The following is a 115,343-nucleotide window of genomic DNA, read 5'->3' on the forward strand; positions in this document are numbered from 1 at the left end:
CAAACGATTTTACGCGTATCAATTCCAAGTGTGTTTCCTTGTTGGATATGATTATCAATAAACGCCGCTAACGCGTTATTGGCAGTTGTGATAGCATGAATATCTCCAGTAAAGTGAAGGTTAATGTCTTCCATAGGTACAACCTGTGAAAAACCACCACCTGCTGCCCCCCCTTTTAGTCCCATCGTTGGTCCAAGAGATGGTTCGCGAAGTGCAATTACTGTTTTCTTACCAATTTTATTAAAAGCTTGACCTAAACCAACTGTTACTGTTGATTTACCTTCTCCAGCTGGAGTTGGGTTAATCGCTGTTACTAAAACAACTTTACCGTCTTTCTCATCCTGTAAGCGCTTAAAAATGTCAAGAGATAACTTACCTTTATAATGCCCGTATGGCTCTAATTCATCTTCTAAAATATTTAATTCAGCTGCAATTTCTTGAATCTTCTTCATACTCGCTTCTTGTGCGATTTCAATGTCGGATTTAACTGTTGTAGTAGTTGTCATATACCCTAGTCCCCCTTTAATTGGTTCTGATGATATTGTATCAGTTTTTTGTATTTTCTGCACTTATTTACCTCCTAAAAATTCTTTCATTTCTTTATACGTTTTTTAACATAAATACCCATAAGAATGTTAACGATTGTTGTAACTCGATAGGTAGTTGACCTAGCATCTTCTCATTTACTCCGCGCTTATATACACCGATGCCATCTACCACTTCAAAACCTTGTTCTTTCGCTAACTGTTCAAATTCCCACGGCATCATCGTATTACAAACAACGTCTTTGCCGTATAAACGAGGATAACTGTTCTCTCGAGGCTTTGCTGTCGGTCCTAAAATTGCAATACATGCATACCCATCGCTTTTTAAAACGCGCTTTATCTCATTTAATGCTCGTAATGGCTCCTCGGTCCATTCTAAAGAGTTAATTGCCATAATTGATTCAAATTGCTCATTTTCAAATGGTAAGGAAGAAAGATCTCCTTTTATAAAAGATAAATTCGGTCCTTCTCCGCGCTCCTTCCCTTTTTGAATCATTACTTCTGATAAATCTACTCCAACTGCTTTATAGCCCGCTCGACTTAATTTATATGTACCGTATCCATCCCCACAACCAACATCAAGCACCTGAGCTTCTTTCTTCACATACTGTTCAAAAAATGGAATAATTGTACTTCTGCTCCCGCTGTCCCACATCTCCTGACTATTCTGAGTCCAAAATTCTGCACTACTATCCCATTTTTTCTCTGCTGATTCATGCCAATTAAATTTCGTCATACATTCCCCTGCCTTCACGTTTTATCACTCATTTCATTCTACATCATTTTCCAAAATTCCTGTTTATCTTCATTAGGAGATGTACAAGCTAATAATGGTATCTTTATTCTCCAATTTTTGCTTTACTTGGGTTTAACTCATACTCATGTTCTTCTCTTTATGTAAGATACTATAGGTACACCCAATTGAAAGAGAGGGATGTACATGCGAAGAAAGAGAAATCATCATTTTAAAAGTGGTGAAAAAAACGAAGAGTATGCAGCTGAAATATCACCAGCTGGCATTCCGATTAGACATAAGCGTAAAGAAATTGCAAATGAAATAGAAGGTACAAATACCGGTGCAATGGTAGGCTATGTCGCTTTATTTCTTTCGCTTTTCTCAATTGCATTTTATCCGGTTACACTCGGCTCTCTTGCGATTTTAGTCGGCTTATTAGCTGTCAATTTCGGAGCAAGAACACTTGGATATACTGCAATTGGTTTTGGAAGTTTTTCTGTTTTATTTACTTTACTCTATCCGCTTGCTTTGTCAGCGTTTTAAAAAAAACACACCAAGTTATACTTGGTGTGTTCATTCGTGATACAACATAATATGACCGCATCCACAGCAATGTTTCGCTGTAATTTCTTGAAACACTGGATAATTCTCTTCATCCCGATGCTCAATAAACACCTTTTCAAATCGATACATATTTTGTGCATATGCCCAATCTTGTTTCGTACGTGCATACAAAGTGGAGGAAAAAAACTCCTCACCACCGCAAACGATACATGTATTCTTCATTACTACCCCTCCTATGCTTGTCTCTTACTTCATCTATATGAACATAAGCATAAGAAAAAGACCTTCTATTACTAGAAAGTCTTCTCTGAAACAAAAAGAAATGTACCAAACATTCCTACTCCGCTATATTCTTTCGTAACATCAGCTTCAGTTTTAAATGTTTGCTTTACAGTCATAAAGAATACACCATTTCGTGCATCTGTACTTTCAAATTTTAATTTTTCTTTTTTACCATCTACATTTTGTGTGCATTCAAAACTACTCTCATCACATTTCAATGCATACTTATCCTCTACATACACTTTAAAATCTGATTCTTTCGGACAAGTAATAAGTAAAATCGCCACGAGAATAATACTTACAATACCCACAATTGTATAATATTTCTTCATTTGTACTCCTTTCAAATGACAAGAAAACTTGACTTCATGCGCCAAGTTTTCTTAGTCCACAACCCATTGCCATTCTTGTTCTTTCTTATCAAAAATGAGCCAACCTGTCTCTGTTGCTTCTTCTTTCAATTCATCGATATTATCTAGTACCTCATCCGTACTTTCATACGAACCAACTACATATACCGGAATTTCAAGACCCCTTCTTGACTCGATTTTCCCTGCTAGATCAATATAAAGACCATCTTCCATTAATGGAATAAGCCCCATGATCAATTCTTTCGAAATTGCTGGGAAAATTTTTGATTTTTGGAACAAAGAAAAACGTTTCTTACCGAAAGCACCGAGTTTATAAGGAATGACTTTACTTAACATTCCTACAAAGTCAGCAATTCTACGATAATACACTTTGTTGTACCATCCGTCATCATGTGAAAAATAAACAAATCTATTTTTCAATAGCGGAAAGAATGTTCTTGCAAGTGGTTCTTTTTTGTGAGCCAAATATAAAAGCTCTGCAATTTCTTTTGGCTCTAGTTCATCTAAATCGCTTGCATCATCAAAATCTACCCAACAAAATTCATCAAATTCATCAATCTCTGCTTGAATTAACTTATGTATATTTTCTTCCTCAACATATTCAAATAAAGTATGATAGTGAAAATCTGTCCATTCAAAGTTGTGCTTCAAAAGCAACACTTGATGAAGCGGTGAAGGGATGTTACTTGCAAACTCTTTAAACGTAATTCCTGATGTAATAAAACAATGACCCCGACGATTACCATTAATATATATCATATTCTTTACTTGGTCAGATCCTCCAGACAAAGCACCTAGCCACCTTCGTTTTATATGTTTCAATTCTATAGCATATTTTAACATGAAAAATTTTAGAAACATAGAAAAAAATTCAAAAACTATTTACAATTTCATGTGTTTTATTACATAGTGATTACAAGAAAAAACACCTGCTCGTGAGCAGGCGTTTTTAAAGGATTTCATCTGGGTTTTGAGGATGATGATTTCCCTCTTTCTTTTCATCTTTTTGGAACATCGATTGAATCTTATCAATTGTTTGTGGAGCTAATTCAATCATTTTTTCTGCTAAATGTGTCGCATTTTGTAGATGCAGAATATTTACTCCGTCTTTATTCACTACAAGAAATGCTACTGGTGTAATAGAAACACCACCCGCGCTACCGCCACCAAATGCAGGGTTACCGTTCGCTCTTTGTCCATCATTCGTTTGGAAATCAGAACCTCCTGCTCCAAACCCGAACGCTACTTTAGAAACCGTTAACACCACACCACCGTCAGCCGTTTGAACAGGCTCCCCAACAATCGTATTCACATCGACCATTTCTTTTAAATTTTCCATTGCCGCTTTCATTAATCCTTGAATTGGATGATCCACCGTTCATAACCTCCTTTGTCATATCTTTCCTAGTTTTTCCGAAAGTTGGTGAACTAAACATAAAATTTTATATTGATTTCAAAAAACTTAAGTTGTAATATTTAGAAAAATAAAAAAAGAGGTCGATTCGTTATGATGCGAAAATTAACAAAGGAAGATCATAAACAAGTATTCGCTTACCTAAAAGAAGAAGCAGCCCTTAACTTATTTATTATTGGAGATATTGAAGCTTTCGGTTATGATACAGATTTTCAAGAACTATGGGGAGTATTTAAAGAGAATGGAACATTACAATCAATTTTACTTCGCTTTCACGATTCATTTATACCATATAGTAAAGAAGAGTTTGTAGTAACTGACTATGAGGCACTTCTTTCCGCATATAAGCCGCTGAAACTCTCTGGTAAGTCAACTATTGTTGAACGATTTGAAACCGTTTCAAGTATACAACTAGGTACTAAAAATGAAATGTATTTTTGTGAATGTCTAGATGCCGACAACTTACCTAGTACGCCTGTTCATGAAACAATTAAACTTGCCTCACTAGATGATATAGAACGAATTATGCAATTACGAAATAACATCACTGAATTCCGAACTGCTCATGAATCAGAAAAAATTTTACGACAATCTATTGAAACAAATACAGGACGTACATATTATATTGAAAAAGACGGCGCAATCATCGCATCCGCCTCAACTTCCGCTGAAAATTCATTATCCGCAATGGTAGTTGGTGTATGTACACACCCGAATTACCGCGGAAATGGATATGCTTCACTCCTATTACAAAAAATGATTCAAGACTTTACGAAAGAAGGCCGAACACTTTGTTTATTTTATAACAATCCAGCTGCTGGACGAATTTATAAACGACTAGGATTTAAAGACATTGGGATGTGGACGATGTATCGATAATAAGGGGTACTCTATAAGCGGAAATAGTTGTAACTTAACAATAAAGCAGATTATACAAAACTTCACACCGTTATTATGAAGAGGAAAAAACTACTTGCGAAGCGATGACTCTAACTAAAAAATGTTATGCATTCAAACTAAATATAAACAGGTAGCCCCAATTGTTGCATCTACTCCAGCAATTGGGGCTACCTGTTTATTCTCAAATTCTTTCCACTACAAATAGAAAAATTTATGAACCATTTATCACACTTATGTCGCTATTATCTTTACGTGCAAATGCCCTTCTTAATATTACTGCTTCTTATTATACTGTGCTTTAAAATCAATATATTCCTGTCTCGCGTCCTGATTATTACCTTGTTGACTATCAAAGTATGTGTGTATTTGTGATATGTGTTCTACTGACTTTCCTTCTTCATTTCTCTTCTTATAATTCACTACAATACTTACTTCCAATATCTGCTCTGAACCCTTTGTAAACTCAATATGCAGTGCGATCGATCCACCACCATATTCATCATATTGTATTTTCAACTTATCATTAATAATATTTTGAAACTCTGATTCAGTTAGTTTATATCCAACAGTACTAGGCTGACCAAACTTTTTTATATCACCTCCTGGCTTCATCTTTAATTTCCCTATCCCTTTTAAACGATCTACAATTAAGTTCACGTATGAAACATCCAGACTTGAATCCGTACTTTGTACCTGTCCATTCTCATAACTAATATTTGTACTATAATTAACTTCTTCTTTATAATTTTTATTATCTACTTCCGAGGTAATTTCTTGTGTTGTATTTCCATATATACTTTTATCTTTCGTATTATATATGCCTTTCGAAGTTTGATAGATTGTTTTACTGTGCTCTCCATCTTCCTTTTGCTCATATGTACTATATATACCTCTTTGTTTCACATACGCGTATCCATCATCACTAGCGGACATAACCTTTTTCATGTCACCTTCATCCAATGCCTTAACAAATGGCTCATACTCTATCTTTTCTTCAAAAAAACTACATGCTTGTAGTAGGCTGATTGTTATTATGATAGTAATCATTTTAGAAACCTTTTTTGTGTTCATTTCATCATCACACTACACTCTCTATATTTTCGATCAGATTATCTTCTAATCACTTTAATCACCTTACATAAGTAAATTTTCTTTTTGTAGTTCAAATACTCTCCTATAAATTATCACTTTTTCACCATCAAAACTTACAATACACACTTTCTTTATGCCTTACGTTTCGATTTACTTTTTTTATTTTTCTTTTGATATCTTGGAGTTTCTCTTTTATGTTGCTCCCATGAAATGTTAAATGACGGACATTTAAACCTGCAATACGCTAATAGCTGAAATTCAGCTGCACCAATAGCCACTGAATACATTAAAATATTCCCTACTGCGCCCCCAAATATAAAATCGTCTAAGGCAAAATCATTATGAAAATAAATCAAAATAAGCAGAATTAGTACGTATATTGTGGCCACCTTCATCATAGTTCCTTTTGTTTTACTAAAAAAGGAAGTGGATCTTTCATCCATACTAAACGCACCTTTACTCGCTTGTTTAAATGTATCGATTGTTGCCATAATATGGACAATCACCGCCCCTAAAAATAATAACCCTGCATATATTAATGTAATCTGGTCAATTGAAGAATTAGCTATTTCAAAAACAATAAAAACAGTGAATCCTATAGTCCCTAATTGAAATGCATATAATAATACGACAAATGTTTGTAACTTTTGAAATTTAAATTGAGCTTTTGGAAATAAATATAGAATGAAAAAAATTACTTGCAGAGCATATAACAACACTTCTAGCTTAACAATTTCAATATCATTGAAAAGAGCTATGCAGTAATCCCAACCAGCTGATAAAACAATAGAAAAAATAGCTATTGAATTATACAATATTCCTCCAAACATAAACACCATTGCACCCTCAGGACTTAAACGATCATTACATGTCATCTTAAACTTATCTAAATCTTCTTCATTTATATCCCACATCCTGACTCTTCACCCTCTATACAGTTTAAATAATTCTCATACACTTCAATTCTATTTCACTCTTATTTACTTTTCGTCTTGGATTTTATATTTCGCTTTCGAAATCTCCCACGCATTCTCTCATTCTCTTCCCACGTTATATTAAATGGCGGACATTTAAATTTATTCTGCCATTTCCCTTTATGCCTTACGTTTCGATTTACTTTTTTTATTTTTCTTTTGATATCTTGGAGTTTCTCTTTTATGTTGCTCCCACGTTTTATTAAATGACGGAAATTTAAATCTGCAATACGCTAATAGCTGAAATTCAGCTGCACCTATGGCTATCGTATACATTAAAAAGGTCCCTACTACATACATACCTAAAGTATCAAATCCATAATCGTTATGAAAATATAGCAAAATAAGAATAGTTACTGCGTATAATGTAGCCCACTTCATCATCTTTCCTTTTGCTTTACTAAAAAAGGAAGCGGATCTTTCATCCATACTAAATGCACCTTCACTTGCCTGTTTAAACGTATCAATTGTTGTCAAAATATGAAAAATTACTGCTCCTAAAAATAATAATCCTGCATACAGTAATGTAATCTGATCAATTGAATTATTAGCCATTTTAGTACCAATCAAAACTACGAGTAATATTATTGCCATTTGAAATGCATTTAATATTACAACAATTGTTTGTAGCTTTTGAAATTTAAATTGAGCTTTTGGAAATAAATATAGAATGAAAAAAATTACTTGCAGAGCATATAACAACACTTCCAACTTAACAATTCCTATATTAAGGAGAACCATACAGTAATCCCAACCACCTGATACAATAATAGAAAAAACGGCTATTGAACTATAAAGTATTCCTCCAAACATAAAACCTGTAGCACCCTCAGGACTTAAACGATCATTACATGTCATCCTAAACTTATCTAAATCTTCCTCTTCTATATTCCACATCTTGGCTCTTCACCTTCTATACGTTTCAATTATTTTTCGAACACTAAAATTCTATTAATATATTATTTATTTTTCGTTTTGGATTTCTTATTTTGTTTTCGAATTCTTCCACACTTTCTCTCATTCTCTTCCCACTTCATATTAAATGACTTGAATTTAAATCTGCAATACACTAAGAGCTGGAATTCTGCCGCTCCAATGGCTACTGCATACATAACAACATTACACATAACATAACCAAACATTGTGTTTAATGAGTAATTATTATTTATATAAATTAAAACAAGAAGAATTAACACATAAATTACAGCACCTTGTATAACATGTCCCTTTGTTTTACTAAAAAACGAATCTGATTTGCTCCCACTACTAAATGCACCTTCGCTTGCTTGTTTAAATGAAGTATAAAATATCGTTCCGAGCATAAATCCCGTCGCACCTTCAGGACTTAAACGCCCTTGACATGTCATTCAAAACTTATCTAAATCTTCTTCTTTTATATTCCACACCTTGACATTTCACCTTCTATACAGTTTAAATAATTTCCATTCACTTCAATTCTATTTCACTCTTATTTACTTTTCGATTTGGATTTTGTATTTCGCTTTCGAATTCTCCCACGCATTCTCTCATTATCTTCCCATGACATATTAAATGACTTGAATTTAAATCTACAGTACACCAATAGTTGAAATTCTGCCGCTCCAATGGCTACTGTATACAGTAAAACAATACCTACCGCATAAAGAACTAAAACATCAATTCCATAATCATTATGAAAATATATCAAAATAAACAGGATTAGCGCATATATTGTAGCCCACTTCATCACATCTCCTTTTCTTTTACTAAAAAATGAGATGGATCTTTCATCCTTACTAAACGCACCTTCACTCGCTTGTTTAAATGTATCAATTGTTGTCACAATATGAACGATAACTGCTCCTATAAATAATAACCCTACACAAATTAAAGTCATTCGATCAATTGAATAATCAGATATTCCAGGAAGAACTAACGCTGTAAATGTTATTGTACCTAATTGAAATGCATATAATAATACAACGAGCGTTTGTAACTTTTGAAATGTATAACGTGCTTTTGGAAATGAATATAGAATTAAAAAGATGAATTGTAAGCTATATAAAACAATTTCAGCTTTAACAATTGTTTTATCAAAATAAGTATGATAATAATCCAATCCCCCCATAAAAATAAAAAACATAAATACTGAAGTATAAACTATCCCTCCAATAAAGAAAACCATAGCACCCTCAGGACTTAAACGATCATTACATGTCATCCTAAACTTATATAAATCTTCTTCTTTTATATCCCACATCCTGGCTCTTCACCTTCTATACAGTTTAAATAATTTTCATTCACTTCAATTCTATTTCCCTCTTATTTACTTTTCGATTTGGATTTTGTATTTCGCTTTCGAATTCTCCCACGCATTCTCTCATTCTCTTCCCATGACATATTAAATGACTTGAATTTAAATCTACAGTACGCCAATAATTGGAATTCTGCCGCTCCGATTGCAACCGCATACATTAAAACAGTTCCTACTCCATACATAACAAAAAAATCAATTGAATAATCATTTTGAAAATACATCAGAAGAAGTAGTATTAATATATATATTATAGCCCCCTTTATCACAGCTCCTTTTGTCTTACTAAAAAACGAGGTGGATCTTTCATCACTACTAAATGCACCTTCACTTGCTTGTTTAAATGTATCTAGCGTTGCTGCAATATGGATAATAACTGCTCCTACAACTAGTAGCCCGGTATACATCCTACCAATTGAATTATCAGCCATTTCAGAAACAATCGAAACTACAAATAATATCGTTCCAAGTTGAAACGCATATAGTAATACGATTAGCGTTTGTAACTTTTGAAATGTAAAACATGCTTTCGGAAATAGATATATAATTAAAAATATAATTTGAATACTAAATAACACAATTTCAGTTTTAACAATTGTGCTATCAAAAAAATTGTTGTAGTAATTCAAATCACCTACAAAAATAATAAACATAAATATTGAAATATAAAATATTGTTCCAAGCATAAAACCCGTAGCACCTTCAGGACTTAAACGTCCTTGACATGTCATTCGAAATTCATCTAAATCTTCTTCTTTTATATTCCACATCCTGACATTTCTCCTTCTATACAGTTTAAATAATTTTCGTGCACTAAAATTCTATTACATTCTTAATATTTTTAAGTACATAGATCTTTGTACAACTAAATTCAGATAATCTTTTAGGTATATCATTACCATATTAATTACCATAATCATCTAACCAGAATGCCTTTTGATGGTTCAAGTAGTATTCTTTTTCCTCAAAAGTTCCAAATATTCTTCTTTCAATTAAGTATAACCGTCTTCTTGTCACCTTCATCCAATGCCTTTATTAGACTCTCATACTCTATTTTGATTTACCAAAACTATACGCGCTCAGTAAAACATAACTGTTATCACAATAACTATTTTTTACTACCCCTTTACTTATATCCTCACAACATTTATCGTTCTCAAAATTCAATCAAAATATATTATTTTTAATTTATATACTCTTTTTCATAATTTACATATTCTTTTTTGGCACTTTGATTATTATCTTCTCTGGTATGATAATATGTTGAAATTTCTTGATTGCGTTTTATAAGCTTATCTTCTTTTCTTTCTTCATAATTTACCGCTATTGTTATTTGTATTATTCTCATTTGATTTTCTTTTGTATCATTAGGCGTATTAAATTCGATCATCAATATTGCAGAATTAAATTTATCATATTTTAAATTTAACTTGTCATTTATGATGTTTTTAAACTGTAATTCAGTTAAATCATAGCTTATTATGCTCGGTTCACTAAATCTTTTTTTATCTTCACTCGGTTTCAATTTACTAAGTTCATTTAATCCTCTAAACATTATTTTTACATATGAAACATCTATGCCTTGATTCTGGGCTATTGAACGAGATTTTTCATTTTTCAAATTTGTACTATAGACAGTTTCTTTTTTGTAATTTTGATTACTACCAACGTTTTTATCATTTTTTATATCAGTAGCAATCTTTTGAGTTGTTTTCCCATATAAGTCGTTTTCTTTCACATTATATATTCCATGGGTTGTTTGATATATTATCCTGCTATGTTCACCATCTTCTTTTTCTTCATAAGTACTGTCGCTAGTCTCTTCTTTCACATATGCATATCCATCATCACTCGCAGACATTACCGTCTTCATATCACCTTCATCCAATGCCTTTACTAATCTCTCATACTCTATATTCGTCTCTCCAAAACCACATCCACTTAATAAACTTGCTACTATTGACAGAACTATCATCATCTTAGCTTTCTTCTTTAACTTCATACTGACACCCCGTTGATTTCTCTAGGCATTTTTAGGTCCATTACATTCCCGTTTTGATAGTAATATAGTTTACCTTTACTTACCGGTATTTATTTACTCATACAGATTATATTGAAGATACTTTAATTTTTAATAGCATCGATTTATATACAATTCTTAATTGCTTATATATTCTATTCGAATTTTCAGAAACTAAAGCTTATTTTATTTCTTTCGCTTGCTTTTTTCCCTCTCTTCATAAAGCTTTACTCTTTTCTGACGTTCTCTTTCATGTTCCTCCCACGAAATATAAAATGAAGGAAATTTAAATCTACAATAGGCTAATATTTGGAACTCTGCTGCACCTATGGCTACCGCGTACATGATTAGAGTTCCTCCCGCATACAATCCTAAAATATTTTGTGTATAATCATTATGCACATAAATTAAAATGAGCAGAGTTAACACATAAATTAGAGCACACTTAATTGCAGTCCTCTTTGTTTTACTAAAAAATGAAGAGGATTCTTCTCCCGTATTAAATGCCCCTTTACTTGCCTGTCTAAAAGTATCAATAGTCGCTAAAATATGTAAAATGACTGCACCTAAAAATAATAACCCGACATACATTAATGTAACTTGATCAATTGAATAATTTGACGCTCCTGGAATTATCAACATTGTAAATGTTATAGTGCCTAGCTGAAACGCATATAATAGTACCACGAGTGTTTGTAGTTTCTGAAATTTAAATGGCATCTTAGGAAACAAATAAATAATTAAAAAAATTACTTGAAGACTATAAAGCACTAACTCAAGGCTAACAATTATTTTATCAAAGAGAGTCGGGTAATAACTCCAACCAAACTTTATTAACCCTCCAATAAGAAAAAACATTATTAAAGAAATAAAAAACATCGTTCCAAACATAAATCCTGTAGCCCAATCGGGACTTAATCGATTCTTGCAAGTACTTTTAAATTCATTTAAATCTTCTTCTTTTATATTCCACATATAATTACACCATCTTTTCTAAAATCATGTAATAACTCTATATTTGTAAACAAACTAGGAGTGAATAAATGTTTTGGCATTTCATATTAAACTAGCCTTTTTTACTTTTTCTAATAAACATAAAATATAACAATAACATCGATATTAACCCTGTCCCACCGCCCAACACCCCTCCATATTCTTCTAGATATATGCAAAGAAATATACTACCAATAAAAAATATTATTCCGAAGATAACAATCCACTTCCCCAGAAACTCTGCTATTTTATATAGAATTAAAAAAATAAACATAATCCCGACAATAATAGGTGCTATTACACTTTCAAATAAACCTTTTTCTTTTTTTACAGCTTTATAATCTTTATTCAAGATATTACATTCCTCCCTTTACTAGTTAATTTATGAATAATGTATTCATTCTATCTTCAATGTAAGTTTTCGAGTATCATTTATAACTTTCATTTCAGTTTTTGTTTCGCTTTTGTTCTTTCTCTCTTATTCTTTTTCTATTTGCTATAAATTCTTGGCGTTCCTTTTCATGTTGTTCCCACGTAATATTAAATGATGGAAATTTAAAGCGACAATACACCAATAGGACGAATTCTGCTGATACTACAGCAAATGTATATAATATTATTGTTTGTGTCACATAAATTGCCATTTCATCAAATGTATAATTAAGGTTTAAGAAAATTAATATAAGCAAAACTACTACACAACTTATCATCCCAATTAATAAATATAATTTCATGTCAGTAAAAAACGAGACAGCCGGTCCTTCTAATTTATATCCTCCATGCTTTGCTTTTCTAAAAACATCGATCGTTGCTACAATGTGCGTACAGATTGCACCTAATAGTATTAAACCAACATAAACCAATGTTTTATGGTCACTTGGAAAATCATATATTCCTTCAACAACCATAACTATGAAAGGTAATGTCGCTAACTGAAAAGAATAAAATAATGTCACAACTGTTTGTAGTTTCTGTAATTTAAAAGCAATCTTTTTAGACATGAATAATATTAAAAAAACGAACTCCAAAACATACAACTTAACCTCAGTTTGTACAACTATCTTTTCAAAAGGATTTAGAGAAATCTTGTCACCGTTCAACAAAAAAGCTAAAAACATAATAAGCATGGGTATAGAAGTATATGCAAAAACTCCCCCATAAAAGATTCTTATATAATCCGGACTTAATCGATTTCTATTTTCAATTTCAAAAAGACCCATATCTTCTTCTTTTATATCCCACATCCTGACTCTTCACCCTCTATACAGTTTAAATAATTCTCATACACTTAAATTCTATTTCACTCTTATTTATTTTTCGTTTTGAATTTTGTATTTCGCTTTCAAATTCTCCCACGCATTCTCTCATTCTCTTCCCATGTCATATTAAATGACTTGAATTTGAATCTACAGTACACTAAGAGCTGAAATTCTGCTGCTCCGATGGCTACTGCATGCATTACAATTGTCCCTACTCCATACAAAATTAACGTATCAAAGTCATAATCATTATGGAAATAAATGATTATTAGAAGGACTAAGTTATATACCATGCTACCTTTTATCATTCTTTCTTTTGTTTCACTAAAAAATGATTGAGACCTCTCATCCATACTAAACGCACCTTCACTTGCTTGCTTAAACGTATCAATTGTTGTCACAATATGAACGATAACGGCTCCTATAAATAATAACCCTACACAAATTAAAGTCATTCGATCAATTGAATAGTCAGTCATTCCAGGAAGAACTAACGCTGTAAATGTTATTGTACCTAATTGAAATGCATATAATATTACAACAAGCGTTTGTAACTTTTGAAATTTAAAACGAGCTTTCGGAAATAGATATAGTATTAAAAAAATTATTTGTAAACTATATAAAACTAATTCAATACTAACAATTATTTTGTCGAAAAAAGTTGAATAGTAATCCCAACCATCTGTAACTAGTGCTACGAAAATAAAAAACATCAATAATGAAACAAAAATGATTGTTCCCATCATAAATCCCGTCGCACCTTCAGGACTTAAACGATTTTTACATGTCATCCTAAATTCATCTAAATCTTCTTCTTTTATTTTCCACATTCAGCTTTTTCACCTTCTATATAGTTGAAATAATTTTCATTCACTAAAATCTCATTACATTCATAATTTTTTATGTACATTCATCTTTGTGTAACTAAATTTAGATAATCTTTTATGTATAATTACCGTACATAATCAGAATGCTTTTGATAGTTCAAATAGCCTTCTTTCTCCTCAAAAGCTCTAAATATTCTTCTCTCTTTCACTTAAGCATATCCCTCATCACTTGCAGGCATAATCGTATTCATCTCCCCTTCATACAATACCTTTTCTAATTCCTCATACTCTATTTTCATTTCCCCGAAACTGCACTCACTTAGTAAAAACGTTACTGTCATCACAATTGTATCGAGATAATAAAGCTCTTTAATTTTATCTTCAGAAAGGTGATAACCTCCCATCAATAATATGTTAGGAGGTTATTAAAGTTATTTAAAATTTGTTTTTTATTTTAATGGATTCGATTTTTGCAAATAATAATGTTGTTTAATTCGAGAAGCGAATATTAAAAACATACTGCTTAATAACTCGTGATTAAGTCTTCACCCTCATATCTAGGGTCCTTCTCAACTTTACCATCTTTTGTTTTGATGACTTTTAGTCTACCTAACCACTCTGCTCCGTTGTATGTCTCTTCACTTACCCATACATTATGCTTTTTACCGTCTACCTCAACTACTAATGTAGGGTGTGTAAACATGAATTCCTTCTCTACATGCCTACCTACAATTTCTGCATTTAATGATGTTCCTTCTTCAACTAGTTTACTATTCTGATACCCCTCAATAATAGGTAATCCAATAAATACAAAGAATATCAGTCCAAATACGATTACTTTCTTCTTTGTACTCCATTTATTCTTTTCTTTCAATTCTTTCTGCCTTGCTTCTCTTTCCTCTCGTTCATCCAAACTCTCATTTAAAGCGTCTTCCCATTCCTTGATTTCTGCTTCGATTTCTGCTTCGACTCTTGCTAGTTTTTCTAGCTGTTCATCGGTTGCTACCATCTCATATGAGTTATCTCCAACCACACGAATTTCAGCACCATTTTTTTTTACTTCTTGCAAGTCTTTTTCTGTACAATCAAACTCTCGAATGATTTCCCCTTGTTTGTTAACGAGCCTAACGTAAATGTTTTTTTTCTCCTTCTTCTTAAACATCTGAACTACCCCTTTACTTGTTTCCGATCATAGATAACCCGATTGCAATTAAGATAAAGAAAATGATAATAAGAAAAGTCTTTCCTTTGCTTACTTGTGTTTTAGAACCTTCCAAGACAGCCCATATAAGAATTGGGAAAAGGAGAATACCTAGGAGAATGTCAACTAACTTGTTACTACTCTCCTTTAGTGGTTTTTCTTCTACTATCGGTTTTTTCTTAACAGATTCTTTTCTTATTTGTTTCGGTTTCTTTTTCTTACGTCTATGATTCACCCAACATACTCCTTTTAGAATAACTTTTTCCTAACTATAAAAATACCGAAATATCCCCATTTTCCATTTTATAAACCTGTCCAGGTATTACAAAATCTGCGGCTTTAATGGCGCCATACAAAGGATCATATTCATTTATAAGACTGCCGCAATTTTTCATATTGGTCCCGTATCCGTACTTAACCACATCCACTTAATAAACTTGATACTATTGACAGAACTATCATCATCTTAGCTTTTTTCTTTAACTTCATACTGACACCTCGTTGGTTCCTCTAGGCATTTTTACTTTTCTTAAAAAATACCAAATATGCAAATAATGATGAGATTAAGAGGAATACACCCGCCCCTATCCCCTCATATATTTTAAAATAAACAGCAGCAATTATCACAAATATTGACATTATTATGATTAGAATCATTGTATATTTCATTATAAATTCTAATGCTTTATAGATAGATACTATTGTCCTTTCAAAATAAGAACAGAGCGAACTGCAGAACGTAACTACTACCCATTCAGATTGATCCAACTGAAAAATCTCATGTCGAATTATTCAATTAATCACATATAGATCTTAGAATAAAAAACCTCCTCATTCTAACCAGAAGAGAAGGTTTTATTAATCTCAGATATTCTTACATTATAATAATGATTCTTTTTGAGCTATTTCATAGTGCTCTGCTATTTTTTTACACATCTTTTTATATTCTAGCATCCACTCTGCTATTTCTTCTATCTCTTCATCAGTGGACTTTTTCTTATATTTAAAACCGATCACTTTCATATCCGAAAACACTTCTTCTTCCATTTCTTCATCTACCGGAATACATTGGATAATAACTTTCGTTGTGTTTGAGACTTGTACAAAAATTTCAAATGTGCCAACAAACATAGCAACCGTTCGGAATAATTCTTTATTACTCATATATAAAACCCTTGCAAGTTCTTCTGCAAGTTCAGGATATATAAACAATACATCAATCATTTCAGCAGCTATTATGCAATCATCTACTGATACTTTCTCCAATATTTGCTGCTTAATTAATTCCCCAGTTTTATCCTCACACTCTTGTTGAAAATACACAGTTTTTTCTTTTGAAAATAACCACATATGTAGACCCCTTCCTACTAAAAACAACAATTAGAACTCTTAATGCAAGAATACCTTTATATTCTTCTATAAAACGAAACTAAAATTAGGGTTTTACTTTTCATATCTTTATTACTAAAAGTGCACTAAATTATTATTGTGTATCCACTGCGATTTTTATTTCAACATACTGTAGCTCTTCATCACCACTAAAAATATGGTAAATAGGCGAGATCATATCAAGTTCATTATCTTCCATATACTGAAGCATCTCAGCATATGCATACTCTGTTAATGTTTCAAAATCTCCTGCATATCTTTTCATTAGCATGTTATCAACGTAGTAATAACTTCGAAACTTCATTGTTTCTGATTTAGGAATACTACTCTCATATACTGGCATAAATAATTCAATAAACATATCTCCATCTGATGGTATATTTTTAAGCGCATAAAACATCGGTCCTTTGATCGTTAAATTCACTTGCGCAATTTCTGCCAACAAATCTTCTATTACTTTTTCCATATCAGTATAGTGAAAAAAATATTCTCTCGATACAACATTTTGAAAAGCAATGCTTTGTTCCTCAACTATCATCGCACTAATTCACCTACTTCAATAATAGGAGCATAAATATCCAACCACATATCACCATATACATCTAAACATACGTGATAAAAGCTACTATCTAATTTCATATGATTCTGTTCAGCAAATTCATTTAAAACACGATAAGCGTCTTCAATATCACCATCTTCATCTGAGAATCTAACACAAAGTGCTTCTTCAATAAGAATTGCATCAATATACTCATACGGTGAACCCTCTTCCATATTTACCCGCCCATTCACTGGAACGCAATACATATATTTACCATATTCCGGTTCATTCTCTAATGGTGAATACGTAAAAAGAACTGGTCCTATTGGGTATATATCGTTATGAACTACTTGATTTCTAAGTGCGATAGCTGGTAACAACCAATCATCTTTTTTTACAATTTGAGTGATACTTATTAAATTTAAAAGCGATAATGCTTTATACTGAACTTTCATAATCTCTACCCCTTATACAGTGATTTATTTATTTCTTCACAAATAGATTCTTCCACGCACATAAAAAAACAGTTTATGACTATCATTTACCAATTTCATTTCAATTTTTATTTTTCTTTTGTTCTTTTTCTCTGATTCTTTTTCTATTTGCTATAAATTCTTGGCGTTCCTTTTCATGTTGTTCCCACGTAATATTAAATGATGGGAATTTGAAGCGACAATACACTAACAGGACGAATTCTGCTGATGCAACTGCAAATACATATAATATTATTGTTTGTAAAAAATAGAACACCATTGGCCTTAGCGCAAAATGAATACTTGCAAAAATTAATATCAAAAGGACAACTACATAAATAACCATCCCAATCAACATCCATAGTTTTGTATTATTAAAAAATGAAGCCGTCCCCCCTTCCAACTTATAGCCTCCATATTTTGCTTTTTTAAAAGTATGGATTGTAATTACAATATGAGTAATTATCGCTCCTAATAATAATAGACCTACATAAAATACCGTTAGATTTTCACAAGAATATCCAAATATTGCTTCAATTAATACATACGCATAACCTACCGTTGCAACCTGAAACGAGTTAAAAACAATTACAACGGCTTGTAACTTTTGTAATTTAAATCTTAATTTCGGAAATGAATAGAGAATCAAAAAAAGGATTTGCAGAATATATAATACTAACTCTATAGAAACAATTATTCGTTCAAAAGATTTTGGATAAGCCTCCCAACCAAGTTGTAAAAAACCCAAAATAATAAAAAACATCGGTAATGAAGCATATGCAAAGACTCCAACTAAAAATGCCATTACACCATCAGGACTTAATCGGTTTTTATTTGTAACTTTGAAAAAGTCTAAATCTTCTTCTTTTATGTTCCACATTCACTTATCCTACTTTCAAATTTTATATTCATCACCAAAATATTGACTTCAATTTTTTTATAACTGTTGCATTTTCTTTCATAAATTCTTTATAATTTCCAGACTTTAAATTATCGTTCGTATTTACCGCCCATTTTACCAATTTCTTCGTTCCACTAACTACACTTTCGCCTCCCAATCTATCAGATTTTGTGTTTAAGCCTACTGAGATTAGAACACCAGCCACTGCTCCTACCGCTCCTCCTGCCAAGGTTCCAAGTGGCCCCAAAGCAGTCCCAATCGCTGCCCCAGTTGCTGCTGCTCCCGCTGCATATGCTAAGTCCACACCTGTATCTAATGCAACATCTCTTACATCCTGTAGCTGAAATCCATCATCTAGTGACTTTATAGCATTATCTACAACTGTCAGCCCCGTTCCAATAATTGCCACACTTTTGAAGGCCGTCCCAGTACCTTTGAGTTTTTTGAATGTCTCCGGCCATTTCTTAAAATTGAATTCATCAATGCTCTTTTGAAATTCGGTCCCAAATGAATCTATCCATCTGTTTTTAAATGCCTTTAAAAATCCTTCTTCATTCCGAGTCATCATAAAATCTTCAACCGCTTTAAATTCAGGCAATTTATAAATATCTTTTTTTGCTTGTTTTATTACATTTTTTGTTGCGTTGTTGTACTTGACTTTAAATTTATCTTGAAAAATAAATTTTAAAATAGCATCTTCATTTGCATCTGTAGCAAAAAGTTTGGAAGCCGCTACGATATCGGCATCGTTTAAAGTTTTAAATATATATGCTCCTTTTCCTTTTCGAGCATTAACATCAAAATCAACACCAAATCCCAAATTTTTTTTCATGTAAACCAGACGTAAATAACCAGAAAATAATCCGACTACTCCTTTTTTCGCTTTACCCGTATATCCCGCAATCATTTTAGCTACCCCAACTATAGATGCGAAGGTTCCTTCAGACAGAAGTTTTTCGGTTGTATCACTAGAAAAGTTCCCTTCAGTCTCTTGTATTTGTCTCATAGCACCATCTAATCCGCGTAACATGTCATCAAAATTTTGAAGATCATTTTGTTGACTATTGTAAGCCTCTAGTTTTTCTAACGTATCACTGATTTCTTTTTGACTTTTTTCAACCCCTTCAGAAATTCCTGATGATGAGGGATAATGGATCGGAACAATATCATTAATTGAACTGATAGTCTGTTGTGCTAATTCATTTGATTGATTAAAACTGTTACTATACCCATTAATTTTTTGCTTTACATTATCTAAATAACTTCCATAAATTTTCGTATCTGCATCACTATCAACAGAACTATTAAAATCTTCTATTGCTTTTTCAAATTGCATACTTAAGCTTTCTGCTGCGACCATACAACCTGAAATAACACTTCCATGAACTCTAGATAAATGGCCTTTAATTCCATCAGCAGCAGCACCTTGAAATGAATTAATCTCACTAAAATCCGCTATCTTTCCTAATAATGATTCAAACTGTTGATTCAACTCAGTGGCACTTGCTTGAAATCTACTTTGAAGTTCTTTTACTTCTTGTAACTCTATATTTTTATCCACGCTTCTCCCACCCTATTTTAATTTTTCATAGCATGATGAATTGAACCGATCCTTAATTGCTTCTCAAGTTGTTCGTCTTTTTCGACTATTTTCTCCCCAGTTTGTTGTATTTTATTTAAGTCATTTTCCAATATCTGTTCGTATTGTTGCACCTTTTGAGATAACTTTTCAATTGCTTCACAATATTGAATCAGCCTAGTCAAATTCGTACGACTCAACTGCATACCATTAAATTTAGTCTTACCTAAATCACTAGCACCACTTTTCAAATCACTTACTTTCGCGTCAAATACCCCATTATTTAATTTAATTTCCCCCATTTATCATTTCCCCGCCTTCTGTACTTCTACTTGAATACTAGCGTCAACCATTGAAACACTTCTACTTAAAGAAAGAATACTGGACTCACATGTAGCGATTTCTCTTTCAAGCCGCCGTATAGCTTGATCGATGTCTTCTTGCACTCTCCCTAGTTCTCCGATAAACTTCCCTAAATTCGAAATGACTTGTTGTTCATACGTTTCTTTAAAAGTAGTTGCTCTTTGCCCTTTCCAACTACTCTCGTTTATTTCTAAAGATTTAAACTGCTCTTGATTTTGTTTAATTGCTTCAAGATTATTTACAAATTTCCCCTTAGCGGTTATTAGCCTTCGTAGTTTCATTTGTAATTCAGCCAATTGCCCTTGTTGATGACCTATACTACTTAACAAACCAGATTTTTGACTATTTAATTCCTCTATCCCCATGCAAATCCCCCCTTAAATAGTTGGCACTTTAATTCTAGTAGCAAAACGATTTTCAACAAAATACCCTTCAAATGGATTTAATTTTGTACTACTTAAATCTTTATTAGATACATCGAAGACCATTTGGCCTGATGATTTTCTAAGTAAAATAACATGAGATTGCGTTTTTATTGTTTTTGAAACTAAATCGTATCGACTGTCAATTGAATCAACATCACAGCCAATTACGAAGTGGATGCCCATAAATGCACCATTTGTTATTAATTCCGCTAAACTATATATATCGCTATCTTCTAAATTACTTAAAATATCATTTACATCTGCGATTACGATTACAATCGGCTTAAATTTCTTAATAAATTCTGCCGGGTTCACTGTTTCACTTGATGCTTCCTGCTCCTCTTTAAACGCCGCTTCTCTCGATTTATAAGCATTTGTAACTTGTTTAATCGTTTTCTCAATTCCTGTTTTTTCAGCTACATATAAAGCAGAGCTCTCTCTATAGTTTGAGAAATTGCGTGTTCTTGTATCAATTAAACCTAGGTCAAAGTGACCACTGTCTGCTAACTGTTGAAGGAATTGATGAACTACATTTTCAACTTCATCTTTCTTAATTCCCCCTACAACAATATTAGCCGCTTCAGTTAAATCTATTTCAAGAGGCGTAACGCTTTCTGTTTCTACACCAAATGTTAGTTTGCCTGCTTCAATAATTTTTCTTGTTTCTGGCCATGCAATAAACTCTTTGTATTCCAGAACTTCAGGTACCATAGGAATTGCTTTCGGTCTTTTTCCATCCCAGAAGAAATCCATCTCTTTTCCTTCAGCCTGTATATTTTCAATTCGAGTAAGTACATCTTCTCCATCTGTCGGTAAAGCTGTTTGGAAGATTGTTGGTTCGTCAATTTTAACTAAACCACGCCCTGCTAATTCTTCAATTTTCAACTCTGTTCTTCCTACAATAGCTCTAGATTCTGCCTCATCTATCATATATAGAGCAATTTGTAGTTTAATATTTGTATTTACTTGTACTCTCAATGCATTTTGACGTGTAGCCGTAAGCATTAAATGAATTCCTACCGCTGCCCCTTCACGTACAATTTGTGCAATAATGCGTTCAAAGTCTTCGACAAATCCAGCTTCTCTAACAGCATCATAGTTATCTAACGTAATTAATATTGTTGGTAATACTTCTTTACTAGCTCTCTCATACATTTCAAGACTTGCAACGCCATATTTACTTAGCAATTGCTTTCTATCTTTTAATAAGTCTTCTATGCGACGAAGAAATTTCTCGCATTTTTCAACTTGGTCTAATGTAATGATGTCTGCCACATGCGGTAAAGATTTTAATGGCATTAAGCCATTTGTTCCGAAGTCTAATAAATACACATGCAAATGCTCCGGACTATGCTGACGAGCTACATCCATAATGACTGATTGTAAGAATGTTGATTTTCCGTAGCCTGGACTTGAGAAGACCGCTACGTGCCCGTCTTTACTAATATCTAGTGTTAATGGTGTTTGTGATTGTAATTCAGGCTGATCTAGTAGACCAACTGTTGCTTGTAATGGTTTCTTTTCTTTCGTCCATGCTTCTTTGAACTGAATAGCGTGTAAGTCTTGTAAATATACGCTTTCTGGAAGCGGTGGTAACCATGGTCTAGCTAACGCTTCAATTTCATTTACTTCTGCGTAATCGTGAATGTAGTCAATAACAGCATCCAGTTCAGATGGTACGCTTATTACTTCTTTACTGCTACCAAGTCCACTTAAGTCTTCACTTAATATTTCATATTGTCCTAGATCATTTATTGCATAGATTGTTGCGTCTAAATGTTCTTTATCCTCTTTGTTTTCTACATAGTCTGCTCCGCTCCAAGCTGATTGGAATAGTTCATAAATTTCATTATTCCCAACTTGTAAGTAAGCACGTCCTGGTAATGTAATTTCAGCAGCATCTGGCGTTTTTAAAATTTCATTACTATCTGACGTATTTTGAACTTTTAATGCTAGTTTGAATTTCGAGTTACTCCAAATTTGATCATCTACAACACCACTCGGTTTTTGCGTAGCTAATATTAAATGGATTCCGAGTGAACGACCGATACGTGCTGTTGAAACTAACTCTTTCATAAATTCTGGTTGTTCTGACTTCAGTTCCGCGAATTCATCACTAATTAAAAATAGATGTGGCATCGGTTCACTTACTAAACCTTCTTTATACAGTTTTTGATACTGATTAATATGGTTTACATCATTTTCCCCAAATAATCGTTGTCTTTTTTGTAATTCAGCTTTAATTGATGCGAGTGCCCTCATACTTTGTGCTCCATCTAAGTTCGTAATTGTCCCTAATAAATGCGGTAAGTTTTTGAATAAATTCGCCATACCGCCGCCTTTATAGTCAATTAGTAGAAAGGCTACTTCGTAAGGATGGAAATTGACTGCTAGAGATAAAATATACGATTGTATAATTTCCGATTTACCTGAACCTGTTGTACCTGCTATTAATCCGTGTGGTCCGTGTGCTTTTTCGTGTAAGTTTAAGTTTACGATATCTTCTTTACCACGTAATCCAAGTGGTACAGCTAAAGATTTATGCGCTGCATTTTTCTCCCAACGACTTGTGATATTCAGTTCTTTTACTTTTTCAACGCCGTACATTTCTAAAAATGTTACGCTTTCTGGAATACTATTTTTTAAGTTTTGCAAATGATTTAACGGTGCTAATGCTCGTGAAACATCTTCTAAATTGAACCCTTTCGGTACGTGATTGAGTTTAAATTGACGGTTAACAAGCTCTCCTTGTTCTAAGATGATGTTCCCTTGTTTTGCATCTCTTATATCAATTACCGTTTTCACATGCTCCGGTAAACTTTGCATAACATCTTGTACAAATACAAGTGATACACCTAATTGACTCGGATCATCATTAAAGAATTCCATAACAACATGGTCTAGTATTAGTTTTTCATCTGTAATGAGAACGACGTAGTGCGGTGCAAAGTACATTTTTTCATTCGTTGAACTTTTTTCATCTAGTTTTAATTTTCGTTCTTTCAATATTTGATACAAACTATTTAACACTTGATCACGGCTACGATCATGATACACAAATCCACGTACATTTATATCGCGAACACTTCCATGAGGTAACCAGCGCATCCAATCCCATTTTTCTTTTTCTTCTTCAGGAAAAATAGTAATAAACTGCAAGTCATAATAACTATGGAATAACGCGGTTTGTACAACTAATAATTGTAATTGTTCTAACACTAAAGAGCGTTGTCCAATATAGCCAACCGGTCCATTAATCAAATCTGTTACAACGGGTACATCTTCCAAAGTAAGATAACGCTGTCTTAGTTCACGTGCTATATCAATTAATTCATCTTTCGTTTGACTAAATTCTTCTTCATTAAATTGGATTTCAAAACTTGTATTAGCTTGTCCTGTCCCAACGCTAAATGTTAAGAAATCATGATGTAGCATTGTTTTTTCATATATACGTGGATTTACTTGCACAGCCATATTACGTATCACTTCAACATTTGGATTATGATATTGTAATGCATGACGTTGCTTTTCACTTTCTGCATGTAAGTCTTTCGTTTTTTGTTTTATATACGCTCTATAACTTTTATCACGTTCAACTATGTCAATTTTATATTGCTTTAAATTTTTTATATAAGATGTGACAGAAACAATAATCGTTACTAATGTCATCGCAATCGATGCAATAATAAACATTCCATATTTCATAAAGATAGCAAGTAATACTGTTACGACAATCATGACAAGAGAAGGTGCAATGATTCTTGCCAAATGCTCAGTCGGTTTTGACGGCATACTTGAAGGTTTTGCAATTGTCATTTTCTCTTCTGGTTCACGGTAAATAATACGTGGTGAACGATGATAGTCTGGATAACCACTTTGATAATTCGTTTCGGATTCTACTAAAATAGGTAACGTAGATGTAACGTTCTCTTCTGAAGACAATACTTGAATATCTTCACTGCCTATCTCTACTAAAACACCATCAAAATATAATACGTCTCCAGCTTCTAACATAACGCTATCTTTTAGCTTCGTATAATTATGAAATACAGCTCCGTCATATACGTTCACTTTAAAAGAATCGTACAACGTTTCACGAGATAGCATTAAATCCACATTTGTCCCGGTAATAGAAATATCATCATAACTGTTTTGACTTAATGTAAGAGAATGTTTCGTTCCTATATCAAACACTTTAGTTGTACCAATAATAGATATAAAGATTTTCAAACTCACATCTTTAGTTTTTCCAATTTCAAATTCCTTATTGAACTCTATTAATTGATTTTGTATCATCCAAGCATTTACTTCATTATTCCACTTTAACTCTACTTCTTGTTCTAAGCTTGGATTCGTAATATCATTTGTCCACTCTTTTCCAATCGACACTATTGATTGCTCATTTGGATGTAATGTGCACTTATATATTTTGTCTCCATAAGTCAATACTAATAGTTGCTCCATCCGTGTTCACTGCTCCTTTTCAACTGTCTCATCAAGTGCTTGCTTACTCTTTTTTCTCTGTGCTTGACGAGTCTTTATCGTTTGATGATTTGCCATATTTCTTTTGGTATTCATCTAATTGTTGTTCATATGTTTTTAACTTTTGATCACGTTCTTCTCCTGACAAGTCAGGATTATTTTTCAGCGATTCAATTTGTTTAACAAGGCCGTACATAATAAGCTGCGGATCATCAAGAGTTTTAGCTAAATCTAATGATTTATCAAAATCACCTTTTCCGTTATACATCCAATACAGCAAATACTTTTCATCACTTTTTAAACTAATATTTTTCATAATCGATTTCTTTTGATCTTCACCTAGTTTTTCAGCTGTAATGTATGCAAATGCTAATTCATATTTAGATGCAATCGGTAATGATTCAAATTCCTCTTCATTTAATTGCGTAATTACTTTGTCATAATCTGTTGCTATGAAACTCGCATTTGCTTCTAATAATTTATTTTGATAAGGAAATTTTATAAAAGTGAAATATATTAAAGGAGCAGCTAAAATAACTGTCGCCGCTATGAAGGAAAAAGCTAAGTATTTAAACGATTTATAGCTCTTTTTAGGTACTAACTGCATATTTTTTTCTGTTTTTGTTTGTTCCTTCTCAAAGCTATCATCAAGAAACTGCAGTAATGCATCTAAGCTTTCCATTTGAGCAACGGTCTGTTCAAATGTTGTTTCTTTTGCATCTTTTAGTAACCCAGCATATAAATCATCAAAATTGTGCTTTTCGGAGAATAAAGCAATAATTAGACACTTGTATTGCGTTAAAAATTGCTCTTCTAACAACGGGGTTGGTGGAACAATATCTCGAATTCCTCTATGTATAATACTTGGCATTAAATTCGCATTAAAAACTATATTGCCTGGATGTAAAAAGAACGTAATTCGTTTATTTAAATATTTACGAAATTGCGCAACGTTTCGAAGCAGTCTCAATTTCTCATTTCTTCCAAAACGGCTAAGGTCGTCCCACTTATATAATTTTTTGTCCACTTGAAATAGAAACGTAAACATATCATCCGTTTCTTCTATCGTTAATGGTACAAAGTCAGATGATGCGCCCGTAATTATATCGAATTGACGGAAGTCTTTTATACGCGTTTGAGATTTGGTCATCTCCAATTTCCAATTTTCTTTTTCTATGTGAAATTGATAGTTCATTCCATCAATTTGAATTGTTTTTTCCGTCATGTTTATCCTCTTCTCCTTTTCTTTATAACCAGTAATAACTTATTTTCAAAAAACTACAAGTAAGAAATATTCTTTATAAAACTTGTAAAATATCTCCGTCTGTTATTTGGTGATCAATTAAACGATCATTATCTGTTAAAACAATTGACTTATTTTTCACTTTCATTACAAAATGTGAACCTTCATGATTATCAATCTTTAACGTATCTAATAAATTTTTCAATAAATATTTAATAGATTGATGATTCGGAATACGCAAATCATATGTATTTCCATTCCATTTACTAAAATCTACCGTTACATTAATATGCGTTTGTATTGCCATTACTTTACCTCCAACTTTTTCGAAGAACCGTATAAATGCCTATACAAATAAGTAAAACGCTACCGCCTAACAATATAATTATTGTTGTGCTGATTGGCTTTTCATTCATTGTTTGATTACTTGCTACTTCATCAGCGCTTTTTCTTACAACGTAATCACTGCTAAACAAACTATTTTTCGTATCTTTAACACGATTATTTTCTTTTTGTTTTATAAAAAGAGAATCTCTTAAGGATTCCATCTCTTTTTGTTCTTTCTTTTTCTTTTTTTGAATTTCTTCTTCTATATCTTTATTAAATAACTCAATTGATGCTTTATCTAATTCTGTTTCCTTATGTTCCTTTTTATTTTTTTCTTGGTCTTTATCTTCAAAGCGGTCTACTTTAAACTGAATCTTTCCATCATCACCAAGATAACTGTCCGCCGCGCTCCTAATCGGTAGCGCGACAAACAGTAAAAGGAAACAAATAAATGATAACTTAACCACTATGCTCCATTGTTTGATCATTTACTTCTTTTTCCTCCCATTTCTTGTGCCATACAAATAGATTACTAACTAATCCTATAATGGCAATTACAAACAATACGATAAAAATAACTTTTCCTGTATCTTTACCGCTAATAAAATCATTTAGAAAACCTTCTATATATTGAAGCGGTGAAAATTGACGCAATTTACCTACAGAAGACATTTGGTCTACTTTACTTCCAACTGCTTCAGTTAAAAATAGATACATACTTAAAAATACTAATAAAATAAACATTCCTACCATTTTTATTTGTCGTAGTAAGTATGTTGAAACTAATACGAACGCCATCATAATGATTGTGATAAACGCAATCCATAGCAAACTTTGATCCTGACCGAATTTTAAAAGACGGCCTGAAATGATTCCTATACTGATTCCTTCCACAATCGATATTCCAAATGCTACTACTGTAGTTGGTACATTCATATCAATTAAAGAGAATCTCTCTTCAAAATGATCTGATTGCGTTCGTTTCTTTTCTTGATTCGCAATTGCATATGCTGTAAATAACGCAACAATGAAACAAGTTAATACGATTAAGTATGGTGTAAAAGCATTACCAGCTACAATTACCCCATCATTTTGTTTCTGAACTGGACTAGATAAAAACTCATATAGCATCTCATTTTGACGATCTCCAATACGACTATTCGCCAAAATCTTCGTAAAGTTTTTCGAGAATGCTTTATCATCTTCCATTTTCTTCGTAAAATCATTTAATAAAGAATCTGCTTTCGAAACAATTGTCGTTCCGCTATCTTGAATTTCTTTTGCTTGTCCATTGATTTGGTCAAATGTTTTATACACATCATCTGATGTCGCTAAACTATGCTTCGAACTTTCTACTAATGACTGAGTTTGCATCGTTAAAGATTTAATACCAGAGTCTAACGATAATACAGCGGTTTGTTCACCTGCATTATTAGTCGTTAATACTTGTTGCTCTTCCACTAACTTTAAGCTACTCTCACGCCATTTCGCTAAACCTTTTACATACTCTCCTAAATTTTGATTCATACTAGTCGCTTGCTGCATCGTTTCATTTAACTTCTCTGCTAATAGCATTGAATTTTGATCTGCACTAGTAATGAGCTGCTGGTAAGAGTCCATTTTTTGTTTTAAACCTGTCATATCTTGCTTTACTTCACTCGTAATACTAGCTGAAACAAGATTTGAAATTAAATCTATTACACTTTGCTTATTTAACATATAGTACAATGAATGATCGGTAGCAATCGTATCTAAACTTCCCTCTTCAAGCTTAGACCCCACATCATTCGTTCTTAAATCAATCCCATAATACACTTGATACAGACTCATTAAACCTTGATAACTTTGAACGGTCTCCACCGCTTCTTTAATTAATACATTAGATGTACTATCTGTTAACGTCTCAGTTTTTTGATGTACAACATGATTATTTGTACGTTCGATAACTTTTGAGCCACCACCTTGATTTTGGTTTCCTCCGTTATCTGTCCCTGTTCCGCCTCCTGGGTTTCCTCCGTTATCTGTTCCCGTTCCGCCTCCTGGGTTTCCTCCGTTATCTGTCCCCGTTCCGCCTCCTGGGTTTCCTCCGTTATCTGTCCCCGTTCCGCCTCCTGGGTTTCCTCCGTTATCTGTTCCCGTTCCGCCTCCTGGGTTTCCTCCGTTATCTGTTCCCGTTCCGCCTCCTGGGTTTCCTCCGTTATCTGTCCCCGTTCCGCCTCCTGGGTTTCCTCCGTTATCTGTCCCCGTTCCGCCTCCTGGGTTTCCTCCATTATCTGTTCCCGTTCCGCCTCCTGGGTTTCCTCCGTTATCTGTTCCCGTTCCGCCTCCTGGGTTTCCTCCGTTATCTGTTCCCGTTTCGCCTCCTGGAGTTCCTTCGGTGTTATTATTACTCTGTTCTGTCTTTTGAATGATAGGCTTTTTAACAGTGTTTACTAGCGGTATTATTCCATACTGCGTTTTATTTACTACATTTTCTACCTTGCTGTTATCTGTTTTTGTTCCTTCATTCTCTTTATTTGGTTCTTCTTTTTTAGTTTCTTCTTTTCCAGTAATAGTTTCTTTTTCATTTTTTCCGTCCAGTTTCCATTCCCACGTTACAGGAGAGAAAACATCGATTTTACTGTTTGGATCTATCAGTTTCACACGTAGGCTAATTCTTAAATCTCCATCATTACGTGCGGATATTGCAACTGTTCCGTTTTGCAAGAATTCGCTTGTACGGTCCACACCATCAATTAACAGCGAATCTGTACTTCCATATAGCTCAAAGCCACTAGGAATACTTACAGTCAAAGTTTGTGGAGATTCCATTCCAATTACTTTCGCTGTATCATTGAATATAATTCCATACTTAGAAAGATTCGCCTTAACTTCTTTCATTGCATTTCCTAAAGATATATTATTTTCAGGGTCATAATATAAATTATTTTCTTTATTATATTTATTCGTAAATTGGATTACGTTTTTCAATTGTAATTTCGTTACATCAGGCAAATCACTTTGTACGATTTCTTCCATGTTTAAACTAGGCAACTTCTTAATTAAATCTTCAATTTGTTTCTTGATTCGAATATCTGGTTGTTTCATTAACGAATTTATAACTACTTCATGTTGTCCATCATTTGAAATAGACTTTTGTAATCGTTTAAGGATCGTCGATTGAATGTCACTTTCTAACTTCCCTGCAAGTTCTGTATCATATTCTGACACTTGTTTTTTTACATCTGTTAAATACTTTTGAATTGTTGAAGCATCAGCTAAAATATTAGGATCTTTCTCTGAAAGCGTAAACTGATTTGCGATAATTTTATTCGCAGATTCTAATGCACTTAACTGCTTTAAAACATCGCCTGAATTCATATCACTCATATACTGATTAAATTGATTAGTAAAATTATTCGCTAACAGATTATTATCAGTTTGTATTTTTTGAAAGTTATTAAATCCTTCTAAATACGTATTATTAGATTTATTCCCTTCATCTAAAGCTTGACCAAACCCTTTTAAAACATCTTGGAACCCTTTAAAACTATTAACAGAAATACCAGTGTAATCTTGTACCGTTTTAAATTGGTTTGTGTAATTTGCCAACGGGCTATGTACATCTTTTTTATACATAGTCGTTTGATTGGTCCCTTTTTCAATTATTTTACCTATATTATCTTGTGCACCTTGCAACTTACCGATAACACTTGCAAAATAAACGTCGATGATTTGTTTATTAAAATCTTCTAAAATAGCAGAAGCTGTATTTTCTGCCTCGGCTTTCAAATCTTTATTCCCAGTTGCATTTACTTTGTAATTTAATGTTAATTTCTCTGGAAGTTCTGAATCAATTGCAACAGCCTTTCTAGAAAAATCGTTAGGTATTACAATCATCATATTGTAATTATTATTTTTCAAACCATTTTCTGCTACACCACGACTTACTACGTACCATTCTTGTTTCGTATTTTTATTTACATTTTTAACAAATTGATCTCCAAACGCTATTTTATTACCTTCAAATACAGTACCTTGATCTTCATTTACCAATGCAACTGTCATTTTTTGCGTGGTATTCTCATTTGCTTTCTTAACATTTTGATTTAACGCTAAATAGGAGACCCCTGTTGATAACACAAGAGCTAAAATAATAAACAACAAGATGCTCCACTTGAACTTTTTCACTACCTATCACTCCTGCGACTGTGAGTCTATTAAGTTAAAGACTTCGTATCTTACTCTAGTTTTAAAGTAATTTAGCCATACAACGTATAGTTGCATGGCTAAATTATATAGTTCTTTTTATCTGTCTTATTGTAGACCGAAATTACGAGAAAGATCTTCGTCATGTCTTGCAACAGCTTCTGCAGTTTTATTAAGCTGCATATTAATTTCTTGTAATAGCTGTGCGAAGTTTTGTACTTTTGGCTTTAATTGATTGAACTGTTGATCAAAACCTTCGAAAGCACGACCTTCCCATTCTCCTCTTAATTCATTTTGTAAGTTTTGTAGTTGACGTAAAATGTCCTCAATTTGATTTGCACCTTGTCCATATCGAGTCGCTTTCGATTTAAGCTCCTCTGGTGACATGCGAATTTGTCCTGCCATGAATAAATCCCCCTTAAAATTTAAAAATAGTAAAATTAACCAAAAATCAATTCTACAAATTGATTATATCAATAATTTAAAAATTTCTAAACAAAAAAATGGTATTTTTCCAAAATTTCTCTTTCACTATAATAACACTATATTATATAATACTAATTTATTGTTTTTTAGGCATACTCTATAAATCGACTATAAATTTAAAGAAAACCTTTTATTCCATATGTCTTTAAGGATTTATCCATTTTAAATCCCAGCAATAAAGTGTTCACTAAATCATTATTTTGTCCTATTTCATTTATGTAAGTTGATTCTATTTATAATGCCGGATACACCATTTGCAAATGCGCAACATATTCTCTTTCTCTATTCATTTTTCTCTTCTCCCACTCACAATATTTTTCTCACTTCAAAGTCATAATTACCTGTCTTTCAACAAAACCAAACTCTTCGTACATCTCTTTCGCAAAATTTCCAGCAAATACATTCAAACGAATTTCTGAATAATTCTTTTTTAATTCCTTAATACCAGCCCCCATTAACTTTCTTGACAACCCTTTCCCGCGGTACTCTGGAAAAACATACAATTCGTATATAAACCCTAGTTTTTCATGAGAAAAATAGTCCGTATTTTCTCCTATTAATATCCACCCCATTACATTGTTTTCTTCTTTAACGACTAAATAATATGCTCCCTTTTCTACAATCGGCCTTGTAATTTCAATCGCTTTCTCTGTACTTAACTGACAATTCCCCCTCGTGCCTTCAAAAAGCGATTGAGCTGCATATTGTATTATTTCATCCATTTCTTCCCGATTTGCCTTTTCTATCATTTTTCACAACTCTCTTCTTTAATAGGCATTAATATTGCTCGTTCAAGTTCCTCCGACTCAATTACAATTGCGATCAATCCCTTTTCCGTTCTCGTCTCATGAAATTCGCCCTTCTCCCAAAACACAGCCTGTCCCGCTTTCATCTTCACTTTTTCTTTATCTTCTCCACATACATATCCTTCTCCGTCCACAATAAGAAGCAGTTGCGATACAACTGCTTCATGATATCCGATTATTCCATTCTCTTGTAAATGCATAGCACCGATATGTACATTTCCTTTATGATTTAATATTTTCGACATTATGAAATTGGATTGAAATGCTGAGATTTGCTTTCCTACTTTTTCACCAAAATCAAAAATTTGCATTACGGGTCCTCCTTATACGTATAAAACCATCCTTACTGTCTGCATCATATGTCCATCAAAATCTTCTTCAAATTCCTCTAATTGTGCAAAACCTTTCGCTTCATAAAAACGTTTTCCTTTTTCATTCGCTGCTTCTACATGAATGTATAGTTTCCGAAGTCCTTTTAATTCCGTTAACCCTTTTTGTAATAAAGCACTTCCTACCCCTTTCCCTTGCTGATCTGGTAACAAATAAATTGCTCCTAATTCTGCTTCGTTTTGCAGTCTAACTGGAGAGAAATTCGCAAAGCCAATTACTTCTCCCTCTTCTTCCGCAACGAATAAATGTGTATTTTCGAGACGATATTTCATTTTTTCATCCGAATAGGCCTCGTCTAAAAAACTGTCTTGAATCTCTCTCGGAATAATGCCTTCGTATGTATCATGCCAAGCTATTTTCGCTACGGATTGTACAGCATGAATATCTTCTTGCTTCATCTCTCTAATTACATATGTCATCTCGTTGTCCCCATTCTCTTTAAATTATATTCTGCTAATATACTAGAAGAAATGGCAGAACCATTTTCATAATTCACCTTAATTAATTTTAATTTCTCAATTGAAGCTATTGCGTAATCAAATTTTTCATATATATATTCCATTACACTTAAAAACTGATTTGCATGTAACCTATTTGCAATCGTGCAATGCGGAACCCATTTTCCAGGCACATAATATGAATTTAAATTATCATGAAAAGTTTTAAAATAATCATGATAAGAATGATGAAACCTTATCAATTCATCGGTAATGGTCGGTGCTAGAAAAATCGTTCCATTAGTAGGGAAAATTCCAACAGAAGGAAAAGTGACCCCAGCCATATTTTCTTGAACAGCTACAAACTCCTCTAGTTTCTTAGTATATAAATTAACATCTAACTTATTGTAATCAGCTAATGTAATATGAGGTTCGACTCCTGCTAATTGATTTGTGCCAATGATATTTGTTATTTCATTTTGCAATTCTATAATTTTATTAGTAAACACACGATCAAATGTAGCAATCATAACATACATGCTTTCTCACCCCTTCGTTACACATAGCGCTTCCCATTCTTCACGAATCATTCCCATTCGAATAGAATCATAGTACGTTCCGTTATAGTATCGGCATTTGCGCATTCTACCTTCTAAAGTCATTCCTATTTTCTCCGCTACTTTCATCATTCGTTCATTACCAGACCAAGTCGTGATTCCTACCCTACCAATTTCCATCTTTTCAAATAGTAAATCTCGATATAGAGTTAAAGCTTCTGTACCGTAGCCACCATTCCAGTAATTTGGATTGTAAATAACAAGCCCCATCTCCAACCAACGCGTCGGTTTATATTCCCAATAAAACCCGACTGTCCCTATAATTTGACCGTTATGTTCTATAATTAAATTGGATAGAGGTTCTTCTTTTAAACGGGTTTGCATCCCCTCTTTATAAGACGGGTATTCTTGCATTGAAAACGGAAAATACGGTGCATCCCATTTTTTCCATTCTGGATTTTCTTCTTTAAATACAAGATCCCATAATGTTTTTATATCTGATTCTTTAATTGTACGAATTGTAACTTTATCCCCTTTTAATATTACGTTTTGCATAATTCCCTCCTACAATCCTCTTTATTTCATATATAATTATAATATTTTTTCAGAAAAATCAAAACTAATATCATTTATTATATTGTATAATTTTGTTATAAGGTATCAATTAAGGTACGTCACCATTACTTAGTTAATAAAAAAATAGGAGGTTACATCCCTCCTATTTCACCTTTTCTATCTCAACTAAAATCCCTTTCTCTATCCAACCTTCTACTCCATCTTTTTTTATTAAATCATATCCTGAACAGCTGTTATCAATGAGAGAAACCATGTCCCCTTTTCTTACACTTATTTGTGCACAAGAAATATCGGTTTTCACTGTGTATTCACCTGAATCAAGTTGCCTAATATATTCATTTTTCACAGAGAGTAATTTATTCGTTTCTCTTTGCTTACATACCGTATAATCTTTCATCTTCTCCATAGGCTCTATGTAATAATACGGATATGTCACCCCGCCCTGCATTTCTGAGTTCGCATTAAAATCTGCTATTACTTCATACTCCGGAAAATAGTCTACATATGTATAGGAAAACGTATCACTTGCACTTTCCCTCTGAATGATAAATGCGTTTAATTGTCCTGCTTCTTTAATCGCATTTCCGCCGTCAATCGCAATAATCTTTTTCTCCTCATCAATAACTGGATTGTTAGACGGTGCTTCATCAGAATAGTTCACAACAGGCCAATGACCTACAACTACATACTTATTTGCGCTATGTGTTTTATTGAAAAACTCCGGCATTGCTATCGCATTTTTTCGTTCTGTTTCTTTCCAATCCTCTCTATCTTCAAGGCCAGCATGTACAAAGATATAATCTTCTGTTTCAATCGCTGTTGGTAATTCTGTTAGCCACTGTATTTCTTTTGAAAAATGGCTCATCAATATGTTTTTCACTTCACAAATATCACTTGCTTCATTAACGGTAACGTTCAATTTCGCTAACCATTCATTAAAAATTGTATTCTTCCGCGTACATAAATAATGTATTAGCGCAGGATTTTCATTTACTAGTGCTTCAACTACCACTTCACAATTCCCTTCGACTACATAAACGTTTGGCTTGCTAACTACCAAATCCATCACATAGTCTACGACGCCAACGCTATTTCTTCCTTTCTCACATAGATCACCATTAATAATTAAATAATCTTCTTCTTTAAAATTAACTTTATGTAATAATTCCTTAAAAAGATCTAATTCTCCATGAATATCAGAAATATTGATGACTCTTACATCATTTGGTATAGATAATTTCTTTATTTTTTCCAAGTATAAACGCTCCTAACATTCTCCAAATTCAACATTGCCTTGTTAAGTTCTAATATTCGACAAATTATAATACTAGACCTGTTCCTAGCTCCAATCCATAAGAGAAAGTAGGTTCCATATATTTTTACACACGGAACCTACTTCGTATTATAGATTATAGCTCTTTATAAAAAGAATAACTTACCTTACTATAGCCCTCTCTTTCATAAAAACGATGTGCATCCATTCTTGGAAACGCAGATGTAAGAACGATAGAACTGCACCCTTTTTCTTCCCCCCATTTTTCTACATATGACAGCAGAACCTTACCATATCCTTTTGATCTGTGAGCTTCCGCAGTTACAAGATCATATACGAAAATATGTTTCTCATTATAAAAATTCGTACAAATCGCTACACCAGCTAGACTAACAGCTTCATCCTCTTCATTACGTAGCGAAAATAGTTTATAGTTTTCTTCTTGCATTTTTTGAAATAAAGAACTTGCTTCTTCTTTTGAAAGTTTCGTTCGTAACTGCTGTAGTACGGGAAATACATCATGTAAATCCGCTTCTGTTACTACTGCTTTAATATTCATTATAATTCTCCCCTTACTATTTATATAATTTTCTAAATGTTATATCATCATTATAGATAGCAACTGCCCTTAACTTAAGTGACAGTTTTATTCTTTTTTATAAGGCCAGTATAAAAAGGAGCGTATACAAATGGATCTGACTATCCCATTGCAATTACAAAGTAAAATACCCCTTTACTTACAAATTTACGAATATATGAAACGAGAAATCTCTCATGGATCAATACGTGCCGGTACACGCCTTCCTTCTCACAGAAATTTAGCTATGCAACTTAATGTGAGCCGTATTACAGTTGAATCTGCTTATCAACAATTACTAGCTGAAGGTTATGTAGAAAGCAAACCGAAACGCGGGATTTTTGTTGCAGAAGTTGATATTGATGTCATTCAAGCGAAACATCAAATTGCGTCAAACAGTGCTAACAATAAAGAAAAAGAACAATATGATTATGATTGTAGTCAAGGACTTATTGATCAAAAAGCTTTTCCGATAACAAGCTGGAAAAGAGCATTACACGAAACTTTATTTCAGTACGAAAATGAATTATTTGCTAAAGAAGATCCACAAGGTGAGCTCGTTCTACGAGAACATATTTCAAAGTATTTATATCATGCTCGCGGGGTACATTCTTCACCTGATCAAATTATTATCGGAGCAGGTACGCAGCCTCTTCTTTGGCTACTACTTCAACTACTTGGTTCAAAAAAAGAATACGGAATCGAAAATCCTGGATTTCACCGTATACCTGCTATGATTCAAAGTTCGGGCCTTCCCGTTCACCCTATCCCTTTAGATGATAAAGGGATTCATATTTCCGCTTTACGTGAATCGGGTTCCAATGTAGCATATGTCACCCCATCTCACCAATTTCCACTTGGAATCATTATGCCGTTATCTAGAAGACTCGAGTTATTAAAATGGGCGAATGATTGTAACGGATATATTATTGAAGATGATTACGATGGGGAATTTCGTTATATAGGAAAACCCATTCCTTCTTTACAAGGATTAGATTCAAATGAACGTGTTATTTATATGGGAACTTTCTCGAAATCTTTTTTACCTTCTTTACGAATGGGATATATCGTTTTACCACCTCATCTTTTAAGAGCCTATAAAGAACTTGGTGGTATGTTTAAACAAACAGTTTCTACGCTGCAACAACTTACCTTTGCCACCTTTATTCAAAATGGTGACTGGGAACGCCATATTAACCGAAGTCGTACGTTATATAAAAGAAAACACCTTTCTTTAATTAAATCTATTACAAATGAAATGGGAAATAACATTCATATACTCGGTGAACAATCCGGACTTCATATTGTACTCCACGTTCATAATGAGATGAATGAACAAGAACTTATTCATGCCGCTGCTAAACAACGCATTAAGTTATACCCTCTTTCCACATACGATTCTGTTCATAATGCACGGGAGGAGTCGTATATATTGCTCGGTTTTGGCAGTATTCCAGAGGATTGTATCGAAACTGTTGTCAAATTACTGAAAAAAGTCTGGTTCCCTAAATAAGAATAGCTCCACGCAAGTTATACTTACGTGGAGCTATTTTCATTCACTATTTTTCTGATCTCGCTGCCCTTCCCGGACGTTTGACACCAGTTGTTTCTGTTGAATAGGAAGCTTCAATGATAGCAGTTGGATCTACAGAGAGAACGAGATCTTTCATTTTCGGATAAATGAAACGGTTTGTAATACAATAAATAATTCTCTTTTCTTCTCCTAAAAAACCACCTTCTCCATGTAGATACGTAACAGATAATTGCAATTCTTTCATAAGTAGATCGCCTATTTCTTTATTTTTACCAGAAATAATCATAACGCTCTTTCCTTGATTAATACCATCTAATATGAAATCAATCATCTTCGTAACAATATAGAAAATTGCTAATGAGAACATCGCTTGTTCAATTGAAAATAAAATGGCAACAAAAATGAAAATAACAGCATTTACAGCAAGTAAAAATGTACTAATCGGCACTTTAAAATGTTTATTCATCCAAACAGCTAACATTTCTGATCCATCAATTGCTCCGCCCATTTTTACTACAATCCCTACACCAACACCAAATAGAACTCCTCCATAAAGAACAATTAACAATTCAGAAGTTGTAATTGCTGGAAATGGTTTTAAATAAATCAATCCGAGTGTTGTAACAACATTTGCATAGGATGTACGGATAAAGAACTTCTTCCCCATTACTTTTGCAGTAAATAATAAAATCGGGATATTAATTCCTAAGAACACTCCATACAGTGGCAACCCTGCAACTTTATTCGCCATAATAGCAATGGCCGTTACCCCGCCATCTACTAATCCATTAGGTGCTAAAATAAGTTCTAATGAACCAGCTACAATAATTGACCCAATTGTTAATAATACGTATTCAAATAATCTTTTCATTCATTACCCCCAAAACTTATATATTTTCTTAGTATTATTTTAACGTAATTTTACTACTAATTCAAAGATATGAGTTTATATACACAAAAGTTTCACCTTTACAGTGATTTTTTATGTAATTTATTTAAAAAACACACTTACGTATTACAGTAAGTGTGCTCCAAACATTTATTTAAGTTTTAAATATGAATTCATCCGCATTTTAAATATTTCATCAACTGCCCTATTATATCCACCAGCATTTCTAAGAGACTCACCAACTTTACGACTATTTGCTTTAAACGTCACATCCTCCATTACTTGTTTTACAGTCTCACGTAACAATTCAGAAGTTAATTCTTTACGATTAATCCTTATTCCAGCCCCTACTTCAGTCACTCTTTTCGCAACTAAAGGCTGATCTCCTGTTACCGGAATTACAACTAACGGGACACCGTAATATAGTGCTTCACTCGAACTATTCATACCACCGTGTGTCACGAATACGTCAGCATGCTGTAAGACTTCTAATTGCGGCACGTAATTATACAACTTAAAGTTATTCGGAATGTTTTCAAATTGATTTATATTTATCTTCTTACCAACAACTAATACGACTGTCGCTTCTACATCTTTAAACGCTTCAAAACATTTTTCATATAGCTCCGGTTGTTCATTAAAAACTGTTCCCATAGAAACGAAAATCAATTTTTCATCTTTTAAATCTTCCATAGGAAAGCTGTCTACTTCTTTTCGAGTAGCAATTGATGGGCCGACAAACTTATACGATTCATCGAATACATCTGAACGCGGCTGGTATTCTTTTGAAGTATATACGATAGTAATATCACCAGGATGATTCATAATATCATACATACTATTACATTTCATTCCATACTGCCTATTCCATTTTTCCATTCCCGCTAAACAAGATTGATATAATGGATTCGTTTCATCTACTTGTCTTGATTCTTGCTCATCATTAAAAGTAATGTACTGATTAAAAGCAAATGTTGTACAAGAAGAAACGCTAGGTAATTTTAAAACATTGGCTATAATACGTCCTACGGGAAAATGATTATCGTATATCAAATAATCGTATTTTTCCCCTTTTGTTTCTTCTACAATTCGAGTCACAATACGCTCTGATGCTTCAATCATATGAGATAGCATCGTCAAAGGACTCCCACCTTCATTTACTCGTTCCATAATATTAATTTGAGAGAGAAAATTCTCAAACACTCGGAATTCTGCACCTGTTTCTTCAATCTTCTTTCTATAATCTTCAATACAATACGAAACAACTGTCTCCCCTCGCCGAATTAACTCACTTACAATAGCTAAAGTCGGATTAATATGACCTTCTCCAGGGAAATTTATTACGAGTACATTTGCCATCATATTCTCTCCTATCTAATATAATTAATAATTAATTATATTAATTAATTTAAAACTATTATAAAGGAATCTATTCTACTTCTTCATATATTTCTCTTCATTTTATTATTGAGAAATATTTTTCAAAACCTACATTATAATCCTCATAAAAGTACGCTAAACTCTTCATTTACTGAAAAATACAAGATTTACATTCAGGCATTTTTACAGGTGTATCATCAAAAACATTATTTTGATAATTCATACAAAACTAGAAAAATATAATTTCCACATCAATTTCTCACAATAGATTTATTTAAGTTCTATGTTGTCCTCATCATTATCCACTTGGAACATATTCTGTTATATAATGAATTTATAGAATTTACAGAATAAAGGAGTACCTTCATGCTACAACAACTATTCACTTCACCTATTTTATCTGTTCAAACTTTACATCCAGGTTATGAAGACCATGCAAGCGATGTGTTTCTTGTTAAAACAGTAGCTGAAGAGGTTATCGTTCGTTCCTCAAAAATGACTGAAGAACCAAACAATGATTTTTGGTGGGGATGCAAAAACCTTTTTGGAATTGATCCAAGGAGCGTCCATCATTTAGAAACTGTACATACATTGCTGCAAGAACGTACTAATCTACCCATACCAACAATATTAGAAAAACATATTTTAAATGGCCGTGAATTCGTTGTAGCCGAAAAGTTAATAGGTAACACAATTCACTCTTTTATCGGACAATCTGATTCCATTTTATTCTGCCTTGGAAAAGGACTAGCAGAAATTCATTCGTTTCAAGCAGAGTTTATCGGAAACCCATCAAGTACTTTCCAAGTTCCACTAGAAAAATTTAAGTCTCACATATTAAAAGTCAGTAAAGAACTTGTAAATAGGTTTTATTCCGATAATGCGAGCATCCGTAACGCATTTCCTACTTTTGAGTCACAGCTTTCTTCCTTGCCAACACCAAGGGAATCTACGCTCATTTTAATTGATATGGACCCTACTCAGTTTTTATCAGATGGCGCAACTATTACGGGCTTAGTAGATACAGAAGCCTATGCAGTTGCTCCTCGGGAATTTGATTTTATCGGCTTAGAATATGTATTTACAGAAAAAGAGGCTCATGCTTTTAAACAAGGTTACGAAACTATTATGCCTATTCCTCATCTTGAAGAATGTAGGCCCCCCTATCGATATTTGTACCGATTATTATCTGTTCAAGGCAGTGTGGAGTTACAAAAGTGGCTAAGTCATCCATCCTATTTTTAAATAAGAATGTGAGGGGTTATGAAATGAATATTGAACAAAAGAAATCTTTAACAGTAAACGAAATTCAGCACATGAAAAATTTAGCTCATATATGCGGACAACACGATCAAATTGATTATTCGTCAGATTTACATGTAAACTTTTTAACTACTCGTAACAAAGAAGAGATAAATGATTTTCTATTTTATGACGATACTCAATTAATCGGTGCATTAAGTATGTATGACTTTGAAAGACCAACAAAATTGGAGTTAATGGGGTTTGTTCATCCAAACTATAGGAAACAACATATAGGCACGACTCTTTTACAAACCGCAATGAAAGAAATACGAATAAGAGCGGCAGATGAAGCGCTTATTATTATGAACGGGGATTCTACTTCTGGGAAAGAATTTGCAAAACATATGGAGTTACCCTATTTATATAGTGAATATAGTATGGAGTTCAAAGCAAAAGAAGTTCAAAAAACAGCACAGAATACTATACACCTTACTCTTGCATCTTCAGAATCATTTCTTGATCTTATTGAAATTTCCAGTAAAGCTTTTGGAGATTCAGTAGAAAATACCACTACATGGTTACAAAAGATGATGAATTCATCTTCTCATCAAGTTTATAGTGCTCGTATCGAGGAAAAAGTGATAGGAACGATTACAGTTTCTGAGCAAGAGCAATCTACTACTCTATCAGGATTCGCAGTTCATCCTTCTTATCAAGGTAAAGGATACGGCCAAGATATTCTTAGGTACATGGTACATACCCTTATTACAGAAGGAGTTTCAACAATTGAATTAGACGTTGAAACAAAAAATAACAATGCTTTAAAACTATATACACAATGTGGTTTTGAAATTAAAACGAAGCATGACTATTATAATTTAATGAATTTCGAGGTGAATACATATGTGTAAAAAACCAATTTATTCTAATTATGATATTTTTGCAGACATTTATAATAAACATTGGGGACATTTTTCTGAACACTCCTATCCAGCCTATCATAAACTCGTTTTACAAGATGCACTTCCCCACTCTCGTATATTAGACCTTTGCTGCGGTACTGGTCATCTTACTAGGAAACTACTTGATCATAATTTTGTAGTAACTGGTATAGACGGTTCTGCTCAAATGATTGAACATGCACTTCACAATGCACCAGATGCGTCCTTTATCGTCGACGATGCACGTTTTTTCAAAGTAGATGAGCCTTTCCACTATGTCATCTCAGCCGGTGATAGTTTAAATCATATACTGCAATTAGATGAGCTAAAAGATACTTTTCAACATGTTTATTTAGCATTATATGATGGAGGTACATTTGCATTTGATATGAATATGGAGAAAAGTTTTCTTGAAAATTGGATTGCTTCGTTTCATATTTCAGCGGAAGAATATGTATGTACGATTGATTCTACATATGATAACGAAAATAAAAAAGCAGAAATGAACTTTATACTATTTCAACATGATATAGATAATAATTGGACAAGAAGTGACTTTTCTTTTGAAGAAGCTTGTTATTCCAATGAAGAAATAATTTCTTCGTTGAAATCTGTAGGTTTTAAGAACATTCAATTACACGGTACAAATAGAGCTTTTTTCATTTGTCAAAAATGAAAAAACTGAATCATAACGATTCAGTTTTTTCTTAATATATTTACGACAGCAGTCGTTTCATTATTTTCTTTATAAACACGTGGAATTCTTCTGTCTAACATACATGTAACTTCATAGTTAATGGTACCTAACATATCCGCTATTTCTTCTACTGCGATGTTCTCTTCACCTTGTTTACCGTAGAATACTACTTCGTCTCCAACTTGTACTGGCATCGCTTTTGAAACGTCTAACATGAGCTGATCCATACAAACACGGCCAATAACAGGTACTCGAACTCCATTTATTAATGCATGCCCTTTATTAGATAACTGACGATTATAGCCATCAGCATAGCCAATTGGTACAGTTGCAATCCATTCTTCACCAGTCGTTACATACGTATTCCCATAACTTACACCGCGATTCTTCTTCGCATGTTTAATATGAGCTATTTTTGATTTTAATGACAACGCAGGCTGTAAAGAAACAACCGAATGATCTACCTCTTTTGAAGGATACATTCCATAAATCCCAATACCTACACGGACCATATTTTGAAATGTATTGCTGAGTTCCATTGATCCGGCACTATTTGAACTATGAATATATGGGATATGAATCCCTAATTCTTTTGCTGTATTGATAGCTTTTTCAAATAAACTTGTTTGCATATTCGTATATGATTTATCAATTTCATCTGCAGTAGAGTAATGCGTAAATATTCCTACTATCTCTACATACTCCATACGGTTTAATTTTTCTAAAAATGGTTTAACCTCTTCTTCTTGTAAACCGATACGACTCATTCCTGTATCAATTTTCACCTGAATTTGCGCTTTCTTTTGAAGACCGTTTGCGATTTCATTTATACCTTGTAAATCTTCACTTCTATAAACAGTCATCATAACGTCATATTGAATTGCTTCTTCCGCAGCTGCTACTGATGTATAACCTAAAATTAAAATCGGCACGTTAATTCCTGCTTCTCTTAACTCTATCGCTTCATCTACAAATGCAACTGCAAGCTGATTTATTCCTGCTTCAATAGCAGCTTTCGCAACTTCAACTGCCCCGTGGCCATACCCATTTGCTTTTACAGCAGCCATCATTGCAATATTTTCATCATTCACACGCTTTTTAAATTCTTTTACATTATGTTTTACTGCATTTAAGTTAACTTCAACAATTGTATCTCTTCCATATTTCAAACTCATTGGTCTAACTCCTAACTCAATAATTGCATTCCATTCTATTTCATGTTTCATATGACCTTTTACAATATAATACTTTTCAATATGCTAGTCAAACTACTAGAATTTTCGGAATTTTGAGTATGATATAATACCCTTAAGAAACTATTATATACGTAGAAGAGGAGAATTACAATGTTTGTACAATCTGCCTTACATCAACTAAAAATTGCTGTTGACACTTCTATTCAAATGCTTAACCAATATAATGAAGATAGTTTAAAAATACAACCAATTCACTCGAAGCGATCAGTATTTGAAATGTGTGCACATCTTTCTCTTATTTGCCATGCGGATTTACTCATTTTAAATGGTAGTACGGAAAAAGAGTTACGTACCTTTTATTTAGAACATACACCAGAAACAATTGCGTACATGCAACAAACAATGCTTGAAGGGTTCAACCTTCTCTCTAAAACATTTCTTTCCTATTCCCAAGAAGAATTAGCAGAAGTTATGACTGCCTATTGGGGTGTTTCTTATTCTCGATTTGAATGGTTACTTGAAATTCTCTCGCATTTTTATCATCATCGTGGGCAAATTCATATTTTATTGTGCGAGCATATGAAAGATCCTAACATACCTTTATTCCAATAAAGGCATGTTAGACGACATGAAACTTCTCTAAAGCAAATAAAATACCACCTTCACTTGATTTCTTTGTAACGAAATCCGCTCTTGTTTTTAACTCTTCTCCGCCATTCCCCATCGCAATTCCTAATCCTACATATTGCAACATCTCAATATCGTTTCCACCATCACCAAAAGCAATTGCTTCTGATTTACAAATGTTTAAGTGATCCAATACTTTTTGAATTGCGGTGAGCTTCGATACTTTATTATCTTCCAATACATTTATGACATAACCATGAAAACGGTCGAATGTAAGCATTGGGTATTTTTCAATAAATTTTTGAGATTCTATTTCATCCGCATACAGACATAAACAATAGATCTCTTCAGACAAATCCTTGCTTTTTTCAGGGTACTCCCCTAAATTTAACGTCTCGCTAAGCGCTTGCATTACACGCTCATTATCTGAGGCTATTCCGTTCATTGTAAAACCCTCAGTAAAATAAGAAATACCGTGCCCATGTAATTCAGCAAACCCCGAGATATCATGAACGATTTCACTTGAAAGAACCGATTTATGTATAACTGTTTCTCCACACTTGATATGCGCACCATTTGCAGAAATAATTGTATGTATGCCCAGCTCTTTAAATTGCAAGCATAAGCTATATGGTCTCCCTGTTGTAACAACTACGTGAATTCCTTTATCTATTAATCTTTGTATCGCTTCTTTTGTACTTTCGTGCATACTTCTATCAATCTCACTTAAAAGCGTACCGTCAGCATCAAAAAACACTACTTTGTACACGGGTCTTTATATCCCGTCCAAATGATTCGTATCATTAATGAAATGCACCGTTTTTTGTTCCCCATCAATTTCAATTAAGCTTATTCCCGTATCGCCCATTTTAAAATAATAATCCATTGAAATTGGCATTTTGAAAAACGCACGTAATAGACTATTTATTACACCACCGTGTGCAACGATTGCAATTCGGTCATATGTATTCTCTGTCACGATTTTAGAAAAAATCCCTTCTATTCTCATTCTAAATTCAATAAATGATTCCCCGTTTTCAAAACGATCATGAAGAAACTTTGGCTCTGGATATTTCTTTGCTTCTTCAAATGATAAACCTGCTTGTACTCCATTATTGAACTCCATTAATTCCTCTTCTAGTTGAATTGGGCATCCAATTGCTTCAGCTAACGTTTCACCAGTTTCACGAGCACGTTTTAATGTACTTGCCCAAATGAAATCTGGCGGAAAATCTGCTTTCACTTTCTGTACAAGCCTTTGCACTTGTCGTCTTCCTTTTTCTGTTAATTCAAAGTCAGCTCGTCCTTCATGTACATGTAAAATGTCCGCTTCGGATTCACCGTGACGTATTAATAATATTTGCACTTGTTTCCCACTCCCTCGTTTAATATTCACAAAATTCCATTATATCATATTTTAAATTTTCTTTAACAAAAATATATTACTTTGACAGTTTTTTAACCCATCTAGTAAACGTGTTACTCCACTTAACAATTCCAAGCACTCTAAACTTATTATTCTTTCAAAAGTGACAAACAAAAAGTCCTATCCATAATGGCAAAGGACTAATATTTTTTATCCTACTCAAAAATAAAAAGAGAAATGGCATCCCATTTCTCTTTTTCACTCTTATTGTTCTTTTGGTGTATCTGAAGAAGGCAATTTCTTCGCTTGTTTTTCTTTAAAGATTTCTCCAATTGCCCCGAGAGTACCAAGTGTTTCAATTGCATTAGACGGAATAAAGACTTTATTTGCTGGTCCTTTTGCAACCTCAATCAATGATTCAAATGATTTATAAGCAAGTACGCGTTCATCTAAATCTGCTGCACGAAGTAATTCAATTCGATTTTGTTCTGCTTTTGCAATTTCCTCAATCGCTCTTGCTTCCCCTTGCGCTTCTAGTTCCTTTGCTTCTTTTATACCTTCAGCTTCTCGAATACGTGCTTCTTTATCCCCTTCAGCCATTAAGATTTTACTTTGCTTTTCCCCTTCAGCACGAAGGACTTTATCTTGTTTTGCAGCTTCAGCTTCTAAAATGATGGCACGTTTATTACGTTCTGCTTTCATTTGTTTTTCCATTGATGCTTGCACATCTTTTGGCGGATTAATATCAACAACTTCAACACGTTCAATACGAACGCCCCATTTTTCTGTTGCTTCATCAAGTGCTAAGCGAATTTCTGTTGAAATTTTTTCACGACCAGATAACGTTTCATCCAGTTCCATTTTACCGATGATTTGACGCATCGTTGCAGAAGTAATGTTACGAACACCATATTCATAGTTCGAAATACCATATGTCGCAAGTTCTGGTTCCACAATTTGATAGAAAATAATTGTATCAATTTCTACTTGTACATTATCTTTCGTAATTACCTTCTGCGGTGGTACATTCGTTTGCTGAATACGTAAGTCGTGATATACGCGAACGCGGTCTACAATTGGGATTAAAATATTTAATCCTGGCTCCATAATACGCTGGAACTTACCAAATCTTTCAACAACTCCAACTTTTTGCTGTGGAATAATTTTAATTGTTAATGCGATAAATGTAACAACAATTAGTGCTAAAATAATGGTTAATGTCAATCCTACTACCATATTTATTCACTCTCCTTTTTTACTTGTAATATAGTACTATTTCTCTTTATAACAATAACTTTTTCTCCAGCATCAATTGGATTATCCGCAATAGCTGTCCAAGTATCTCCATCCACCTTCACAATGCCATTCGCTTCATTTGTAATCGCTTGCATAACGATCCCTTTTTTACCGACTAGCATATCTACTGTATCAGTAAAACCTTTTGCTTCTCGAAAGTTTTTTGAAATTCTTTTCGTAAAGAACGTCAATGTTAAACTTACAATTGCACCAGCAACAACTTGTAACAGTAGTGCTTCAGGAGCAAACAAAGCAATTAGACCTCCGACAACAGCTCCAATTCCAAGCCAAAGCATGTAAAACGTAATCGACAACATTTCCGCAATAAATAAAATACCAGCTATTATAAACCAAATTACCCAAGCAGCCATATGCAACCCTCACTTTCTTTCTCATTTTCTATATGTATATGAAGAAAAGAATGGTTTATCCGCCCTTTTTAATACGTGGGCGCTTACTACAAGCTATTGTACATATTCACTGTTATAAAAAGTATTAATAAAATACTATATTAATATATTCTTCATTATACATGAAAATCCCTTTCAAAAAGCGACAAAAAAATGAAATTCTTTCGAAAATTTAATTTTCAATTTATAATTATTTTAACTACTAAAATATTATTTTTTAGAAAGGTGGTGTGCTTGTTGCAAAGTCGTTCATTAACTTACTATTTAGGAGCGAAAATATGCATTACTCTCGCTGACATCGTATACATCATGATTATTACAACTCATATGTATATCGCAACGAAATCAGCTACATTAACCGCTCTTTTTCCATTAGTACAAGTCATAACTAATCTTATAGCAAATACATCTGCACCACTTATAATGAATCGTTTTTCATCTTATTCATTACTTTTCACACTACAATGGACAAAAATTGTTCTATTATTTTTATTAATGATATTATTCCCAGCCCTGTCCACAAACATTGTAGCACTATTCATTTTCATTTTTTTCATTTCTTTATGTAGCGGCTGGAGCGCACCGTTATTATACGGTATCCTTCCTCGCCTTACACGAAAAGAACAATTAGTAAAAGTAAATAGTATTTTTTCCTTTTCCATACAAATTGCGCAAGCCGCTGCTTATTCATTTACAAGTGTTATAGTTCTTCTTATCGGTGCTGCTTCTACACTCATGATGAATAACATTTTGATGATTTTTGGATGTTTTGCACTACACCTTGCATTACATTCCATACATACTGAACGAGTAATAGAGCCTTCTTCTTCAAAAGGTGCTGCTTTATTGGAAGGTTGGAAACTCTTATTTCAGAACCCTTCTCTCCGCACTGTTACATGTATGGACTTAATTGAAACTTTCGCAGGGACAATATGGATCGGTGCTATTACAATGGCTTATGTAACAACTATCCTTCATAAAGGAGAAGAATGGTGGGGATACATTAACACAAGTTATTATGTAGGGACGTTAATTGGCGGGATATTAGCGTGGAAAATGAGTACATACATTCAAAATAATTTAATACGCTCCATGGCAATAGGCTCTCTTATGTTTAGTATTCTTACATTTTTATATGGTATGACAAGTAGCGGGTTTATTGCGCTTTTTCTATGCGTTCTAATGGGGCCATGTTATCAAATTAGAGATATTTCTCAAACAACAGTGTTACAATCTAGTGTTCCCCCTACTTTATTATCAAAAATGTATACAGCTCATGGTGCACTCCTCTCGACAGCTTCTGGTCTTTCTATGCTTAGCGTTGGAATTATTACCGACCTGTTCGGTGTTCGTACGATTTATATTCTCGCTTCTATCCTTATATTGTGCTCTGCTTGTTTATCATTTAACTTATTTAAATATGATAAGACAGAGCAAAAAGATATTTCACTTTAATTAACAAAACAAATAGGACAGGAATTCCTGTCCTATTTGTTTATTCTTTTTATGACAAATTGGGAATCTTTCTATGCTTTGTCGCTTGTTCAAAAGCGTATGCTAGTTTAATCAAGGTCCCCTCAGAAAAAGCAGTACTTGCAAGAGTAATTCCAAACGGTCTCCCGTTATCCATATATCCCGCTGGTATCGCTATAGATGGATAACCTGCCTTCGCACATATAGTGGAGCCGATATAGGAAGGGAATAGAATCGCATCAAGATTATATTTTTTCAGTGTGAAGTCAATGCCTTGTTCTTGCGAAAAATATATATCTTCTAATCTTGCATTTAAATATTCAGAATTTCTTAACGTATTAGGAAAACCTTTTCTTCCTTCTAACTTAGTTTGCCCATATTTCAAAGCTCTTTCTGCTATGTTCTCGTTAAACTCCATTAACTCCGAAATAGAATGCACTGGAATCGTAGAAGGTAATGTAGAAAGATAGTTATCTAAACTATGCTTTAGTTCATAAAGCGGTACTCCCCAGCTCCATTCTCGATGAAAAGACGGAATATCAATATTTTCTACTACTGTCGCTCCCTCACTACGCAATACTTCAATTGTTTCCTGAAACAATTTTTCATCATACTCACCAGATTCATAATAATCTTTTGGCGCATTACTATATCCACCAATCTTTGCTCCATGTAAGCCATTAACATCAAGATATTTTGTATAATCATGTTCTGCTATACCTTCACTTTTATGAGTAGCTACATCTTTCTCGTCTAACCCAGTTAAACTCCCTAGTAAAATAGAAGCATCTGTTACTGTTCTAGCAAATGGACCCGCTGTATCTTGTGAATACGTAAACGGAATAATGCCTCTACGACTAATTAGACCAACAGTCGGTTTAATACCGACTACAGAGTTTTGAACAGCTGGACTTAAAATAGAAGCATCCGTTTCTGTCCCAACAGATACTACTGTAAAATTAGCAGCAACTGCTATCGCAGATCCTGTACTTGAGCCACCAACAAACATATCATCCTCACCTGTACCGTAAGGGTTTATTGTTTGCCCACCTCTTGCACTATATCCAGCCCACATGTCAAATGACATTGCATTTGCTAATTCTGTCATATTTGTTTTCCCTATTATCACTGCTCCTGCTTCTCTCAGTTTCGTAACAAGAAATGCATCCTCACTACTAATATTTTGTTCTAGAGCAATCGTACCTGCACTTGTATGCATGGAATCATTCGTTTCAATATTGTCCTTAAGTAACACAGGTATACCATGTAATGGACCTCTTATACCTTTAATCTTTCTTTCATAATCTAATGCTTCTGCAATAAAGACAGCATCTGGATTGATTTCTAAAATAGAATTAATTTTTGGTCCATCTTGATCATATTTTGCGATTCTATGAAGGTAATACATAACTAATTCTTTTGAAGTTAATTGCCCAGCTTCCATCGCCGCTTGTATATCATGAATATTTAATTCTTTTTGTAATCGTGCATTAAACTGAATCTCCACCTTCATTCTCCTTCTTTAAAAGTTTTTATTGCTAACATGTATCTATTACTTTTTCATTTTCTCCGCTCCTCACTTATACGACTACAACCCCTTTCAAAGAATTCAACTTACTAATGTAAAACCCTTTTATTTCCTGAAAAATAAAAAAAATCTGAAACGAATGGATTTTCGCTTCAGACTCTTTTATTACTTTACATATACCTCATCTAACAAATGTAAAAACTCACCTTGTTTCCCGGCTAATTCAGGGCATTTTGCAATATCAATCCATTCGTAGCAAAATACTAAACCCTGATCTTCCTCACCAGCACTTACAATATGTTCCCAATCATCTTTTACATCTGTTAATAACGTTACATGGAAGAAATGACGTTTTTGATATTCTTTTTTGTCTTTCACAAGTATGATGTAATCGGATAGGAATCTTTCTATGCATAAATGGCGTAATCCAGATTCTTCTTGTACTTCACGTAAAAGTGCTACTTCTAACGTTTCCCCTTCGTCAACTGTTCCCCCTGGTATTTGTATACCAGCTTCAGGTATATCACGATGTTTAAAAACGAGCAGTTGCATAACTCCTTCTTTTTCTCTTGTTACATATGCGTGTACTTTTTTCTTATATAACACCGTCATAATCCTTCTCTCCCCTCAATTGTTCACTCTGTTACTTCTTCAAGTGTCAGTTGATTTTCATATAAATATGTAGCTTGTGGATTTCCCACATACCTCACATGCCATGGTTCATATCGATAACCTGTAAGCGATTCTTTCTCTTTTGTATATCGAATGACAAAACCAAATTTATGGGCATTTTCAGAAAGCCACTGCCCTTCTTTCGTTTCGCCAAAAATTGTCTCTAATTGAAACTTAGCAGATTGCGATGTAATATCCATAGCAAGCCCCGTTTGGTGTTCACTCGTACCAGGAACTGCACTCGACATTGCTGTTTTTGCTTCTCCATCTTGTTTTTTATACATCGTATTTAATGCTTTTTGTCGATCAAAAGATCTAAATCCAGAGACTGCAAATAAAAAAATACGCTCCTTATCAGCTTGCTGAAACATTTCCTCCAGCGCCCCAGCTGCCTCTTTCCTCATTTTTTTCTTTTCTTGATCACCTTCACTTGAGTAACGTACTTTCGGAATAACTAAATCTGGCGGTCTATACCCATCTGGTAAACGCCTACTTTTATTCACAAGCACAAGCATCGAATTTGGATTACTAATTACCGCAATATCTCCATCCATATTCGCAATCGTTTCTTTCGCTTTCGGAAATATGTTATTTACATTTACCTCGCGCGCCTGCTTATCCTTATACATTTTATAATTGATTCCCGCTACTCCAACAATGAGTATCATCGCTACGATACCAAGTAGTGTCCATCTTTTTTTCATATAACGACCTCTTATTTTAATAATTTGGCCATTTCATACTCATCGATGTTCTCTCCATCGATAATAAGAGCAGCTCTTTTGACACCTTCTTTCTCAAATCCAGCTTTTTTATATAGTGTCTGAGCTCTTGTATTGTGGGCCATTACCGTTAATTCTAAACGCCATACATCATGTAATTTTGCCCACATCTCAACCTCTTTAAACAATCTCGTCCCAATACCTCGCCCGCTATATTCTTGCAAAATACCAATTACAATACCTGCTACATGCCTTTTTCTTTGAATATGATTTCCATTCACTAAAATAAACCCTACTATTCTCTCTTCTTCAACTGCTACAAATATTGTTGCATATTCATTTTCTATAAAGCGATGAATCATTTGTTCTTGTTGCTCGACTGTAAATGTTCTTTCTCCTGGTTCGTATAACATAAATTTCGTTTCTTCGTCTAGTTGCTTACTTAATTGCAAAAATGATGCTGCATCTTCTATTTTGATCTCCCTAATCACTTCAATCACCCTACCAGTTTCATAATAAAAAGTTTTCCTTGTAAAAAGATTTTCTCTACTTTCCCGAAAATCCCTTTGTAAATCTCCCAGTATAATTTGACAAATTTCGATATTACTATAACAACGACAAATTATGTCTATTCTGTGACGCCTCATCATTACAAAAAAAACGCAAGCATTACACTCACGTTTTTTCAGACTCTCCCACTCATTTATGTTTCACTTTATCCATTCACCTTTTCCGCCTGCCAGAAATATTCACCAAACGCTTTAGCAAGTACATCAATCGATCGATTTAGTTCTTCCTCTGTATTATCTACGCCACCAACTTCAATTAATATCGCTTGTCCTGATAAGTCTTGATTGTAGACACCATTTCCTGTTTGGAATCCTTTTTGAATGACTCCACGACTAACGCCTGGATACTTCTTACTAAGCGTCTCATGTAAAGCTGTTGCTAATTGTAAGTTTTTTTCATAGTTTTTGTTGCCTTTCCCTACTACAAACGCAAGCTTTGCATATGATTTATCACCAATTGCTTTTGTCGTGACATCTTTCCGAGCACTATCACGATGTAAATCAAAAAAGTATTGTAGTTCTTTATTGCCGGCCATTGCTTCTTGCACGATTTCCCGTGACATTTTGTAAGAACTATTACTATTTAACCCTTTACTAATCAACTTTTGACCGACATCAGTCTTATCGTTAGTAGCTCCGATCCCTTCACTTTCTAATTGTTCACGAAATCGGTCGCCGACTATTGAAATATTCGTGACGGAACTTGTCGCTTTATTCGGATTTGGATCGTTTGCTAAATTTAGTAACGGCAAATAAGATTCCCAACTATGCGAATGATAAATAAACGCAACTTGTCTTTTCCCTGTCGTTTGAGCCGGTTGCTTTTTCTCTTTGTTCGTATCCGGCTTTGGAGCCTGTCCACCTTCTCCAGTCCGTTCTTTCACTACTTCTTCAAGTGGGACGCTCGACTCTATCGGTAAGTTAGAATAATTTGTCCCTTCACCCGCAATAACAATTTCTGTATCGTACTTACCAAAACCAGGTAGCTCTTTGCCGACAAAACTGCGTACATCGTTAAAACGAATATTCGTAGCCATAGAAAAGAGAAACGAAGAAATTGAAAAATTTTGATTTAAATTTCGATATTCCTGTGTAAAATAATGATTCTCTTTCCCAAGAACATACATGTAACCATTCATCGATAACTCATTTAACCAATTATATAAATACGTTGACTTTGTCTCTTTCATAGAAGTTACCATCATACTAATAAGAACAAAAGTCGCTAGTACTGTAGCAATAATAAATAAAACTAACTTACGTACACTCGTGAACTTCACATAAAAAAAGCCTCGATTCATACTATCACCCTCTCTATTTCAAGTTATGTACAAGCTCTAGAGAATAGACCGTCTAAATTCCGGCTATATTGTTAATGAGGTGAAATGAATTGAAGCTACTAATAGGAACATTACCCATTGTACTATCATTTATTTTTTATTGGCTTGCTAAGCATCCTACAATCCGTGTTACGTTACATATTTCAGCGTACTTAGCACTTTATATACTCGGTACAATTATTTCTATTCATATATATGATGTTTTAATAAAAAATTTAGTTTTCATGACAAGCATTCATGGAATTTTATTAAATCCATTTTTTCTTATCTCAGGAGCGTATATAGGGATATACACTTTATACTTACTTTTGTCTTACATGATTACAAATATAAAAAATGGAGCGTAATAATATGCAACCACCGTTCATCTGTCATACATGTAAAAAAAGAATTGCGCGAAAGAAAGATCTTATTACTGCCACATGGTACTTCCGCTTTTATGTATTTCACAGTGATTGTTTTAAACGCCAACAAGTGTTCATCTCACGATTTATCCCTGTGAATACACTTTTTAATTTCTTTCTTATTATATATGGACTTATTTTTGGCAGCATTCTTATGGTTACAGAACCATCTATCATATGGCTGATTTTCTTATTTCCCATTTTATATCGGTTTCTTTCCTATTATTATGTTGAACGTTTTTTCTCTACATAACGTGTAGACTGTCCTCTAGGAATACTTAAACATTCCCACTCATTTTCTTTTAACATCTTCCCAATGTAAATAATCTGTCCAATATGCAAAGCATAATGAGCAATTTGTCTTTCAATTGCTTGCATGACAGTATGTGCTTCACCGCGAATATATACCGTCTGTAATAAATGTTCCGGCGTTATCACATGCATCGTTTTAAAAACATATTCCCATCCTTCATTCCATGCTGCGAGAACATCTTCCTTAGAATGATACCCACCTTCAAATTCAGCATCTCGGTTACGATCTATTTTTTCACCATCAGACGTTAAAAAGTCCGTCCATCTAGAACGCATATTACCATGCAGATGCTTTATAATAACCGCTATACTATTTGTTGCTTCATGAGAAGACCATTCAATCTGTTCATATGATAATTGTGAAAGCACCCGTTCTCCTTGCTTCTTTGTTGCTTCAAAATTCGAAACGGCACATTGTAGATATTCTCGTCCGATATCCATATTAGCCCCTGCCTTTACACTAACTAATTTTCGTTCCATTTGGTAATTCCATATTAGGCTGAAGTAATACGACATCACCCGCTTCAGGTACTCCTCCTAAAACAAGCACTTCTGATTTAAATCCAGCTACACGTTTTGGCGGAAAATTTACAACAGCAACGATTTGCTGACCGATTAAGTCTTCTGGGGTATATCTCTTCGTAATTTGAGCACTCGACTGCTTAATTCCAAGCTCTCCAAAATCAATTTCTAGTTTAATTGCTGGAACTCTAGCTTTTTTAAATTCCTCTGCATGTGTTACAGTTCCAATTCTTACATCCAAAGTTAAAAAATCTTCAAAATTAGCCATTTTATCATTCCTCCCATTTATTACTTAGACAAAATACAAAAATCCCCTTTAAAAAAAGAAAGGTGCCTAAGCACCTTTCTTTTGTAGTTCACTTGATTCATTTGATTTATAGAAGAAGAAACCGAGAATCCCGCCAATACATGATGGGATTAACCATCCTATTCCTTCTTTATATAATGGTAACATTTGTAATACGTTAGAAATCGCGTCAATTTTAATTTTCGCACTTTCTAAACCGTTAAAGAAACTAATTAATAATGCGCCTAAAATCGCTCCAATATAAATGGTATTACGCTTCCCAATCCATTTATGGAAGTAAGAAAGTACGATTAATACGATTGCGACTGGATAAATGATCATTAGCACTGGTAAAGTAACTGCGATTAATTGTGTTAAACCTAAGTTAGATACAATTAGACTAAACACACATACCATCGTTACAATCATTTTATGCGAAAGTTTTGGGAATAAGTTTGTAAAAAAGCCCGCACAAGCAGATGTTAATCCAACAGAAGTTGTTAAACAAGCGAGTATAATAACAAGTCCTAATAAAATTTTACCACTTGTTCCATATAACTCATTTACAACATTCGTTAAAATAAGTCCACCATTCTCCGATACCCCAAGTGATGTACTTGTTGAACCAAGATAAGCAAGTGATAAATAGATTAACGTTAAACCAAGTACAGCAATAATACCTGATACTACTGTTGTTTTTGCAATTTGACTACTCTCATTTATCCCTTTAGAGCGGATAACTTGTACAACGACAATTCCAAATACGAGAGCACTAATTGCATCCATCGTTAAATATCCTTGTATAAATCCACCAAAGAAAGCATTTTCTTGATATGCCGCTAGCGGCGCAGCTGGTTCTCCAATCGGATCAATAATTGCCTTTCCGACAATAACAGCAACAATCAATACTAACAATGGTGTAAGAAATTTTCCGAACCAATCCACTAATTTAGATGGATTTAATGATAAATACCACGTTATTCCGAAGAAAACTATTGTGAATAGAAATAGCATGTACCATTCTGAAACCAATGCCTCTGATAAAAATGGCTTCATACCCATTTCAAATGAAACGGCTCCCGTACGCGGAATCGCGAAAAATGGTCCAATCGCTAAATAACTAATCAATGGGAAAATAAACGCAAATATAGGGTGAACTCTAGAAGATAGCGCTTTCAAGTCCCCCTCTACAAACGCGACAGCTGTTACAGCTAATAGGGGTAATCCGACTCCCGTTACAAGGAATCCAATTGTAGCAACCCAAACATTCTCTCCAGCTTGTTGCCCTAAAACAGGTGGGAAAATTAAATTTCCTGCTCCTAAAAATAGTGCAAATAACATTAAACCAATTGCTACCGTATCACCTGGCCTTAAACGTCCCTTCATACTTTTCATTTGCATAGCACTTTTTCATTGTTTATCTCTATTTTCACAATATGCTATGCATCCTCCTCTCTGCTCAAGATGATAAAATATGCCCCTTACAAAGCAGTGTCTTTCTCCATAATTTCTCCATTCCCCTTAATTCTTACTCTAACTATTAATTTTTGATTTTTTTGAATATTTAACCCATTAGAGTGGTATTGCGTGGAGTATAGTTGTCAGACCTCTTTGTTTTTATCACACATATAGTAACATATTTGGTTGAAAAATAAAAACATATTTTCAAATTGATTTTTTTGAAAATCAAAATTATCTACATTTTTTATTCTTTTACACAAATATTGTTACAATCTCTTCTTTTATCCTATCGTTATTTTCAAATAATTTTATACGCGTAACATAGCAAAAGCCATCCAACATAATTAGATGGCTTTTGTATGTTATTCTATCGTTTCAACTTCACGTGGATTTTTCATCTCTTCCACATACACAACTCTAAATCCATGATCTTCTAAATCTTTCAATAAAGTCTCTAATTCACGGTCATTAAACTCTTCTCCTAATGTAAACATAATTCTACGAACTAATAAGGCATCATTATCAAAAGTCATTAAACTTTGGATACCTGTATATTTTTTTAATACTGTCGATAATTTTTGAATGGCCCCATTATAATCTTGTGTTCCAATCATGACAGAATATTTACTAGAATGAACCCCCCAAGCATCTTCTAATAACTCAAAAACTTTTTTATGCGTTAAAATTCCAAGGAAGACTCCTTTTTCATCAACCACTGATAAATAAGGTAATTTTTTTATTGTAAAAAATACTTTAAAGAACGAAGAATCTTCTCTGACATATCCTTCTTTATCGTTTAATAATTGTAATACACTCTCTTCCAGCGAACCTTTATATTCTAAAATATCTACTTTATATATATTCCCTAAATATTTCTCTTTTTTTTCATCTAAAACTGGTACACAACGATAGCCAGTTTTATTTAAATGCTCCAGCGCTTCCCCTATTGTAATTGAACTTGAGCAAAATAAAACTTCCCTTTTCGGCACATAATTCCCTTTAATCCTCATAAACAGCCTCCTTATGTTAAAATACTTTCTGTGCCATAACTATATTATATTTTCAGAAAAAAATAAATAATTTATTTTATTTTTCTGAAAATTGTTCATTTTCTTGTCATAATTTATTCACGTTTCATTCACCTATGTCCCCCTACTATATCAAACATTCTCTCTAAACTTCTTTAAGAAAATATATTGTAACTTACGCCGAAAAAAGCTAAAATAAGAATAAGAATTTTCTGAATATTCTAAGAGCAGGTGATTACATGTCTTTATTGCGCTCACATATTTGTAAATTTATAGTTGGTGTTCTCATTATATTTATCATTAGTCCTATTCCTGCATTATTCATTACACATAAATATTCATACTTAACTGGCTTTATAAGCATTTTTCATAACTTCGCACAGCTTTCTTCTATGACAATTCCAAAGATTGATTGGATGCACGAATCTATCTTTTTCTCAGCAAATCAGATGGTACATACTTCTAATCATTCAACGCCGTTATTCCCTTACATATGGGAAATATATTTTTTATCGATTGTTCGTTTTACCTTTACTCTTGCAATCGGATTCTTCATCAGTTTAGGGATTGGCCATTTATTTTTTAAAGCACCTCATTCGGTTAAGAAGTTTACTTCTTTATTAAAATGGATTCCGTACTCTTTTTGTACTGTATTATTACAATGCTCAGTCTTATTACTACTTCTATACATCGCAAAATTGATAAAACTTCCTTACTACTCATCTTTTATCATCGTTTGTAGTACTTCCATGGTTATCGTTATGCAAGCAATAAAAAAATGGATTCCTTTCTTAAGTAAAACAAATGAATATGAAATAAAACAATCTTCTTTCCTTGTAGATACATTATTTTTGGCGCTTACCTCGAATCATAAATCTATTCTAGGCTCCATTATTCTTTCATTCGTTTTTATGGAATGCGTTTTTCACGCAAGCGGACTATTGCAATTTATCGTTCAATTCGGCGGAAATACACCTGTTATTGTTACAATTAGCTTATTACTTTTGTATATCCCGTATTGCATACTCTCATTCCTTCAAACACTATGGACGACAAATCACGTTAAACAACAATCATACACTTTAACGAGAAGTATTCCAAAACCTTAATTTGAAATAACCCTCTAGAATCTGAAAGTAGGGGGTTATTCCTTTTGTATAGCGGACAAAATAACAGCAAATTCAAAAACTATTGCAGAAACATACCAATATTTACCCTTTTTCTTTGACTATTCTTTTCGTTTGGATTTATTATAAAAGTATAACATAATTGCAGGAGGTGACATCTTTATTCCAAACTACGGAATAGAGAACACACTTGGACATATTAAATATTTTTCTCATCTTTGTACTCATCCTTATTTCCGGCTTTTTCGTTGCATCAGAATTCGCTGTTGTAAAAGTACGAAAAAGTCGAATTGACCAACTTGCAAACGAAGGCAATAAACAAGCTTTAGCTGCAAGAAGTGTCCTATCTAATTTAGATGTTTATTTATCAGCTTGTCAGCTCGGGATTACGATTACTTCTTTAGGGCTTGGTTGGCTTGGTGAACCTACTGTGGAACATTTACTACGACCGCTCTTTGAAAAGATTAATATTACTGGAACAATGGCGAATACTTTATCCTTTATTATTGCTTTTAGTTTTATTACATTTTTCCATGTTGTATTAGGTGAATTAGTTCCAAAGTCTTTCGCCATTCAAAAAGCAGAAGCAATCACACTTAAGTTTGCACGACCACTTATTTTATTTGATAAAATTATGTATCCATTCATTTGGCTACTTAATAGTACGGCAATCTTTTTCACAAAACTACTCGGTTTAGAGCCTGCGAAAGAAAATGAACTTGCCCATTCTGAAGAGGAACTACGACTTATTTTAGGTGAAAGCTTCAAAAGCGGCGAAATAAACCAAACCGAATATAAATATGTAAATAATATTTTTGAATTTGACGACCGGGTCGCGAAAGAAATTATGGTCCCTCGTACAGAAATGATTTGCTTATCTACTGAAAGTACGTTGGAAGAAAATATGGATATCGTCGCAACTGAAAAGTATACACGCTATCCGATCATCGAAAAAGATAAAGATGATATCATCGGTATGATCAATACGAAAGAAATATTTCATGATCAAACGAAAGGCATTCATAAACCACTTGAATCTTACATACATCCCGTACTAACGGTATTTGAAACTGTTCCAATTCGCAAAACATTAGTACATCTACAAAAGAATCGTGTTCAGATGGCAATCGTTATGGATGAATATGGTGGTACTGCTGGGCTTTTAACAATGGAAGATATTCTTGAAGAAATCATTGGAGAAATTCAAGATGAATTTGATGCAGATGAATCACCTATGATTGAAAAACGTACGCCGAAGCTTACTGTTTTAGATGGGAAGGTGCTCATTTCTGAAGTAAATGATATATTTGGCCTACATATTGATGATAGCGATTTAGATACAATTGGAGGCTGGCTCCTCTCTCAAGCAGTTGACTTAAATATTGAAGCTGGTTATTCCATTGAATTTGCCGGTTTTCAATTTAAAGCACTAGAACTTGATGGACATCAAGTGAAAAAAATTGCGGTACATAAATTAGACACGAAGAAGGAGTTATAAAGTGACAGTATTATTAACAATATGTATCATTGCCTGTTTCATTGTTTCATTTCTCGCCTTTATTTATCCTATCATTCCAGGCATCCTTGCTGTCTGGGCCGGATATTTCATTTACCATTTTGGTATAAATGGCGGAGAACTAACAACTTCCTTTTGGATTATTCAAGTCATTTTCACACTATTCATTTTCGTTGCTGATTTTATTGCAAATGGATATTTCTTAAAGAAATACGGGAGTTCTAAATCGGGAGAACGTGTCGGTATGCTTTCTATCATTGTCGGATCTTTCTTCTTCCCACCATTCGGTTTAATTATCATACCGTTCTTATCGGTATTTATTACAGAACTCATGCATAAAAAAGCGCCAAAAGACGCCTTTTTAGTAGGAGTCGCTACTGTAGTTGGTTTTTTAAGCAGTACAGTAGCGAAAGCAATTCTCCAAATCATTATGATTATCATCTTCTTGTGTTATATCATCTTTTAACCATCCCGACTTCGGGATGGTTTTTTAATATGCAATACCTACTCGACTATTTTCATATATGTTTTTCTTACATAGATCCCATGCAAAGTGTGCTGTATCACCCACTGTAATTTTCGATCCACCTTCTGGCAATATATCTTTTTCAGTTCGATATACCTCTGTCGCCTCACCATCTATTAAATGTGTCGGACAAACAACTGTCCAACATAAATTATTACTATTATTTAGTACCTTATATGCAGCCAAATGATCTTCTGCTGCTGTTGTCGTTTTCCTTTTTGATTCCGTTGATTGAAAACGATATAAATTTAGATCTGTTCTTGCTTGTAAAATACCAGCTGTTCCTATTGTAATGATCTTATGAACCCCTACTTCTTCCATTTGCTTTATAATATGTGGCATACTCTTCGCTAATGTTCCATTTTGATCCGTTCCAAGCGCACTAATTACTATATCGCTTCCTTCTATCGCTTTCTTTATATCATTTTCGTTCAATACATTACCTTCTATCACTCGTAACCTTTCATGCTGTATTTCTATTCTATTTACATCACGCGCTAATGCAGTCACTTCAGCTGAATCCTTTAATGCTAAATTAATTATGTTTGAACCTACTCGTCCTGTTGCTCCCAATATACATACTTTCATTTGTTTTCCCCCTCTTTCCTTCTTTCTCTATTTTTCAATAATCTTAATCAATTTACAACAAAAAAGCTTCCTCATTTATAAGAGGAAGCTCTATTATTATTTTATTTCTTTTCTTTAGAATCCGTAGACTTCTCAGTTCCACTTGTTTCTTTATCCTTTTTATCCTCTTGTTGTGTTGTTGTATCGTCTTCTTTCTTTTTGTCCTCACCTTTACTACAGCCTACCATTAATAAAGAACTTGCAAGTGCCATAGCAGTTAATGATTTAACCCATTTGTTCATTTGCGTTTCCTCCTTTAGATAGAATATGTACAACCCCATATTACTCTCTATTTTTAAAGGAAAGATTGAAAAATAGTAAATAAACGGTAAATATTTGTAAATTTTCTGATAATAAACATAGCTACCTAGTCTTTTTCTCCATGAAAAGTAAAAAACTAAGGCCCTATCTTTCCGCCTTAGTTTCTTATGCAAACTTCTCATTTTCATATACATGTTTGATCTTATACTCTTTCTTCACAACATATTGCCATACACTATAGGCGTAACGGTTCATTTTCAAAAAGCAGTTTTCTAAAAAAGAGCGGAATTCTGGATTTGCAACTTCAACTGCCACTTGAGCAAACTTTAGTGCTAACCGTTTTAAATGCGAAATATAACAAGTTGCAATATAAATATCCCCTGTATATTTACTATCAGTTTCCTTTTCCATTTCATGAAAATGAAATGGAATTGGTTCACAAGTTATTTGCTGTACATTCTCTCCTTCTTGAAAATTCACTTGTTCATTATATGCTTGCAACATATATGGCAAATGAAGCTGTAATAGCTCCTTTAATTCTTCGTCTCTTACCTCTCCTGTATACTCCCCAACCTTATATATAAGCATATAACTATATCTCATTAATTCTTTCATACAATCCATGAAAGTGCCTCCCTTCTCTTTTGTCTATATGCTATAAATATGATGCTATAACATTTGCTATTCTTGCTAATAACCAATCCCATTTACTAATTTTCTCAAAATCTTCTTCCGAAAATCTTTTTGATTTATGGAAGTCTTCTTTTAATCTGTTCCATACGTCAGCAACAACTGTTTTATCATATATGACACAGTTAGATTCACAATTTAAATAAAAACTTCTATTATCAAAATTCGCTGTACCTATATCAACGACTTCTCCATCAATGATTGTTACTTTCCCGTGAAAAAAACCATTTCGATATTGATAAATCTCCGCTCCAGCATGGTTCATCTCTCTCAAATACGGATAGGCAGCTTGTTTTAACAATACTGCATCACTTTTAAATGGTACGAGAATTTTCACATTGACACCGCGGTTTAATGCATCTTTTAACTCTTTCATCATTTCTTTACTTGGTACAAAATATGGCGTAGCAATAACTAAAGACTTTTTAGCCTGCTTTAAAAGCGCTCCATATTTTCTCCATAAACCTTTTCCATCTGAAAATAAATATTGATATTTCACATTCCCTATTGCAGGTAAACTCTCATGTACAGGCATTTTTTCTCCCGTATCTTCTTTCCAGTCAGCAGCGAATTTTCTTTCCATATCCGTTGCGCCATTCCCATTGACTCGTACATGATAATCACGCCACGGACCAAATTTCGGATCTTGTCCAAGATACTCCTTTCCAATGTTAAATCCGCCGATGTATGATACTTTTCCATCTATCGTAACAATGCGTCTATGGTTCCGTTGATGCAGCGAATAGAATATACGTTGTAGTTTAGGCTTTTTACTAAACGTAAACTGGACACCATTACTTTTTAGTTGACGAATTATCTTTTTCTTCAGCTTATATCCACCTATTCGATCAACTGACAATTTTACTTCTACTCCACTCGATGCCTTTTTCTCAAGCAACTGCAAAAACTCTTTGCTTATTTCATCTTTACCTACAATATAAAAATGGACATATATGTACTTTTCTGCATTACGTATATCCTCAAATAATTTCGTATATAACTCTTCACCGTTCGTATAAAGTTGAAATTCACCTAATCGAACTTGTCCTAATTCATCTTCACTAGCCATTTTTTTCCCCATTTCCACATCGATGTTCATCCAAATGAATACACCTATTAAACAAAGGATTACAACGAAAAAGTGTTTCATGGATATTTTCCTTTCTCCACTTACTGTTATTTCTATATCTTCCCTTTTTTAATACATTATCATTCAAGAAAATGCGTCATTACATGATATATGTCCATATCAAACAATAGCTCATTTGCATATTGTATGTTGTATCTTAAAATAAAAGGAGGAAATAACAATGGGCTTCGCACATGGTAATGGATTCGCGCTATTAGTCGTATTATTTATCCTCTTAATCATCGTCGGTGCTGCTTGCTTCTGCTAAGTAGCTATCGTCAGATGATATGTGGATGAAAAAACTATAAAAGCGGACACCTATTTTTAGGTGTCCGCTTTTCATATGAAAACATTTCGGTCTGTTATAATACCGTTAACGACTACAAATTCAACTCAAAAAGTTAGTAATGTAGCTACTTTCTTACTCTCTGCCTTACGTATATGACGTTGTTCGGCACGTAATACTGCAATGCGATGTAATTCTTTCTCTTCTTCTGTTTCAGGGATTACTCGCGGCACAGGAACTGGATTATTCTCCTTACTAAGCGCAACAAAAGTAACAAATGACGTTGCTGCTATACGCTTCTCACCTGAAATTAAATCTTCTGCTACTACCTTCACAAACACTTCCATCGAAGTTCTACCCGTCCAAATTACAAAGGATTCATAACTAACACAATCTGAAGAACGAACAGGATGTAAGAAATCTACCCAATCCATAGATGCTGTGACACATTCTTTTCTTGCATGCCTCGTTGCTGAAATAGAAGCAACCATATCCATCTCGGCTAATATCTTTCCACCAAATAGCGTATTGTGATCATTTAAATCTGTTGGAAATACTCGGCTCGTTTTAAACACTCTAGACTCATTAGCTGTTTTTCCCTTTACTTCAGTCATTATTATCACCCCTTTGATTATTTAATCCGCTATTTGCAGACATTAAGACTCCCACTACAAGGTTCAACTGGAGCAAAGAAGTTCAAGTAAGAGTTCCATCTCCCATGAACACTAGAACAGTATGAGCTTATTATCACTACACGTTTAATATTAACAACATTCAGAACTCTTAGTCCACAAAAAAGAACCGATGTGATCAATCGGCTCCTCTAAATACATATTGTTCTTTTGGCTGTTCAACTTTATTCCATTTCGTTACTTCTAAAACAGGGATATTCGCATGGAACGGCTGATAAAATTCAGTAGAAATTTCTCCCTCTATTTGAATCCAATCATCATTTTTCCATTCTACCCCTTCTGGTTTTTTCACTAACATACCATATACACCCGAATCCGCTACACAATGTATAATACCGAAGCGGAATAAGAAATATTGTTCTTTTTTAGACGAATCATCCTTGAACACAAACCCTTTAAAAGATAATTTTTTCCCAGTAAATTCGCCAGGATAATTATAAATCGTTTCCATACCTTTTAAGAAGTCCTCGTCTTTTAAAGCAATATTGTCTTTCGTAACAAACTCTTTCTTCCCTTTTTCCATTACACCACGGTATCCTTCTTTTCCGTAATAAATACTCGTGTCCGGTCTTAGAAATTGCCTTGTCATAAACGGATCTTTACTTTCTGCTTGTGCTACTGGAAAATGAAATCCCTTCGCTTTAACAATATCCGAATCTAGTGTCGCAATCGGGAAAAATAATCCTGAGACAATTGGAAAACAGAACAAAGTATACGAAAATGTTCGTTTCCACCATGTATTTTCATCTTTTGAATGGTCGTGCCCACAATGACTATGATCACATCCGCAATTGTGCTGTTCTTTTTCTTTTTCTTTTTGATGCTCTTTTTGGAAAACGATAATAATTTGTACAATCGTTAAGAAACCTAGAATAATTGCTGCTGTTTTTGATAAATAGGCATACTTCATATTGATATACTTCGTAATATTACCTGAAATATGAAGCTGCGCGATTAAGATTGTAAAACCTAATAATATATATGCTCGAAACATAACCTACCACCCCATCGCATAAATGAGTAGTGAGCTTGCATAAACAACAAGTGTAACTGTAACTGTAACGACAATTACAAATTTCGTTTTAAATGTCGCAAGCATCATAAACATATTTTTAATATCCACCATCGGTCCGTATACGAGGAACGCGACAAGTGATGCTGTTGAAAATGTACTTTGGAATGACGAAGCAATAAATGCATCCGCCTCTGAACAAAGTGATAAAATGTAAGCTAGTCCCATCATAACAGCTGGTGAAGAAAACGGTCCTTGTCCTATAGCAAGAAGTGTTGAAGTTTGCACGAACGTTTGAACTGCAGCTGCAATTAACGCACCTAACACTAAATATTTTCCCATCGAGAAAAATTCCTCAACAGCATGCGTACATACATCCCACATTTTTTTACGTAATGGACGCTTATGATTCACTTCTGGGAAGTGATCATCTCTTAATTGATGTTCTTTAAACATAAATGATAATATAATTCCAACGATAATTGCTACGATAATCGCTACAATAGAACGATACCATACCATGTGCATACTACTTCCGAAGGCAACGTATGTTGCAAATAATACGACCGGATTAATAATTGGCCCCGTTAACATAAATGCAATCCCGGCATATGGCGGAACCCCTTTTCCGATTAAGCGCCTTACAATCGGAACAATTCCACATTCACAACCTGGAAACAACATACCTAAAAAAGTAGCCATTAAAACGGACAGAAAACGATTTTTCGGCATCCATTTTGCTACCATATCCTCTGTCACAAACATTTGAATAAATCCTGAAATAAATACACCAATAAGCACAAAAGGAAGTGCTTCGATCAATATGGAGATAAAGATTGTATTCATCTGCAGGAATGCTTTCGGTAATTGAAACAATTCCATGATGTATTTCCTCCAACTTTTCATTAACAATATGTAATTTTAACCCCATTTTATGAATTGGACAAGACTTATACGGAATTCACTCCCTTCATATACATTACATTTTATAAGTTATATTCTATTCAAAACTTTGGATTTCATAGCAAAAAAGCTGCTCTAGCGCAGTTATACAACTATGCTAGAGCAGCTTTCTTATCGTTAAAAGTAACGTTTCTTCCAAAATACAAATGCTAAAGCGCAAGATAATGTTAAACATATTATAAGTACAATTACAAAACCTTGAGCCTCACCTTCAAAGGGAACCTTTACATTCATTCCAAAGAAACTAGAGACCATTGTTGGTAACGATAAAATGATTGTAATAGACGTTAACAGTTTCATAACACTGTTTAAATTATTCGATATAACAGAGCTAAAAGTATTCATCATTCCACTTAAAATGTGACTATATATTTCCGCCATTTCAATAGCCTGTTTATTTTCGATTAATACATCTTCTAATAAATCTTGATCGTCTTCATACATTTTTAAAAATGTACTATTTCGCATTAATTTTTGAATTACAATTTTATTCGCCTTTAATGATGTTGTAAAGTATACTAAACTTTTTTCAAGGCCTAACAATGTGAAAATCTCTTTATTTTTCATCGACTTATTTAATTGATGCTCTAAATCGATTGTTTTTCTGTTAATTTGCTTTAAGTATCTTAAATAATAAGTAGAAATCGTATATAAGAGCTGCAGTGCAAAGCGTGTCTTTTTAAACGTATAAAATTCTTTAATACGTTGATTAATAAAACGTTCAAAAATTGGGTTTTCTTCTAAACAAATTGTCACGAAGCAATCTGGCATTACAATCATACCTATTGGAATCGTGTCATAAATCGAATTTCCTTCTTCATCATGTCTAACTGTTGGAATATCCACGATTATTAAAGTATTATTGTCTTCCTTTTCAATACGAGAGCGTTCTTCATCATCTAAAGGGTCTTTAATGAAATCTAAGTCTACATTTAAAGTTTGTACTAGATATTGAATTTCTTCTTCCGTTGGATGAAGTACATTAATCCAGCAACCCTTTTGCATTTCCTCAACCTCTTGTAGTTTTCCGTTTCGGTCTGTTAAATAAATATTTAACATACTATCACCCCGATTCTTTTTACATGTAGGAATCTACCTCTCTTACATAACAGTTTTTGAACCGCCATTCTCAGCATATGAAACATACGTTTAAATTTCAATAGAAAAATTATTTTGAAAACGTTTTTATAAGAAAAATATTATAAACAAAGAAAAAGACAGAGTGCTCTCTGCCTTAAAAAGCTTATGTTGCCTTTATAACATATTTAGAAAGCATCCACAAGTTAAAGCCCACTGAAATCGTATAACCAGCGTATGTTGAAATAATAAAACTTACATAATCGAAATACGGAAGCAATACGATATTTAAAACTATCTTCACAATAATACCAATTACTAATCCTAGCACTGTTTTCTGTTGTTGATTAATTCCTTGTAACATCGCAGCTGTTACTGTAAAAAGCGAAAATAGTATACAGGCAGGAGCATAATACTGTAAAATAACTCTCCCCATCTCCGGATCATTTCCGGCACCAAATAAAAGAGTATATACTGGTTTTGCTAACAACATCATTCCAATCGCCGCTGGTACCGTAATACCTACTACTAATACATTCGTCCTCGTAAAATGTTTGTACAGTAACTTCACATTCCCTGCTGTATAGGCTTTTGTCATCTCAGGTACGAGAGACATACTAAAAGCAGTCGCAACGGAAACCGGGATAAGTACAACCATCTGGACAAGACCAATTATCGCATTAATCTTCTCCGCTTCTCCTTGCATATACCCTATTTGTATAAGTAGTTTATTAATTGTAAATGTATCAATCGTCTGATACAACGGAATTGCTAAACCAACCACAACAAAAGGTATTGAATATGTAAAGAGCTCCTTGTACAGCGAGAAGAAAGATTTTGTTGTTTGCGGTATACTTGCCATCTCTTTTTTCTTTAAGTGCTTTCTCCTTCTTATATAATACGCACTTAAAACTGTTAATCCACCTATCGCTCCCATAAAAGCACCGAACGTTGAAATACCAACAGCTAGCGAGACAGAAGCTTTTAAAATATATAAAACGACAAAGCTTCCTATTAATATGGTTAAGACCCGAAAAAATTGCTCGACAACTACACTTAGAGCAGAAGGCCCCATCGATTGAAATCCTTGAAAGAAGCCCCTTAATAAACTCATTACTGGTACAAGTATTAACGCAAAACTTACAATTTGAATATTATTAGTGACAGCTGTTATACTATTCCCCGTTTGATCATTTCCATCGATTACAAGTTTAGCTAAATGTGGAGCTAATATATATAGCGCAAAACATGAGATGACTCCCATTATTAACATAAAAAAGATACCACTCTTAAGTACTCTCTTAACGGTATGATAATCATTCAGTTGATCATATTTTGATACCATTTTTGAAACTGCAAGTGGTAGTCCCATCGTCGCAATGCTGAGCATAATCGTATATGGACGATAAGCATACGTGTATAAAACGTACCCACTCGTACCGACCATTGCTGTAAACGGTATAACATATATAAATCCTAACATTTTAGATATCATCGTTGCCATCGTTAAAAATATCGTTCCACGTATAAACGGTGACCCTTTCATCACATTCCTCCGCTACGCTTTATTATTATACATTATGGACAACTCTTTTTTTTTAGAACCGAACCGAAACAAATAAAAAAAGCCAATGAACAATCATTGACTTTAACGCGCTGCTTTTTTCTTTTTGAAATACTTTAAACCGAAGTATAGAGCAACAAAGAGAACAGCTCCTATAATTATGTAATGTGTGTAATCAGATGCATACTCTTTAATGTGTCTCCAATTTCCACCAAGCTTTTCACCTAAGTATATAAATAGTATTGACCATGGAATAATCGCAACCACAGTATACAGTGTAAATAGTTTTAATGGCATCTTAGCTAATCCTGCTGGAATAGAGATTGCATGACGTACGACTGGGATAAAGCGTGCAGAAAAGATCACTCCTGCTCCGTAACGCTTAAACCAACCTTCCGCTATGTCTAAATGGTGTTTATTAATAAGTAGATATTTCCCATATTTCTCTACAACTGGACGCCCTCCATAGTACCCAAGCCAATATAAAAAGATTTGAGCTAACGTACCACCGATTGTTCCAGCAATAACTGCACCAACAAAACTAATTTTACCATCCGCTACTAAAAATCCAGCATACGAAAGTACGATTTCACTCGGGATAATTTCAATCATTAAAGCTAGCGCTACTCCAAAGTAACCTAAGCTTGCAAAAAATTGCAATAACTGATCTATTATGCTTGCTAACATTTTATTTTCTATCTCCTTTTTTCTTCACATACCATCCCATTATTACATAAAGGTCGCATTCTGCCAATATCTTCATTCCAACAATATTATTGGCATAAGCATGATTAATCTATTAATGTTTCTTTCTCAGGTTCTTTCATGTAGGCAAACATTTCTTTAATTTGCTCTTCTGTATTTCTAGCAATCGATAAATTAGGCAATTCATTCTCGCCAAAAAACTCCACATCTTCTGTTTCAATACTAGTTTTCTTTTCGCCACCAATAATCTTACAGCTAATAAAAATTTTATATACGTGTGTTGCTGAAGGCGATGGTTGATGTTTTTCTTTATCAAATATAGCGAGTAGCTTAAAATCATCTACTTCATAACCCGTCTCCTCTAAAACTTCTTTTGCTGCTACTTCTGTTGGCGTATAACCGATATCGGCCCATCCACCTGGCAATGCCCATTTCCCATCACTTTTTTCTTTCACAAATAATAACTTTTCATTTTGAAAAACGACTGCTCTTATATCAACTTTAGGTGTTTGATAGCCTGTCTCACTTGCAAATAACTTCTCTACAACTTCCCAATCTGCCTTTGTGTAATGTGACATCATCGAAATGGAAATATCCCGTAATTGTTGGAAACGCTCTATATCATACACATCTTTAGAATACGTTAAACCCGCTTGGGCTATAGCTTGTATTTGTTTTACCCAATCAATCCATTTTACCTTCATGTTTCCACATCCCCCATACTCTTTTAAGTGAATAGTAAGTCAGTTTTGTTGATACATCTTTATTATACAAAAAAAGAGATTGATAATGTTCCAATCTCTTTCAAAATTAATCCAATTCATGTAAGTGGTCTTGTATATACTTTCTTCTTTTATTTATATATTCATCGATCATATCAGCTTCTTGATCAAATGTTTCTAATTTTTCTTTCATATATGGATCTTGTAGTAAATATGGACGAATCGATTCACACAAACCTTCTACTTTCGGCATCATAAACGAAACAGTAAATTGTTCTTCTAATATTTCTTCCAAAATACTTCGGTATTGCTTTCTAAATACAGGTATATCTAACAATCTTGCACTTAACGTATTATAACCTTGAATACGAATATATTCATGATTAAGCGGTCTCCCTTGTACATCTCGCCCCCAAGTCGCATCATAATCCCACGGTATCACTTCAAATAAATTTGTTTCATCATTATGATATAGTGCATAGTTATGAACGAAACCATCAAAGTTTTGTGTAAAAATAACGCCAGCTAACCACCTTAAATATTTATCGACATTTAGAAACTTCCCAATTTCTTTTTCATAAGCTTCCCTCGACAAAGCATTCGCTTGAAAGACAAATTCACTCAGTTGTTCTTCACTATTTTTATTCGAACATTTAAATTCATAACCCGCAAAGAGCTCGGTCTTCACATCTTTATCTCTCTCACTCATTAAAGAAAAATTCGCATCATCATCTATCGCATAATAAATAGAGCCACTTGGTAATCCTCTATTTTTCAAAAAGTTTTCATCAACTGATTCTAACTGTAAATATACACCTTGAATTTGACCATTAATTTTTATAAATACATGTTGTGATTTTGGTGAAAGCACACCAATATCGTGAAAAAAGTCTAAAGATAATTTATTTCGTATGAGAGACGGATCCATAAACTCCGAATTTAAATGAAACTCTTTCGCACCTTGAAATTTTTTTGGTTTATAAAACATAACATGATAAGATTTTTTCTCAAATTCACGAATATGAGCACCTCGGTATACGATATCAATGTCATACTTCTTTTTTCCATAAGTTAATTTTGCTGGCACTGGACTATCTGACCAAATGTCTTTTTTCAATTCCACTACGTACATTGGATGAATAAAAAAATCATATGAAGGTAGCATATTTTCTCATCCCTTCTCAGTTCTCTTCATTCAATGTATGCGCCTTGCCTTGTCCATACATCCGCTATCATCTATTTATATAAAATTACACTCTTGTCCTGTTCAGAAAGACTTCATATCTCATATCATGTTAAGGAAAAAGAATACCTTTTCAACTTAATACATGATAAGGAGGATTTCTATGAAACGTGATATTAGAAAAGCGGTTGAAGAAATCAAAAGTGCTGGGATGGAGGATTTTTTACATCAAGATCCAAGTGCTTTTGAGTGCGATGATGATAAATTATCTCATGACCGATGTACAACTGGATGTAAATGTACAACTGGGGGTAAATGCCCAAGAACAAGATGTACTCGAGTGAAACATTGTACGTTCGTTACAAAATGTACGCATGTAAAAAAATGGACATTTGTTACGAAATGTACTCGTGTACGCGTTCAAAAATGGACGTTCGTTACGAAAGTAACGCGTAGAAAAGAATGCGTTTTAGTTACGAAAGTGACGCGTAGGAAGCATTGTACGTTCGTTACAAAATGCATACGCTTTGAAAAGAAATTTTTCTGGACAAAACGAAGTTTCTGTAAAAAGTGCGAATTCTTCCCGCATAGAAACGGTCACTCTTGCGATGATTCATGCGATGACGGGCATAAGTGGAATGATTGCAAAGGCGGACATAAATTCCCATCTTGCAAAAACAAGAAATTCGATCACTTCTGGTATAAAAAACGTAATTGCTAGTTTTTATGCCTACAAAAAAAGGCCGTTTTGCGGCCTTTTTTACTTTTCTTGAAAATGACTTATATCTGCGAATTGCTTCACATTGCCATTACCTTCTTCAAATTCTATTACGCTAAGACTAGCACTATGCATAAATGGATCATCCCACACATTTTCTATTTCAATACCCGCAAAATGTCCTACAAGTAGTTTTGCCGCTGCCGCATGGGAAACAATTAATATACTTTCTCCTTTATGCTTTTCTAAAAGAAGCTGTATCCCCTCAATTACCCTTTTATAAACAGACTCAAAATTTTCTCCTGATGTTGACTGAAAAAGATGTGGCTCATACCAAAACAATTGTATTTCGTCTGGATATTGCCTTTCTATATCATCGACTGTCTGTCCTTCCCATATACCCATGTTAATCTCATAAAAATGCTCATCCGCGATTATCGGTATATCACGTTCTCCCTTTATTAACTCTGCAGTATGAAGGGTTCTTTCACTCGGACTACTATAGATCGCATCGATAGATAAATCTTTCATTCGCTCTCCTAATTGCTTCGCTTGTAGCATACCATTTTCAGTTAAAGCAGAATTTTTCCGCCCTTGCATTCGCTTCGCTACATTCCATTCCGTTTCACCGTGCCTTGTTACATATACAGTTGTTTTCATTTCTCATTCCCCCTTACCATGTTGGCCGCAATTCCCACGGTTCTACTCGTCCTACAATCCATTCATCACATTTACTCTCAATTCCTTTTATTACCCCATCCGATATTTCTTCATGGGTAAGCCATCTCCCGTACGTATCTTCTAATATAAAACCTAATATTATTGTATGGTAGCTACACCGCGTACCTCCTATTCTTTGTGCGGGCATACGCGACGCTTCACTACCTAAAATATGGAAAACGTTGCATATTTCAGACGATAAGTCTAATTCTCTACAAATGAGTGATAACGTCCCCTTCGCACTTGCGTGTATCCATGCGATAACTAATGTTATTGGGCCATTCCGCTCAATTGTGCTTTTAATAGCTAGCTTTATATCGTCGTCATTATGATAATCTAACGAAAGGCATGTGATACTTTCTGGTGCAGCACTCTCCCGCTTAACATTTTCTAATTTCACTTCATCTCGTCCAATAATAGAAACATGCAACCCTTGCTCACAAAGCCACATAGAAACTCTCTTTAGCATTCCTGTTCCGCCAATTACTAGCGCATGCAACTTCTTTCCCCCTTAGTAAAATGCCATGTGAGGTTTATCTTCTTTATAGTAATTAAGTCGGTCTTGCAATGTCCCTGAATGAAACTCAAATTTATGGCCGTCAGGATCAATAAAATAGATAGACTCACAATCCCTTACATTCCGTTCTCTTCCTTGTAAAATATGAACATCGTTTTCTTCTAATCGCTGCAGTAGACGTTCAAAGTCTTTCTGTTCAACTGAAAACGCAATATGCGTATAAGATTGATGAATCTCATTTCTCGGAATATGTGTTTCTTCATTAAGTGCTACCCATACCCCACATATATTGAAATATGCGAGTTTTCTTCCTTTAACTAATAATTCTCCTTCTAGTACTTTTTCGTAGAATATAATAGATTGTTCTAAATTAGACACTGAAAAACAAAGATGATTGATTCCCTTTAACAACTCTAGTTCCTCCTATACAAATAAAAGATGAGCGAAAATTCACTCATCTTTTATTATACTATTTTTTTGTAACATATGCCCATTTATAACTAAAGTCCCCACCGAACGTATGATTCGCAATACCTTTTACGTATGGTTTCTCTAAGTATGCTGTACTTTGTTGGTACGTAGGAGAAATCGCAGCGTCTTGACCAATTAAGATTTTTTCAGCTTCCGCAAGTGCATTCCAGCGTGCTTTATCATCCTTTAATAACTCTCCTTTTGATTTCGCTACTAAATCATCATACTTCGGGTTAGAATAATCCATTTCATTAAATGAGCTTCCAGTAACAAACATATCAATATAAGTCATTGGATCTGGATAGTCCGGACTCCATGCCGATAATGAGAATTCATATTCAAATTTCTTTTCTAATTCTAGCTTCTGCTTATATGGTTGTTGTTTCAAATTCACTTTAATACCAGGTAAATTTTTCTCTAACTCTTCTTTAATAAAGTCGCCCACTTTTTTACGGCTACCGTTATCATCATTTAGAAATTCTACTGTAATTGTATCTTGGCCAAGCTCTTTCTTCGCTTCTTCCCATAATTTTTTTGCTTTTTCTGCATTGTCTTTACTATCACGGAAATTTTTATTTACAGAACGGAAATCTTTCCCATCTGGTCCTGTCGTAAATTTCTCAGGTACTAAGAAATATGCTGGTAATGATCCGTCATTTAAAATAACATTGGCAATTCCTTTTTTATCGTATGCCAGATCAATCGCTTCACGAACTTTTTGGTTTTTAAACGTTGCATTTTTTTGGTTAAAACGTAAGAAATACATACGTGGATCTAACTTCGTTTTAAATTCATCTGGCTTATTCTTTTTATATTTATCAACGAATTCAGAACTTAAAATAACTCGATCTGCTTGATCACTATCATATAAATTTACTCCCGTGCTCGTTTCCTTCACAATATTCACATTAATTTCTTCTAACTTCACAGTATCTTTATCCCAATAATTAGGGTTTTTCTTTAACTGATAACTTCGTTCATGTTTCCATTCACTCATCGTAAATGGTCCATTGTATAATAGTTTATCTGCTTCTAATGCATATTTATCCCCTTGTTCTTTCACATATTTTTCATTTAAAGGGAAAAATGTTGGGAATGAAGTAAGTTCAAGGAAATACGGTGCTGGTTGTTCTAATTCTACTACTAACGTTTTATCATCCTTCGCTTTCACTCCTAATTGATCTAACGGTAATTCTCCTTTATTTACTTTCTGTGCATTTTTCACATCAAATAAAATGAATGCATATTCTGCAGCTAGTGCTTTATCTAATGTACGTTGCCATGCATATACAAAATCTTGCGCTCGAACGGGATCGCCGTTTGACCACTTTGCATCACGTAATTCAAATGTATATGTCTTTTTATCTTCACTAATCTTCACATCTTTTGCCATACCTGGAGTTGGCTTATTATCCTTGTCCAAACGATATAACCCTTCCATTGCATTGACAAAGGCACGGAATGATACAGAGTCTGTCGATTTTGACGTATCCATTGAAGGAATTTCTGCTGCTTCTAGTAAGTTTAATACTTGCTTATCTGCTGCTCCCTTACCTGCTTCTTTCTTCGTTGTAGATGCCTTCTCCCCATTTCCGCAACCTGCAATTAATACACTAGTTGATAATGCAACTGCAGCAATCGTTGTTACCTTTCTCTTCATTCTTCCTTCCCCCAATCTATATGTATAAATGAAAGCCAGTATAATATATATTATTATACAAAAGATTCAGATTATTTCAAATATTATTTTTGTACAGTAAAAAAAGAAGCGGATAGAACACCCTTCTATCCGCTTCTTTTTCTATTGCTTTTACTTGTAATCCATCCTCTATGTCAAATGGATTTTGAACTTTAAATATTTCGTCCATTATCTTCAAAAACTCTTCCTCATTTTTAGATTCTCCATTAATTGTAAGTGAGTACGGCTCAATCTCACCCAATTTATAATCAACAACAAACTGGATCGTCACCTTTTTCCTTGGCATATCAGGACTTTCTCCTTGAAACTCTACCAATTCTAATCCTTCGGTGCCACGATAATATACCCAACCTGGATTTCTAAAATAATTTTCAAACGATTCACCAATTGAAAAGAACGGATAATCATATAGTGAGCCTGCACGGACCTTTTGAATAATATCTCGATCAGTCGGGAAAAAGAAATGGCTGAAAAAGATACTAGCAACTGCTAAAATCGTAACAATTGTTGCTCCCATTTTACTCGTTCCACCACTATCACGAATGAGATACTTCTCAACCGATTCATCTTGAATCTCTCGTGCTTTTATTCGATATATACGCCTTTCTGCAAATTGATAATATAATCCATTCGCAAAAATCGCCATTCCAAATAAAATAAAAACAAGTAATAGAAACGTTAGAGGCACCATATTAATGATCGGCAGTGCTACGTTGAAACCCATATAATAAGAAAATGCATCGCATGCTAGTAATAACAATACAAACAAAGCTGCAGGTACATAATACTTACGATATCCAAGCCAACCTACATTAAAAATAGCTGCCCAACCATTCCAGCTCCACCTAGCAATCCGCTTATCTTCAAGCTCCCATTTCCTTTTGTAATACGGATATTGTCTCCCTACATATACTTCTAATTCCTTGTCTATTAGCGAGCTTCCTTCACCTTGTTCATTATGCAAGGTCCGCTGGCAACTTTCACAATTCAACTGATTTCCCTTGCAAAGTTGCCCACAATTTATACACTTCAAAACAATCCCTCTTCTCATCCATACGTCATTTCAAAATACCTTCGTGTTTTAATAACCACTCTTTCCTCCATAAACCACCCGCATACCCAACAAGCTTCCCGCTCTTTCCTATTACACGATGACACGGAACGATAATTGAAATTGGATTACGACTATTCGCTCCTCCTATCGCTCGTACAGCTTTCGTATTTCCGACTTTTTCTGCAATATCTAAATATGAAGCACTTACGCCATAAGGAATAGTATAGAGCGCATCCCATACATTTTTTTGAAATGCTGTTCCCTCAGCAGACAGCGGGACCGTGAACTCTTTTCTTTTCCCCTTAAAATATTCATCTAGCTCATTTATACATTGATCTATCGTTTCATTTTTATATTCTTCTTGTCTCTCATCAACAAATATAACAGACGTAATTCCTTTATCGTTCGCTGTAATTTCAAGCAAACCTAATTCACTTTCATAATAAGCCTGGTACATATGTCATCCTCCAATTCAATTCATATTAATTATTGTAACATGAATAGACAAAATTTTTCGTATAAGCGTTTTATTAGGGAAAACAAAAAAGAGAATGATACAATGTAAGAAAATTCAATCTAGGAGGCTATTGGATGAATTACGAACTTTTTTCACCTTATACAATTAAGGACGTTACATTAAAAAACCGTATCGTTATGTCACCTATGTGCATGTATTCATCAGAAAACGAGGATGGCCAAGTAACTAATTTCCATCTCGTTCATTATGGAACGAGAGCTGCCGGTCAAGTTGGTTTAGTTATGATTGAAGCGACAGCCGTGTTACCTGAAGGAAGAATTTCTAACAAAGACTTAGGTATATGGGATGACAGCCTAATTGAAGGCTTACATAAAACGACAACTTTTATACATGATAACGGTGCAAAAGCTGCCATTCAACTCGCTCACGCCGGAAGAAAAGCAGAATTAGAAACGGATGCTCTCGCTCCATCAGCAATTCCGTTTAATGAAACAATGAAAATACCAGTAGAATTGAATATACAGCAAATAAAAAATACTATATTAGCTTTTCAGCAGGCTACAATACGATCAAAAAAAGCTGGATTTGACGTTATTGAAATACATGGTGCTCACGGTTATCTTATTAATGAATTTCTTTCTCCACTTTCTAATAAGCGGACTGATGAATATGGGGGCTCACCTGAAAATCGCTATCGTTTCTTACGTGAAATTATTGACTCAATAAATGAAGTTTGGAACGGACCGTTATTCGTTCGTATTTCAGCAAATGACTATCATCCTGATGGGTTAACGGTTCAAGATTACGTTCAGTATACAAAATGGATGAAAGAACAAGGGGTAGATGTAATCGACTGTAGTTCTGGGGCTGTTGTGCCGGCACACATCGATGTATATCCCGGGTATCAAGTACAATACGCGAAACATATTAAAGAGCATGCTAACATTGCAACTGGGGCCGTTGGATTGATTACGACCGGGGCACAAGCAGAACAAATTTTAAATAATAACGAAGCAGATTTAATTTTTATCGGACGTGAGTTACTTCGCAATCCTTACTTCCCAAGAATAGCCGCCAATGAACTTGGCTTTGAGTTACAAGAACCGTACCAATACAAGCGAGCACCAGGGAAAATCCATACGAATAAATAAAACAAAGAATAATATGTACGACTACTTACAGAGAAATTAAAAGTATACTACAAGACAATGTATATTATTTCATAATATCATTTTAAGGTGTATCAACATTTTGCTTGATACGCCTATTTTTTTATGTATTTATCTCCCGTTCTGAATATGTTACAGGGTTAAAAATCAAATTCCACAATCGTGATTACGAAAAAAACAATTTCTCAGATTAAGTGAGAAATTGTTTTTTGATATAGTAGTATTTTACATATTAATTCGTTTGTTTCGTTTATAACTCCAACAATTTTAAGTATCATTTACAAATAGGAACGATGCGCTGGCCATGAACCTTGAAGCTTGCGAAGTTGTACAATTTGTCCTGTATGGTAAGCATCGTGCAAAAAAATGTTCTGATATTGTTGCCAAATTGGTAGAGAAGGAGTTAATTGATTTAGTTCTGCTTCTTGAAGGGATATTAATGCAGATTGTAAAGCATCATGCACTTGAATTGTTCGCAACACTGTTTGTTGCCAAGAGTCCTCATCATTACATCTACCTTGGACAAACGTTTCATCATTATTTTGTGGTGCAACAAATGTTTCATCTTCGTGTAAGCGGGCAAGTAGGCGTTCTTTAAAATGAAGTAAATGGTTTACAATTTCCCAGATTGTATTACTAGCCTTTCCTTCTGGTTGCCAACACGCTTGTGTAGCGGTAAGGTCCTTTAACGCATCTGATATAGGTGGATACCATGCTTCTTCGTAAAAAACTTGCTTAATTCCATTTTGCAACATTTCTTTTTTACTCATCCGTATATCCTCCTTTTGCAATCGCTCAAGCAATACAGAATAATACATATATATGACCTTTATATCTTCAGAACCCAATCACCTTCAGATTTCACTCAGACAAATATATAAATAGATTACTTTCAAATGGGAAGTATATTCTAATGATTTCTTGGCATTAAAAACAAAGGATACATGATAGTAGTATATTTTCAAATGAGGTGAAAAATTCTTATAAAACGAAATCATTCGTTAGTATAATCAGGCTCTAAAAATAGCATTGTAATAAATGAGGTCACTTGTCGTACAAGATTAAGAGTATTGGAGATGTATAAAGTGAAACTTTAATCCGCGGGGGGTTGCTGTCCACAAATAGCGGGATAAAAATGCGATTTGCATAATAAATTATCGTAAAAAAGGAGTGGGCTTCCCACTCTTTTTTACTTTCTTATAATTGCTAAACTACATGTATTTACTATTCATTCAAGATTCAAACTTTTTTAACACATGTTATTCTATCGTTGTAATTTCATTTGAGTTATAAATATAAATACCCGTTTCTTCTCGCAATGCAGTGATATACATCCCTTTCGCCACATCTTTCGCTGAAATTGGTTTATACTTTTTGAAAGCCCCTTTAAATATAAAAGGAATCATACGAGATAACTTTTCAGCCATTCGTTCACTGAAACGAAATTCTTGTCGATTTCCTACTAATAATGAGGGCCTAAAAATGTGAATACCACCAATCACTAACTTTTGTAATTCCTCTTCCATTTTCCCTTTAACTTGCGAATAAAAGAAAAACGATTTAGGATTTGCTCCCATTGAGGACACAACAAGGAAATTTTGTACCCCTTGTTTTTCAGCTAAACAAGCAGCTCGTAACGTATATTCATAATCTACCTTTTTGAAATTTGCCTTTGTTTTTGCTTTTTTGATTGTTGTTCCTAGACAACTAAATACGTCATCTACAGCAAAAAACTCTTTATATTCCTCTAACATCGAAAAATCTATTTGCTTTTGCTGTAACTTTTCATGTTGCCATTGCATTGGTTCCCTTACAAAAATAGTAACCGAATCGTAGTAATCTGATTCAAGTAATAGACGCGTTATCTCTTGTCCAACTAAACCACTTGCACCAAGTACTAACGCTGTTCGCTTATTCATATATGCATATACCTCTTATTTTACTTTTCTCTCCTTCAGTAAAATACAACTTTTAGGAGTTTCCTTCTCTCATTTTACCACAAGTAAAGCACTATGCGTACGCATAGTGCTTTACTCACTCTTTTTTCTCATCTCTCTCTCGTAATTTTGTTACTGTTGATGCATCTCCTAAATTACTTATTAATCTTCTTAAAAAAATTAAGACTAATGCTAATGGGAATACTACCGCTAATATCAATAAAATAGCTTCCATTAAGTAGCCCAAACACTCATCCCCCTCTACACCCTCCTTTCAAATATATGAACGTAACGTTGTCACATATGCATGCATTCCTAAAAATAATACATCCAAATTTGACAACTTTATAACAAAAACAAATCGGAATGATTATTATTTATTGCAACTTTATAAAAGATGTATTATACTAAGTTCGCAAACTAAAACGTAATTATTCCGTTTTGTATTAAAATGATATTTTTCTTCTATAATTGGGGAAAATATATCCGTAAAAAAAGAAAAGAGGAGAACTTCATGCCTAAAAGATTGACTATATTTTCATTCTTACTTATTTTCACTTTAATTTTTACTGGCTGCTCAAATAAAAAAGAAGGTCAGGCCAAGAAAGACGGAAAACTAACTGTTTATACAACTATTTTTCCTCTTGCTGATTTCGCAAAAAAAATTGGTGGCGACTACGTAACTGTTGAAGCGATTTACCCACCTGGTGCAGATTCTCATACATTTGAACCAAGTCAAAAACAAACCGTACAAGTTGCAAAAGCCGATTTATTCGTTTATAACGGTGCTGAATTAGAACCATTTGCTGAAAAAATGGAAAAAGCATTGCAAAAAGAGAATGTTAAAATTGTAAATGCATCAAAAGGTATTGAACTGCGTACTTCTACTGAAGAGGAGCATCATGATCACGGAGACGGCCATAAAGAGGATGAACATCATCACGATAAAGACCCGCACATTTGGTTAGATCCTACTTTAGCAATGAAACAGGCAGAAAAAATTAAAAATGCACTTGTAGAATTACAACCTGACCATAAACAAGAGTTCGAAAAAAACTTCGCAGCACTGCAAACAAAATTTACTGATTTAGATGATCAATTTAAAGCAGCTGTTGCGAATGCAAAAACGAAAGATATTTTAGTTTCTCATGCGGCTTATGGATACTGGGAGCAACGCTATGGCCTAAAACAAATTGCTATCGCGGGTATTTCAGCTTCTGATGAACCATCTCAAAAACAGCTTGCTGACATTACAAAAACAGTAAAAGAACATAATCTACAATATATTTTATTTGAAACTTTCTCTACTCCAAAAGTAGCATCTGTCATTCAAAAAGAAACGGGTACAAAAATTTTGCGCTTAAATCATCTTGCTACTATTTCTGAAGACGATGCGAAGAACAATAAAGACTACTTCACTTTAATGGAAGAAAACGTAAACACATTGAAAGAAGCTACTAACTAATCATTTTTTTAAAGAAGCTGCATATGTCATGCAGCTTCTTTTTTATTTGTTCTTACTTGACTTGACCAAAATAACAAGTAAAATTATCCATATTAGCTTTTAAGCTATATTAATTTAGAAGGTGAGTTGGAATTATGACTCTTCACATTTGTGAAGTAACAGAAAAAAATTGGCGTTCAGTAGCTGCTTTAAACGTCGCAAAAGACCAGCAGCAATTTATTGAAAGCAATGCGTTTTCTCTAGCAGAATCATTATTTGAAGGAAACGGAACGTCAATAGGTTTATACGATGGAGAAACACTTGTAGGATATGCAATGTACGGATGGTATTCGGAAAAACGTAAAAGCGTATGGTTAGATCGCTTTATGATTGACGAGCAATATCAAGGAAAAGGATATGCAAAACGTTTCCTTCGCATACTCATTCAATTCTTACAAGATAAATTTGAATGTAAAATAATTTATTTAAGTTTACATCCAGACAACAAACTCGCAATGGGATTATACGAGTCATTTGGCTTCCGCTTAAATGGCGATATTGATGACGAAGGCCCAGTTGTAGGTGTTGTAATGGAGTTATTATTAGATGAACATACAAGCCTGTGAAAACAGGCTTTTTATTATTTATTTATCAATGTCACATTTTCTATATTTAATTTCTTCTCCCTATGTGCTTCGCTTTTGCAATCTAGTATTACCTCCGTAAAATGCTCATTCGATTGAATTAAATGAATTACTTGATTGTTTAAATGAATTATTATTTCTTCTTCCTCATTTGTAACATCTGAAAATAGACAACTAATTATTTCTCTATCTTCATTTGTTATTTCTCCATACAGTTTCACCGCAATTATTCCTGAAATGCCCTGTTCCACACTATTTGGATACATATATTTCTCCATATATTCTCTGCTCTTTTGATCGTCCATTTGTTGTAGAAAGAATTGAAACGGCATCCCCTTCATCGGCTGTATGTATGCATTTTTCCATGGCATAGTTTTCTTAAACAAATTAAAAACCCACTTATATTGTAATGGTTCTGGTTTTGTAATTTCAATTCCACCTTCTATCATTTTTTCATACACTTTATCTATATTTTCAACATCAATTGCCAATCCGATAAGTCCTCGATGGCCAGCATAATATTTCTGAACCCACTCTTGTAGCCAGCCACCACCATCTTTTGTTTTTACTCTTACTAATTCTAAATATTCTTTTCCAATCCATACGTTAGATACTTTAAAGCCCTTCGTTCCCTTTCCCCATTTCGGAACATATGGAAGTCCAATAGAATGTACGTTTTTAATCATTTCCTTATTTTCTTGTATTTCTTTATTTACATTTACAACAAGATGATCGATTTTCATATTCTTCCCACCATATTTTTATTTTTACAATAGTTTTTCTAACTTATGAATAAATCGAAGTTGCATCTCACATTGTTCATACATATTTTCGAAAATAAGTTTCACATACTCTGGCACATGATCTTTCAGTCTTTCTCCTTCCCTCATTTCTTCATAAGTAGCTAATATTTCTCTTTTCTGTTCATCTAGAGCTTCTAAAATCTCTTCTCTCATCCCCTCTTCTTCTGAAAAAAAAGTTAATGCTGTATATAAATGTTTCGGAAACACAACTGATGACTTTTGAAACGACTCCTTTAATAGTCTTTTAAATTCTTGACTTCCCTTTTCTGTAATACAATATATCGTTTTTGAACGTCTACCAGTCATTTCAATTGCTTTTACTTGAATTAATTCCTCATTTGTCATTTTTTTTAGCGCGTGATAAATAGAAGCCGGGAACACCTCTGCCCATTTACTACTTTGCACCATATGTAGAGCCTGCTGTATTTCATAACCAGATAGCGACTCCCTTTTAGTAAGCAATCCAAGAATCATTAAACGCACTTTTTATCCCCCTACCCTAAAAATACTAAATGTTTAGTATTTTTAGAATACTTTAATACAAATTCCAATTTTAGTAAACAAAAAAGCCTGCAATATACGCAGGCTTATTTCACACACTCTTCAAAATGTTCTTGGAACCATTCTTTATTAATATCTTTTCCGATAAACACAACTTCACTTACTCGTTCTTCGCCCACTTGCCACTCTCTATCATATGATGCAGCAAACAGTGTATGCACACCTTGGAAAACGATACGTTTATCTACTCCATCAATCGATAAAATTCCTTTGTAGCGATATAAATACTCTCCTAGCTCTTGAACGACAGCTGACATCCACTCATTTAGTTTTTGTAAATCTAACGGTCGCTCTTCGCGTAGTACAAACGACTTTACGCCTTCTAGATGATTATGCTCTTTATGAGGATAAATTTGTAACGTATCTTTCGTTTTAAACGTTTGAATTTGTAGTAACGATGGAATATCTACATCACAGTTAGTCGCCTCGATTAACTTTGCAGTTGGGTTAATACCTTGCAGTTCCTGCAATAGATTTTCCTTTTCACTTTCATCCACTAAATCTAATTTATTTACTAAAACGACATCAGCAAATGCAATTTGTTCCTTTGCTTCTAGTCCTTTTTCAAAATGTTTATGTATATGGTAACTATCTACTACTGTTACAACACCGTTAATTTGGTATGCAGATTGAATCACAGGATCTAAAAAGAATGTTTGAATAATCGGACCTGGATTTGCAAGACCAGTCGTTTCAATTACTAATCCATCAAAATCCATTTTCCCTTCTGCTTTTACGTCCAATAATTGTTTTAAAGCGACAAGTAAATCTTCCCGTACAGTACAGCATAGACAACCGTTTGTCATTTCCATAATTTCTTCTTCCACATTCATAATCAACTGATTATCAATACCAATTTGCCCTATTTCATTTACAATTACCGCTAATTTCTTACCGTGATTCTCTGTTAAAATACGATTTAATAATGTTGTTTTCCCTGACCCTAGAAAACCCGTTAATATTGTTACTGGAATCATCCATTACATCTCCTTATAGCTATATGTTTCTACATTATAGCATACAGAGAAAATCGTTTTTGTAGCAAAACATATTTATTGTAAGTACGACACTGTAACTATATAATAATACATAGCAAGAAAGCCTTTTCAAAAAATTATTTATTCCTCAAGGGGGTACTTATAATGGAACGAGTTCAAATGGCCGAAACACTAGAATTTTCTCGTATTATTCAAGGTTTTTGGCGTTTAGCAGAATGGAATATGACGAAACAAGAATTACTTTCTTTTATTGAAGAATGCATGGATATGGGGATTACTACTTTCGATCACGCTGATATTTATGGTGGTTATACGTGTGAAGGACTGTTCGGAGAGGCATTACAATTAAAGCCTTCCTTACGTGAAAACATGCAAATCATCACAAAATGTGGAATCGCTCCCCCATCACCAAAATTTCCAGAGCGATATGTTGCGCACTACAATACAAGTGCTGAACATATAATAAAAAGCGCGGAAGACTCATTACAAAACTTACATACAGATTATATTGATGTACTTCTCATTCATCGCCCTGATCCATTTATGGATCCAAATGAAGTAGCAGAAGCGTTCTCACGCTTAAAGCAAGAAGGAAAAGTCCGTCACTTCGGTGTATCTAACTTTTTACCTTCACAGTTTAATATGTTAAGTTCTTATTTAGATTTCCCGATCATTACAAATCAAATTGAAGTATCTGCAATGCATCTTGAGCATTTCGAAAAAGGAACAATTGATTTATGCCAAGAAAAACGAATCAATCCAATGATTTGGTCGCCTCTTGCTGGCGGAGAAATCTTTACTGGTCAATCAGAACGTGCCGTACGTGTACGTGAAGCTTTACAGAAGGTTGCTACTGAACTAGATGTTACTAGCATCGATACAGTTATGTATGCATGGCTGCTTGCTCATCCAGCTAACATGATGCCAATCGTTGGATCTGGTAAATTAGATCGTGTTAAAACAGCCGCTCTTGCTACAAAAGTTGATTTAGATCGTCAACAATGGTTTACAATTTTCGAAAGTTCTAATGGACATCCTGTACCATAATACACAAAAAGAAGAGCTGTTTCTTTACAGCTCTTCTTTTTCATATGTATTTCTAGTCATGGCAAATACACACATATCCCTTAATCCCTTTTCATTTACTGCTACACTCGCACTTTCCAATGTACCTTCTAACTTAAATCCTAATTTCTCAGGTATCGCTCTACTCTTCTTATTTAAAGAATCACATCGAATTTCTACGCGGTTTGCTTTCAGCTCAGAAAAAGCATAATCCGTTATACCCTTTGCAGCCTCTAGCATATAACCCTTTCCACTAAACCTTGAATCAATCCAATACCCAATTTCAAATTGAGGTATATCCCAATTAATACGATGCAATCCAGCTGATGCAATAAATTCACCTGTTTCTTTCGAAAAAACTAGTAATCTTAAATCCTCACGCTGCAAAAATTGAATATGCGATTTTCTGATACTCACTTCTACTTCTTCCTCTGATTGCTCTTTTTGTGCAAAAACCATCCATGGTTTTAATTCTTTCATAGAAGCTTGAATTGCATCGTATACAGCTTTACCGTCACCCGGTTTCGGCATTCGAATAAATAGCCTTTCAGTATAAAATTCAGAAGGAAAATCGAATAATAACGGATTCACTTTCAACACTCCTTTTAATTCTTTTATATATAATAATATCCATCTCAACCTATACAGTAAAGAAATTTCTGAATTTTACACATTTTAATTATTCACCTCTACCGCTACACGAACTCCAGATTCAATCGCACCTTGTATCCATCCATGATATAACGTTGTATGATCTCCAGCGAAGAATATTCTTCCTTCTGGTTTGACAATCGCTGGTTGTAGCTCAGATTCTTGACCTGCCTGAAATAGCGCAAATCCTCCAAGTGCATATGGATCCAATGTCCAACTTTTTGATATGCCAGACATGAACTCATCATATACTTGACCGCCTAATATTGTCGCTAAATTTTGTAATGTGTAATAGATACGATCTCCCTTTGATAACCCATCCCATAACAACGCATCATAAGACCATGTATAGCTGCCTAACATCATAGCAGGTCCTTTCTTTCCAATTCCGTGACTTGGATAATAGGCATAACGAATTGGTAAATCCGTTATAATTCTCCCACCTAACTGTCCTTGTTCTTCCCAAAATCGACTTTTAAATTGAATTCCTATTTTCGTTGCTGGCATATAATGCAATTCACGAATTGCTTTCCATTTTTCATGAGATATAGAATCAAATGGATCTACTTCCACAAATCGCATTGTCGAAAATGGAATTGTAATAATAACTAAATCCCCTGTAATACTACTATACTCAAAAGTTTCCTCGTTCCGGTAAAAAGCTGTCACACCGTTATCGTGCTGATGTAGCTTCATTAATTTTTGATTATATATAATATTTTCTTCTAATTGTGGTAAGAAAGACTTTGGTAATCTATCATTTCCGCCTACTATTTCACAAAATCCACTCTCCTCCTGCATAATGTATAAAAAGCGTAGTGTCTCAACAAATGACCTTTCTAAAAAACCTTCTAAATCTAATAGGACACCGATCATCTCAATTGTTACTGGCGAGAAATACGTATTATATTGATAAGGATGATACTTTAAAAATTGTCCTGTAGAGTATCTCCCAAAATCCTTTACTACAACATCCCAATTTTTCTCTGGGTTCTTTTTTATAAAATTTATAATGGGCTGTACCGCTAGCAATAATAGCTCTTCAGACGTTTTCCCGACCTCATTCATTTCTACAGGATACTTTAATATACTTGGATCTTTTTCGTATTGTTTTAATGTCGTTTTTCGGCCATTTACGTAAATAATATCAGTCTCATTCCTATTAATAAACGGGCTCACCTGTAGCCCAAATTTTCTTATATATGCCATCGTTAATGTGTGCGAATACGGAATTCTCATTGCTCCAACATCTAAATATAATCCGGTATCTTCCATTCTAACCGTCTCTATGCGGCCACCTACCCGGTTGTTTGCTTCAAAAATCTTCACATCATGTCCTGCAGCCTTTAATAAAGATGCCGAAACCAACCCAGCCATACCGGCCCCTACTACTATAATTTGTTTCGAACGTGTCGTCTTCTTTAACCCTTTATTTATAACTTTTAACGTTTCATCCATCTCAGTGTTATACATTATATCTTTCTGCACAATTCCACCCCTTACTTCATAAAATGGGCATTAGTGGTTTAGTGCATTTTATTCATAAATTCCTATAAACATAACAACATAGCAAGTGGAATATTCACTAAAAGTACATAAGAGGTAGCTTTCACATCTCTTCACGCTTCGTATAATATAGCAACAGCAACGAAGGAGTGGTTGAAAATGAAAAAAACTTACGACTACCACGCTACAAAGAAGTATTTAGAAGGAAAGAAACACCAACTATGCAACAAACTTAGTTGTAAGCATCTATCTAAAAAAGAGCGTGAACAACTAAAACTTGAGATTGATAACTACGAATATATATTAAATTTAGTCGAAATGAATCATTATGAACGAGGCTTTCCTCGTTAAAAGTGGATAGGTGGTTTATCAACTTTTTATTTTGAGCATTTTATTACGCATTTTTCGTAAGTAAATATATAATAGGATGTACATTAAGATTGAGAGGTATATTCTATGATCAAATTAAGTGTATTAGACCAATCACCTATTTCAGATGGTAGTACAGCAGCCCAAGCTTTTTCACATACAGTTACGCTTGCGCAAGAAGTTGAAAAACTCGGATATACACGCTTTTGGGTATCTGAGCATCACAACTCTGTCAGCCTTGCTGGTTCAAGTCCTGAAATACTTATTTCTCATATTGCAGCAAAAACGGATCGTATGAGAGTTGGTTCAGGTGGTGTTATGTTGCCGCACTATAGCCCATATAAAGTTGCTGAGAACTTCCGCGTTTTAGAAGCGCTTTATCCAAATCGTATTGACCTTGGTGTCGGCAGAGCACCTGGTGGTATGCCAATTGCAACTCGCGCACTGCAAGAAGGAAAAATGATCTCACTTGATCAATACCCAGAGCAAATTGCAGATGTTGCAATGTACTTACATGATCAAGTACCAGAAAACCATCATTATGCAAATTTAAAGGCTACTCCTGTCATTCCAACATCTCCCGAGATGTGGATGCTTGGTTCTAGCGGAGAGAGTGCAATGATCGCCGCAAGACAAGGTGCTTCTTTTGCATTCGCACAGTTCATTAACGGATACGGTGGCCCTGAAGTAATGAAGGCTTATCAGGAACAGTTCCAACCTTCTTATTTAGGAGATAAACCAAAATCAATCGTCTCTATTTTTGTTATTTGCGGAGAAACGAATGAAGAGGCGGAAAAAATTGCTTCTAGTTTAGATTTATCGATTTTATTACTAGAACAAGGAAAGCGTACAACTGGTACTCCTTCTATCGAAACTGCACAAAATTATTCATACAGCGCTTATGATTTATTTCGTATAAAAGAAAATCGTCAACGTATGATCGTTGGTGATCCATCTTCTGTGAAAGAACAAATCGTAAACTTAAGCAAAGCGTACAATACTGATGAATTTATGATTGTCACAATTACTCATCGATTTGAAGATAAATTGAATTCTTATCGCTTACTAGCAAATGCTTTTCATTTATAATGAAAAAAGGGAGATACATCAATTATGATGCATCTCCCTTTTTTACTACTTATTATGTTTGTCGTCTATATATTCAATAGCTTCTTTTAATAGTTCATCAAAATCCTCAGGATAATCATGTTTTAAATTAGGTACAACTTTAAACTCATGTTCTATATTCTTATCTCTTAATAATTGTACAAGTTGCTGCGTACATTCGAAACAATCTTCATCTTGATCCCCGCACACTATATATCCCTTTATATTTTTATCTTGTAGCACTTCCAATAACTCATGCCATTCTTCAATCTCTGGAAGCCACGGCGCCATAAAAATAAAACCATCTACATCTATATTTTTTTGTAAAATCGTATACAAAGCTACTCTTGCACCAGCAGAAAAACCACCAATTATTACACTTTCTACTGTATGATTTTTTATAAACGTAACGTAATGCTCTTTTAATTCTTCTTCCCCTCTATGTATATCATCCCACACAAACCCATCTGAAAACTGAATTTGCGAAGATTGTGGTAAAGCTAACGTATAATCTTGTGTCAAAACAGTTTTCCAATATGGTTCTATTATCCCTATATTTTCTTGATCACCGTGCATTGCAATAAACAGTTTTTCTTTTTTCTTACTGTCTATATATTTCACGTCTGCTCGTTCTGTTTTCTTTGCTAATTCTTCTCTTTCTTTACATAATTGAACCATTTTTTGAAACTCTTCAAATTTATGTAGTGGTTTTAAATCGTCGTCGGAAATTAAATACTCATTTCCATACCAAAAACCCTTTTCTATAATAGCTTCCTTCATTAGATGTAGCGCTTCTTCTTCAAGTCCTGCCGCACCCGCTAGCGCATATTTAAAATTATATATTTGTGCCTCATTCCCCACTATACCTTTCGCATGCTCCATTATATAAGTATACGCTTCCAAACTTCCTTTATTTGCGTAACGATGTAACGTTTCATTTAATAATTGAATATAAGTCATACTATTTTTCATACTCCCATTCCCCCGTAATCTTTTATCATATTTAGTTCTCAAACCTTTATACCATTCTGTAATCACTATATATAACTCGAGCTAACAATACTTAATCATTACTCCTCTTCGTCCAATAAGTTTAGTGTAAAACGGAATAGAACGAAATTTCAATATTTTCATAAACAAAAAAAGACAACAATATATTTATTGTTGTTTTCAATACATCTACCCACTCTTTTGTTTTTTTCTGTCTGGTTTACTTGAAACTAAATAATGTTTTTCTGAAATATATAAGTCTCTTTTTAATATACGATTTAAATACGGCCCTAATTTCATCCCGCATATAAGGCGATCTTCACTACCTTCAACGATTGGAAACATTTCTTTTTCTGTTACGTATTGATCTACTGCTTTTTGTACGATATCAATTTCTTTAACTAGGTTTAGATTTTCTTCTGTATGTTCAAATACCTCAAGCGTTTCCTTCGTAATAAGAAAACTATTTGTTGGAAATGCAAGTAAATACGGTTTTAACAAATCATAATTTACTGTATAATCATCATTTACTAATACTGTATAAACAATATTAGCATTCTTTTCTAGAAACTTAGCCATCGCTTGTTCTAATTCATCTTTCGTAATTTCACGCTCTTCTTTTCCAGTTCTGAAAAAGCGAAACATCGCATCGCCTCCTTTTTACTATATTATAGCATAAAAGAAAACTGAAAAATTACAAAAAAAGCCATTGAAAGAATTTTTCAATGACTTTTTTCTTTATATACTTATATTTATTTTAAGAATGCACTTAGCATCCATACATGTTGTTCTAATGTTGTATGAATCGCTAACAACATGTCCGCTGATGTTTCATCGCCAGCTTCACCAGCAACTTCCATGCCTTCTTTTAATTCTTGAATAAGTGCAGAATAATCATTCACTAATGTTTGCACCATTTCTTCTGCAGATTCCTTGCTTGTCCCTTCATTCACACTAGATGTTGCAAGATATTCTTTCATTGTTGCTAGCGGTTTACCTTCCAACGCTAGAATACGTTCTGCTAATTCATCAATATTTGTTCCAGCCTCATTGTAAAACTCTTCAAATTTCTCATGTAACGTAAAGAAGTGTGGTCCTGTCACATACCAGTGATAATTATGTAGTTTCACATATAACACATTCCAGTTTGCTACCTGCTTGTTTAATACTTCAACAACATTTGTTTTCGTACTCATACAATCCACTCCTCTTATCATTTCATAATGTTTATCTTTTAATAACCTAATTACATGTTACCATACATTTCCTATCCTTTCGAACGATTGGCTCATATGTAACAAAGTTTTAACACCTTTAATACTTCCCTAATATCTTTTAATTCATGTATGTTTTCAAACACTTCATACGTCTAATTGTCCAAGCTCATACATATGCATAATAGTAAATCAAGCTCATCGTAGTAGAAAGAGGGATAACATGGACAATCAACAATGGCAAGTAGCAAAGAAAGTCGCTGCTACTTATATAGGAACAGTCGTTGGAGCTGGATTTGCTACTGGACGAGAAATTGTTGAATTTTTTACAGTGAACGGATTTTATGGAACAATTGGCATATGTGTAAGTGGATTTTTTTTTATTTGGCTTGGCACAAAGATGATGTTACTTTCATCACAAATCGGTGCATTTTCAGCGCAAGAATTTAACAAATACTTATTTGGGGATGTAGTTGGAAATGTTGTAAATACACTATTATTACTCGTATTATTTGGTGTAACAAGCGTTATGTTATCAGGAGCTGGGGCAGTATTTGAAGAACAACTTCGTTTACCAAGACAACTCGGCATTTTCATTACAGTGATCGCCTGTCTCATTATAGGTAGTCGCGGATTACAAGGGGTTTTTGAAGTTAATACACTTGTCGTACCTATTATGATGATTTTCATTATCGGACTTGCTATTACAACTTTTTTTCACGGTACAACTCCTATTAGTAACACTATCCCTGCAGAAAGCTGGAATATGAAGTGGATTACTAGTCCTATTACATATGTCGCCTTAAATCTTTCTCTCGCTCAAAGCGTTCTCGTCCCGTTAGCCAGTGAAGTAAAAGATCGAAAGGCCATTCTATGGGGCGGTATTTTAGGTGGTGCAGGACTTTCTCTAATTTTATTATGCAGCCATTTAGCTATCTTATCTGTCGACCAATTTTATCAATATAACATCCCAATGGCTGAAGTCATAAGAAAATTCAATGCAACTTTTCATTTTTTCTTTGTTCTTATCATTTTCGGTGAAGTGTTCACAACTTTAGTTGGTAATGTGTTCGGAATGACAAAACAAATGCAATCCATCACTAGATGGAAAAGTAACAATATTATTTTCTTCATTTTACTCATAAGTTATTGCTTTAGTTACGTTGGTTACAGTGAATTACTCCACATTCTATATCCTATAATCGGATGGGTCAGCATCATTTTACTTCCGATTATCGCTTTTAAACAACTTCAAAAGACATAAAAGAAGCATCCATGTTATTGGATGCTTCTTTTATGTTCATTCACAATCATCACATACTTCCCAGTACGGACCCATTTCCAATGCCAAATATGGTTTTAATTGCAACCGAATCATCCGACTAGGCATGCGTTCTAAAATGAATTGAATCCCTTCTTCCTCTTCGTCTAATTCAACTTTTGAAATCGCAATTCTTTGCATCGTCGAAATAGGCATTCCATCTTTATATAAAGTGATTTTCACCTCATCATATTCATTAAAATACAATTCAACACTCATTTGATTTTTCAACATTTCATCAACAATTTCATATTTATCATTTCGTTCCTGGATTATATATTTCCAGCCGCCTCTACCTTCTTCTTTCGGAGCTGCTTGAAATAATGTCATCAAATCCTCGTATAGCATAAGATAACCCCTCTCTTACTAAAAAACGATGAGTATTTTATATACCCTTTATCTCTATCACTATCCATATGTATTGTACCATATATCACCGTTCTTACCGTATTCATTTGCTTCATAAACGCATATAAAACACCTAATTTTCTTCCTCACTATGTGAATTGTCTCATATTTCATTTCTTAATATCATCATAAATATTTAGAATTATACTAAAATTCAATTAACTATTTCTTTGTCCATCCTCCACTTATTATTTCCTTGCAATAACAAAAAAGAAGAGTGACTTATAACACTCTCCTTAAAAGAATTTCCCAGTAGCTGCTAACGCTAATACTAGTATTAAAATTGTAAATAATAATGAGACAATGAAACTAAAAATAGGTAATGCTTTCTTTTCATTCTTCTTAAAGAGTAACTTTAAACTAAGAAAGATGTTTACTGGTACAAGTATAAAATAAAAATATTTAACAATTTGCACCGAACTATTCGAAAGTGTTTTTAAAATAAACACTTCAATTAGAAAGACAATAAAAAATGAAATACTTAACCAAAATGAGACATAACTAAGCCAAGAATGTCTTTTAGTACCCCAATAAACTCCCATAGTAATCTCCTTTATTTGCATTTTATATGAATATAATTATACACAAACTTAACAAATACCTCTATTTTTCGACAAATATTATACAAAATATACCTTTAAATAGTATAAAGATACTCTCAATCTCATTTCATTTCATTTTACATAATAAAAACAGACTACTCCAATAGCATACTGCTATTTTGGAGATAGCCTGTCTTATGTTAAACTTTAAATCTTTCAATTAACCCTTGTAACTCTTCAGCCATTTGAGATAATGTACCAGCCGCAGAACTAATCTCCTCTATGGACGCTAGTTGTTCTTCTGCTGATGCTGCAACGTTTTGAGTACTCGTCGCATTATTCTGTGCTGTCATTGCAATTTGACCTACTGAAATAGACACTTCATTTGCACCTTTTGACATCCCGTTAGCCGTTACAACCATCGTTTTAATTTGATTTGCAATTTCATTTGTAGATTGTAAAATCTCAGTAAAGTTTTGCTTCGTTTCATTCGCAATAACAAGTCCAGATTGAACTTCTTCATTTACATGACTCATAGATTTTACAGTCTTACCCATGTCATCTTGTATTTCACATATTAATTTACTAATTTCACTAGAAGATACGCTAGACTTCTCCGCCAATTTACGTACTTCATCTGCAACGATTGCAAATCCTCTTCCGTGCTCTCCTGCTCTTGCAGCTTCAATTGCCGCATTCAAAGCTAGAAGATTTGTTTGATCTGCAATATTTTGAATTACTTCTAGTATGTCACCAATTTGTTTGGATTTATTATTTAATAACTGTATAACTTCATCTGATTGTGAAACAGATTCTGCAATAGACTGCATTTGATTTACTGTTTTTCCGACTAGTTTCCCACCATCTTCTGCTTTTTCACGAGTATGAGCAGAAGCCGTACTAATTGATGATGAACTATTTGCTACGTGCTGAATTCCTTCTGTTACATCAAATAGTAACATTGCACCATTTTCTACACTTGTCGTTTGCGTTGTTGCCCCGCTCGATATTTCATCCATTGCCATTGTAATTTGCTCAGTCGCTTCACTCGCTTGTCTTACACTTGCCGTTAGCTCTTCTGATGCTGCTGCAACATGTCCAGCCGAAGTATTAATTCTCCCGATTAACGTTCGCAATGCATCAGTCATCTCATTAAATCCTTTTGCAAGTTGACCAATTTCATCATTAGAATGAATTTCGATGGTTTGCGTTAAATCTCCCTCACTTATTTCTTTAGAAGTAACAACTAATCTTTTTAATGGCTTCGTTATAGAAAGTGTCACAAAATAAATAAGTGCCCCGCCTATAACTAATGAAATGAACATAACAATTAACATATTATAAAATACAGGCTGCGCAGCTTCAATTACTTCATTTGAATACATCGTCCCACTGATTTTCCAACCTGTTTTTACATTTGTAGAAAATACCATTTGTTTTTCGCTACCGTCATACATATATGAAAAAGCACCATGATTATCTTCATAAATTTGCTTCGCCCAAGAATCAGATGCTTTTTCTCCTGATTTCTCTTGAGGATGTGCAATTATTTTTTGTTTCCCATCTAAAATGAAAGCATATCCTTTTTTACCAATATTGATTAACTTTGTTGTTTTTAATAAATTATCTAAACTTAAATCTACCGCTACAACACCGTTTTTATCTTCTGCTTGTTTTGCAATCGTTACGACAATATGTCCATTTCCTTGTGCCTTATACGGCTCAGTAATTACAATACCACCTTGTTTTGCGACTGCATCTTTATACCAAGAACGTTCTGTTGGATCATAGTCTGCTGCCATTTGTATATTTGGTTCTTGCACAAATTTCTTATCATTCCCAGCAACGTATACTTGTTCAACATCTTTATTCAAATTGATATATTGAGATAACATTTTTCTTAATTCATCTTGATTATCCCCTTGATACATATTACTTTGAATCACCCGTGCAAAATTATTGACATCATTAAATTTTGCATCAATCATTTGATTGATTAAATTATCTAATATTTTTATATTGTCGTGAGCACTGCTCGTAATTTGTGATTCAAAATTCTTTTTAGCCGTTTGATAAGACATGCCTCCGATAATAGAGACAGCCGCAATTAAAATGACAAAAAATGAAATTAGTAGTTTTTTTGCTACTTTCATATCACGAAACCAATTTAATAGTCTACCCATTACAAACCTCCTGCTTTTCAATTTCAAAAGTTAAATTTAGTGAATTATACATATTTCCCATTCCCGAATTATTATTTTCATAACCTATTATGATGAATACTTTGTAAAGTTTAAACAATTAATTTCCCTTTGTCTATATATATGAATAATATTATTATAAAATTTACAAAAGCAAAAAACCAAAGGGAACCACCCTTTGGCTTTTTACATTTTTTTATGCTGTTTAGAAATCTTTTTCCACTTATCACGCTCTGTCCTTGCAAGAACAGCATCTTGTTTTCTCTTAAAATACGCCAGTTCTCTTTGTAGTTTTTTATAGCTTTGCAAACGATTTATCGTAATAATTCCGTTATCAATTGCATGATGCACTGCGCACCCTGGCTCATTTTCATGCTTACAATCCCTAAAATGGCACGTTTTTGCTAGTTCTTCAATATCAGAAAATGTTGTTTGAATTGCATCGCTTCCTTCCCAAAGCTGCAGTTCCCTCATACCAGGAGTATCAATAACTAAACTACCACTCGGTAATCGGAACAATTCACGATGCGTTGTCGTATGCCTTCCTTTACTATCTTCTTCACGAATATCTCCCGTTTTTGCTACTTCAATTCCTATAAGCGCATTTAGCAAAGTGGATTTTCCAACCCCGGATGATCCGACTAGAGCAATTGTTTTCCCAGAAGAAACAAATTGCTGCAACGATTTAATACCAGCATGCTCTAAACTATCAACAACGAAGATCGGAACACCAATTGCCACAGCTGCCGTTTCTACAATTTTCTGTTCCACGTCTTCACATAAGCTACTCTTTGTTAAAACAATAACAGGCATCGCACCGCTTTCATACGCTAATAGTAAATAGCGTTCCATTCTTCTTACGTTAAAATCATGGTTAAGTGCATTCACTAAAAATAGATAGTCTACATTTGCTGCTATTACTTGTTCTTCCGTTCGAGTACCAGCCTCTTGTCTAGAAAAAGAGCTTCTTCTCGGAAAAATACGATGAATAATTGCTTTCTTTTCATTCTCTATTTTCTTTATATACACCCAATCACCAACAGCTGGATAATCTCCCTTGGTTACTGCTTCATGTCGAAACTTTCCAGACAGCTCTGCCATATATTCACCATCATTACAAATAATTCGATATATATGCTTATGCTCAAGTAAAATACGTCCTACTTCATAGTTCTCAACAGCTTGTTCTTCAAAAAAAGAATCCCAGCCGAACGATTCTAAAATATTTTGATTCAAATTGATATCCTCCCTAGTTTGAACTCAGTGGAAGGATTGTGCGCTCACTTATAGAGTATCGCCCTTTCCGTCCACCTTTGTATTTGGTTTACTATTCATATAAGTTAATTTCGCCATAATACATCACCCCGTTCTAATTTTAATTACTCTCATTATATGGAATATCCCGTTAAAAAGCTACCTTATTTAACGTAATTTTCAAATAATTTATTTTTTAGCATTCTAATTTGTCCACGATGACTAATTTCATCTTCTAGCACGTGAAACCAAAGGTAGTGCTGATTATACGCTACGCCATTAGGCCACTTTCTTTCTGACATTAGCCATTCATCATCCTTTTGTCTCAAACACTCTATTGTTTCCTCTCGAATTTTCTGTAAAAGTTGTACATAATACTGTATATCATGACCACGGATTGTTCTCCCTGCTTCCCCTAAATACAGAGCGTCTTCCCATATTTCTAATTCTTCTTTTGTAAAGTCGCGCTCTTGAAATGAAATAAGTTGATGGGCTTTTTCTATAGCTGCTATATGCTTCAATAACGCTCCGATGGAATTTCCCCCACTCGGCATAATTAAATCTAATTGCTCAACTGATAGATCTTTTATTTCCTGTAATGTTACAGCCCTCGTATGCTCCAGCATGCTTACTAATTCCCCTATATTTTTTGTATAACCATCTACACTTCTTATTCGATAATCTATATTCATCTCACGCGCCCCTTTCTACATTCATATTAAGGAATAACCTCTTCATATAATAGACTAAAATATATCAGATTTTTCTGTTATAATTAAATTGAATATAGAAGAAAACCAAACAAACTTTCTCAATATGCTTCTATGAAATATTAAAAGGAATCAATATAAAATAATCGAATCTTATTCACTAAAAGGAGTGGATTCGATGGAAATGTATCAATGGCTAACTGCTGTGCTCGTTGGTGGCATTACTGGTTTCGTTTCCCATCTTATCAATAACCAAGGCAAGTTATTGCTTCCACGCCGTTTGAAAACTTTTTTTCACTTTGGGTTTTTGACTGATATTTTCACTGGTAGTCTAGCTGCACTGCTTGGACTCGTTCTATTCGATGTCACCTTAATAAAAGAAATTATAAAAGTATCCATTGTGACTGCTATTTCTGGTCAGACTTTCTTACTACACCAAGCGCTTGGTGGTGAGCAAGCTAAAAATACACAAATTGGGAAAGCTGATGAGAAGATTCAAGAAATTGACAAATTATTACGACGTTAGTGTATACTTTCTTTAAAAATTATTGCTATAATAAACAATAAATATTTTCTATTGCGTCGTTTGTCAGAAGAAAGGGTGTTTCGTATGACAAAAAAGAAAATAGAAGATTTCTTAACAAACACTGAAAAAGAGGAACTGCTAGAAAACTATAAATGTTTACGAGAAGCCCGCACAAAAAGCGAAGCTAACTATTTTGGTGAGGCAGTAGACCATCTATTAAATAAAGTAAAAAAACGAGTTATTGAAGAAGCTGGAATACATGATGAAAACGCAGCAACTGTTCAATCAAAAAGAAAAGCACTGTTTTAGTAAATTAACTAAAACAGTGCTTTTTATTACGGTATTTTTCACATTACTTTCACATCTATTTCACAAATATAAGTAGTCCTATATGTTAAACTAAGTATATCCTTTTCCAAGGAACTATATGCCGATATATAAATCCCTATCTCTTTAGGGATTTTTATTTTTTGGATTTCTCCGATTTATTTTTAAAGGCTTTAGGATACAATTCCTGTTTCACTATTTTCATTAAGTTTTTCACTTTTTCTAAACAAAAATAAAGCTCCTATATATAGTAACGCAGTAAAGCTACCTATAAGTATAAAATTGTGAGATGCTGCAAATAACATTCCTGCTATTGCCGCTCCAATCATTTGACCGATATACATAGAAGCATTTGCAAGCGCGGCTCCTGTCCCTCTTGCTACACTAGACATGTTTTGTAAGTGTCTCATCATTAATACAAATAAAATTCCTGTCACAAAAAACAAAACAAAAAACAATAACTCCACCAATATAATGTTCTTTACATGAGGAAGTATGACATATAGCACTGCTGTAAATACAATTCCACCATAAAAAGAAAGGTTATAACCAATTTTATTTACGATTCTAGGACCAAAAATATTCCCTGTTAAATTTCCTAATCCTAATACGAGCATAGCTGTTCCTATTTCATGAACTTGTAAGCCAAATTGAATGGAAAGCCATACGCCAAAGAATGAAAATGCTGCAAAATTACCAGTTTGAAAAACAAAATATGCAAAATAAGAAAGTGAAACCTTTGAATCAGTAAGTAATTGTTTATAACGCTTTAAGATGTTTGTTTTACTTCCACCTATATGAACCGGTTGTATTTCTGGTAATACTACATAGATAAGAATGACAAGTAGTGCTGATAATAGACCAATAATGAAAAATGGTGTTGTATAGTGTATCATTGCCAAATACGCCCCAACTGGCAGCCCTAAAATTTGGGAGATTGATAACCCTGCTGTTGCAATTCCAATTGCCTTTACAATTTGCTCTTTCTCTATAAGAAGCGGAATAGATGCCCACACTTGTGGAGATACAAAGGCTGCACTTACACCTGCTAAAAATCTAAATGCTAGCATCCATAGAAAACTCGGTGCCATTCCACATAAAAACGTACTTAACGCAAAAAAACTCATTCCTATTACCATTACTTTTTTTCTGTTTAAGCCATCTGATATAGGACCAGCAATAAGTGCAAATCCAGCGTATCCTAAAGCATATGAACTCACCATCCATCCTGATAGCTCAGTTGAAACATGATACACCTGTTGTAATGTCGGTAAAAGTGGTGAAATTAAGAAAGTATCTGTACCTATCATAAACATGATCGTAAAGAATACAGCTAGTACTCTTTTCATTTAAACCTTCTCCTTTTATATAAAAAGAGGGAATTACCCCTCTTCTCAACTAAGCTTCTAAAATAGATTCAATTTCTTTCATTACCTTTTCAATCAATGAAACTTCCACAGCTCTTACACTTTCTCTTATTTGCTCCGCTCGTTTTCCACCAGGAATAACAGTATCAATTCCTTTTTGGTTTAATAGCCACGCTAAAGCTAAATGTGATACTTCGATATTTTTTTCTTTAGCTAATCCTTTTAACTTCTCAACTTTTTTAAAGTTGCTCTTATATGTATTTTCTTCAAATAGATTTACACTTTGACGCCAATCTCCTTCGTTCAATTTAAAATCTTCTGTATATTTTCCACCTAGTATCCCAAAGGCAAGAGGTCCGTATGGAATAAATGAAATACCTGATTCTATACAATACGGCAAAAGTTCTTCCCCAGCAGCACGATCCAACACATTATACGGTGATTGTACAACATCTATTTGTCCGTGCTGATTCGCTTCTTTTAATTGCTCTACGTTTACGTTTGATATTCCAATTGCACGAATTTTCCCTTCTTCTTTTAGGCGAGTAAGTTCACCAATTGAATCTATGTAACTTGTTTCTGGATTTGTAAAATGTAAATAATATAAATCAATATAATCAGTTTGTAATCTTCTTAAGCTATTTTCCACAGCATTTCTTAAATAGCTTCGTTCATTATTAATATAAACCTCTCCATTTAATAACGGCTGTATTCCACCTTTTGTAGCAAGTACAACTTCGTGGCGTTTTCCTTTCAATACTTCTCCTACTAATTCCTCTGATCTACCGAAACCGTATGAATCTGCTGTATCAAAAAATGTAATCCCTTGCTGGATAGCTTCTTCTATTAATCGTTTTCCTTCTTCCTCATTCACATCAGCATATAAATTATGTCCCCCTACAGCGTTTGTTCCTAACCCTAACTTTGAAATATGTAGTCCTGCCTTTTGCAATTTTGTATACTTCATTTTTTCTCCCCCTATATTTCTATTGTTCGAATATAATCGAACAATAGAAATATATCACTTTATATGCTATAGTGCAACTAGAACAACTTATACAAGTAGGTGAAATAATGCGAACACTATACCATCCGAATCGAGAAGAAATTCAATTCTCTTCAGTCTTATATGCACTTAGCGATCAAATTCGTTTACAAATTGTAACTATGCTACTAGAGAAACATGAACAATCTTGTGGTGCGTTAAACATTCCAATTGCGAAATCAACTTTATCTCACCATTTCAAAGTTTTACGTGAATCCGGTGTTATGTATACACGCCTTGAAGGAACACAGCGTTTCATTTCAATTCGTGAGGATGACTTACATGCTAGATTCCCCGGTTTATTAGACGTCGTAATACATGCGACAGAACCATACTAAAAAACATCCCATATGATATGAGATGTTTTTTTTAGATCTTTCTATTCTTTTCTTTTCATAAAGTGAAACTTCAATCAGTTGGGATTTTGTTCATCACACACTAGGAATACATGCGTTTCATTCTTTTTTACTTTATTTTTGTACTGGCCTCTTTGGACACTTTAAGGATTTGATTACATTTTATACACACCATTAATATAGGACCACCTACCTGTTTCAATTCCTGTAGTTGCTTATGCTCGCACTTCCCCATATTATTACCTCCCTTATCATTTAATTAGGTCATTTTGTAATTACTATAACTACTAAGTCCATTCCTAATTTAAGGTCTGAATAAAACGTTTAAATGCCGATATCCCTTCTTCATCTCGTTTAAAAACACCAGCATCTTCAAGCGCCTGTATAAATTTTCTTCCCACTTCTTCTCTTATAATCTCCTGTACATTTTGTTCATGTATCCGATTGTCATATTTGATTTTTAATTGTTCTGCCCATCGTATATGAGGCGTTGGAATATCACTTGGAATGTGAAGTAAGAATTTCTCTACTTCCTGAAGCTCTATTTTTAATCGAGCAGGAAGTACAGCTAACCCCATTACTTCAATCAGACCGATATTTTCCTTTTTAATATGCTGTATTTCCGCATGGGGGTGGAAAATACCTAGTGGATGTTCGTCACTTGTACGATTGTTCCGCAAAACAAGGTCCAATTCGTACATATTATTCCGATAGCGAGCAATCGGCGTAATCGTATTATGCAGAACATCATTCGCAAATGCAAATATATGAACAGAAGGATCACTATATCCCTTCCACCTCTCTAATATGTACTCCCCTGCATTTACTATTTGTTCTATGTCGTTACTTCTTAAGCGAATAACTGACATAGGCCATTTAATAATAGAACATTGCATTTTTGGAAAGTTAGTGAGTTCAAAAATTAGGTCGTTTGATGCATTAGCCATAGCAAATTCATAGTTTCCACCTTGATAATGGTCATGTGTAAGAATAGATCCTCCTACAATTGGCAAATCTGCATTGGAACCAAGGAAATAATGCGGGAATTTTTCTACAAATTTTAACAAACGTAAAAATGTTTGACGGTCAATTTTCATATCCCGGTGTTCTGAAGACAATACAATACAGTGTTCATTGAAATATATATACGGAGAATACTGTAGAAACCAGCTTTCATCTGTAAGATTCATACGGATCATACGATGATTCGAACGTGCTGGATGTCCACTTCTTCCTCTATATCCTTCATTCTCAATACATAGTAAACATTTTGGATAATTTGTACTTTCCAATACTCTCTCTCTAGCAATTTGTTTCGGGTCTTTTTCCGGTTTTGATAAATTAATTGTAATATCAATGGGTCCATATTCCGTATTTACTTTATAATTTATATTTTTGGCAATTTGCTTCATTTGGATATAGTTACTGTTTTTACTTAACTCATAGAAGTAATTTGTCGCAGCCTTCGGATTTTGTTCGTATTTTTCATAAAACAGAGAATTGATAACGGACGGTTTAGACATAAAAACATCCATAATTGCACTTGCTAAAATCTCCTTCTCGTCCATTACTGCCTCAATGACTTTATGCATACAAGCATATTCAATTAACTCTTCCAATAACTCCGGAATTGCTTTCTTTACGGGCGCTGACGCTTCCACTACAAAGTCATCTAAACGAAGTAAGGAAAGGATTTGATTCCTTGTATATATTTCATCTTCTTTTTCAATCAATTGGACTTCAATAGCACGATTGATTAACTGCTGGATAGCTTGATATATCATCAGTATATACCTCCTCTAACCTTATAGCGGTTTGTATTGTTACGATGCAAATTCTATGTACCTTTTATAATTTTATGAACAGGCGTATGGGATAACCACCATTCTAATATACATTTTGTTTTCTCCAAAGAAGCTATTAGCATACTTGAATCGCCCATTTAGCAAGCTATTTTGTTACATTATACGTACGTAAAAACACTTCTACAATCAACATCTTGTCATATTTTTTAGACATCTTGCTTTTCATTTTTAACATCTCACTAAACACATAAAAAGTAACATTTCTGGAAGAACGATTTCAGACGATTCAATGAACACAATAAGGCCTATCTCCACCGAGATAGGCCTTTCATTTACGATATTACACTAGCTATAAAACTACCTTTAACTTAAACCCTGCTCTTTATCTCTGTGTCTGTCCCCCTGCTGCTAGCCTTTCAATACGTAAATTATCTAAAATAAACGTACCTGCTCCGGTATCCCCGTTTAAATTCGTTCCATCACTGAAAATTCCGACATAAGTTTGACCGTTCTCAGAACCTGTCACAGTAAACTCTGCTGTTTTTGTATCAGTAGATGCAGTAAGGGTGTTATTCACACTCAATCCCTTTGCACTCGCAATGTCTCGAACATCAATTTCTTGATCCCCTGAAATAAAGCGGAATGCAGTTGCTGTTGTTTGATAGTCAAATGATACTTTATAAGTTATGCCAGGTTCGAAACGATAATTTTGAGGAATAGTACGGTACAGCAAACCTTTATTTCCAGTGTTCACTTTAACGGACCAATTCCCACCTAATACATCGTCGACTAATTTTTTACCTGCCCAGCCTTTTTGCGTATATGGAGCATGCAGCTCAGACAGATGAATTCTGTTGTCTTCTACCCCTTCTGTGTTACCAATAACGAATGGGTAAATACCTTGTACTACCGATTCAAAATCTTGTTTAAATTCCGTCGGTGAGGCATAATTTTTTAAGGACTTTTGAACGATCCGAATATCATCAAATCTTGTGTTTCCTTTTCCAGCATCACGGCTGAGAGTTAATTTAGCTTTATTAGTTACAGCTGTAAAGCTTACTTGCATGATTTGCATTTTGCTATTATATCCATCATTTGAGGCATGTGAATCTGCCTTGACATAGTTCTTTTGCAGGCTGCGAAGTGTGTAATTGTTAACGTCTTCTTTCCCACCTGTTACTGTAATTCCGGCCTTTACATCACTATTGTTTTCAACATATACCTCTGCTACATATTCTTTACCTGGTTCCAAACCAGTAAGGACACGGGAAACAGTTGTATCTTTTGACGGACTATCAATATTCAAGTAGTAATCTCCACTACTTACATTACGGTTGCTTCCAGTTTGATTCGTTCTAACGGCGCTTACAGCTTTGTTATCACCTTGAATAGTTGTATATGCACTTACTTTTCCTGTATTGAATCCCGTGTCATATATATGAGCACCCTTGCTCCAATCATAGTCAAGGATTTCCAAACCTTTATCTCTTTTTGGTACAACAACATAAGGAGTTGCCGCACTAGCTGTCAAAGTTACCTTATTATTTACGACCTTGACTTCTTTCATATCTGCTCTACCGAGATCTGTCAGTTTATATACATAGACACTAGATACATTCTTATATTCATCTGGAAGTGTCCAAGTAGTTGTACCACCTTCCAAATTCCAGTGATATAGTTTTTCAGAATCAGAAGTTGGATTTTTAAAGTCTTGTTTCACCCAAGGAATTAAATAAGCGTGGCCATCAAGTATAACATTTCCATTTAGTGTAATAACACGCTCCCTAGAATTGTCTTTTCTAGTTACATCGACAACATCACTATTACTTGGGTCTTTCAATTTTATTTCCTTTTCTAAGTTTGTCTTACTTTTATCCCCTTCTACAGCTGTCCAATTCGTTACATAATATTTTTGTAAGAATTTAGTAGGTAGATTTGTATCAAATGTCATGCGAATAAAATTATCAAAATTCTTATCAGATTGCCACCCTTCGAAACCAGCTAATTCAAATCCACCAAGCAATGGATGATCAGCAGTTCCTCCTACTTCAGGCCAATTCAATACCCAAGAATCTCTTTGGTGATTGCTAATAAAGCGTAGTACTTCTGAGTTGATACCTTTGCTTTCCGGTCCACCGTAGTTTTTATCGGTAGCCCAGTGTTGCCACGTTGAATAATTGGCCATAGAACCACCAAATTCCGTTGTTAGTCTCCAGCCCCTATCTTTAAATTGATCTGCTATTCTATTTGATTCCCATTGATTTTGATACCATACATCCAAATAAATAAAGTCAAGATCAGGAACAGCAGTTTTCAATTCGTCTAGTCTTTTCGCACGCGCTCCAGAATACAAATCTTTTAATTTATTAATTGTATAAGATTGATCTAACCATCCCCATCCTAAAGAACTTGGACGATCAATAAAATCATTATTGAAAGCTTTCGCTTCAGGATAAGTTTCTTGCGCATTTATATGGACACCAAATTGGGTATTATACTTACGCCCCTCTTTAATAAGCGTATTTAAATCTTTAACGCCGCCCATACGTTCACCCACATCACCATAATCTGGATGACCGCTGTCATGTCCTTCGTTTGCATATCCTTTTAATATTACAGCTTGCCCCAATTCATCTGTAGCAAGAGCAACCTTTTTAACATTATCTGCTGTTTTTAAGAATGGTTGTTGTGCTTGTGATCCGAAATTCATTGCAATACGCATTCCAACATTATTGTTTACATCTTGATATCCTTTAATATCTTGCATAATATCACGGTATGCAATCGCCGCATCTTGCCAATCTGTCTTATTATCATTATTCAAATCTTTAGCAATAGCTATTTTAATAGTTGGTTTATTTTTTTGTGGTTCTGACATAAAATCTCTTTGGTAATAGAGTGCACTAGAACCTATCCCCATTGCCTTAGCACCATTTTTATTTACATATCGATTTGCAACTAAGTTTTTATAGCCATCCACTTCTGAACTGGACCATACACCCGCACTCAATTCGTCAGTTGACAAAAATGCAGTGTAATTTTTAGTAGATGTACCTATTTCCCCCATGGAAGAATCTACGCTTACATCCACATCTCCTGATTTCCTAACATCAGTACTTATATTCGTTAATTTAGCTTTGGCACCTTTTTGCTCCGAATTTACTGAGATAACGTTCATATCAGCAAACTCAACTGTTTCAATTTTTGCACTACCATTATTTTTAATTTCATCGAAACTATAAACAACCTTATTATCATTCACCTTCAAAGATACTTTAAATACAGCATCAATGTTTTTCATTTCATCCACAACTTTTAATGTATATAGCGCTTCACTATCGTTTAACTTTTCAAAGTTTACTTTAGGATAGTAGAGTCCGCCATTTACTTTCAATCCGTAAACAGGAGCTTCCTGTCCACTCATTACTTTATCGCCAACTTTGTATTTCACAATCCGCGGGAATACTTGATCAATTGTGACGTCCATATACTTTGACTTTAATGTATCTTCTACTGGTGGAGTATCTGGAGGTTTTGGTGCACTATATTCCTTTATTTTGACATTTGAAATCGTAATATCGGCAGCACCTCGGCTTTTTTCAAACCCTAGTAAGCCCGCTTGATCTACACCACCTGTTAAAGTCCAAGAATCTATCTTTTTACCATCAATGTATAACGTTGCAACATCGTCCATGAATACTAAGCGTAAATGGTATGTTTGTTTTGCTTTTAACGGCACATTTGAAGTCATCGACGTCCAATTGTTTATAGGTCCAAATGTTTCACCAAAATACTGATCGTTCGTATCCCCTGTTCCCACATATGTGTATGTAGATGGATTTTGAACACGATAGATTAATCCAAAGCGATTCATTTTATCAGTATTAGTAGTAACATCCGCTTCAAAAACACCATTTTTAATCGCTTTCATTTGGTTGTATACAATTCGATTCTTTTGGGTAGATGTAACACCAAAAGTTGCTGAACCATCTTCATTATAGGTAACATTTCCGTCGCCTGAGATAATTTTAAGGTCGCCTTCTTCCAGTTTATTATCTGTAATGTCGACAAGTTTTTCATCTCCTGGATCTGTACCTCCATCCCCAGGCGCATTTCCTAATTCAATGAGTACTTGACTGTTTTTACCTCCAAAAGCACCAAGTTTAACCGCTTCCTTACCTGTAAGGAGATTATTTACATCATTAGATAAAGTAACCGGTCCAAATAAATCTTTTCCATCTAATGTAATATTCAAAGTGGTTTTATTATAATCAATTTTAATAGAGTGCGAAGTTCCAGCCTCTGGAAGTGGAACATTCGGTCTCGTTTTTAACCAATCACCTTTTCCTTGATATTTGTATTCATAGAACCATCCAAGTGAGTCGTAGCCTACAAAAACGAAGTTATTATTGTCAATATAGTGAGGATAGAAACCAAATCTAGTATCTTCTCCACTGGTTTCTGGAGTAAAGGTATACGCCATCGTTCCCGATTCTTTAGCGATTTTATTTTGGTCTTGAAAAATTGCAGCTTTAGCCCCATTATCATTTCCGGCACCTGCTCCAAGCCTTACATAGGACTTCCCATTTTGTTCTATTATTGCATTGATTTCGTTTCCTCCAGATGAAATTGTAACCCATGGATTAGACACATTTGCTCCTACATGTAATGGCACAATCATGCTAACTAAAAATGTTGGCACAATTAGCACAAGTGCAAGAAGGGTATTAAAAGCTCTCTTGAAATGCTTACTCTCCAATTCTTCTCCCCCTTTGAAATTTAAATTTCAGTTAAAAACAATACCTGCACATTCATTTTTAAAATATACCAAAACCTGAAAGGTACCGCTTTTACTTATCTTTAGAATAGTTTTTTTCAAGTGCCCACTCAATAAAGATATTGTTTCTTTTTTTAGTTATATTGTCTTTTTAAAACGCTTACAAAATAAGGGTAATTTCACCTTTTTATGTGTATTTTTGAATCTTACTAAATTCAATCGATTTGATTTTACACGATAATTAATATTCTTCGGTTTATATATACGAAAAAGTTATCCCCCTCCCCTTAGTCATGATTACTACTACCTTAACTGTTCTGGGCTTTCACCCCAAAATGTGTGACCATATTGAACGCATAAAAAAATGAGCAGACGAATGCCTACTCATTTTTCTTCATTCCATTTAAAAAGTCGTTCTAGTACAAATATATGTTCAAGAAATGAAGGCCATATGGAGGAAAAGATATTGTACTAACTTTGAAGCTCAGCTGTTACTTTTACTTTAGCAAACCATGAGTTAGCTGTCTCTTTCAATACGATATTTAGTTCTTCAGTATTCCTTTTACCAATATCTTTTAACCAATCACGACCTGCTTGTTCACCGCCTATAGCAAACGGTATAACACCGTCTTTCCAAGTTGCCCGACCACATAACACCCCGTTAAAGGTAGATCCGGAGTCTTTAGCAAATTTTAATGTTTCTTGAAATAATTTTGCGCTTACTCCTGCACTCAGAAATATAAATGGCAACTCGGTTGCTTCACTTTGTTCTTTGAAATAGGAAGCTGCCTTTTCTTTACTGTAAACAAATTCACCTTCTGTATATCCTTCCACATAGTTCATATCTACTGGAACTTCTACTTTTAATACATCTACTTTATATTGAGGTTTCGAGAACTCCTTCATGGCCTCAATCACTTTATACGGTTTTATTTTTGCGTATGCTTTACTTTTCACATCATCATTGTCAGCATCATAAGTAACAATCTCTAAGAAAAATGGTATGTCTTCAGCTACACACTCTGATCCGATACGTTCCATATAGACATGTTTATAATTATTAATTTTTTCATCTTCATTGACATCATAGTAGAGTAAAAATTTAATAGCATCGGCACCCGCTTCCTTTAATCGTTTCACTGACCATTCTGGTAATAAATCCGGCAACCGACCTACTTCTGATGCATCGTATCCAGTTTTTTCATACGCTACGATTAAGCCCGATTCTTTATCGCGGACCTTAGCCGCTGGCAGACCGTATTCAGGGTCCAAAAGAATCGCTGTAGCAAATGGTGTTAATTCCTCAGAAACTAATTCTTTGAAACGGATAATACCCTCCTCTCCAACATGACTTGCACCGCCAGACGCAATCATTTTTTTTAATGAACCACGTTGATCAATAGCCAATGCTCCAATTATGCCATTTTCAGCAGATAAACGTTTTAGAGCTTCCAATTTATTTTTGGTTAGTTCTAACATCAACATTCTCCTCTATCAATCTATTTTTTCAACTTTAACGAGATCAAAGTATTGTTTAAACTTATTCACATTAATATAACCAGTTCCAGCTTCCATCGTATTTAACATTCCTGTCGTCATCGCCGTTTTAAGAACAGTCTCGATTGTTTTATGTTGATGTAGTGCCACAGCTAACCCGGCAACTGTCGCATCACCAGACCCTACAGGATTGACCAATTCTATTTTTGGAATCGTAACTCTGTAATAATCATCGCCGTGCCTAACAAATGCACCTTCACCACCCATTGATACGATAACCCACTCAATTCCAGTAAATAGTTCATGGTTTAATGCTTGCTTCAGATCTATGCTTCCCGCTTCCATGTTTATGCCCAACAGCTGAGATAATTCCGCTATATTTGGTTTAATGGCCAATGGTTTTTCTTTATGCACCATCGCTTGTTTCAAAGATTCTCCTGACGAATCCATAATTACTGGAATTTCATTTTTATGACAGATTTCTAGCATTTGATAATAAAAATTAGTCGGTAACCCTTTCGGCAAACTGCCTGAAATTGTCACAAGTGAAACTGTTGTAAGTAAAAATTCGAATTTCTCTAAAAAACTAACCCCTTCTTCATTGGATAGTGTTGGACCAGATTCTAAAATCTCTGTTTGCATCCCTTCATGAAGAATGGCAATACAATTTCTTGATTCTTTTTTGATTTTCAAAAAGTCATTTGGAATATTGACTTTATTTAATTCTTGAATAATGTATTCACCAATCGTACCACCAAGCACACCTGTCGCTAGGACAACTTCATCCATTTGAGCGATCACTCGCGCAACATTCAAGCCTTTTCCACCAGCAGTTTTATGAACCGTTTCCACACGGTTAACAACATCTAACTTTAATTCATGAATCGGATAGGAAATATCGACCGATGGATTCATGGTGACAGATAAAATCATTAGTAATCCCTCTTTCAGAAAATTGTTTAAGCTTGAAAACGACATACACCATCAAGATAAGTAGCAATTACATCCATCGTTGGCGTAATCACAATAAAGTCCGCAGCATATCCCTCGGCAATCTTCCCGCATTCGCCATCGAGCTGCATACTTTTGGCTGGTGCAGTACTCGCCATGTAAATCGCTTCCTCAGGCGTGGCAATTCCCCACTCGACGACATTTTTGACAGCATCTTTTAATTGCAAAATGCTACCTGCTAAACTTCCACTTTCCAAACGAGCCATCCCCTCTTTTACTTTCACAGGAAATTCTCCCAGTTGATAAGTTCCTTCAGGCATACCTCCAGCCATCATACAATCGGACACCATTACTACCTTTTCTCTGCCGCGGATATTCATTAAAACATTTGAGGCAACAGGATGAACATGATGTCCATCACATATGATTTCGGCAAAAACATCTTTTAGATTCATGGCCGCTCCGACCATCCCTGGCTCACGATGGTGTAATGGACTCATTCCATTGAAAGTATGAACAAAAATGGAAGCTCCTTTTTCTACCGCTTGCTTTGCTTCTTCATAAGTTGCGTCACTGTGGGCCAACGCCACAGCAATTCCTTCCCCTACAGCATATTCAATAAATTCCGCTGCCCCTTTTCTTTCAGGTGCAATCGCGATTTTTTTAATAGCATTATTTGATAATTCCTGCCAAACTTTCAACATTTCAACTGATGGGTCACAAAAATATTTCGTGTTTTGTGCTCCTTTATGCTTTTCAGTAAAAAACGGTCCTTCTAAAAAGATTCCTTTAATTTTTGCACCTTGCACTTTTGTGTAGTTGGCACCAATCATTTCAACGACATGATTTAACGATTCTATTGAGGATGTTAAAGTTGTCGGTAAAAAGGATGTAACGCCGCAAGAAAGAAGTCCTACCGAAATTTGGTTCAGCCCCCCAAAACTATTGTCCATAATGTCGTGATTTCTAAATCCATGAATATGTGTGTCTACTAGGCCTGGAGCGATCCAATTTCCTCTATACTCAATAATTTCTGCCGTGTCCTCTGGCCTAGTTTCCGAAAAAACACAGAATTTTCCGTCTTTTATTTCTAAAAATCCAGGCCCCGTAACCATCTCCTCAAGAAAAAACTTATCTGCAAAGATAAAAATAGACATATATGTTTCTCCTATCCTAGTTACTCATATTCGTAGATGGTAACACCTTTAACGACACGGTTCACTGTTCCTGTCGGTGAAGGTGTATCCGGTGTATTGCCTACTTTCACGGAAGCTAACAGTGAGACAGTCTGCCCAATCATGACAAAAGGTAATGCTAAGTATGCATCTGGTACAGACTGAGCCTCTCTGCCGAATACAAATCTGTTTCCAGCATAATTAGTTTCTCCATCAACCTCGATGGCACAAATATAACTGGCAACGTCGTCCTGCTGCATTTCTTTTAACATATCTAAATCATATTGACGTGTATACGGATGGTTAGAAACAAACACGAAAACTAATGATTTTTCGTTTACAAATGATTTTGGACCGTGCCTGAATCCTAACGGTGAATCAAATGCGGTAACAATTTTTCCAGCTGTCAGTTCTAATATTTTTAATTGTGATTCTTTCGCTAAGCCTTCTAAACTACCAGAACCTAAGTAAATAATTCGGTCAAAATCAAAATCTACTATCTCTTTGATGACGTCTTCTCTTTGAATGACACTTTCACCCATTTGATGAATTTTTTTCACTATCTTTGATTTTTCTTCGGCCGATATAGAATCAAAAACGAGTAATGCTGTTAACGCCATGCAAGTATAACTTCCTGTCATAGCAAATCCTTGATCATTCGATTTTTCAGGCATCAATAGCAATAAATTTTTTTCATTATTCACGGCCCGTTTGGCTAATTTACCGTCTTTCGCACAAGTAATCGTTATTTGATACAAATCCGTTACTATTTGCTCAGCTAATTGTACGGCAGCAACACTTTCCGGGCTGTTCCCGCTTCTTGCAAATGAAACGAGTAAGGTTGGATAATCCTTTTTGAAAAATTGGTAAGGATTCGAAACTAACGTGGTTGTCGGAATACTTAGTACTTCCCACTGTTGTTCATCGACTTTTTCTATTAAATAAGGGGTGACTGTATCACCAACATAGGCAGATGTTCCAGCGCCTGTAAAAATAACTCGAACCCGGCTGTGTTTCATTACTATTTTTTGCAAAAACTCTTCAATTCCCTCTCTTTTCTCCATATACAAAGCACAGGTTTCGGCCCATAAATCAGGCTGCCGTTTTATTTCCGCTGTTGTTATCGATGCACCTAACAAAACTAAGTTTTCTTGACTTAATGTAAACATATTTGTCCACTCCTCTACCTATTTGCCATCATGCTCTCCATAAAAGAAGACTGGTGCGCCCCATTACATACCTTCAAATACTCGTAATCCTGCACCAGTAACTCCATTATTTTGTGCCAATGTACTGATGCTCATCTGTTCCAAAAGATGTTGTTGCTCTGGAAGCTGATACCTTTTCAGCTTCGCTTTAATCAACTCTAGTAGAAATGGATTTTTCACAATGACACTGCCACCAAAAACCATTTTATGCGGATCTAATAAACAGGAAATCTTATAAAGACCTTGAGCTAAATAATCAGTTACCTCATTGATGATGGACTGATATTCTGGTACCCCATTTATATAACTAGCAAAAACATCCTTTGTTGAAATCGTATCTACCTGTAAGTCCCTTTCGGCTATTCTCTGAATCCCTGGCCCAGCAGCAATTTTTTCTAATCGTTCATTGCCCCCTCTCGTGAGGACGGGAATCAAACCTAGTTCTCCAGCAAATCCTGCCCCTCTAAAAAATGAGCCTTTATGAATAATAGAACAAGATATTCCCGTACTTATAGTCACGTAGACAAAGGTTTCATCCTCTTTTACATGTGCTGCTCTCCATTCCGCATAAGCCGCCATATAGACATCATTGTCAATCGTGATCCGCTGAATACCAAATTTCTCTTGCAAACGGACCGAAATAGGAAACTGCCTCCAAGGTAAATTGTTTTGAAAAACGGCAATTCCCTTCTCGAAATCCACTTTTCCCGGTACCCCAACACCAATTCCCTCGATATCCGCGATGGAAATCGATGATTTTCTGAGAACTTGCTCCACAGCTTCTACAACTTTACCAAACATTTTTTCTCGGTCTGAAGGATCACTTTTTATTTCCGCTCGTTCAAGCAGTTCGCCTGTGTCCGAAATGACTCCCGCTGCAATTTTCGTTCCCCCAATATCAATGCCGACTGCCTTTTTCATTTGTCCGCACCCCTAGGTTTATATTTGAAGTATTGAGTAATTTTCTATAATTGTTATCGTTGAACATATATGTGCGATTCCTTAATTAATTCACTTGCCCTGGTTGATTTATACGTATTTCCGATTGTAGTCATACAGTAGCCCTAAGAGACCAGCTAATCCAATCAACATCATACCTAATTCGAATTTACCAGCTGTCTTTTGGTAGATGATAATTAAAGACAGGCATACGATAAACACAACAATTTTAATAATGAATACAATATTAGTCTTCATTTGAAAAATCCTCCCATCTGATTTCACTAGGTGCCAATACCACTTCTTTTTTGTTTCCTTGCCCGTCATATACAACTGTCTTTTGTTCGATCATCGAGT

127 protein-coding genes and 4 pseudogenes (2 of these 131 running past the window's edge) are annotated in these 115,343 nt (G+C 34.2%); 25 read left to right on the forward strand and 106 right to left on the reverse strand.

Annotation, left to right across the window (positions count from 1 at the left end; genetic code table 11):
* Together KVT31_RS05845 and KVT31_RS05850 are read right to left on the reverse strand one after the other, a co-directional pair.
* Positions 1–506, reverse strand: the 5' end (the start) of a protein-coding gene (locus KVT31_RS05845; protein ID WP_046953671.1) for a formate--tetrahydrofolate ligase. The gene continues 1,183 nt to the left of window position 1, outside the view; the window shows 506 of its 1,689 coding nt (coding positions 1–506); it begins with the start codon at positions 504–506; the stop codon falls past the left edge of the window.
* Between the two features lie 94 nt (positions 507–600).
* Positions 601–1,281, reverse strand: a complete 681-nt coding sequence (locus tag KVT31_RS05850; RefSeq protein ID WP_048561705.1) for a class I SAM-dependent methyltransferase — start codon at positions 1,279–1,281, stop codon at positions 601–603.
* A 204-nt stretch (positions 1,282–1,485) separates the two neighbouring features.
* Between KVT31_RS05850 and KVT31_RS05855 the strand changes: the two genes are divergently transcribed.
* On the forward strand, positions 1,486–1,824 hold the full coding sequence (locus KVT31_RS05855) for a hypothetical protein (RefSeq protein ID WP_001253201.1): 339 nt from the start codon (positions 1,486–1,488) through the stop codon (positions 1,822–1,824).
* A gap of 30 nt (positions 1,825–1,854) precedes the next feature.
* Here the strand turns inward: KVT31_RS05855 and KVT31_RS05860 are convergent, their stop codons facing one another.
* The 4 genes from KVT31_RS05860 to ytfJ all read right to left on the reverse strand — a co-directional run bounded on the left by KVT31_RS05860 (position 1,855) and on the right by ytfJ (position 3,873).
* A complete protein-coding gene (locus KVT31_RS05860; RefSeq protein WP_000798748.1) occupies positions 1,855–2,067 on the reverse strand; it encodes a hypothetical protein in 213 nt (70 codons plus the stop codon).
* Between the two features lie 71 nt (positions 2,068–2,138).
* Positions 2,139–2,459: a hypothetical protein gene (locus KVT31_RS05865; protein WP_061678611.1), complete on the reverse strand. Its 321-nt coding sequence runs from the start codon at positions 2,457–2,459 to the stop codon at positions 2,139–2,141.
* Positions 2,460–2,510: 51 nt separating this feature from the next.
* Positions 2,511–3,287 (reverse strand): hypothetical protein, encoded by a 777-nt coding sequence (locus tag KVT31_RS05870; RefSeq protein ID WP_061678612.1) that lies wholly within the window; start codon positions 3,285–3,287, stop codon positions 2,511–2,513.
* 160 nt (positions 3,288–3,447) lie between these two features.
* Positions 3,448–3,873, reverse strand: coding sequence for a GerW family sporulation protein (gene ytfJ, locus KVT31_RS05875; RefSeq protein ID WP_000349987.1), 426 nt, complete (start codon positions 3,871–3,873; stop codon positions 3,448–3,450).
* Positions 3,874–4,005: 132 nt separating this feature from the next.
* Between ytfJ and KVT31_RS05880 the strand changes: the two genes are divergently transcribed.
* Positions 4,006–4,791, forward strand: a complete 786-nt coding sequence (locus KVT31_RS05880; RefSeq protein ID WP_088096204.1) for a GNAT family N-acetyltransferase — start codon at positions 4,006–4,008, stop codon at positions 4,789–4,791.
* A 294-nt stretch (positions 4,792–5,085) separates the two neighbouring features.
* Here KVT31_RS05880 and KVT31_RS05885 read toward each other — a convergent pair whose 3' ends face one another.
* The 38 genes and pseudogenes from KVT31_RS05885 to KVT31_RS06060 all read right to left on the reverse strand — a co-directional run bounded on the left by KVT31_RS05885 (position 5,086) and on the right by KVT31_RS06060 (position 36,466).
* Positions 5,086–5,859 carry a DUF3952 domain-containing protein gene (locus KVT31_RS05885; protein ID WP_140392441.1) on the reverse strand — a complete coding sequence of 258 codons (774 nt, stop codon included), beginning with the start codon at positions 5,857–5,859 and terminating at the stop codon, positions 5,086–5,088.
* Positions 5,860–6,035: 176 nt separating this feature from the next.
* Positions 6,036–6,818, reverse strand: a complete 783-nt coding sequence (locus tag KVT31_RS05890) for a hypothetical protein (protein WP_088096202.1) — start codon at positions 6,816–6,818, stop codon at positions 6,036–6,038.
* Positions 6,819–6,998: 180 nt separating this feature from the next.
* Positions 6,999–7,775 carry a hypothetical protein gene (locus tag KVT31_RS05895; RefSeq protein ID WP_088096201.1) on the reverse strand — a complete coding sequence of 259 codons (777 nt, stop codon included), beginning with the start codon at positions 7,773–7,775 and terminating at the stop codon, positions 6,999–7,001.
* Between the two features lie 62 nt (positions 7,776–7,837).
* The gene (locus KVT31_RS05900; protein WP_088096200.1) at positions 7,838–8,245 is read right to left on the reverse strand and encodes a hypothetical protein; all 408 of its coding nucleotides are present in this window, start codon (positions 8,243–8,245) and stop codon (positions 7,838–7,840) included.
* Between the two features lie 101 nt (positions 8,246–8,346).
* Entirely contained in the window at positions 8,347–9,117 is a 771-nt protein-coding gene (locus tag KVT31_RS05905) for a hypothetical protein (protein ID WP_088096199.1), read from the reverse strand.
* Positions 9,118–9,179: 62 nt separating this feature from the next.
* Positions 9,180–9,941, reverse strand: a complete 762-nt coding sequence (locus KVT31_RS05910) for a hypothetical protein (protein WP_088096198.1) — start codon at positions 9,939–9,941, stop codon at positions 9,180–9,182.
* A gap of 218 nt (positions 9,942–10,159) precedes the next feature.
* Entirely contained in the window at positions 10,160–10,231 is a 72-nt protein-coding gene (locus KVT31_RS30685; protein WP_117616460.1) for a DUF3952 domain-containing protein, read from the reverse strand.
* Positions 10,232–10,354: 123 nt separating this feature from the next.
* Positions 10,355–11,173, reverse strand: a complete 819-nt coding sequence (locus tag KVT31_RS05920; RefSeq protein WP_088096196.1) for a DUF3952 domain-containing protein — start codon at positions 11,171–11,173, stop codon at positions 10,355–10,357.
* A gap of 204 nt (positions 11,174–11,377) precedes the next feature.
* Positions 11,378–12,166 (reverse strand): hypothetical protein, encoded by a 789-nt coding sequence (locus KVT31_RS05925; RefSeq protein ID WP_088096195.1) that lies wholly within the window; start codon positions 12,164–12,166, stop codon positions 11,378–11,380.
* A gap of 91 nt (positions 12,167–12,257) precedes the next feature.
* Positions 12,258–12,536: a hypothetical protein gene (locus tag KVT31_RS05930; protein ID WP_088096194.1), complete on the reverse strand. Its 279-nt coding sequence runs from the start codon at positions 12,534–12,536 to the stop codon at positions 12,258–12,260.
* A 94-nt stretch (positions 12,537–12,630) separates the two neighbouring features.
* Positions 12,631–13,428: a hypothetical protein gene (locus KVT31_RS05935; RefSeq protein ID WP_088096193.1), complete on the reverse strand. Its 798-nt coding sequence runs from the start codon at positions 13,426–13,428 to the stop codon at positions 12,631–12,633.
* A gap of 98 nt (positions 13,429–13,526) precedes the next feature.
* Positions 13,527–14,273, reverse strand: coding sequence for a hypothetical protein (locus KVT31_RS05940; protein WP_088096192.1), 747 nt, complete (start codon positions 14,271–14,273; stop codon positions 13,527–13,529).
* A 209-nt stretch (positions 14,274–14,482) separates the two neighbouring features.
* Positions 14,483–14,611: pseudogene (locus KVT31_RS05945) on the reverse strand (DUF3952 domain-containing protein); the annotation flags it as partial.
* A 182-nt stretch (positions 14,612–14,793) separates the two neighbouring features.
* Positions 14,794–15,432 (reverse strand): hypothetical protein, encoded by a 639-nt coding sequence (locus KVT31_RS05950; protein ID WP_088096191.1) that lies wholly within the window; start codon positions 15,430–15,432, stop codon positions 14,794–14,796.
* Between the two features lie 13 nt (positions 15,433–15,445).
* Positions 15,446–15,706, reverse strand: a complete 261-nt coding sequence (locus tag KVT31_RS05955) for a hypothetical protein (protein WP_088096190.1) — start codon at positions 15,704–15,706, stop codon at positions 15,446–15,448.
* 37 nt (positions 15,707–15,743) lie between these two features.
* Positions 15,744–15,896 (reverse strand): annotated as a pseudogene (locus KVT31_RS05960) (lipase); the annotation flags it as partial.
* A pseudogene (locus KVT31_RS30975) lies at positions 15,889–15,960 on the reverse strand (DUF3952 domain-containing protein); the annotation flags it as partial. The pseudogenes KVT31_RS30975 and KVT31_RS05960, both read right to left, overlap by 8 nt.
* Positions 15,961–15,981: 21 nt before the next feature.
* The gene (locus KVT31_RS30185; RefSeq protein ID WP_088096189.1) at positions 15,982–16,239 is read right to left on the reverse strand and encodes a hypothetical protein; all 258 of its coding nucleotides are present in this window, start codon (positions 16,237–16,239) and stop codon (positions 15,982–15,984) included.
* Positions 16,240–16,350: 111 nt separating this feature from the next.
* Complete coding sequence (locus KVT31_RS05965; protein WP_000266198.1) at positions 16,351–16,821, reverse strand: hypothetical protein; 471 nt, start codon at positions 16,819–16,821, stop codon at positions 16,351–16,353.
* A 133-nt stretch (positions 16,822–16,954) separates the two neighbouring features.
* The gene (locus KVT31_RS05970) at positions 16,955–17,398 is read right to left on the reverse strand and encodes a DUF5085 family protein (RefSeq protein ID WP_088096188.1); all 444 of its coding nucleotides are present in this window, start codon (positions 17,396–17,398) and stop codon (positions 16,955–16,957) included.
* On the reverse strand, positions 17,395–17,856 hold the full coding sequence (locus KVT31_RS05975) for a DUF5085 family protein (RefSeq protein WP_088096187.1): 462 nt from the start codon (positions 17,854–17,856) through the stop codon (positions 17,395–17,397). The genes KVT31_RS05970 and KVT31_RS05975 overlap by 4 nt, the downstream gene beginning before the upstream one ends.
* 100 nt (positions 17,857–17,956) lie before the next feature.
* The gene (locus KVT31_RS05980) at positions 17,957–18,754 is read right to left on the reverse strand and encodes a hypothetical protein (RefSeq protein ID WP_088096186.1); all 798 of its coding nucleotides are present in this window, start codon (positions 18,752–18,754) and stop codon (positions 17,957–17,959) included.
* A gap of 31 nt (positions 18,755–18,785) precedes the next feature.
* Positions 18,786–20,336: a T7SS effector LXG polymorphic toxin gene (locus tag KVT31_RS05985; RefSeq protein WP_088096185.1), complete on the reverse strand. Its 1,551-nt coding sequence runs from the start codon at positions 20,334–20,336 to the stop codon at positions 18,786–18,788.
* Positions 20,337–20,353: 17 nt separating this feature from the next.
* Positions 20,354–20,656, reverse strand: a complete 303-nt coding sequence (locus tag KVT31_RS05990; protein ID WP_088096184.1) for a TIGR04197 family type VII secretion effector — start codon at positions 20,654–20,656, stop codon at positions 20,354–20,356.
* A 3-nt stretch (positions 20,657–20,659) separates the two neighbouring features.
* Positions 20,660–21,082, reverse strand: coding sequence for a YwqH-like family protein (locus KVT31_RS05995; protein WP_088096183.1), 423 nt, complete (start codon positions 21,080–21,082; stop codon positions 20,660–20,662).
* Positions 21,083–21,094: 12 nt separating this feature from the next.
* A complete protein-coding gene (gene essC / locus KVT31_RS06000; protein WP_088096182.1) occupies positions 21,095–25,606 on the reverse strand; it encodes a type VII secretion protein EssC in 4,512 nt (1,503 codons plus the stop codon).
* 43 nt (positions 25,607–25,649) lie between these two features.
* Complete coding sequence (gene essB / locus KVT31_RS06005; protein WP_088096181.1) at positions 25,650–26,849, reverse strand: type VII secretion protein EssB; 1,200 nt, start codon at positions 26,847–26,849, stop codon at positions 25,650–25,652.
* Positions 26,850–26,922: 73 nt separating this feature from the next.
* Positions 26,923–27,174, reverse strand: coding sequence for an EsaB/YukD family protein (locus KVT31_RS06010; RefSeq protein ID WP_001007572.1), 252 nt, complete (start codon positions 27,172–27,174; stop codon positions 26,923–26,925).
* Between the two features lie 4 nt (positions 27,175–27,178).
* On the reverse strand, positions 27,179–27,682 hold the full coding sequence (gene essA / locus KVT31_RS06015; RefSeq protein WP_088096180.1) for a type VII secretion protein EssA: 504 nt from the start codon (positions 27,680–27,682) through the stop codon (positions 27,179–27,181).
* Positions 27,654–31,364, reverse strand: a complete 3,711-nt coding sequence (gene esaA / locus KVT31_RS06020) for a type VII secretion protein EsaA (RefSeq protein ID WP_217613516.1) — start codon at positions 31,362–31,364, stop codon at positions 27,654–27,656. The genes essA and esaA overlap by 29 nt, the downstream gene beginning before the upstream one ends.
* Positions 31,365–31,490: 126 nt before the next feature.
* A complete protein-coding gene (locus KVT31_RS06025; protein WP_000918601.1) occupies positions 31,491–31,787 on the reverse strand; it encodes a WXG100 family type VII secretion target in 297 nt (98 codons plus the stop codon).
* Positions 31,788–32,188: 401 nt separating this feature from the next.
* Positions 32,189–32,617 carry a GNAT family N-acetyltransferase gene (locus KVT31_RS06030; RefSeq protein ID WP_088096178.1) on the reverse strand — a complete coding sequence of 143 codons (429 nt, stop codon included), beginning with the start codon at positions 32,615–32,617 and terminating at the stop codon, positions 32,189–32,191.
* The gene (locus tag KVT31_RS06035) at positions 32,614–32,985 is read right to left on the reverse strand and encodes a cupin domain-containing protein (RefSeq protein WP_088096177.1); all 372 of its coding nucleotides are present in this window, start codon (positions 32,983–32,985) and stop codon (positions 32,614–32,616) included. The genes KVT31_RS06030 and KVT31_RS06035 overlap by 4 nt, the downstream gene beginning before the upstream one ends.
* Before the next feature lie 12 nt (positions 32,986–32,997).
* On the reverse strand, positions 32,998–33,483 hold the full coding sequence (locus KVT31_RS06040; RefSeq protein WP_088096176.1) for a GNAT family N-acetyltransferase: 486 nt from the start codon (positions 33,481–33,483) through the stop codon (positions 32,998–33,000).
* The gene (locus KVT31_RS06045; protein WP_088096175.1) at positions 33,480–34,040 is read right to left on the reverse strand and encodes a 2'-5' RNA ligase family protein; all 561 of its coding nucleotides are present in this window, start codon (positions 34,038–34,040) and stop codon (positions 33,480–33,482) included. The genes KVT31_RS06040 and KVT31_RS06045 overlap by 4 nt, the downstream gene beginning before the upstream one ends.
* A 6-nt stretch (positions 34,041–34,046) precedes the next feature.
* Positions 34,047–34,613, reverse strand: a complete 567-nt coding sequence (locus KVT31_RS06050; RefSeq protein ID WP_088096174.1) for a GNAT family N-acetyltransferase — start codon at positions 34,611–34,613, stop codon at positions 34,047–34,049.
* Positions 34,614–34,776: 163 nt separating this feature from the next.
* On the reverse strand, positions 34,777–35,889 hold the full coding sequence (locus KVT31_RS06055) for a metallophosphoesterase (RefSeq protein ID WP_088096173.1): 1,113 nt from the start codon (positions 35,887–35,889) through the stop codon (positions 34,777–34,779).
* A gap of 154 nt (positions 35,890–36,043) precedes the next feature.
* Positions 36,044–36,466: a GNAT family N-acetyltransferase gene (locus KVT31_RS06060; RefSeq protein WP_088096172.1), complete on the reverse strand. Its 423-nt coding sequence runs from the start codon at positions 36,464–36,466 to the stop codon at positions 36,044–36,046.
* A gap of 130 nt (positions 36,467–36,596) precedes the next feature.
* On the opposite strand from KVT31_RS06060, the gene pdxR reads away from it, so the two are divergent.
* Entirely contained in the window at positions 36,597–37,997 is a 1,401-nt protein-coding gene (gene pdxR / locus KVT31_RS06065) for a MocR-like pyridoxine biosynthesis transcription factor PdxR (RefSeq protein WP_088096171.1), read from the forward strand.
* Between the two features lie 46 nt (positions 37,998–38,043).
* Here the strand turns inward: pdxR and KVT31_RS06070 are convergent, their stop codons facing one another.
* Positions 38,044–38,889 (reverse strand): YitT family protein, encoded by an 846-nt coding sequence (locus tag KVT31_RS06070; protein ID WP_088096170.1) that lies wholly within the window; start codon positions 38,887–38,889, stop codon positions 38,044–38,046.
* Positions 38,890–39,057: 168 nt separating this feature from the next.
* The gene (locus tag KVT31_RS06075) at positions 39,058–40,266 is read right to left on the reverse strand and encodes a macrolide family glycosyltransferase (protein ID WP_088096169.1); all 1,209 of its coding nucleotides are present in this window, start codon (positions 40,264–40,266) and stop codon (positions 39,058–39,060) included.
* A gap of 387 nt (positions 40,267–40,653) precedes the next feature.
* Here KVT31_RS06075 and KVT31_RS06080 point away from each other — a divergent pair, with 387 nt between their 5' ends.
* The 3 genes from KVT31_RS06080 to KVT31_RS06090 are packed head-to-tail and all read left to right on the forward strand — an operon-like array spanning position 40,654 to position 43,149.
* On the forward strand, positions 40,654–41,532 hold the full coding sequence (locus KVT31_RS06080; protein WP_088096168.1) for a nitrate reductase: 879 nt from the start codon (positions 40,654–40,656) through the stop codon (positions 41,530–41,532).
* A gap of 23 nt (positions 41,533–41,555) precedes the next feature.
* Complete coding sequence (locus tag KVT31_RS06085; RefSeq protein WP_088096167.1) at positions 41,556–42,443, forward strand: GNAT family N-acetyltransferase; 888 nt, start codon at positions 41,556–41,558, stop codon at positions 42,441–42,443.
* A complete protein-coding gene (locus tag KVT31_RS06090; RefSeq protein ID WP_088096166.1) occupies positions 42,436–43,149 on the forward strand; it encodes a class I SAM-dependent methyltransferase in 714 nt (237 codons plus the stop codon). Before KVT31_RS06085 ends, KVT31_RS06090 begins: the two co-directional genes overlap by 8 nt.
* Positions 43,150–43,169: 20 nt before the next feature.
* Here the strand turns inward: KVT31_RS06090 and alr are convergent, their stop codons facing one another.
* Entirely contained in the window at positions 43,170–44,345 is a 1,176-nt protein-coding gene (gene alr, locus KVT31_RS06095; protein ID WP_088096224.1) for an alanine racemase, read from the reverse strand.
* A 171-nt stretch (positions 44,346–44,516) separates the two neighbouring features.
* On the opposite strand from alr, the gene KVT31_RS06100 reads away from it, so the two are divergent.
* Positions 44,517–44,978: a DinB family protein gene (locus tag KVT31_RS06100; protein ID WP_088096165.1), complete on the forward strand. Its 462-nt coding sequence runs from the start codon at positions 44,517–44,519 to the stop codon at positions 44,976–44,978.
* 7 nt (positions 44,979–44,985) lie between these two features.
* Here the strand turns inward: KVT31_RS06100 and KVT31_RS06105 are convergent, their stop codons facing one another.
* The 4 genes from KVT31_RS06105 to KVT31_RS06120 all read right to left on the reverse strand — a co-directional run bounded on the left by KVT31_RS06105 (position 44,986) and on the right by KVT31_RS06120 (position 48,026).
* Positions 44,986–45,762, reverse strand: a complete 777-nt coding sequence (locus KVT31_RS06105) for a Cof-type HAD-IIB family hydrolase (protein WP_088096164.1) — start codon at positions 45,760–45,762, stop codon at positions 44,986–44,988.
* Between the two features lie 6 nt (positions 45,763–45,768).
* Complete coding sequence (locus KVT31_RS06110; protein ID WP_088096163.1) at positions 45,769–46,359, reverse strand: histidine phosphatase family protein; 591 nt, start codon at positions 46,357–46,359, stop codon at positions 45,769–45,771.
* A gap of 264 nt (positions 46,360–46,623) precedes the next feature.
* Positions 46,624–47,595, reverse strand: coding sequence for an SPFH domain-containing protein (locus KVT31_RS06115; RefSeq protein WP_088096162.1), 972 nt, complete (start codon positions 47,593–47,595; stop codon positions 46,624–46,626).
* A gap of 2 nt (positions 47,596–47,597) precedes the next feature.
* A complete protein-coding gene (locus tag KVT31_RS06120) occupies positions 47,598–48,026 on the reverse strand; it encodes an NfeD family protein (protein WP_088096161.1) in 429 nt (142 codons plus the stop codon).
* 276 nt (positions 48,027–48,302) lie between these two features.
* Between KVT31_RS06120 and KVT31_RS06125 the strand changes: the two genes are divergently transcribed.
* Entirely contained in the window at positions 48,303–49,520 is a 1,218-nt protein-coding gene (locus tag KVT31_RS06125) for an MFS transporter (RefSeq protein ID WP_140392432.1), read from the forward strand.
* Positions 49,521–49,569: 49 nt separating this feature from the next.
* Here KVT31_RS06125 and KVT31_RS06130 read toward each other — a convergent pair whose 3' ends face one another.
* The 5 genes from KVT31_RS06130 to spoIIP all read right to left on the reverse strand — a co-directional run bounded on the left by KVT31_RS06130 (position 49,570) and on the right by spoIIP (position 54,330).
* Entirely contained in the window at positions 49,570–51,045 is a 1,476-nt protein-coding gene (locus tag KVT31_RS06130) for an amidase family protein (protein WP_088096160.1), read from the reverse strand.
* Between the two features lie 186 nt (positions 51,046–51,231).
* Complete coding sequence (locus tag KVT31_RS06135) at positions 51,232–51,678, reverse strand: NUDIX hydrolase (RefSeq protein WP_088096159.1); 447 nt, start codon at positions 51,676–51,678, stop codon at positions 51,232–51,234.
* Positions 51,679–51,701: 23 nt separating this feature from the next.
* Positions 51,702–52,442: a M15 family metallopeptidase gene (locus tag KVT31_RS06140; RefSeq protein WP_088096158.1), complete on the reverse strand. Its 741-nt coding sequence runs from the start codon at positions 52,440–52,442 to the stop codon at positions 51,702–51,704.
* An 11-nt stretch (positions 52,443–52,453) separates the two neighbouring features.
* Positions 52,454–52,951, reverse strand: coding sequence for a GNAT family N-acetyltransferase (locus tag KVT31_RS06145; RefSeq protein ID WP_140392431.1), 498 nt, complete (start codon positions 52,949–52,951; stop codon positions 52,454–52,456).
* A 224-nt stretch (positions 52,952–53,175) separates the two neighbouring features.
* The gene (spoIIP, locus tag KVT31_RS06150; protein ID WP_088096156.1) at positions 53,176–54,330 is read right to left on the reverse strand and encodes a stage II sporulation protein SpoIIP; all 1,155 of its coding nucleotides are present in this window, start codon (positions 54,328–54,330) and stop codon (positions 53,176–53,178) included.
* 89 nt (positions 54,331–54,419) lie between these two features.
* Here spoIIP and KVT31_RS06155 point away from each other — a divergent pair, with 89 nt between their 5' ends.
* A complete protein-coding gene (locus tag KVT31_RS06155; RefSeq protein WP_088096155.1) occupies positions 54,420–54,716 on the forward strand; it encodes a hypothetical protein in 297 nt (98 codons plus the stop codon).
* Between the two features lie 4 nt (positions 54,717–54,720).
* Positions 54,721–55,026 carry a permease gene (locus KVT31_RS06160; RefSeq protein WP_140392430.1) on the forward strand — a complete coding sequence of 102 codons (306 nt, stop codon included), beginning with the start codon at positions 54,721–54,723 and terminating at the stop codon, positions 55,024–55,026.
* Here the strand turns inward: KVT31_RS06160 and KVT31_RS06165 are convergent.
* From KVT31_RS06165 to cbpA, 4 genes are all read right to left on the reverse strand, one after another.
* Positions 54,999–55,526 carry a DUF1572 domain-containing protein gene (locus KVT31_RS06165; RefSeq protein ID WP_088096222.1) on the reverse strand — a complete coding sequence of 176 codons (528 nt, stop codon included), beginning with the start codon at positions 55,524–55,526 and terminating at the stop codon, positions 54,999–55,001. The genes KVT31_RS06160 and KVT31_RS06165 overlap by 28 nt on opposite strands.
* Positions 55,527–55,545: 19 nt before the next feature.
* Positions 55,546–55,875 (reverse strand): chaperone CsaA, encoded by a 330-nt coding sequence (gene csaA, locus KVT31_RS06170; protein ID WP_088096153.1) that lies wholly within the window; start codon positions 55,873–55,875, stop codon positions 55,546–55,548.
* Between the two features lie 66 nt (positions 55,876–55,941).
* On the reverse strand, positions 55,942–57,279 hold the full coding sequence (gene brnQ4 / locus KVT31_RS06175) for a branched-chain amino acid transport system II carrier protein BrnQ4 (protein ID WP_400787574.1): 1,338 nt from the start codon (positions 57,277–57,279) through the stop codon (positions 55,942–55,944).
* 437 nt (positions 57,280–57,716) lie between these two features.
* Positions 57,717–58,364 carry a cyclic di-AMP binding protein CbpA gene (gene cbpA, locus KVT31_RS06180; RefSeq protein ID WP_088096151.1) on the reverse strand — a complete coding sequence of 216 codons (648 nt, stop codon included), beginning with the start codon at positions 58,362–58,364 and terminating at the stop codon, positions 57,717–57,719.
* Between the two features lie 257 nt (positions 58,365–58,621).
* Here cbpA and KVT31_RS06185 point away from each other — a divergent pair, with 257 nt between their 5' ends.
* The 3 genes from KVT31_RS06185 (at position 58,622) to KVT31_RS06195 (ending at position 61,491) form a co-directional block, all read left to right on the forward strand.
* Entirely contained in the window at positions 58,622–59,491 is an 870-nt protein-coding gene (locus KVT31_RS06185) for a hypothetical protein (RefSeq protein ID WP_088096150.1), read from the forward strand.
* Positions 59,492–59,699: 208 nt separating this feature from the next.
* Complete coding sequence (locus tag KVT31_RS06190; protein ID WP_088096149.1) at positions 59,700–61,007, forward strand: hemolysin family protein; 1,308 nt, start codon at positions 59,700–59,702, stop codon at positions 61,005–61,007.
* A 1-nt stretch (position 61,008) separates the two neighbouring features.
* Positions 61,009–61,491, forward strand: coding sequence for a DUF456 domain-containing protein (locus tag KVT31_RS06195; RefSeq protein WP_088096148.1), 483 nt, complete (start codon positions 61,009–61,011; stop codon positions 61,489–61,491).
* Positions 61,492–61,515: 24 nt separating this feature from the next.
* Here the strand turns inward: KVT31_RS06195 and KVT31_RS06200 are convergent, their stop codons facing one another.
* The 4 genes from KVT31_RS06200 to cls form a co-directional block, all read right to left on the reverse strand.
* Complete coding sequence (locus KVT31_RS06200; RefSeq protein WP_088096147.1) at positions 61,516–62,139, reverse strand: NAD(P)-dependent oxidoreductase; 624 nt, start codon at positions 62,137–62,139, stop codon at positions 61,516–61,518.
* 101 nt (positions 62,140–62,240) lie between these two features.
* Positions 62,241–62,420, reverse strand: coding sequence for a hypothetical protein (locus KVT31_RS06205; protein WP_001045960.1), 180 nt, complete (start codon positions 62,418–62,420; stop codon positions 62,241–62,243).
* A 184-nt stretch (positions 62,421–62,604) separates the two neighbouring features.
* On the reverse strand, positions 62,605–63,063 hold the full coding sequence (locus KVT31_RS06210; RefSeq protein ID WP_088096146.1) for a spore coat protein: 459 nt from the start codon (positions 63,061–63,063) through the stop codon (positions 62,605–62,607).
* Positions 63,064–63,094: 31 nt separating this feature from the next.
* Positions 63,095–64,279, reverse strand: a complete 1,185-nt coding sequence (gene cls, locus KVT31_RS06215; protein ID WP_140392429.1) for a cardiolipin synthase — start codon at positions 64,277–64,279, stop codon at positions 63,095–63,097.
* Positions 64,280–64,439: 160 nt separating this feature from the next.
* Here cls and KVT31_RS06220 point away from each other — a divergent pair, with 160 nt between their 5' ends.
* The gene (locus KVT31_RS06220; protein ID WP_000505094.1) at positions 64,440–64,526 is read left to right on the forward strand and encodes a YjcZ family sporulation protein; all 87 of its coding nucleotides are present in this window, start codon (positions 64,440–64,442) and stop codon (positions 64,524–64,526) included.
* Between the two features lie 125 nt (positions 64,527–64,651).
* Here the strand turns inward: KVT31_RS06220 and KVT31_RS06225 are convergent, their stop codons facing one another.
* From KVT31_RS06225 to cotH, 8 genes are all read right to left on the reverse strand, one after another.
* Positions 64,652–65,158 carry an acyl-CoA thioesterase gene (locus KVT31_RS06225; protein ID WP_000141167.1) on the reverse strand — a complete coding sequence of 169 codons (507 nt, stop codon included), beginning with the start codon at positions 65,156–65,158 and terminating at the stop codon, positions 64,652–64,654.
* Positions 65,159–65,354: 196 nt separating this feature from the next.
* Complete coding sequence (locus tag KVT31_RS06230) at positions 65,355–66,230, reverse strand: TIGR03943 family putative permease subunit (RefSeq protein WP_088096144.1); 876 nt, start codon at positions 66,228–66,230, stop codon at positions 65,355–65,357.
* Between the two features lie 3 nt (positions 66,231–66,233).
* Positions 66,234–67,130, reverse strand: a complete 897-nt coding sequence (locus KVT31_RS06235; protein ID WP_088096143.1) for a permease — start codon at positions 67,128–67,130, stop codon at positions 66,234–66,236.
* A 198-nt stretch (positions 67,131–67,328) separates the two neighbouring features.
* Positions 67,329–68,270 carry a magnesium transporter CorA family protein gene (locus KVT31_RS06240; protein WP_060630554.1) on the reverse strand — a complete coding sequence of 314 codons (942 nt, stop codon included), beginning with the start codon at positions 68,268–68,270 and terminating at the stop codon, positions 67,329–67,331.
* Between the two features lie 184 nt (positions 68,271–68,454).
* Complete coding sequence (locus tag KVT31_RS06245) at positions 68,455–69,834, reverse strand: putative polysaccharide biosynthesis protein (RefSeq protein WP_087980887.1); 1,380 nt, start codon at positions 69,832–69,834, stop codon at positions 68,455–68,457.
* 102 nt (positions 69,835–69,936) lie between these two features.
* The gene (gene uptA, locus KVT31_RS06250) at positions 69,937–70,539 is read right to left on the reverse strand and encodes an undecaprenyl phosphate transporter UptA (RefSeq protein ID WP_000881202.1); all 603 of its coding nucleotides are present in this window, start codon (positions 70,537–70,539) and stop codon (positions 69,937–69,939) included.
* A 104-nt stretch (positions 70,540–70,643) separates the two neighbouring features.
* On the reverse strand, positions 70,644–71,261 hold the full coding sequence (locus KVT31_RS06255) for an NUDIX hydrolase N-terminal domain-containing protein (protein ID WP_088096142.1): 618 nt from the start codon (positions 71,259–71,261) through the stop codon (positions 70,644–70,646).
* Between the two features lie 106 nt (positions 71,262–71,367).
* On the reverse strand, positions 71,368–72,444 hold the full coding sequence (gene cotH, locus KVT31_RS06260) for a spore coat protein CotH (protein ID WP_088096141.1): 1,077 nt from the start codon (positions 72,442–72,444) through the stop codon (positions 71,368–71,370).
* Between the two features lie 181 nt (positions 72,445–72,625).
* Between cotH and exsB the strand changes: the two genes are divergently transcribed.
* On the forward strand, positions 72,626–73,183 hold the full coding sequence (exsB, locus tag KVT31_RS06265; protein WP_088096140.1) for an exosporium protein ExsB: 558 nt from the start codon (positions 72,626–72,628) through the stop codon (positions 73,181–73,183).
* Between the two features lie 39 nt (positions 73,184–73,222).
* Here the strand turns inward: exsB and KVT31_RS06270 are convergent, their stop codons facing one another.
* The 6 genes from KVT31_RS06270 to KVT31_RS06295 all read right to left on the reverse strand — a co-directional run bounded on the left by KVT31_RS06270 (position 73,223) and on the right by KVT31_RS06295 (position 78,098).
* Positions 73,223–73,840: a phosphoserine phosphatase 1 gene (locus tag KVT31_RS06270; RefSeq protein WP_088096139.1), complete on the reverse strand. Its 618-nt coding sequence runs from the start codon at positions 73,838–73,840 to the stop codon at positions 73,223–73,225.
* Positions 73,841–73,853: 13 nt separating this feature from the next.
* Positions 73,854–74,399, reverse strand: a complete 546-nt coding sequence (locus KVT31_RS06275) for a short-chain dehydrogenase (RefSeq protein ID WP_088096138.1) — start codon at positions 74,397–74,399, stop codon at positions 73,854–73,856.
* Positions 74,400–74,411: 12 nt separating this feature from the next.
* The gene (fosB, locus tag KVT31_RS06280) at positions 74,412–74,828 is read right to left on the reverse strand and encodes a FosBx1 family fosfomycin resistance bacillithiol transferase (protein WP_088096137.1); all 417 of its coding nucleotides are present in this window, start codon (positions 74,826–74,828) and stop codon (positions 74,412–74,414) included.
* Positions 74,829–74,886: 58 nt separating this feature from the next.
* Positions 74,887–76,548 carry a peptide ABC transporter substrate-binding protein gene (locus tag KVT31_RS06285; RefSeq protein WP_088096136.1) on the reverse strand — a complete coding sequence of 554 codons (1,662 nt, stop codon included), beginning with the start codon at positions 76,546–76,548 and terminating at the stop codon, positions 74,887–74,889.
* Between the two features lie 76 nt (positions 76,549–76,624).
* A complete protein-coding gene (locus tag KVT31_RS06290; protein ID WP_088096135.1) occupies positions 76,625–77,638 on the reverse strand; it encodes a DUF2628 domain-containing protein in 1,014 nt (337 codons plus the stop codon).
* 7 nt (positions 77,639–77,645) lie between these two features.
* Positions 77,646–78,098, reverse strand: coding sequence for a methylated-DNA--[protein]-cysteine S-methyltransferase (locus KVT31_RS06295; protein WP_088096134.1), 453 nt, complete (start codon positions 78,096–78,098; stop codon positions 77,646–77,648).
* A 134-nt stretch (positions 78,099–78,232) separates the two neighbouring features.
* Between KVT31_RS06295 and namA the strand changes: the two genes are divergently transcribed.
* Complete coding sequence (gene namA / locus KVT31_RS06300) at positions 78,233–79,270, forward strand: NADPH dehydrogenase NamA (protein WP_088096133.1); 1,038 nt, start codon at positions 78,233–78,235, stop codon at positions 79,268–79,270.
* A 296-nt stretch (positions 79,271–79,566) separates the two neighbouring features.
* Here namA and KVT31_RS06305 read toward each other — a convergent pair whose 3' ends face one another.
* The 3 genes from KVT31_RS06305 to KVT31_RS06315 form a co-directional block, all read right to left on the reverse strand.
* Positions 79,567–80,058 carry a DinB family protein gene (locus KVT31_RS06305; RefSeq protein WP_088096132.1) on the reverse strand — a complete coding sequence of 164 codons (492 nt, stop codon included), beginning with the start codon at positions 80,056–80,058 and terminating at the stop codon, positions 79,567–79,569.
* A 489-nt stretch (positions 80,059–80,547) separates the two neighbouring features.
* A complete protein-coding gene (locus tag KVT31_RS06310) occupies positions 80,548–81,207 on the reverse strand; it encodes an oxidoreductase (protein ID WP_088096131.1) in 660 nt (219 codons plus the stop codon).
* Between the two features lie 115 nt (positions 81,208–81,322).
* A complete protein-coding gene (locus tag KVT31_RS06315) occupies positions 81,323–81,472 on the reverse strand; it encodes a hypothetical protein (protein WP_170930132.1) in 150 nt (49 codons plus the stop codon).
* 267 nt (positions 81,473–81,739) lie between these two features.
* Here KVT31_RS06315 and KVT31_RS06320 point away from each other — a divergent pair, with 267 nt between their 5' ends.
* Together KVT31_RS06320 and KVT31_RS06325 are read left to right on the forward strand one after the other, a co-directional pair.
* Entirely contained in the window at positions 81,740–82,690 is a 951-nt protein-coding gene (locus KVT31_RS06320; protein WP_088096130.1) for a metal ABC transporter substrate-binding protein, read from the forward strand.
* A gap of 134 nt (positions 82,691–82,824) precedes the next feature.
* A complete protein-coding gene (locus KVT31_RS06325) occupies positions 82,825–83,295 on the forward strand; it encodes a GNAT family N-acetyltransferase (protein WP_088096129.1) in 471 nt (156 codons plus the stop codon).
* 14 nt (positions 83,296–83,309) lie between these two features.
* Here KVT31_RS06325 and KVT31_RS06330 read toward each other — a convergent pair whose 3' ends face one another.
* From KVT31_RS06330 to KVT31_RS06340, 3 genes are all read right to left on the reverse strand, one after another.
* The gene (locus KVT31_RS06330; RefSeq protein WP_088096128.1) at positions 83,310–84,056 is read right to left on the reverse strand and encodes a VOC family protein; all 747 of its coding nucleotides are present in this window, start codon (positions 84,054–84,056) and stop codon (positions 83,310–83,312) included.
* A 24-nt stretch (positions 84,057–84,080) separates the two neighbouring features.
* On the reverse strand, positions 84,081–84,599 hold the full coding sequence (locus KVT31_RS06335) for a PadR family transcriptional regulator (protein ID WP_088096127.1): 519 nt from the start codon (positions 84,597–84,599) through the stop codon (positions 84,081–84,083).
* 104 nt (positions 84,600–84,703) lie between these two features.
* Positions 84,704–85,654: a CobW family GTP-binding protein gene (locus tag KVT31_RS06340; RefSeq protein ID WP_088096126.1), complete on the reverse strand. Its 951-nt coding sequence runs from the start codon at positions 85,652–85,654 to the stop codon at positions 84,704–84,706.
* A gap of 165 nt (positions 85,655–85,819) precedes the next feature.
* Here KVT31_RS06340 and KVT31_RS06345 point away from each other — a divergent pair, with 165 nt between their 5' ends.
* On the forward strand, positions 85,820–86,722 hold the full coding sequence (locus tag KVT31_RS06345; protein ID WP_088096125.1) for an aldo/keto reductase: 903 nt from the start codon (positions 85,820–85,822) through the stop codon (positions 86,720–86,722).
* A gap of 24 nt (positions 86,723–86,746) precedes the next feature.
* Here KVT31_RS06345 and KVT31_RS06350 read toward each other — a convergent pair whose 3' ends face one another.
* Both KVT31_RS06350 and KVT31_RS06355 read right to left on the reverse strand, forming a co-directional pair.
* Positions 86,747–87,331 carry a GNAT family N-acetyltransferase gene (locus tag KVT31_RS06350; protein ID WP_088096124.1) on the reverse strand — a complete coding sequence of 195 codons (585 nt, stop codon included), beginning with the start codon at positions 87,329–87,331 and terminating at the stop codon, positions 86,747–86,749.
* Positions 87,332–87,415: 84 nt separating this feature from the next.
* The gene (locus KVT31_RS06355) at positions 87,416–88,879 is read right to left on the reverse strand and encodes a flavin monoamine oxidase family protein (protein ID WP_098342802.1); all 1,464 of its coding nucleotides are present in this window, start codon (positions 88,877–88,879) and stop codon (positions 87,416–87,418) included.
* 177 nt (positions 88,880–89,056) lie between these two features.
* Here KVT31_RS06355 and KVT31_RS06360 point away from each other — a divergent pair, with 177 nt between their 5' ends.
* Positions 89,057–89,248 carry a DUF3896 family protein gene (locus KVT31_RS06360; protein ID WP_088096123.1) on the forward strand — a complete coding sequence of 64 codons (192 nt, stop codon included), beginning with the start codon at positions 89,057–89,059 and terminating at the stop codon, positions 89,246–89,248.
* 105 nt (positions 89,249–89,353) lie between these two features.
* Positions 89,354–90,355 carry an LLM class flavin-dependent oxidoreductase gene (locus tag KVT31_RS06365; RefSeq protein WP_088096122.1) on the forward strand — a complete coding sequence of 334 codons (1,002 nt, stop codon included), beginning with the start codon at positions 89,354–89,356 and terminating at the stop codon, positions 90,353–90,355.
* Between the two features lie 45 nt (positions 90,356–90,400).
* Here the strand turns inward: KVT31_RS06365 and KVT31_RS06370 are convergent, their stop codons facing one another.
* The 3 genes from KVT31_RS06370 to KVT31_RS06380 all read right to left on the reverse strand — a co-directional run bounded on the left by KVT31_RS06370 (position 90,401) and on the right by KVT31_RS06380 (position 92,559).
* On the reverse strand, positions 90,401–91,345 hold the full coding sequence (locus KVT31_RS06370) for an alpha/beta hydrolase (protein WP_088096121.1): 945 nt from the start codon (positions 91,343–91,345) through the stop codon (positions 90,401–90,403).
* Positions 91,346–91,552: 207 nt separating this feature from the next.
* Positions 91,553–92,008, reverse strand: coding sequence for a DUF3939 domain-containing protein (locus KVT31_RS06375; protein WP_048543159.1), 456 nt, complete (start codon positions 92,006–92,008; stop codon positions 91,553–91,555).
* A 107-nt stretch (positions 92,009–92,115) separates the two neighbouring features.
* On the reverse strand, positions 92,116–92,559 hold the full coding sequence (locus tag KVT31_RS06380; RefSeq protein ID WP_000105194.1) for a Dps family protein: 444 nt from the start codon (positions 92,557–92,559) through the stop codon (positions 92,116–92,118).
* Positions 92,560–92,800: 241 nt separating this feature from the next.
* Between KVT31_RS06380 and KVT31_RS06385 the strand changes: the two genes are divergently transcribed.
* Positions 92,801–93,841, forward strand: a complete 1,041-nt coding sequence (locus KVT31_RS06385) for a YkvI family membrane protein (protein WP_088096120.1) — start codon at positions 92,801–92,803, stop codon at positions 93,839–93,841.
* Between the two features lie 36 nt (positions 93,842–93,877).
* Here the strand turns inward: KVT31_RS06385 and KVT31_RS06390 are convergent, their stop codons facing one another.
* The 6 genes and pseudogenes from KVT31_RS06390 to KVT31_RS06410 form a co-directional block, all read right to left on the reverse strand.
* On the reverse strand, positions 93,878–94,246 hold the full coding sequence (locus tag KVT31_RS06390; protein WP_088096119.1) for a DUF3979 family protein: 369 nt from the start codon (positions 94,244–94,246) through the stop codon (positions 93,878–93,880).
* A gap of 296 nt (positions 94,247–94,542) precedes the next feature.
* Positions 94,543–94,848, reverse strand: a complete 306-nt coding sequence (locus KVT31_RS06395; protein ID WP_060490078.1) for a hypothetical protein — start codon at positions 94,846–94,848, stop codon at positions 94,543–94,545.
* Positions 94,849–95,048: 200 nt separating this feature from the next.
* Positions 95,049–95,996, reverse strand: coding sequence for a methyl-accepting chemotaxis protein (locus tag KVT31_RS30980; RefSeq protein WP_423779777.1), 948 nt, complete (start codon positions 95,994–95,996; stop codon positions 95,049–95,051).
* Positions 95,991–97,031, reverse strand: a pseudogene (locus KVT31_RS30985) (cache domain-containing protein); the annotation flags it as partial. The pseudogene KVT31_RS30985 and the gene KVT31_RS30980, both read right to left, overlap by 6 nt.
* 204 nt (positions 97,032–97,235) lie before the next feature.
* Positions 97,236–98,285 carry a ribosome small subunit-dependent GTPase A gene (gene rsgA / locus KVT31_RS06405; RefSeq protein WP_088096117.1) on the reverse strand — a complete coding sequence of 350 codons (1,050 nt, stop codon included), beginning with the start codon at positions 98,283–98,285 and terminating at the stop codon, positions 97,236–97,238.
* A 182-nt stretch (positions 98,286–98,467) separates the two neighbouring features.
* Positions 98,468–98,995, reverse strand: a complete 528-nt coding sequence (locus KVT31_RS06410; protein WP_088096116.1) for a DinB family protein — start codon at positions 98,993–98,995, stop codon at positions 98,468–98,470.
* A 196-nt stretch (positions 98,996–99,191) separates the two neighbouring features.
* On the opposite strand from KVT31_RS06410, the gene KVT31_RS06415 reads away from it, so the two are divergent.
* Both KVT31_RS06415 and KVT31_RS06420 read left to right on the forward strand, forming a co-directional pair.
* Positions 99,192–99,539 carry a DUF4257 domain-containing protein gene (locus KVT31_RS06415; protein WP_000426320.1) on the forward strand — a complete coding sequence of 116 codons (348 nt, stop codon included), beginning with the start codon at positions 99,192–99,194 and terminating at the stop codon, positions 99,537–99,539.
* A gap of 84 nt (positions 99,540–99,623) precedes the next feature.
* Complete coding sequence (locus tag KVT31_RS06420; protein ID WP_140392428.1) at positions 99,624–99,848, forward strand: hypothetical protein; 225 nt, start codon at positions 99,624–99,626, stop codon at positions 99,846–99,848.
* A gap of 191 nt (positions 99,849–100,039) precedes the next feature.
* Here the strand turns inward: KVT31_RS06420 and KVT31_RS06425 are convergent, their stop codons facing one another.
* Together KVT31_RS06425 and KVT31_RS06430 are read right to left on the reverse strand one after the other, a co-directional pair.
* Positions 100,040–101,215, reverse strand: coding sequence for an MFS transporter (locus tag KVT31_RS06425; RefSeq protein WP_088096114.1), 1,176 nt, complete (start codon positions 101,213–101,215; stop codon positions 100,040–100,042).
* Between the two features lie 49 nt (positions 101,216–101,264).
* The gene (locus KVT31_RS06430; protein ID WP_088096113.1) at positions 101,265–102,200 is read right to left on the reverse strand and encodes an aldo/keto reductase; all 936 of its coding nucleotides are present in this window, start codon (positions 102,198–102,200) and stop codon (positions 101,265–101,267) included.
* 107 nt (positions 102,201–102,307) lie between these two features.
* Here KVT31_RS06430 and KVT31_RS06435 point away from each other — a divergent pair, with 107 nt between their 5' ends.
* Entirely contained in the window at positions 102,308–102,616 is a 309-nt protein-coding gene (locus KVT31_RS06435) for an ArsR/SmtB family transcription factor (RefSeq protein ID WP_088096112.1), read from the forward strand.
* Between the two features lie 317 nt (positions 102,617–102,933).
* Here KVT31_RS06435 and galT read toward each other — a convergent pair whose 3' ends face one another.
* The 9 genes from galT to gnpA all read right to left on the reverse strand — a co-directional run.
* Positions 102,934–104,418 carry a UDP-glucose--hexose-1-phosphate uridylyltransferase gene (gene galT / locus KVT31_RS06440; protein ID WP_088096111.1) on the reverse strand — a complete coding sequence of 495 codons (1,485 nt, stop codon included), beginning with the start codon at positions 104,416–104,418 and terminating at the stop codon, positions 102,934–102,936.
* Between the two features lie 403 nt (positions 104,419–104,821).
* Positions 104,822–109,198, reverse strand: a complete 4,377-nt coding sequence (locus KVT31_RS06445; protein WP_088096110.1) for an endo-alpha-N-acetylgalactosaminidase family protein — start codon at positions 109,196–109,198, stop codon at positions 104,822–104,824.
* Positions 109,199–109,687: 489 nt separating this feature from the next.
* Positions 109,688–110,695, reverse strand: coding sequence for a tagatose-bisphosphate aldolase (lacD, locus tag KVT31_RS06450; protein ID WP_088096109.1), 1,008 nt, complete (start codon positions 110,693–110,695; stop codon positions 109,688–109,690).
* Positions 110,696–110,710: 15 nt separating this feature from the next.
* On the reverse strand, positions 110,711–111,646 hold the full coding sequence (gene lacC / locus KVT31_RS06455; RefSeq protein WP_088096108.1) for a tagatose-6-phosphate kinase: 936 nt from the start codon (positions 111,644–111,646) through the stop codon (positions 110,711–110,713).
* 26 nt (positions 111,647–111,672) lie between these two features.
* Positions 111,673–112,821 (reverse strand): N-acetylglucosamine-6-phosphate deacetylase, encoded by a 1,149-nt coding sequence (nagA, locus tag KVT31_RS06460; RefSeq protein ID WP_088096107.1) that lies wholly within the window; start codon positions 112,819–112,821, stop codon positions 111,673–111,675.
* 20 nt (positions 112,822–112,841) lie between these two features.
* Entirely contained in the window at positions 112,842–114,008 is a 1,167-nt protein-coding gene (locus KVT31_RS06465) for an SIS domain-containing protein (RefSeq protein WP_088096106.1), read from the reverse strand.
* A gap of 63 nt (positions 114,009–114,071) precedes the next feature.
* On the reverse strand, positions 114,072–114,968 hold the full coding sequence (locus KVT31_RS06470; protein ID WP_088096105.1) for an ROK family protein: 897 nt from the start codon (positions 114,966–114,968) through the stop codon (positions 114,072–114,074).
* Between the two features lie 108 nt (positions 114,969–115,076).
* On the reverse strand, positions 115,077–115,244 hold the full coding sequence (locus KVT31_RS06475) for a DUF6903 family protein (RefSeq protein WP_170930131.1): 168 nt from the start codon (positions 115,242–115,244) through the stop codon (positions 115,077–115,079).
* On the reverse strand, positions 115,234–115,343 hold the end of the coding sequence (gene gnpA / locus KVT31_RS06480; protein WP_088096104.1) for a 1,3-beta-galactosyl-N-acetylhexosamine phosphorylase. It continues 2,062 nt past the right edge of the window; only the last 110 of its 2,172 coding nucleotides appear in the window; its start codon lies off the right edge, out of view — the gene reads right to left on this strand; it ends in the stop codon at positions 115,234–115,236. Before gnpA ends, KVT31_RS06475 begins: the two co-directional genes overlap by 11 nt.

It is taken from the genome of Bacillus sp. GbtcB14, from assembly GCF_019091205.1.
In the GTDB taxonomy this organism is placed as follows: domain Bacteria; phylum Bacillota; class Bacilli; order Bacillales; family Bacillaceae_G; genus Bacillus_A; species Bacillus_A cereus_AG.

What these genes read in the sequence shown, in the direction of transcription:
- KVT31_RS05850 (WP_048561705.1), bottom strand. Translation starts at nt 1,281, where the DNA reads ATGACGAAATTTAATTGGCATGAATCAGCAGAGAAAAAATGGGATAGT.
- KVT31_RS05855 (WP_001253201.1), top strand. Translation starts at nt 1,486, where the DNA reads ATGCGAAGAAAGAGAAATCATCATTTTAAAAGTGGTGAAAAAAACGAA.
- KVT31_RS05860 (WP_000798748.1), bottom strand. Translation starts at nt 2,067, where the DNA reads ATGAAGAATACATGTATCGTTTGCGGTGGTGAGGAGTTTTTTTCCTCC.
- KVT31_RS05865 (WP_061678611.1), bottom strand. Translation starts at nt 2,459, where the DNA reads ATGAAGAAATATTATACAATTGTGGGTATTGTAAGTATTATTCTCGTG.
- KVT31_RS05880 (WP_088096204.1), top strand. Translation starts at nt 4,006, where the DNA reads ATGATGCGAAAATTAACAAAGGAAGATCATAAACAAGTATTCGCTTAC.
- KVT31_RS05885 (WP_140392441.1), bottom strand. Translation starts at nt 5,859, where the DNA reads ATGATTACTATCATAATAACAATCAGCCTACTACAAGCATGTAGTTTT.
- KVT31_RS05890 (WP_088096202.1), bottom strand. Translation starts at nt 6,818, where the DNA reads ATGTGGGATATAAATGAAGAAGATTTAGATAAGTTTAAGATGACATGT.
- KVT31_RS05895 (WP_088096201.1), bottom strand. Translation starts at nt 7,775, where the DNA reads ATGTGGAATATAGAAGAGGAAGATTTAGATAAGTTTAGGATGACATGT.
- KVT31_RS05900 (WP_088096200.1), bottom strand. Translation starts at nt 8,245, where the DNA reads ATGACATGTCAAGGGCGTTTAAGTCCTGAAGGTGCGACGGGATTTATG.
- KVT31_RS05905 (WP_088096199.1), bottom strand. Translation starts at nt 9,117, where the DNA reads ATGTGGGATATAAAAGAAGAAGATTTATATAAGTTTAGGATGACATGT.
- KVT31_RS05910 (WP_088096198.1), bottom strand. Translation starts at nt 9,941, where the DNA reads ATGTGGAATATAAAAGAAGAAGATTTAGATGAATTTCGAATGACATGT.
- KVT31_RS05920 (WP_088096196.1), bottom strand. Translation starts at nt 11,173, where the DNA reads ATGAAGTTAAAGAAGAAAGCTAAGATGATGATAGTTCTGTCAATAGTA.
- KVT31_RS05925 (WP_088096195.1), bottom strand. Translation starts at nt 12,166, where the DNA reads ATGTGGAATATAAAAGAAGAAGATTTAAATGAATTTAAAAGTACTTGC.
- KVT31_RS05935 (WP_088096193.1), bottom strand. Translation starts at nt 13,428, where the DNA reads ATGTGGGATATAAAAGAAGAAGATATGGGTCTTTTTGAAATTGAAAAT.
- KVT31_RS05940 (WP_088096192.1), bottom strand. Translation starts at nt 14,273, where the DNA reads ATGTGGAAAATAAAAGAAGAAGATTTAGATGAATTTAGGATGACATGT.
- KVT31_RS05950 (WP_088096191.1), bottom strand. Translation starts at nt 15,432, where the DNA reads ATGTTTAAGAAGAAGGAGAAAAAAAACATTTACGTTAGGCTCGTTAAC.
- KVT31_RS05965 (WP_000266198.1), bottom strand. Translation starts at nt 16,821, where the DNA reads ATGTGGTTATTTTCAAAAGAAAAAACTGTGTATTTTCAACAAGAGTGT.
- KVT31_RS05970 (WP_088096188.1), bottom strand. Translation starts at nt 17,398, where the DNA reads ATGATAGTTGAGGAACAAAGCATTGCTTTTCAAAATGTTGTATCGAGA.
- KVT31_RS05975 (WP_088096187.1), bottom strand. Translation starts at nt 17,856, where the DNA reads ATGAAAGTTCAGTATAAAGCATTATCGCTTTTAAATTTAATAAGTATC.
- KVT31_RS05980 (WP_088096186.1), bottom strand. Translation starts at nt 18,754, where the DNA reads ATGTGGAACATAAAAGAAGAAGATTTAGACTTTTTCAAAGTTACAAAT.
- KVT31_RS05990 (WP_088096184.1), bottom strand. Translation starts at nt 20,656, where the DNA reads ATGGGGGAAATTAAATTAAATAATGGGGTATTTGACGCGAAAGTAAGT.
- KVT31_RS05995 (WP_088096183.1), bottom strand. Translation starts at nt 21,082, where the DNA reads ATGGGGATAGAGGAATTAAATAGTCAAAAATCTGGTTTGTTAAGTAGT.
- essC (WP_088096182.1), bottom strand. Translation starts at nt 25,606, where the DNA reads ATGGAGCAACTATTAGTATTGACTTATGGAGACAAAATATATAAGTGC.
- essB (WP_088096181.1), bottom strand. Translation starts at nt 26,849, where the DNA reads ATGACGGAAAAAACAATTCAAATTGATGGAATGAACTATCAATTTCAC.
- KVT31_RS06010 (WP_001007572.1), bottom strand. Translation starts at nt 27,174, where the DNA reads ATGGCAATACAAACGCATATTAATGTAACGGTAGATTTTAGTAAATGG.
- essA (WP_088096180.1), bottom strand. Translation starts at nt 27,682, where the DNA reads ATGATCAAACAATGGAGCATAGTGGTTAAGTTATCATTTATTTGTTTC.
- KVT31_RS06025 (WP_000918601.1), bottom strand. Translation starts at nt 31,787, where the DNA reads ATGGCAGGACAAATTCGCATGTCACCAGAGGAGCTTAAATCGAAAGCG.
- KVT31_RS06030 (WP_088096178.1), bottom strand. Translation starts at nt 32,617, where the DNA reads ATGATAGAAAAGGCAAATCGGGAAGAAATGGATGAAATAATACAATAT.
- KVT31_RS06035 (WP_088096177.1), bottom strand. Translation starts at nt 32,985, where the DNA reads ATGCAAATTTTTGATTTTGGTGAAAAAGTAGGAAAGCAAATCTCAGCA.
- KVT31_RS06040 (WP_088096176.1), bottom strand. Translation starts at nt 33,483, where the DNA reads ATGACATATGTAATTAGAGAGATGAAGCAAGAAGATATTCATGCTGTA.
- KVT31_RS06045 (WP_088096175.1), bottom strand. Translation starts at nt 34,040, where the DNA reads ATGTATGTTATGATTGCTACATTTGATCGTGTGTTTACTAATAAAATT.
- KVT31_RS06050 (WP_088096174.1), bottom strand. Translation starts at nt 34,613, where the DNA reads ATGCAAAACGTAATATTAAAAGGGGATAAAGTTACAATTCGTACAATT.
- KVT31_RS06060 (WP_088096172.1), bottom strand. Translation starts at nt 36,466, where the DNA reads ATGAATATTAAAGCAGTAGTAACAGAAGCGGATTTACATGATGTATTT.
- pdxR (WP_088096171.1), top strand. Translation starts at nt 36,597, where the DNA reads ATGGATCTGACTATCCCATTGCAATTACAAAGTAAAATACCCCTTTAC.
- KVT31_RS06070 (WP_088096170.1), bottom strand. Translation starts at nt 38,889, where the DNA reads ATGAAAAGATTATTTGAATACGTATTATTAACAATTGGGTCAATTATT.
- KVT31_RS06075 (WP_088096169.1), bottom strand. Translation starts at nt 40,266, where the DNA reads ATGGCAAATGTACTCGTAATAAATTTCCCTGGAGAAGGTCATATTAAT.
- KVT31_RS06080 (WP_088096168.1), top strand. Translation starts at nt 40,654, where the DNA reads ATGCTACAACAACTATTCACTTCACCTATTTTATCTGTTCAAACTTTA.
- KVT31_RS06085 (WP_088096167.1), top strand. Translation starts at nt 41,556, where the DNA reads ATGAATATTGAACAAAAGAAATCTTTAACAGTAAACGAAATTCAGCAC.
- KVT31_RS06090 (WP_088096166.1), top strand. Translation starts at nt 42,436, where the DNA reads ATGTGTAAAAAACCAATTTATTCTAATTATGATATTTTTGCAGACATT.
- alr (WP_088096224.1), bottom strand. Translation starts at nt 44,345, where the DNA reads ATGAGTTTGAAATATGGAAGAGATACAATTGTTGAAGTTAACTTAAAT.
- KVT31_RS06100 (WP_088096165.1), top strand. Translation starts at nt 44,517, where the DNA reads ATGTTTGTACAATCTGCCTTACATCAACTAAAAATTGCTGTTGACACT.
- KVT31_RS06115 (WP_088096162.1), bottom strand. Translation starts at nt 47,595, where the DNA reads ATGGTAGTAGGATTGACATTAACCATTATTTTAGCACTAATTGTTGTT.
- KVT31_RS06120 (WP_088096161.1), bottom strand. Translation starts at nt 48,026, where the DNA reads ATGGCTGCTTGGGTAATTTGGTTTATAATAGCTGGTATTTTATTTATT.
- KVT31_RS06135 (WP_088096159.1), bottom strand. Translation starts at nt 51,678, where the DNA reads ATGACGGTGTTATATAAGAAAAAAGTACACGCATATGTAACAAGAGAA.
- KVT31_RS06140 (WP_088096158.1), bottom strand. Translation starts at nt 52,442, where the DNA reads ATGAAAAAAAGATGGACACTACTTGGTATCGTAGCGATGATACTCATT.
- spoIIP (WP_088096156.1), bottom strand. Translation starts at nt 54,330, where the DNA reads ATGAATCGAGGCTTTTTTTATGTGAAGTTCACGAGTGTACGTAAGTTA.
- KVT31_RS06160 (WP_140392430.1), top strand. Translation starts at nt 54,721, where the DNA reads ATGCAACCACCGTTCATCTGTCATACATGTAAAAAAAGAATTGCGCGA.
- KVT31_RS06165 (WP_088096222.1), bottom strand. Translation starts at nt 55,526, where the DNA reads ATGGATATCGGACGAGAATATCTACAATGTGCCGTTTCGAATTTTGAA.
- csaA (WP_088096153.1), bottom strand. Translation starts at nt 55,875, where the DNA reads ATGGCTAATTTTGAAGATTTTTTAACTTTGGATGTAAGAATTGGAACT.
- brnQ4 (WP_400787574.1), bottom strand. Translation starts at nt 57,279, where the DNA reads ATGAAGGGACGTTTAAGGCCAGGTGATACGGTAGCAATTGGTTTAATG.
- cbpA (WP_088096151.1), bottom strand. Translation starts at nt 58,364, where the DNA reads ATGAGGATTAAAGGGAATTATGTGCCGAAAAGGGAAGTTTTATTTTGC.
- KVT31_RS06185 (WP_088096150.1), top strand. Translation starts at nt 58,622, where the DNA reads ATGTCTTTATTGCGCTCACATATTTGTAAATTTATAGTTGGTGTTCTC.
- KVT31_RS06200 (WP_088096147.1), bottom strand. Translation starts at nt 62,139, where the DNA reads ATGAAAGTATGTATATTGGGAGCAACAGGACGAGTAGGTTCAAACATA.
- KVT31_RS06205 (WP_001045960.1), bottom strand. Translation starts at nt 62,420, where the DNA reads ATGAACAAATGGGTTAAATCATTAACTGCTATGGCACTTGCAAGTTCT.
- KVT31_RS06210 (WP_088096146.1), bottom strand. Translation starts at nt 63,063, where the DNA reads ATGGATTGTATGAAAGAATTAATGAGATATAGTTATATGCTTATATAT.
- cls (WP_140392429.1), bottom strand. Translation starts at nt 64,279, where the DNA reads ATGAAACACTTTTTCGTTGTAATCCTTTGTTTAATAGGTGTATTCATT.
- KVT31_RS06220 (WP_000505094.1), top strand. Translation starts at nt 64,440, where the DNA reads ATGGGCTTCGCACATGGTAATGGATTCGCGCTATTAGTCGTATTATTT.
- KVT31_RS06225 (WP_000141167.1), bottom strand. Translation starts at nt 65,158, where the DNA reads ATGACTGAAGTAAAGGGAAAAACAGCTAATGAGTCTAGAGTGTTTAAA.
- KVT31_RS06230 (WP_088096144.1), bottom strand. Translation starts at nt 66,230, where the DNA reads ATGTTTCGAGCATATATATTATTAGGTTTTACAATCTTAATCGCGCAG.
- KVT31_RS06235 (WP_088096143.1), bottom strand. Translation starts at nt 67,130, where the DNA reads ATGGAATTGTTTCAATTACCGAAAGCATTCCTGCAGATGAATACAATC.
- KVT31_RS06240 (WP_060630554.1), bottom strand. Translation starts at nt 68,270, where the DNA reads ATGTTAAATATTTATTTAACAGACCGAAACGGAAAACTACAAGAGGTT.
- KVT31_RS06245 (WP_087980887.1), bottom strand. Translation starts at nt 69,834, where the DNA reads ATGAAAGGGTCACCGTTTATACGTGGAACGATATTTTTAACGATGGCA.
- uptA (WP_000881202.1), bottom strand. Translation starts at nt 70,539, where the DNA reads ATGTTAGCAAGCATAATAGATCAGTTATTGCAATTTTTTGCAAGCTTA.
- KVT31_RS06255 (WP_088096142.1), bottom strand. Translation starts at nt 71,261, where the DNA reads ATGAAGGTAAAATGGATTGATTGGGTAAAACAAATACAAGCTATAGCC.
- cotH (WP_088096141.1), bottom strand. Translation starts at nt 72,444, where the DNA reads ATGCTACCTTCATATGATTTTTTTATTCATCCAATGTACGTAGTGGAA.
- exsB (WP_088096140.1), top strand. Translation starts at nt 72,626, where the DNA reads ATGAAACGTGATATTAGAAAAGCGGTTGAAGAAATCAAAAGTGCTGGG.
- KVT31_RS06270 (WP_088096139.1), bottom strand. Translation starts at nt 73,840, where the DNA reads ATGAAAACAACTGTATATGTAACAAGGCACGGTGAAACGGAATGGAAT.
- KVT31_RS06285 (WP_088096136.1), bottom strand. Translation starts at nt 76,548, where the DNA reads ATGAAGAGAAAGGTAACAACGATTGCTGCAGTTGCATTATCAACTAGT.
- KVT31_RS06290 (WP_088096135.1), bottom strand. Translation starts at nt 77,638, where the DNA reads ATGAGAAGAGGGATTGTTTTGAAGTGTATAAATTGTGGGCAACTTTGC.
- KVT31_RS06295 (WP_088096134.1), bottom strand. Translation starts at nt 78,098, where the DNA reads ATGTACCAGGCTTATTATGAAAGTGAATTAGGTTTGCTTGAAATTACA.
- namA (WP_088096133.1), top strand. Translation starts at nt 78,233, where the DNA reads ATGAATTACGAACTTTTTTCACCTTATACAATTAAGGACGTTACATTA.
- KVT31_RS06305 (WP_088096132.1), bottom strand. Translation starts at nt 80,058, where the DNA reads ATGAGTAAAAAAGAAATGTTGCAAAATGGAATTAAGCAAGTTTTTTAC.
- KVT31_RS06310 (WP_088096131.1), bottom strand. Translation starts at nt 81,207, where the DNA reads ATGAATAAGCGAACAGCGTTAGTACTTGGTGCAAGTGGTTTAGTTGGA.
- KVT31_RS06320 (WP_088096130.1), top strand. Translation starts at nt 81,740, where the DNA reads ATGCCTAAAAGATTGACTATATTTTCATTCTTACTTATTTTCACTTTA.
- KVT31_RS06325 (WP_088096129.1), top strand. Translation starts at nt 82,825, where the DNA reads ATGACTCTTCACATTTGTGAAGTAACAGAAAAAAATTGGCGTTCAGTA.
- KVT31_RS06330 (WP_088096128.1), bottom strand. Translation starts at nt 84,056, where the DNA reads ATGAAAATCGATCATCTTGTTGTAAATGTAAATAAAGAAATACAAGAA.
- KVT31_RS06340 (WP_088096126.1), bottom strand. Translation starts at nt 85,654, where the DNA reads ATGATTCCAGTAACAATATTAACGGGTTTTCTAGGGTCAGGGAAAACA.
- KVT31_RS06345 (WP_088096125.1), top strand. Translation starts at nt 85,820, where the DNA reads ATGGAACGAGTTCAAATGGCCGAAACACTAGAATTTTCTCGTATTATT.
- KVT31_RS06360 (WP_088096123.1), top strand. Translation starts at nt 89,057, where the DNA reads ATGAAAAAAACTTACGACTACCACGCTACAAAGAAGTATTTAGAAGGA.
- KVT31_RS06365 (WP_088096122.1), top strand. Translation starts at nt 89,354, where the DNA reads ATGATCAAATTAAGTGTATTAGACCAATCACCTATTTCAGATGGTAGT.
- KVT31_RS06370 (WP_088096121.1), bottom strand. Translation starts at nt 91,345, where the DNA reads ATGAAAAATAGTATGACTTATATTCAATTATTAAATGAAACGTTACAT.
- KVT31_RS06375 (WP_048543159.1), bottom strand. Translation starts at nt 92,008, where the DNA reads ATGTTTCGCTTTTTCAGAACTGGAAAAGAAGAGCGTGAAATTACGAAA.
- KVT31_RS06380 (WP_000105194.1), bottom strand. Translation starts at nt 92,559, where the DNA reads ATGAGTACGAAAACAAATGTTGTTGAAGTATTAAACAAGCAGGTAGCA.
- KVT31_RS06385 (WP_088096120.1), top strand. Translation starts at nt 92,801, where the DNA reads ATGGACAATCAACAATGGCAAGTAGCAAAGAAAGTCGCTGCTACTTAT.
- KVT31_RS06390 (WP_088096119.1), bottom strand. Translation starts at nt 94,246, where the DNA reads ATGCTATACGAGGATTTGATGACATTATTTCAAGCAGCTCCGAAAGAA.
- KVT31_RS06395 (WP_060490078.1), bottom strand. Translation starts at nt 94,848, where the DNA reads ATGGGAGTTTATTGGGGTACTAAAAGACATTCTTGGCTTAGTTATGTC.
- KVT31_RS30980 (WP_423779777.1), bottom strand. Translation starts at nt 95,996, where the DNA reads ATGACTGATGCATTGCGAACGTTAATCGGGAGAATTAATACTTCGGCT.
- KVT31_RS06410 (WP_088096116.1), bottom strand. Translation starts at nt 98,995, where the DNA reads ATGAATATAGATTATCGAATAAGAAGTGTAGATGGTTATACAAAAAAT.
- KVT31_RS06415 (WP_000426320.1), top strand. Translation starts at nt 99,192, where the DNA reads ATGGAAATGTATCAATGGCTAACTGCTGTGCTCGTTGGTGGCATTACT.
- KVT31_RS06420 (WP_140392428.1), top strand. Translation starts at nt 99,624, where the DNA reads ATGACAAAAAAGAAAATAGAAGATTTCTTAACAAACACTGAAAAAGAG.
- KVT31_RS06425 (WP_088096114.1), bottom strand. Translation starts at nt 101,215, where the DNA reads ATGAAAAGAGTACTAGCTGTATTCTTTACGATCATGTTTATGATAGGT.
- KVT31_RS06430 (WP_088096113.1), bottom strand. Translation starts at nt 102,200, where the DNA reads ATGAAGTATACAAAATTGCAAAAGGCAGGACTACATATTTCAAAGTTA.
- KVT31_RS06435 (WP_088096112.1), top strand. Translation starts at nt 102,308, where the DNA reads ATGCGAACACTATACCATCCGAATCGAGAAGAAATTCAATTCTCTTCA.
- galT (WP_088096111.1), bottom strand. Translation starts at nt 104,418, where the DNA reads ATGATATATCAAGCTATCCAGCAGTTAATCAATCGTGCTATTGAAGTC.
- lacD (WP_088096109.1), bottom strand. Translation starts at nt 110,695, where the DNA reads ATGTTAGAACTAACCAAAAATAAATTGGAAGCTCTAAAACGTTTATCT.
- lacC (WP_088096108.1), bottom strand. Translation starts at nt 111,646, where the DNA reads ATGATTTTATCTGTCACCATGAATCCATCGGTCGATATTTCCTATCCG.
- nagA (WP_088096107.1), bottom strand. Translation starts at nt 112,821, where the DNA reads ATGTCTATTTTTATCTTTGCAGATAAGTTTTTTCTTGAGGAGATGGTT.
- KVT31_RS06465 (WP_088096106.1), bottom strand. Translation starts at nt 114,008, where the DNA reads ATGTTTACATTAAGTCAAGAAAACTTAGTTTTGTTAGGTGCATCGATA.
- KVT31_RS06470 (WP_088096105.1), bottom strand. Translation starts at nt 114,968, where the DNA reads ATGAAAAAGGCAGTCGGCATTGATATTGGGGGAACGAAAATTGCAGCG.
- KVT31_RS06475 (WP_170930131.1), bottom strand. Translation starts at nt 115,244, where the DNA reads ATGAAGACTAATATTGTATTCATTATTAAAATTGTTGTGTTTATCGTA.